This window comes from Enterococcus malodoratus, from assembly GCF_027659535.1.
GTDB classification, from domain to species: domain Bacteria; phylum Bacillota; class Bacilli; order Lactobacillales; family Enterococcaceae; genus Enterococcus_A; species Enterococcus_A malodoratus.
This window is the reverse complement of the sequence record NZ_JAQDPG010000012.1, coordinates 1-115343: the sequence shown is the minus strand read 5'-3', so window position 1 is coordinate 115343 and position 115343 is coordinate 1. Positions and strand designations below refer to the sequence as shown.

Below are 115343 nucleotides of genomic sequence, written 5' to 3'. Positions count from 1 at the left end.
TTGCTAAAGACGCTGTGATTCCTACACAAAAGATCAATGCCAAATTATTTAACATGCTGTCCATCATCGTCTTGATCAATCCGCCAAAGGTCTGTAAAACATTCGGCATGAATTCCAATTGTAAAATAACAGAAATTGCCAGGAATAACCCCATCACCGCCATGAACTTGACTGGAACGATCACCGCTCTGGAAAAGTCCTGCATTGTCTGAGAAAATTTACTTTTCATCTTTTTTCTCCATTCGTTTTATTGAGTATACGTATCTCTTGATCTTAGATTAACAACTTATGAAACCAGTTACAATCCTTCATAGTCTCTTTGGACCCAAGTCCACGGTTAGGAACCAGAAATCGGCGAAATAGTTTTTAATAACAAATATGTCAACTTGATAGAAAACGCCACTTAGTTAAGAGTCATTGCCAATGTTTCCCCAGCCGTCATCTCTTTCAAATTTGATGGAATTTCTAATGAGAGACCCTTCGTTTCCGTTACAATCAGCATGACCGTATTTTTTAGCCCAGCTTTCTTAATCACTTGAGAATCAAACTCTATCAATGAATCCCCCTGCCGAACGTTCTCACCTTCCTTTACCAAAACATTAAATCCTTGATTCTGCAGCGAAACAGTATCGATCCCAACATGAATCAACAATTCACAGCCATTTTTTAACCGCAGACCCAGTGCATGACGCATACGTTCATTTGCACTGACTACCTCGGCATCTGCCGGAGCGACGATCCTGTCCTTAATTGGTTCAATAGCGAAGCCTTGTCCCATCATCCCACTCGAAAAAACTTCGTCCTCGACATCTCCTAACGCAATAAATTCTCCACTGATTGGCGCATAGATTTTTATTCTCTTCTTACAAAACATTTTGTCTCCTCCTTTGCTCCTATAAATGTAAATGGTATCCGAATCGCATTCAATGCTGTTTCGCAGTTATGGACTCAAGTCCAAAAACGGGAACAAAAAACGTGCTCTTCATGATTCCCTGCTTGAACGGACGCACTACAAAAAAAGAAGGAAAGCACATGACCTGCTTTCCTTCTTCCATGATGATTGAGCTTTAATACCCAATTGTTTTTTGTCTTGTCTTTTCTATATAAGATAGAAGTCTTCTTCGGGGGAAACACTCTGTAAATCTAACGCATGCGTTTTGGGTACAAGCTTCACCGTGGAGCTGTATCTTTTCATTTACAGGTTCTCTGCTTCTGTCGATCTCGTATCATTAGAAAGTCAATATATAGTAGAAACTTATTTCGATCTTCCTAAGAAGAATGAAACAATTAAGACTAGAATGATCGCACCAATAATTGACGGTACGATTGCCATACCAGCTAATGAAGGTCCCCAAGAACCTAACAATGCTTGACCTAAAGCTGAACCGACTAAACCAGCTACGATATTTGCGATCCATCCCATACTATTTCCTTTACCAGTGATCGCTCCTGCGATTGCACCGATAACTGCTCCGATAATTAATGACCATAATAAACCCATGATAAATTCCTCCTATTAAATAATTATTTTACTCGTGATTCACGATTTTCTTCGATTTTTTCTTGTGCTTTATCTGTTCCGCGGCTGACAGCGCCTTTAGCTTTGTCTGTTTGTTTTGACGCAAACTCACCAGTTGTTTTCGCAGCGCTGGTTACTTTGTCTTGAACCGTTTCACTGTCTTCTTCGTATTCTGCTTTTGATTTGATGTCTACTACATGAATGTTCACTTCAATAACATCTAAATGCGTCATTTTTGCTACTTCGTCACGAATTACTTCTCTAATGCGATCAGCGATTTTAGGAATATCGCGTCCGTATTCAATGACAACATCCATGTCGACAGCTACTTGTTTTTTTCCGACTTCTGTTTCAATACCGGTAGTAACGTTGTCTGTATTCACTAGTTTTTCTGCAATATTTGAGAAGAAACCGCCGTCCACCGTTAACAATCCATCAATTTGTTCAATAGCCGTACCGACGATTTTTTGAATCACTTTGTCCTCGTAAGTCAAATCGCCTTTCACTTCTGAAGAGCCGTTTGCATTGGTTTGTCCAGATACCGCTGCTTTCTCGTTTACATTTTTGTTTCCATAATTGTTTTCCATTATAAATTCCTCCTGTTTGTATAAAATTAGTTGTTTCACATGCTAGTCCATCAATCTTATTTAGGAGCGGATAACCATTTAGTTATTCCTGCGGCTAAAAAAATCGTCTAGTAAGTTTGTTTGTTCCAGATAATAACCAAGTGCTGTGCCTAAACCCGTTAACAAAACAATCAATAGCGTTTTGAAAAAACCGATAGACACAAGTAATATCGCTAAAATCAAGCCAACGACCCCGAAAATAATCGGGAGTTTGTAGTGTTTAAAGATATCTTTCATATGACTCCCTCCTTATTCAACTCGCGAGCGGTTCGCAGTATACTTGTCTTCCCCATCATCAAAAGACTTATAAGCAACATCCACTTTGATTTTTTCACGACTACCTAAAATTTCCTGCAGTTCACGTTGGATATCTGTCATCAATTCTTCTGTTTTTTCAACATGGGCAGACGTACGATTCAATTGACCTTTTACTTTGACCTTGATCTTATTTTTCGTTGCTCGAACTTTGACATCAGGGGAAGAAACAAAGCCGACCTTCTGTGTTTTCGAACGAACGAATCCTTCGATCGCCTTTTTGTCTAAAGATAAACGACCCTTTCCTTCCTTGAGTACAAATGTTTGTTTCACCTTTGGATAAAAGATTAATACCAAGATGAAAATCAATAAGAGAACTGTAAAAACCAAGGCTATCCAAAATAAGTACTGGCGGAAATAATCATTTGATAGAGAATTTCTCAAAAATTCAGTGCGTCGAATCCCAAACGGCAGATTCAGATAAGGTGAACTAATCGCAATGACCATCAAGAACACCGACATCACTATAATTGAGAGAATAATCCCAATCGCTTTTATTCCACGATTCATGGTGCACCTCCTTTAACAATAGTGATAAAAATGGAACTTCTTTTCGTGTATCTGAGAACCTTTCATTTTTAAGTGCTCACTTACGTATGATCAAATAATAAAGGTCCCAGACTTGGGGCAATCGCAACTCTTGTCTCTACGATTTTGTTTCCAACTCATTCTTTTCTAAAACAGATCTTTGTCTATTTTCCGATAGAAACTCAAAGTTACTTTTGATGCTCTCCCCTCGCTTTATAATATTATGGTAACTTGAATTATTTTATTTTTAAAACATTCTGCTCACAATATCCAAATACGCATTATTTAAGCATTAAATTTGACAATATAACGATAATAAGTTACGTGAAAATAGGTTTACAATATTATAATTGTTTTTTCCAAAAAAAAATAGATTAACTGAATCCCTCATTTTGACTTCATTTCAATTTTCCTACGAGCTACTTCAGTAAACACACTTTTGATTTCCCTGATAAATTCCTTACATTAGGTTGCAAAACTGTTAGCTGAAATTCCAATGGATATACTATATACTCACTAAGTCGAATCTATTAAAACGTTTTAATAAAAAATAAAATTTAAAAGGAGCTTTTTCATGAACAGTCTATTTCACAAACAAATTGATTTAAAAAAAGGATTTTTTGCAACCCTAATTGTCATTCTAGGATACATTGGTCAATTATATGGGTCACTATTCATCAATACGGTTTCCTTATTAGTAACAACATTAATTGGTTTTTCCATTGTCTACACACCAAAAGAATTACTCTTACTTTTTTCTAAACCTCTTCATCCTTTAAAAAATACAATTAAATATTTTTTACTAAGCTGGATAATCAGTATGGCTATTGGCGTAGCTTTAACTGTAATTTTCGGATTGAATCTAAAAGCTAATCCGATTGATACTATCAATGTAAAACCGCTATTACTCCTAGTATTGCCCATTAGTTTGATGGGGGAAGAACTATTCTGCATTTACTTTTTAAGTATTTTTACTAGTAAATTTGGCCTATTCATTTCCAATGTTTTCAGTGCACTCATTTTTGGTTTGGCTCACTACTCAACCTACTATAATGGCAGCGTAGTAATTACACTTATTCATATTATCCTAATTCAAGGCGTTACAAGACTTTTGCTAAGTCAAGCTGCAATCAAAAGCAATTCTATCTGGACCAGCTGGATTATTCATGTACTATTTGATTTTTCTACAATTGCCTTACCGATATTGATAAAACTCCTTTAACCTATTACCGTCAGATATGACGGTTTTTTCATCATAACAAGCATGTCCCTACTGATTTCATTTCTCTGTACTTCACATTCTGCTATTTATTAAGAAAGCATTAATATTGGGATTGTGCACGTCGTCACGCACAACTTGTTTCTACTTAAATAAAGGCCGACTCTTTCCAAAAGCATTGATATGACAACCTTTCAACTGGTTCACAAAACTTTATCTTTGTCAAAGTGCTCAAAATTGAATTTACTCCTGAAAATTGCAGCTATTTCTATCCTCTTTTCTCGGCTGCCCCTATGAAACCAACCTTTCCAATGAACCAATCGTAAAAAAGCTTGCATTTTTGATGCCCAAATGCAATTTTCACGGGTTTGACCTATTTTTATTTTGTGCTTTATTGTTAAGTCACCGGACAAAACAAAAATGCTGAGCATTGAACCACAAAGAAACTAGTAAAGGAAAATCAAGCGAGAAATATTGCATGCACTGCCCTCACTTGACTAAGAAAGAGAGGATAAAATTCCATGAATGAACAAACATTGTCTCATCGACAACTTTTCAATTTGAAATCGAAAACCTTAGAAAAACGAATTACCGACTATTATTACGAAACACAAAATAGCAGTTTAACCATAAAATATATTTTAGCTTTGCGAGTAAGGCACCAACTTGGTGCGGAGGATTTTGCTCATTTTCTGAAAGATCTTGTCCGAAAGATTTTTATGAATACCAAGGCTACTCGTACCATGAAACGTTTCTTTTACTACTTTCAGGATTATTTCATGGCACCTGAATGGCGTGCGTTAAGCTCAAAAGTATTTCCTGTACGAAACTTTGGTCAGAAGGCTATATCACTTTTCCGTTCATTAATCCCCTTTGCCCGTCCAGATGAAACGAATGAGACTTGAGATTAACTAATTACCTTCGCAAAAAAATAAGAGAAAGGACAATCAAAATGATAAATAATCAACATGATTTAGTTGCGACGTTTACAAATGGTCTAGGAAAAGAACACAACTGGACGTACAAAGATGTGAACCCTGATCTGCCAGCACCAGCAATCAAAGATGCTTGCGAATTACTGACGAACTTAGATATTTTTGAACAAAACGGCGTAAAACTATTTGATTCTATTGTTACGGCAAAGATCGTGACGACCAAAGAGACTGAGATTTTCGATGTGAAGAATGATCCAAAAAATGAGGAAAAGCAACCTTTAGAAGAAGTGAAAACAGCGAAGGAAGAAGAATCTGCAGAACCGAAAATTGGAGAACTTGGCACAGTAAAGTGTGAAAATACTTCTGCCAGTTTCCCTGCTGTCTCGCTGCCAGATTCACAGGTTCTTAGAAATCCGAATCGTTTATCACAGAGAAATGGTAACGATTCAAAATCAATGATTAGGGCAAAAAAAATGAACAGACAAACTAATAACAAAATTCCACAGCCGCCGAATCTATCACCAGAAAAGACCATCGATAGTCTTCGGCAAAGATTCACCCAACTCTGGAACAAAAACGGAACAGATAAGGAGGACCCTTCTTGAAGGATATCTGATAAAACTAACGACAACTAAATTCTGCCCTTCTCTAACCAAATACACATAGGTAAACTTGCTCTAACCGTCATCTCTCCACTCCGGAATGGATGTGATGCGAGGTTGGGCACGCTTATTCGATATGCCTAGCGCTGATTGGAGTAGTCTATATCGGCTGTAAGACAAATATCCCTGCGATTAAAAATCGCAGGGGCAGTTTACTTTAACTATAGAATGACTTTTGTCCTCTGTGAACGAAACACAGCCAAATTATTTGGTCCTATAATAAGTCAGAGAATATTTCATCGATCACTTCATTTCATCGCTGGTATGATTTAAACCCAATTAATTAATATAATTCAGCTTTTCAGCCGCTTAAAATCATTGGGTTATTTGAATGTAGCGATCTCCAGGACTATAAGCGTTCAAGTTCAAAAATAAATTACTGTATTCTATGTTTGCCAAGATGTAATTGACGGTAAACGTGGCTGTTTCTCCCGGTAAAATGGGATGAGCATCGACTTCTTCTTCAACTATATGATCAACAACTTTTCCAACTGTTGTTGGTAAAGGATAGGCCGGAGTTTCTAAATAGTAGAAAGTATTAAATGGGTCTGACGGTAGTTTATGAATATAGGTTGTGTCTGTAGGTAAGTCAGTATAAAAATCCCCTTGTTTAGCTAAACGCCTTACCTGTATATAAGGCGAGTAATTGATTGTTTTTTCAGTCAGATTTTTGACCTTTAATTCAATCTCTAGATATTTTGGTCTTACTTCAAATTCTCTGATCTCTTTGTTTACCGTATGTTTTCCATCACCTAGTACGTATTCTGTCGCTATCATAGGTTTAAGCTTCCCTTTTTTATCCCATTCCTCACCGAATGAGTCGTTGCTATCATAGGTTCCGGCTTTTATCTGTTTATTTAAGATGGCCAATTGTTTCGAAGCGATTGTATCACTAAGTGTTGCTTTGACCACAGTGAGTTCCTCCAGAGGGTTACCATTAAGATCAATAGTGTTGATTGCCTCATTAAGTTGGACTACCTCACTTTTGTTATTTATATCTAACATCATCGGTTCAATACCCTCTGAGATTTTTGAAATCTTTTCGCTAAAATCATCCGGGCTCATGTATTCGATTGCACGGGTGGCTTCTTCTTTAGTAGCTACATTAGTAAGATAAAGATTATCAAGGATTTTTTTTATGTCCTTTTCCGAGATATCCCCATAGCATTTCAGTTCAACAAACTTATTTTCTTTTTCAAAGAATTTCCTAGCTATAGTGGCTTCTTTTCCCGCAAAATCATCTAGTTTTTCAACAATATAGGCTGATCCACTTGAAAGCTTGATTTCTTTGTAATCCTTTACGTAGTCATCAATAACCTTATCTTTTTTATTTAGTTCATACAGAGTGATGGTCACTCCTCGAGCGTTGTTCAAAGCCTCGAGGTTTTCTGCGCTATCAGAGGTAAAATCTGGCTCCTCATAAAATGATAATTCTCCTTGATCATCATTTACAATAAAATAGGCTGGGACATAGTCTGCCACTAGACGGTAATTACCCGTATCCGGCTGCTGAGAAGCCGTTTTGTCGATTTTGGTTGTGAGTTGATAATCCTGTTTTTCAACGGTAATCTCCCAAAGTTTCGCTGCAATAAAGGTTCCTACAGGAAAGAAGAATAGTACTATAATTGCTATCATCAATAGCTTGCGCTTAGTAAAAGTCGCAAAAATAATTGGTTCTTTTTTTTTCAGTTGGATCTTATGCTTGATATTCTCTGTATTTTTAGAGGAATAGCTGCTATCGTAATAGTTTAAAAGTTGATCGAGCTCTTCATCAGAAAGCTTACCCATTGGATAATCATCATATCTTTTTGCCATTTCTATCTTCTCCTTTATTTAGTGAAAATAAAAAATCCATATCTTGTTCAGCAAAAGCTTGCTGCAAGATTTTTTTCCCACGATAAAGATAATTATTAACCGTCTTTTGAGGGATTTTTAGATCACTGCTGATCATAGCCGGTGTATTTTCGAAAATATAGCGCTGCAAACAAATTTCACGCATTGGATCATTCAAACTGTTGATCAAATAAAATATTTCATTAATAAACTCGTTTTTTTCTTCCGCTGCTGCTAGATTATCCAGCGTGAAATTATCATTGAGCAGATAATCTTTTGGGTTGCGTTGAAGCTTATTAATGCTGAGACTCCTAGTAATCAATATTAGATAATTCTTGAGCGATCCGCGTTTCGGTTGATACTTTGCCGGGGACCTCCATATCCGTAAAAAGGCCTCACTTACAATTTCTTCAATATCCTGTGGATCATTATTTTTCCCTAGTATTGATAAGGAAACGACCCAAAGCAATTTTGAATACCTGTCAACTAACATTTCGAAGGCTTCTTCGTTATGCTGCTCAATCCTTCGCAACAAGTCTAAGTCTTCCAAAATTATCCCTCCTCTTTTTACTGTTTCAGTCATATATATATACACAGAGAAATCGGAAATATACTAAATTTTTTTCAACTTTTCTATATCCGAAGAATTAGTCGACAAAAATTAATCGTTTACATTAAAGTATACACAATCAAAAAAGCAAAAAAAATCCACTCAACTATTGATGAGTGGATTTTGTCACTGTCTATATGAATTGTATCTTATTAGGGATAAAAAAAGTGCACCATTTAACTGCTTAAATACCCATTATTTCTGGTATTAAATGGATCACAGTTAAATAGTACACTCTTGAGTGAATCCTTTTAAACTTTGCTACAGCAAAACTTTTTTTCATCGTTTTACTATATTAAACGTTTAATCCGCGTTTTCTTTTATTTCTTCTATTACTTGAACTACTTGGGCGAATCTCTTAGGGTCGCTGCCGAAGCGGCCGATTAGAACGCCATCGATGTTTTCATCTTTTACTAGTAGCCGTGTGTTTTCGGGACTGACTGAACCGCCGTAAATAATGCGAACATTTTGTGCTGCTTCGTCAGTGAAAAAGTCAGCGATGATTTTTCGGATCATCTCGCCTACCTTATGCACTTGAGGTGCTGAGGCCGCTAAGGTTTTTCCGACTACCCATTTTGGTGTGTAGGCGATAATTATTTTGTTGATTTCTGAAGCAGCTATATCAAGCGTATCTATATAAAGTTGTCTTCTTAATTGAAGCTCGATTTCATGATAATCATCGGTCTTATCTTTCTCGCCTACACACAGGATAGGAATCAAGCCGTTTTCCAAAGACAAACGAACTTTTTTATTGATGATCTCATCCGTATCGCCGAACAATTCACGCCGTTCCCAATGACCGATTTCGACATATTTCCCGCCAATATCAATCAGCGATTCAATCGAATATTCACCTGTATACTGACCATGTTTATAGGGGGCGATATTTTGAGCTCCCAGAAGTACGGTAGTATCCTTGGTAACCTCTGAAACAAACGGCAAGGTTCCAATTGATGGGAAAATAATTTTTTCTATCTCCGTATCGTTGTTAAGTTCCTTGATTATTTCAGAAGCAAAATTTACTGCATCTATTTTTTTGTTTTGTCTCATTGCCCAACTCATAGCAACAACAGGTTTTCGAATTGACATTTGTATCAGCTCCTTTTTTTAAGTTCCTGATCAAACACATTCATTAACATCCATGAGGAATCGGAACCTGGATCACGATGTCCGATTGCTCGTTCGCCTAACCTCGTAGCTCTTCCTTTTTTAGCAACCAATGGGATCGTCGCATCAGATCCTGCTCTCATTGCACGAACAAATGAGTCGAAAAAGCTTAATGGATCTTCTGATTCTTGATAGTCATTGATTAATTTCAAGCCTGGAAGAAAGGCATCAATCATGGTTTTATCCCCTAACTCAGCTTTGCCGCGGAATTGAACGGCCTCGATCCCTGTCCGGATCATATCCAAAAATTCTGAGAATGTTACCTCTGTGCGATCAGGGTAGTTTCCGCCCATCTTCATGAAGAAGCTTCCATATAAAGGACCAGCCGCACCACCCACTTTAGATAGCAAAATCATCCCAGATTTCTTTAAGAGTGAATTTATATCCGAATTTTCTTCAGCTAATTGGTCGATTTTATCCATGATCCCTCTGAAACCAATACTCAAATTGATCCCATGGTCGCCATCTCCAATATCGGAATCCAACTTCGTCCAATGATCTCTTTGTTCTTCAGAAAGCTTTGCCATTCCCTTTAATGAATCGACAAAAAATTGTTTATCTAGCTTATTTATTGAACTCATGACTCTACCAGCTCCTTAGTTTGAATGAAAGACTATATCTTATAGTAAGGCGTATCGCATGGGGTATCCAGCAATTCCTCGATTTCATTATCCAATTTAAGAAGTGTGACAGACATACCGATCATATCCATTGATGTCGCATAGTTGCCTACTTCAGCCTTATGAATCTCAATGCCTTTTTCGTTCAGAATCTGATTGACTCTGCGGTAGCAAACGTATTGGTCCATTACAGGAAGTCCGCCTAATCCATTGACTAAAACATAGACTTTATCTCCTTTAGCGATTCCAGAATCAGCCAAAATGTGGTCCATAATTTCATCGACAACTTCATCCGCAGGTTTGATTTTCGAGCGTTCGATCCCTGGTTCACCATGAATTCCCATGCCAACTTCCATTTCATCCTCAGCCATTTCAAAAATTGCTTTACCTGTTACTGGCAAGGTTGATGAAGAAAGAGCGACACCCATTGAGTAAGTGTTGTCATTTGCTCGTTCGGTCACGGCCTTGACTGCATCCAAATCATAGCCTTTTGCGGCAGCACTGCCTGCTACCTTGAAAACAGGAACATCACCCGCAACACCGCGGCGATCTTTTTTATTTTTTGAAGAATAGACATCATCCGTTACAACAACTGTTTCGACCCGAATGCCATCTTCGTCTAATGCCATCTCAGCACCCATATCAAAGTTCATTACATCGCCAGCGTAATTTCCATAAAGGAACAAGCTGCCTTTCCCACTGTCAACGGCTTTAACTGATCGATAACAAGCATCAGGGGCAGGAGAAGTATTGATGTTTCCTACAACCGCAGCATCGGCAAAATTCTTGCCAACATACCCTAAAAATAGCGGTTCGTGACCTGCTCCGCCACCAACAATAATCCGCACACGAGGTTCTTCACTCATCACTTTGCTGACAATCACGCGGGGATGTTCTTCATCAATTTTTACATATTTGCCATTTGCGGCAGCGTATCCTTCAAGCATTTCCTCTACTACTTCATATCCATCATTTACTAGTCTTTTCATACTAAATACCTCTTTTCATATAGTTTATAAAAATAGCGATAATAGGAATGCCCCAACGATACCGCCAGAGATTGCCGCAAAGACATTCTTCATTGATTTCTTAACACCAAAGCCTAATCTAGCCGTTGCTACCCAACAACCAATTCCCGCTGCAAGCCCCATGTCGACCCAGGCTTTACCAGATTGAGTGATCATCGGAGTTGGGATTCCATGATTTAGCGTCCAAATCGTTCCTGTGATAAAGGCCGCAGCCATCCAGCCACCAATCGGTCCCCAAGAATCGACCATCTTCCCCCAAGCCATCCGAATAAAGAATGGGAAGAGAAAAGCACCGGAAAAAGTCGCAATAAAAGCTGAAATAGTCATGTTAGGCTCCTCCTTTAGAAATCATATCGTTCTCGTTTTTATCTGCCATTCCATCAACAATACCCGTCGAGATGATCGCATGTTCTTCTTTTGTGGTCATCCCAGGTTCTGGTGCATTTTTGCCTTGAGTTGAATCGTTTGCCTCTAACAAATCTTTGGCAATGTCTTTTTCAAAAGCCGCCGCTACAAATCCGCCGGCTATCGCCCCTAAAATAACGACGCCAATGGTCGGTAATGATCCCTGAAAAGCATGCCCGCCAGTTAGGAACGTATCTCTGAAGATGCCGCAAACTCCGATTGCAAGCCCCATATCGACCCAGGCCGCATCGTCCTTATTGTCCACCAAATTGACATAATGATTCATAAACCATAGTGGTCCGATTAAGATCGTTGAAGCAAGATAGCCGCCAAAAATACCGCCCACCGCTGTTAATTCTTTCCACACCGCCATGACCAATACACCTGCAATCATATAACCGAAAAATGATCTCGCAAATTTCATTTGATTCATCTCCTTAGATTTTTGATAGTTCCAGAAAAATGTTTTCCTTGGAATCGCCGATCGAAGCTTGAATAGCAGCCGCAAAGGCTCCCTCAATTAACGGCGCATTAACCAATGACACTTTTTCCTTTATAGGCTCCTCCAACATTTCGATCGCAACTTCAGCACTCATGATAGCGCTTCCGATATCGCAAAAAATAAAAATGTCCTCACAATCTTTACATGCATAAATGCCATCAAGAATCTTCATCGCACTTGTCCCTAGGCGTTGATCCTCTGTACCGCCCAAAGAAAGAAGTCGGACTGGACTTGATTCTGATACCATCTCTTCAATCATCTCTTTCAGTCCGTCAGTGATTTTCTGACTATGAGACACTAACAATATTCCTTTCATGTCATCCACCCTTTGCTTTATTTTTTAAAACCGCTTTCACAATAGTTTCAAAATTTTCTGGCTTGTGGCCAAACCGGCCAACAAACACTCCATCTACGTGATCCGATTTAGTTATTTCGTAGGCATTTTCTTTTGATACTGAGCCACCATAGATCAATCTGATCGAATTTGCAACTATATCGTCGAAATTGTTTTTGAGAATCGTGTAGATGATCTCATGCGTCTTCCATACATGGCTATTAGGCGCCGCCTGTTCTTTTCCAATTGACCAACCCGGTTCATAGGCAATAATCAGCTTATCCGCATCTTCAACGTTGATATTTTGAAGCGCGCCAACCAGCTGCCCCTCGAGAAACGTATAAAGTTCGCTGTAAGTGAGGTTCTCATCTCTTTCACCAACACATAAGATAGCCGTCATTCCGAAGGATAAGCTTAGTTCAACCTTTTGTTTGATCATGGCGTCGGTCTCGTTAAAATAGTTTCTTCTTTCAAAATGACCGATTTCTACGTACTGTCCGCCAATCGCGTCTAACGTTTCGATTGAATACTCGCCAGTATACGCACCGTTGCTTTTAGGGGAAATATTTTGCGCGCCGAAGCCTAACTTTGTATTAGATAATTGCTCGGCAACACTCTCCAGGGTACCTATACTCGGCAGGATAAATATTTCAGCCTCTTGAGTGTGCTCCTCAGCGACTGACTGAATCGCTGAGGCCAACTTCACACTTTCTTCTGGGAGATTGATATAATTTTTCAAGCTCATGCCAACAATCGCTTTTTTCATAATTTCTCTCCTAAACTTATTTACTCTTGAAATTTTCCCAATCCTTCATAAATTGAGTAATGCCATTCGTTGTCAGTGGATGCGTCCATAGTTTTGAAAACAATGATCCTGGAATCGTCGCAATGTCCGAACCTACAGCAGCTACCGCTTCAACATGACCAATCGTTCGAATACTTGCCGCGATGATCTCTGATTTGTAGCCATATTCGCGGAAGACTTTTTTCAGATCCGCGACTACTTTTACGCCATCTGTTCCAGTATCATCCAAGCGGCCAACAAACGGACTGACAAAAGTCGCTCCAGCTTTTGCGGCCATCAGACCTTGTGCAACTGAGAAGATCAACGTGACATTCGTTTTGATATTTTCTTTTGAAAGGATATGAACCGCTGCTAATCCTGCTTCCGTTAGCGGAATTTTTACAACGATATTATCGGCCCATTTAGAAATCTTCCGCGCCTCATCCACCATTCCTTCAGTATCCAGTGAAACAACTTCCGCACTGACAGGTCCGTCAACAAGCTGAGCGATTTCTTTAATTACCGTCTCAAAATCCTTTCCCTCACGAGAGATAATGGTCGGATTGGTCGTCACGCCATCCACTAATCCTAAGACATTGATTCGTTTAATTTCATCAATATTGGCAGTATCTAGAAAAAATTTCATTTTTCTTCCACTCCTTGTTCTGTTTCAATCGTCGTAATTTCATCGATCTTTCTTGCTGAATTTTTGCCTCGGCCTTCAGTAGTAAAATGCTGATCTAAGTAATTTGAAACGATCACTTTGGCTAACTCGATCCCAACTACTTGAGCCCCGATCGTAATAATTTGGGCATGATTACTTAATTCAGCACGTTGAGCTGAGTAAGCATCATGGGTTTGAGCCGCTCTGATTCCTTTTACTTTGTTGGCCGCAAGAGCCATCCCGATTCCAGTTCCGCAAAACAGAATGCCTCTTTCTGCTTCACCATTCAAAATTCCTTTTGCTGCTTTAAAGGCAACTTTTGGATAATCTGCAGGTGCTTGCTCGTAAATCCCGTAATCTACAACTTCATAGCCTTTTTCATCTAAATAATCTTTTATTGCTTCTTTCAACTGCAGCGCGTTATCATCACAACCAATTGCAACTTTCATCTAGGGTTCCTTCTTTCATTTTCTTTGATTACACGGTTATAATAGCTTTCGAAACATTCATAGTCAACGAAACAAAACATTTCGAAAGTTAAATAATTATTTACGAAAGCAAACGAAAGTTTCGTTATTGATTATTTGAGCAAATCATGTATAATGCAGATAGGAATGGAGAGGATAACATGTTTATTAAACAGCGCCAGCAGATCATCCTAAATATGATTGAAAAAACAGGAAACATTACTGTCGAAGAATTAGTCGCTAAGTTTAACGTCTCTGCACCAACGATTCGAGCGGATTTAAACGCGCTTGCCGAGAATCACTTGTTGATTCGAACACATGGCGGTGCGATCCGAGCAGAACAAGAAACACAGGAATTAAGCATTGAAAAACTTTATGATAATCGCAAAAACAAAAACAATGACGAAAAAAAAATAATCGCTCAAAAAGCGATCAATTTTATAGATGACGGTGATTGTATCGTTCTAGACGCTTCTTCCACCTGCTATGAAGTAGCCAAGCTGCTTCTTTCAGAATCAATGAACCTGACCATTTTGACCCATGGACTTCGAACCGCCAATCTCTTAAAAGAATCTCCTTTTTTTAACGTAATCATTATTGGCGGCGTCGTAAAAAGAGGCTCAAACGCCATCGAAGGAACCTTGGGATTAGATATCGTAAAAAAATTTACGATCGATAAATTCTTTACTTCAAGCTATGCCGTCTCCATCGATGATGGCCTATCCGACTTCAGTATTTATGAATCCGAGCTAAAGACCGAGCTGATCGACTACGCGCGCCAAACCTTCGCTCTTATCGATCACACCAAATTTGAAAAAAATTCAATCGTTAAATTTGGCGAACTCTCGAAGCTTTCAAAAATAATCACCGACAACGACCTGCTCTTTGAATTGAAATCAGAATACGAAAAGATCGTGCCTATCATATAAGGCTTGTTAATGTATATTTTATTAAACAAAAAACTAAGGCATTCCTTTGGATTGAAAGGAATGCCTTAGTTTTTTGGTGGAAATGAATTCTAGATCATTCGGGTAGAATTGGGATCTGTATGAAACAAATTCTACTTTTCATTTACTCAGTCTCTTTTTTAGAGTGACTATCTATATGCAAATTATCCCACGTAAAATCAAAATTGTTATCCTTGAGGGATTTTCCTTCTAATCCACTTTCTAAAGTAACTTTGGTGGGAAGTCCTAATGCATCCTTATCCTCCAATAAATTTAAATGGTATCCAGCAATTGGTATTGCAAGCCTTTGAGCAGTATTGATTATTTTTCTTCTTTTTCTCGTCGACTGAAAAATAGCAAATTGATCCATTACGTATATTGTCAATGTGTTGTCCTTCTCAACTACAATCTTCCGAATAAACTTAAAATCTGAACCCTCATTTTGCTCTTTATTGAACTGCAAAACTCGATCTATTTCTTTGTTTAATCCATCCAAATTAGTCTTATCCGTTGGCGCAGCTCGATTATCTTTAAGGCTAGATTGAGTGCTTTCATTTATTACTTTGGCATTCTGCTGACTGCAACCACCAAGTACAACGCTAACTGCTACAACAATAAAAACTACAAGGCAAAAATTCTTCAATTTACTTACATCTTTCATTGAATGTTACCTCCTATCAACTTATGGGCAATTTACTTAGGAAATATCATTGGTATCAAAATTTAAGATATAAAATTGTGAATATTTGAACAACTATAGTATACAACGATAAATGATGTCAGTAAATCAGGATAATACGACAGAAAAATGATGATATAGCCCGATATATCAGCGTTTTTGAGTCCAGTTTTTAAAAAACTACTAGAAATTAAATATCAGTTTTCTTTACTTTCTGTATAGTTATTGGATGTTGGTTTGATTCAAAAACTTGCCATTTTGACGAACATACTTGATAAGTTGTATCGATACCTTTTCTCCAGAATGAAAAATAGCCAAATCATCAACTAAGGATGATTTGGCTTCATGATGATAATAAATAGTTCAAATTTCCATTTGAGAAAAAATGAAGTCGATCCTAGACTTAATACTTATATTAGTTTCTAAAGTATCGAAATTTTTCTCATTAAGCTTTGACGATTTAGATAATAATATCCCAATATATTTACGATTATCGATTTTAATATCCTAAAGATAACAACAGCTCTAATCCCATTTTCCTGAACTCTTCCCAATCTGGAGCATTTTCTACAGCTTCATCTGTCCATTAATTTTTATCTTCATTCATTATTTATATCGGAAAAGTCAGATGCTAATTCGCCTAGTTCTACAGCGTAGTCAGAAATAATCTTTGGTTCAAAATAGTTTTGAATAACTCCAACATATATGGTCTTCCAGCTATAAGCTATTTTTTCTTTCAAATCTATTAAATCCAATACTTCCACCTCGTGTTTTTGAAGAAGTTTATTGCGTTTTCCAATCAAAACTCTGATGACTAGCTTTGTACTATTTGCTCAATGCTTACTTCTTTTTCATTGGTCAAGTCGTAAAAACCTGTATGGATATTTTTCTCATAAAGCCAACATAAATCCGTACCATATGGGGCAACAAAAATTTCGGCCATTACTGGAGCGATTTTGAACATTGTATTAGCTTCGACAATTTCAAAATTAGTTGAATTATTTACGTACTCTTCATCATCATATGCTGAATAAGCAGTCCAACCATTCAACTGCTTTATTGTTGATTCTTCTCTAAAGGTATAACGAATCGGTTTTCCGTCCAACACGTTCTTTGAAACAACAAAGCCGCCATAATCGGAATTACATATTTGCATTTTCAAACCCCCTTATTTTTTTCAGATCCTTTTTTCCAATAATTTTTCATTTGGATAATCTAAACTTGATTTACCAAATCATAGCTTTATTGGATATCCTCAGTTATTTCTTCTTTTATTTTTGTACAATAAATATCTCTAGCTTTTATTTGCTATTGACACCTTGAGTAGTAAGTTTATTTTTACTACTCAAGATTCTACTACTTAATTAGCAGTCTTATGATGCAGCCCTTTTATGCTTAATTATGGTTTATGCCAATTCTGCTAATGCTTGAGTGACTTTTTCTCTAATTTGTTGTTCACTAAAATAAACATTTGGCAATTTCAAGTCTTCTGTACTATCAGAAAATCTAGCTGCCATATCAGACACATTGCCAAAAATTTCGTATTCTTTTTTTGACAACTCATCATAATCGATTTCTAAATCGAAGATCTTCATAAACTGATTTGTAAAGTTATTAATATCTATTATTCCATCATGGAGCCCATTTAATAAATAATATAGTTGTTCTCTTTTTGTCATAATACTATTCCTCCATCATTATCATTTTGGAACTGCGGGCAATGGACCTAATGACCTTCTCCCATATTTAAAATGATAAATGGTATTTGTTTCTTGATCGTAAAGTACTTCAAAATTATATTTTTTTCCATTAATGTATATTTCGCTATAATACATTGTTGCTCTAGAACCCCTTGGGTCGGGCATCGGGGTTCCACCGTTAATAGCTTCTTTCAGGGTTTGAGCTGGAACTGCTCTATCTGGGTTATTCATGTGTTCATTTACTTTATCTGTATAGTTAAATATATCCTTCCCAGTAGATCTATCCCCACTGGCTTTCTTAACAGGTGCGGAATTATAATCCCCGACTTTTTTCCATGCAACCGCTCCTGCTGCTTGACCCACTGCCCCTTGAATTGGCATTGCCCAACCAGCATAATTGTACCATTTTGCTTCTTCTTTAGTCAGTTTCTTTCCTGTATGAGGGTGAATGCCCAGCTTTGAAAGTTTTCTATATTTGCTAAATTTCTCCAAATCAGAATCTGTCGCTTTGACTAAAACAATTTTTTCTTTCTTTGGCTTCTTTTTCTTGTAATTATTACTGTTGATTTCATTTGCTATTTTGGCATGATATCCTTTATCCAATTGTCCATGGATCGCTAAGATTGCTGGATGTTTCTTTAACATCTCACGTCTCTCTGCTTCCAGCTTCTTCTTTTCAAACTCTTTGACTGATGCATGTTGTTTACTCACTTTTTTCTTAAACGCTTTGTTTTGATAAATCGCTAATGATTTCGGATCAGTGTAGCTTAATCCTGTGACACTTTTAAGACTATTAATCTGTGCTTTTTGCTGAGAAAGAATACTGCTAATCGCTTTACTGGATTTCTTTCCATTGAAGGTTGCCATCCATGTTTTCGTGTTGGTTAAAACCTTTTTTGTTTTCTCCATCTCTTCAGTAAATCCTGAACCTGATACTTCACTGACAGATACAAGATCACTGATCGAGCTATAGACTGTTTTAAACTTGGATTCGATTTCTGTAAATTTGCTTAATTGATCAGAAAATTTACTTTCTGCCGTTGTTAATGCATCTGTATCAATAATAGCAGAACCGCTGCTCTCTTTCACGGTTGACTTGAAGTCGGCAACAGCTTTGGTAAATTCTGCCGATAATTGATGCATCGCATCATAATAATTCGTTAACAACGGCATTTGGTAATTATTGATCTCCGCATCAATCGCTGTTTTGACTGATCCTGATAACCCATCACTGCCTACAACACCTTTCCAAGAATTTTTAGCACTATTGATTTGTCCTTGGAGTTTCGATTTGGAAGATTCAATACTCGTTTTGGCAGCTGTCACTTCAGACATCACTATTTTCAATTTGATCACCTCACTTTATATAGATATGAACGGTTGCCTTCTTCGATCCATTGCTTCCTCAAAACTTCAAAAACAAACTGCTCTTCATACTCATTTGTCATCCCCGATGAAATGACTCGTTTGATCATCAGATTCGTCACATAAATTGGTTCCGTTCCCGGCATCATACCAAAAGGCCAAAGTGATGCGACGTAATCAATGCAAGCCGTCGAATCTTCAAAAGGAAGTCTCCACCCGTGAATCAACACTGAAAGTCCCAACTCACTGTCAGTAAACATCTGCTTCAACTCATCAGAAAGCAGTTCTTCATTCAATTCGATTACCGTGCCTGTAGGGTATATCTCACTAAAAACCGCATCAATCAATCCCATATAAGTTAAGTATTGCTCGAAACTCAAAGAGATTTCTATAGGGGTTCGGGCAATTTTTACCTGCTGATTCTCGTGATCAAAGCTCACTTGAAGTCGGGCACCAATAGTTGGCTTATAGTCATAATCCTTTTTCTCTTGAAAGAAAGCCAAATTAATATTTCGAAACAACACGGGCTGACTGCCTAAAAAAAGCCCCATGTTGTGCAGTTCTTCCAGATTATCCATCTCCAAATTTTCTTCGGTACAAACCTGTTGCCACAATTCTCTTCTCTGATTCATCGCTTATCACTTCCCAACAATTTTCATGCTGGATGCTCCAGCTTTATCATCTCTTGCTTTGTTCTCTCCAGCCTTGATCATTTTGCTCACATCTTGTTCAGCCATTCCCTTATAACTAGCGAGAGAACTGTTGATTTCAGAAATCATCTCGGTAAATTGAGTAAACGGTGATAGGTTTGTTTGACCAAAAGTGACTGATTCCACTTTGCCAATGTTGCCAGCAGAACTCCCAGCTTTGGAAACATCCCCAGACCAACCACCTTTTACACCAACTCCTGCTTTTGCCATGCTCTTCCTCCTATTATTGAGCTCTTAAACTGTGTGCTTGAGCTGTTAAATTCGCAATACTTGAACTCAGAGAGCCGATTGACATACCTAATCGTTGAGAATTCTCTTTTAGTTCGGTCATTTTTTTATCAATGGTCTCTTGGTTCTCTTTGTGCTTATCTGCGAGTTCTGTCAGCTTAGTCGCTACATCTCCGACCTTGGAATCATATTTATCTCGACGAGTCCCTTTGAATGCCCCAGAGTCAATCGATTTCAACTCAGATGTGACACTCGAACTAAAACTAGTCAGTGAAGAAACCGCCGTTGTTAACTCACTTTTCGCCTTTTCTAATCGTTCAATCTTCTCATCTAGAATCTTCTTGTTCGCATTGACTTCATTTAATTTTCGCTGTTGTTGAAGTGCGGCACGTTCCTTTGCTTCTGCTTGTTTGATTCGTGCTTCTTTAGCTGCATCGCTCATGCAAACCTCTCCTTTTTGAAAAAAGCACCAGCACAAGTGTACTGATGCTCTGTTTTTCTATTAGTTTAAGCCGAATGATCCAGCATCTTGGCGGTCGCGTTCTGCTACAGTATCCGCGTATTTGGTTAATTGTCCGAAAATACTTTCTAGTAATTCTTCCATTTGTTTTACGTTACCTTCTAATTGATTGTATTGTTCCAAGTATGCACGGAACGCTTCACCTTGCCATTGTTGGGCGATCGTTTGATTCATTGAGTTGACTTTGCGAATCGCGTCCTCGATTTGTGCTGAGGCTTGTTGATAGACCTTCGCCTCAGATTTCAGCTGTTCGGGTGTGACTGTAATTGCTCCTGCCATTAATAATTCCTCCTAGTATATGTTGTACCTAAAGATAACCTACTTTTGAAGCTACGGATCAAAGTTCATCGGATACGAAAAAAAGTTGCGTATACGACGAATAAGCCAATCATTAGTTACAATGATTGACCTCCAAAATGAGCATCCGTTCCTTATTTTTCCAAAGAAAGATAAGTACATTACTATTCATTTCTCATTTCCAGTTATAGAAATATGCTGATAAATGGACATTTAATTAGTCCCAAGATCTTATTCCACTAGCCCCTTGCATAAGGTACACTTAGATAAAAGGAGGATTTCTTATGAAATGGACGAGCTCTATCAAACCAAATGTATTCTTTTATATCGGAATAATTGTTGGTATTGTTAATGCGGTCTTTCTAGGTTTCAACTTCTTTCTATCCCTATTGAGCATCACTATAATTTTGTTTTCAGATACCCTTACAGAGGCAATTAATCCTTTTTTAAAAGGCAGTCATTAGATGATTGCTTTTTTCTACGAGACATGTGATTGGCTAGTTTTCCGTAGGGTCATTCGCGATACTGTCGGTATTACATTCATCGGTCAAATAGCTGCTAAACGGAAATTTTCATAAATTAGTTTAAATTCTACTGCTTAATTGTGACTTTTTTTATTGTTTGCATACTATTTGATAAGCAAAATTATTATTTAGGTACCGTTCGCGGTTGACACTCTTTTTCAGTTTGTTACTATTATTTGTGAGCTAAGTCTCTTTCTTAAACTAACACTCTATTAAAAACTCCTAGTTCATTTTCATTAACCGCTGCCCCCTAAATGCAGCGGTTTTTGTGTGTTTTATACTATGTATTTTCGCCGGTCACCGAACTACTCATTAGATTGTTGCCAAGTTTAACTCGAGACCAATATAATTAATAGAATAATCAAGTACACAATATGAGTATTAACTCTCATCGAAAATAACTAACTTTTGGGACGACATTTTTCTTTCATAGATCCAGTTAATGTAATCAATTCTCTTTTTTTAACTTGTTCAATTTCAGTTAATGCTGCATACTTAAAAGCGGGGTGATGAATTTGAAAACACGTCAATTAATACCTATCGTGGCTATTTGGTGGATTGCAATAGCCTCATGTGGAATGATCACAGGAATTACTATTTCGAGTAACTTGAAAGACAGAAAAAAAATTTGTAAAGACTCCGAATAGAGAGTCTTTTTTACTTGATAGCTCCAATTAACGTTGCTTATTCTTCCCCATCGCTCTATCTTTACTAAATATTTCTCCCTTTTACTATAATCACTACAAGCAGTCTTTTATATAATCTGTCTCCTCTTCAAAGAACTTATCCATCCATTGAATACAGAATTATCTTAATCATTTTTCCTCCTTGCTACCGTTCGCGGTTGAAAACTATAGTTCTATATTGCTAAAATTTATAAGTCTATCGGAAAATAGACAACCTATGTGTGTGCTAGGTAAACTACTGACAAGTTTCCCTTACCTAGCTTGGACTGCCGCCTCATATTGCGGTGGTCTTTTTCTATATAATTGCTTCGGTTAGTTGACTTTCCGTATTTTTCTCAATCATTTTTGCAATATGTCTAAAATTCATTTCGCAAATATATTATTTAATATTTGATTATTTTATTTTAAATCACATTTTGTATATATTTTATTTTTATTAAATGATAAAATATCTTTAAAAATAAAAGGAGTTTTTTATTATGAAAAAGATTTTTAATTTTTCATTATTAGGTATACTGTTTGTTAATGTAATGTCCCCAATTTCAGTTAGTGCTGCTGAAAGCCAACCAGAACCACAAGTTGCTAAATCAAGTATACAATCTGAAATATCTCCATTAGCGACGCCTTATAAAACCAAAGTGACTCTCGATAACGGTGAATCGTTTAAGATATCTAGAAAGTTTGGATATGTTGTTTATGATGGGCAATCTGCACGAACTTCTTTCAGAGTTATTTCTAATGATTACGAAATGAAGCACATGAAAATTTCTGTGTTAGGTTCTGATGATCCTTGGTATAATCAAGAATCTTTCTCCTATGATTCTGGTTTTCAATTACCTCAAATAACTATGGCACTACCTAGAGAGCTTGGTGTGCCACAACTTCATGATGTTAACTTTGAATTGACAAATTATTCGCCAGGAAAGGTAACATTTGATATTGAAATTGACTTTTTTATTATTAATTTAAGTTAAATTTCACAACACTCTAGAGAGTCTTTTAGGCTCTCTTTATTTTGTCTTTGATAGGCTGAGTTAGTTGATTAAAGATTTGTCTTCCATCTACTTATTGTGAGATTAGTTTTTCTATAGTATTCTTAATTCGAGGTGATTTAAGTGAAAATGGATAAAAGAAAGGCTTTACTTACCGTTTTATCCGGATTTCTTTTTGTCATTGCTAGTAGTTTACTAACATTTTGGATCACGCTTACTGTATTTATAAAATCGGCTGGATCAACCACAATTTTGACAAAAGAAACTTTCTTACTACTTGTTGCATTAATCATAATTTTTGGAACTATATCTAACTTGATAACTCTCATTATTTTTAAAATCGCTTTAAAGAAAAATAGAGTGAAGATGAAGTTTATTATTGAATCTAATAAAGATATTTTGACAATTGTTGCTTTGATTTCCACTTTTATAATTACTTTGTTAAATACCACTTTCAACGGTGAAAATCCCATAGAACACTATTCCTTTACATTAAGTCTGACAGTTTGGTCTTTAACATTTTCCATAACAGCAATTAGTCTCAATTTAATTTATTTTTTTTATTACAGACTCGATACTTATGCTGATTAATTCTTTTCAACAAATATAGAAACTAGTACTCTGCTATTGGCGTGGTTAGCTGATCTTTTACTTTCAAAAGCAAAGTAAATCTTAATCGACATCAATCATAATTCCACATAATTTCCATCAACCTCTTCATCATTTACAGAGGTTACTCCGTAGTTTCCTTCTGACTGTTGCCTCTCCTGTTCTACCAGCTTCTATTTCAATACGCACCTCTTAACTTTTCTCCTAGCAATTATCAAAATATGTCATATAAAATTGTCCCTTCAAGTTTCCTAGAGGTTGATTTATCAGCTCAAAGTTAACCACAAATCCATTGAATACGCTCCTTCAGGTTCAGTATAATTAATTTAAGATAAAAAAGAATAGAGGTGATCACTACGAAAGAGATCCATATAGCTGAAAATATTGCTCGCAAGCGAAAAGAAAAAGGTGTTACGCAGGAAGAATTGGCAAGTTTCATAGGCGTGTCCAAAGCCTCTGTCTCAAAGTGGGAAACGGGAAACAGCTATCCCGATGTCCATTTTCTACCACAGCTTGCCGCCTATTTTAATATCAGTCTGGATGAACTGATGGGCTATGAACCACAATTGACGGATGAAGAAATTCGTGCACTCTATACAAAGTTAATCGATGAATTTGCCGCAAAACCACTGGATGAAGTGTTGGAACGCTGCCGCGTCATTGCCAAGAAATACTATGCTTGCTCTTCACTGCTCTATCAAATCGCAATTCTTTTACTCAACTACGCTCCCGAAGCAGAAAATGAGGCTCAAAAAAACACCATAATTGCTGAAGCAAAAGCGCTATTTGTACGTGTAAAAGAGTTGTCCGAAAACATCGAACTGAGGAGGCTCGCCCTTCAAAGTGAAGCTCTTTGCGAAATGATGTGTGACAATCCGCAAAACATCGTCGCACTATTGGAAAAAGAAAACAGGCATGAGCCGCAACCATCCATCGGGACACTGTTATCCCAGGCACACCAAATGCTTGGCAATCAAATGGAGGCCAAGATCATATCGCAAGGTAGTGTTTTTGATGCTGTGATCACTCTTTTTTATGAGATCACATCGCACCTTTCCATCTGCTCCGATAATGCCGAAGAATTTGAAGCAATTTGTCAACGCACACTAGCTTTAGAGGATATTTTTAAGATACGATCCCTTTTTCCTTTACCGGTTCTATCTTTCTATATGACGGCCGCGCTGGGATACCTGAACCTTAAAGACAATGACAAAGCCCTTACGATGTTGGAAAACTATACCCTGCTTGCTTCGGAGCCTATTTTTCCGCTTGGCATAGAGTCCGACGACTTTTTTCCATTAATCAAAGAAGCCAGAGAAAGGCAGATGTCGGGAGGTTCTATTATCATGCCAGTGCTGCCTCGCGATGAGCGGGCCATGAAGCGTGAAATTGTTAGTGCGGTGCTGGAAAATCCGGTGTTCTCTGTGCTGTCTGACTTGCCGCGTTACGAACGGCTGGTCGACAAATTAAACGTATTGCTGCGAGACTGACGCGACACCAAAAATCAGTCAAATCAAACTTAGGAGGTTCTTATTATGTACTGTGCCAACTGTAAAAAAGAGATGAAGGATTCAACAACAAAAATGGAGGCTCCCGGTAAAGAAAGTACCGTTGAAGTGGTGAATATACCTAGTTCTATTTGCCCAAACTGCGAAGCGCAGGTAGTTGACAGTATCACCGCTGCCCTAGTGTATAAGAGCGCAAAAAAATGCAAAGAGGCCACCCTAGATTTCGACAAACTAAGTGGCATTGGTATTATGGCGGGGAAATTATCGAAGTAATATCGGGATTCGTTTTATACCCATTACTCCTGCTTTATCGGAAAAACTTAACATTAATAATTTAAAATCTATGGCCTCATAATTGGGGCCTTTTTTATGTGTGATAAGCGTGGTTAACATAAATAATTTATCTAATATTCAGCCTCTCTTCATTTGCTATAATAGGATAAAAAGGATGTGAGTCTTTTGATTAAAAATTATGATGCTTTTTTCAAGTTTTCAATTGCTCCTTGTATATTCTTCTTTTTCCTGGCGAGTTTTTGGAATAGTTCGGCGTTGGAATTTGCTAAAGGTTTTTCAACTTCATTATTGTTGGTAAGTATCTTTTTTGAAGTCAAAAATGAGCGTAATACTAAAACGAGCTAGCTGATCTAGTTCGTTTTTTTGTGCTTTCATTCATTTGATTTCTTCAAAACAGTACGCTTATTCTCTACCGTTCTTTTTCAGGACTGCATTTATGGTACTATTTATATAAATGACTATTAGGAGGAAAATTATGATTACGTTGGAACAATTTGACGAAGTTGACATGAGAGTTGGTACGATTACCGCCGTTTCCTTGAATAAAAGAGCCAGAAAACCGGCTTATAAAGTGACGGTTGATTTAGGAGAATTTGGTACTAAAACAAGTTCTGCACAGCTGACTAACTATGAGCCAGAAGAAATTATCGGCAAACAAGTTGTTTGTGTATGCAGCTTTGAACCCATCCGAATTGGCGATGTCAAAAGTGAGATTAGAATACTAGGCAGTGATACTGAAGATGGCTGTATTCTATTAACCTCTTTGGGCAAAGTGAAAGACGGAAGCAAAATATTTTAAAATGAATTTTGATTGGACCACTTGTTTTCGGATAAGTGGTCTTTTTTCGTCGGATTACTGAACTTTTTCAATTTGGATCTACTCCAGTTCGATGGTACACTGATACTCATATTCATTTCATTCTCAATTACATAGTCACTTTTCTTGATATTTTTGAAGAAAACAGTTTTCTAAATATGATAAAATTGAAACGAAAAGGAGTGATCTGATGTTTCATTTAGTACTAATACTATTTCCTTTGATCCTTACTGCTTTGATTATTCCAATCCTTTTATTTGGCTTATCTTCAATTCTTATCAGTATTTTTGGTGGTACTGCCATGGCGATTCTTATTAAGGATAGAACAGTAAAGCTTCTGCTTTTTATCGTTTTTGCTATTTTATCAATGGTAGGAGCAGTTTTCTTATTCCCATTTATCGCTATTTATACCCCTCTGCCGCTTAATTATTACCCGATCGTTTTTAATGGGCTGTTTACTTTTATCGGTATCTTTTCAGTTGTCGGGATTATCCAATCACGTTCCCTTCGAAATAAATACGGTAAAATAATCTTTCTATCCATATTCAGCATAATGATTTTGGCGGTGGGAGTACTTCTATTGTTGCAAATTCTTTAAGCTCGGGCGGTTCTACCTTCCATATTATGTTGGAACCTCACTTTTATTAAATTTTATGGAGGTACTATTTTGAAAATTGGAATTATTTCCGCGATGGAATTGGAAATTCAACCCTTGATAGAACGCTTATCTCCTATAGAAACATTCGAATACCTAGGGAAAAAATTCTCTGTTTCAACTCAAAACGATCATCAATTCATTTTGCTCTGCTCTGGGCAAGGTAAAACGAATAGTTCCATTTACACCCAGGTATTGATTGACAAATTCGCTCCAGAGTTGATTCTAAATATCGGTATTTGTGGCGGTATATCTTCTAACTCTTCTTTATCAGACATTTTTCTTGGGAAGAAATATTGTCATTACGACATTCGTAAAAAGCAATCACAGCTCAAATTCCCTTATCAACTCTTTTTCGAAGCAGATAATCATGTCATTCATTCATTTTCATCCCATGATTCAACATTAAAGATAGGTACTTTTGGTACAGGTGAAGGTTTCGTCACTACTTCTGAACAAAGAAACGCATTAATTAATGACTTTCATATTGACTGCGTTGACATGGAATCAGCCTCGATAGCTCAATGCTGCTTTTTAAATAGGGTTCGCTTTTTATCCATACGTGTTGTTTCTGACAAGGCTGATTCTCAGGCGGTTACTATCGGAGAAATGAGGCAAAAAGAATTGATGACAAAAATTTTTGATATCATATGCTTAATCTATAAAATCGACTAAGCTTTTTTATTTAGGGTTCATTCATGTTTTTCTTTCTGTATGTATTTAGGTCGCTCAAGATGATGTTCAAAAACAGGAAAAAGTTTTTATAAATATTTCTTGGAGGCGACATTCTTTTATTACACGTATAAATTTAGGAATATGTCTAGAGTATTTTGTAACGCATCAAAAGATCACTAATCATTGATGGACTACTCGACTATGAACTTTTAGGTTTGATATCTATTACAGATACCAATATGGATTTTAGAGAGGAATTGACGATTCTGAAACGTGTACAAGGTCTTTTCAAAACCATTTCCCCGAGCTACTCTATTTCCTCCGTTAACAGACTAAAAACTAAATGGTATAATCATTGAAAAAATGGAGGATATCATATGAAATTAAGCAGCTCGTTCGAATCATTTGCAAAAGATGCTCCTGAACATCAACAGGCTTTTGGTCAATTAGTAAAAACTTGGGGTGATTTAAGTGCACTGGAGGATAAAACAAATCATTTATCTTATCTCGCGGTCCTTGCGGCAACAGGAAAAACGAGTGGTATCCCATTCCACGTTATGCTGGCAAAAAAATCTGGTGCGTCTAGAGAAGAAGTGATCAGTGCAATCTTAATCGGCCTTCCTGCCGTTGGAAATGAAGTCATCAACGCCCTGCCGATAGCCGTTGAAGCTTACGACGTAAATGAATCGTTAAACTCCTAACAATAGTTAGGAGTTTTTTTACTTGATACTTCCAATTAGCACTACTTATTTTCCTATTTGTCGAAACGCAAAAAACGAACGTACGTTTGACTAAGATTCAGACTACTGCTATCATGTTAATTAAATTGAATCGGAGGGAGTTTTTTTATGATTAATATGTTCTTATCTTCATCATTTTCAGATGTAGCCGAAAAATTTACGAATTATCTCAAGGATTTCCCTAATGAGAGGCGGGTTACTTTTATCCCCACGGCAAGCTTAGTTGAAGAGGTCGATTTTTTTGTTGATGAGGCTAAACAAGTATTTGAAAATTTGAATTTCAGCGTAGATGTATTGGACATTTCAACTGAAAACAGCTCCACGATCGCCAACACTCTCGAAAAAAATGATTTCATTTATATCTCAGGCGGCAATACCTTTTATTTGTTGGAACAATTGAAAGCATCTGGGGCATTTGAAGTGCTACTTTCTAAAATAAACGCAGGTAAAATTTACATCGGTGAGTCCGCTGGCGCCGTAATCACTTCCGAGAATATCGACTACGCTTCTCAGATGGATGACAAATCTAAAGCTCCTACTCTGAATTCATATACCGGACTAAATTTGATTCCCTATTCCCCGCTTCCACACTATAAAGAAGAGCCATTTTCTCAAATCACTATCGATATCTTCAACAAATACGATAAAATAAATGACATGATCCCACTTACTAACAGTGAGGCGCTTATAGTAAAAGACACCTCTTTGACGGTTATCTAAAATATGGTTTTGATCTCTAGCTGCAGGTTTTCCTGCAGCTTTTTTTTGTTTAAAAATGGAGTTATCCCAGCTCGTACCTTAATTAACTTCCCTACTCTTTCTTATCGAGTAATGAAGTGCTAGAATGAATCCAGATAAAACTATATTGCGAGGTGCCGATAATGATTGAATTGATTTTAGGTCTATTAGTACTGATCTGGCCGTTGGCTAAAGTGCCACAACTATTGAAAAACAAACAATTACAAGGGGTTTATTTTACTTCAGATAAAAGAGTTTTTATCCCTAAATATATGAATTTTGGGAATGGCTTAAACACCAATAATAAAATCGGATTTATCATAAATGTCCTGCTTGGTACGCTTTTGATTGTTGCTGGAATCCTTGATTTGGTTAGCTTGGGGTAATTGATTTCCACAATAAACCTCAAGAGTTGCCCTAGTCTTCCGTTAATGAACGAAGAGTTTTCTTAAAGTTTTAGGGAGAATTCATCATGAAAAAAATATGCTTTGTATTAACTGTCAACTTCGGTTCATTATTCGCTGACACGGAGTTTCTGAAAGAGTATTTTTCTAAGGATTACGACGTTTCCCTTAACTATCTTCGAGATAAAGACTCCGTTGATTATTTGGTAGTTCCTGTGCCATTTACTCCTTTTAAAAATGAGAATGATCTTCCAATAATCGAAGTACCGGCAGTCTTATTTATGGAAAAGGATTTTGAAACAATAAAGGACTATATCGATAATTATTTTGCCAGTACGCAAGCAAGAAGCTAACTTAAGTTCACCCAAAGAAGCAGCCTACATTTTATTGTAGGCTGCTTCTTTTCTTTTCTTGATGCAATAAAATCAGGTTCTGCTCCATCCGTAAAGGTGAGTATTATTCATTTATCCTATTATTTTTCTCTGTAATACGCCGTATCTGGAATACCGCCATTTTCCTTAGTAGCAAACAGCGTTGTTCCGCCGTTGTTTCCCATGATAATTCGATCGTAATTTGAGTCAGTTCCATCTACATCTATCCCCTCAGATGGACTGGTTCCCTTCAAAGCAAGCATTAAGTTCATTCCATTAGGTGCAGGAGCCGGATCAAACGACAGGAAGATTACGTTGCTCTGTTTTTCTGGTTTGCTTAATGAAAATTCTGTTGCCCCACCAACTCCTTCACCAGATAAAGTGACTGAACCATTATTGAATGTTAATTGGTAGCCATTTGAATTTGTCCAAGTTCCATTCAAAGAACTATAATCGTTATTCAATATAGCATCTTCCACCAATCCAGTCGTAACGTTTTGTTTCTCTGAACTATTTGTAGCAGCAGTGTGAGATTCTGCTGACGTTGAACTAGTCGTTTTGCTGCTACTTTCAGTGGATTCCATAGCCGAGCTAGAACTTACTTGACTACTTTTTTCTTTTGAACTGTCTGTAGTTTTTGGAGAATTATTTGTACAGCCTACCAATATTGTTCCCGTAAGTGATGCTAGTAAAAGAAATTTTAAATACTTCATTTCTTCCCCTCCTAATTATTTTTCAGTTCTTCCTTAATCCCTTTTATTGTATCACAACCCTTAATTTCGAAAGATTTCTTCTCATTAGTTGTTGCGCCTTTTTTGTGGATCTAGTCAATCATTAGTCAAATGATTAAGCGACACTAGCCAATGCATTCATCGATTAAAAAGCCCAAAAATCATCTCATGCATCTAATCCCACTTTTCACGAACAGGTTTCAATGATCGAACCACGAACATCTTAACTCACTAGTCTATCGTCCAAACAAAAAACGAGATGCCAAGTTACTCGGTCATCTCGTTTGGACTAAAAATTCTTTTATCAGTTTATTAAGTTTTATCTGACAATAAATCAGAATATCTTGTTGATTGTCTATGCTAAGTAAGCTTTCTAAAATGGCTATAACCTATTTTCCTCTTCTATATGACGACCCTATCAAACCCTCAACTACTCTCTAACAAACGGCATACTCATACAGCGTGGGCCGCCGCGGCCGCGAACGAGCTCGCTTCCTGGGATTGTATTTATTTTGACGCCGGCTTCTTTTAATTTCTTATTCGTGATTGTATTACGGTCATAGACGATCACTTCGCCGGGAGCGATTGCTAAGGTGTTCGCGCCATCGTTCCATTGCTCACGAGCAGCTGCGGTGATATCGTTGCCACCGCAGCGAATTAGTTCGACAGCGGGCAGATCAAGATAGCGGCACAAAATATTTTCTAACGTATCCTTTTCTTCACTGATTGTCACTTTTTGATTGGCTTTGATCAGCGAGTAGACCACTAAGTCCCCTTCGATCTCTGGATGAATCGTAAATTTATCCTGATCCACCATCGTAAAGACGGTGTCTAGGTGCATAAATTTCCGTTCTTCACCAATATTGAAGGCCAGTACCTGTTCAAAGCTTGGCTCTGCTTCAAAAATGCGGGCGGCTAATTTTTTGATGGATTCCATATCCGTTCTTTGAGAGATTCCAACAGCTAACACCTTACTGGAAAGCACTAGCACATCGCCGCCTTCCAGTCTCGTACTGTCTTCACGATCGTACAACAGATTCACAGGATTCTTCACAAACATGGGATGATGGTTGAAGATATACTTTGCATATAAGGTCTCTCTGCGACGGGTTTCGGCATACATTTTGTTCAGTGCGATGCTGCTTCCGATTGTCGAGAAAGGATCACGGGTAAAATACAAGTTCGGCATTGGGTCAATATAAAATGGTGAAGTTTCATCCACTCTGCTAGATAGCTGATTTCGTTTCAACCCTGCCATCGTATGATCAATAAACACGCGATTGTCTTTAATCGCTGAAAAATACCCAGTAATTTCTTTGCGTATATCAGCATCAGTGATGACCGCTTCATCTAAATACTCCTGCAAAAATTCCTGCTTGATGCTGTCACTGGTTAAGGATTCCGCAGCTAAATCTTCTAAGTAAAGAACATCAACACCTTTTGACCGAAGGGTATCCGCAAATAAATCGTGCTCCATTCTCGCTTGATTAAGAAATGGGATGTCGTCAAACAACAGCTGCTCCAAATAATCGGGCATCAAGTTTTCCAGCTCCTGTCCAGGCCGATGCAGAAGCACCTGTTTCAATGGACCGATTTCCGAAAAAACATGGATTGGTTTATTCATAAATTCTTCCCCTTCCTCTCAATGTGTACGCGCTCTCAATTACAGGCATGATATTCGGTACTCAAAAAAGAATGCCTAATAGAAGTATAAATGGGAATTTCTGATATTCCAAGTTCCCTGCTGTGTCAAAAAGAAAAGAGCCTCGAAAGACTCTTTTTTATAAAGTACCCTGTTCATCTGAAAAACTCAGAATCTTTATGATCTTTTAACGCTTTATTCTGGAGTCTTAAGCAAGTCCCACTCATTCATCCCGATCTTCAAACGCCAACAGATAACTATACATCTGACCACCTTCGAAAATCTTCATTTCGATCGTATCCCATTCCTTGTGCTCCAAAAGCTTATGAACCAACTCGCTTTCGATCTCCGTTCTAGTTATCGTCCCCGAATCATAGAACTCCCTATCAGATAGTTCATTCCCTTCTTCTCCTTCATACCTTGAGTAAATATCATAAATGACCACCACATCACCAGTTTCCAATGAATGTTTTTTATTATCATCAAATAGCATGATGTCACAGCCAAAATTCTTTAGATTGTCCTCTTTATCATCGGCGTACCAATCATAATAGGGATCATTTCGCGCAAGAATTTCTTGAATATCATCTATTTGTTCATTGGTAATTGCCTCATAAGTGATTCTATTGTAGATTATCTCGTCTTCATCTTCATCATATTTTAGTTCAAGACGGTATAGAATATTCCCAGCCTGATCCAATAGATTAAACTTTAAGACCTTCAGTCCATTCAACAGAGTGATCCAAATCACGCGACCCGGGCGATAGTCGCCATAAAATAGTTGAGTTTTTTGATATTCCACTCTCACCTTTTCATCCTCCTCGGCAAAACAGTTGTTCTCGCCCTCATTATACAACGAAGAAATCTAGCGCGACTAGTTTATTTCAAGCGATAAGAACCCTATTTTTCGATCGATAAATTAAGAAATTGACTCAGTTTATAGCAATCATTTCACTACTTTTTGCGTAGGTAGTTTTTATATCTTTTGATAGTTGTCTATGTTTCAACGAAAGATGGAAATATTGAAGATAAGAACATCCAAAGAACTTTCGACTAAGAGACTAAGTAGTATGAATGATATAGCCAAACGGTTAAATAAAATTAGTTCCTGATTGCTAATGGCCTATTTTATCAACTTTATAATCTTCCACAATCGATTCGTATTCCCATATTTTTAACTTAATCCATACAAAATCAAAAAACACCCGCCCTCCTCAGATCTCCAAGGACAGCTAGGTGCATTAATTGTGTACTTTCTTAATCATTCCCATACTTCAACTCATCTGCATCTAAATAGACCTGCTCATAAACTGTTTCATCCAGCCGGTATCCTCTTCCCCAACAGGTTTCGATAATCGGGCCTTGAATATGCTGACTCGCTAACTTATCTTTCAAATGTTTTACCATCACCGATAGTTGGGACATGCTGGAGTTACTTTTCTGTCTATTCCACATCCGCAGGCAGATTTCTTCTCGTGAGATAGTTTGCTTTTCTTGCTCGTAAAGAATGCGGAACAATTTTAATTCGCCACCGCTTAATGTTAGAGCGGATAGAGGACGTTTCTCTTCAGATTTTGGTAGGAAGACGATCTTTCCTTCTTTTCTGATGTTGTTACAGCTAAGTTTTTCTCTTAGCGATTCGATTGAAGGACGGCTCTCGATCCATTCGGTTACGCCAAGCTCTTTCCATTCTTCTAACTCTGTCTCAGGCAATCGCTCGTCTGATTTTCGGAAGATTGGGATTGAATATGCACTTAGAGTCCGCACGAGTTCTTTCACTTCCGCATTTGCCAACGTCTCGCTTAGAATGATCTGATGGAACATCTTAATAAATTCGTTGTTGGCATCTTTTACTAGACACAGGTCAATTAACTCTTTCGAGATAAACACTTCATGCCCTAGTTGCCTCAGGCGTTTTTCAAAAGCTGGTTCGTTCATTGGATTATTGGTTAATAGTAGGATCTGACTCATTTGAATTCCTTCTTTCTGATTGGTTCATAGTTTAGATACTGATGCTTTTGGGATAATTTCGAAACTCGCCTTTCATCAAACATTGATAGAAGTAGGCGTTTAATTGATACCCTTCACCCCAAAGCGTCATTACCGCATCTTCAATTCCATAGGCCTCTGCTACTTTCTTTCGAATTTTAGTGACGGAAGAAGACAATTGGCTTAGTTTTGAATTTTGATTCTTCGACCGCCAACCGTGACACAGTTCATCACGAGCTAGTGACAGATTTTCCGCCGCCATTAACCGATTAATAATGCCTTTTTCCAATTTGGTGAAATGAATGTCCGAAAAATAAAGCGGAAAAGCCTTTTTCTTGAAGTCCGATAGCGGTTGGTCGCCATAAAACGGCTGAACTAATTGACCATTGCTGAACTCGATTTGATTTAACAATGTCTTATGAATCAGTTTTTCACGCAGCCTTTCTAAAGAGGTGCTGGCTAAAATCCAGTCAAATATATGCCAGTTGCTCCATTCTGCGGATGCCTCTTCCGTTGGTTCTTCGCCGACGATTCTCAATAGACAATCCGTGCTAAACTGCTCACCAAAGTCTTTCGCTTCAGTATCTGAGATCGTCTCACTCAAAAAGACCCATTGAAACGACTTCATGAAATGATCCACTCTACCAGAGTTCTCCCAATTTTCCCAGATAGAAACCGACACCAACACTTCGTAGTTTAATTTTTGTAATTGTTCCTGCAAATAGCTTTCAACCGAAATATTCTTCGTTAAGATCAAAATTCGATTCATTTTCCACCTCTTTTTTATGGAATCTAAGACAACAACTTGATATGTATAAACCGCCCGATTACTCGAGCGGTCTTGTTTAGTTAGTTAATTGTTGCTGGATCATGACGTAAAGACTAATACTCAACACGACCCACGCAACGGCTAATAAAAACATTCCCCAATTGGCTAATAAATACGTCAATTTCTTTTGTCCTGTCTGCTCACAAAAAGCCAGATCTTTGACTAAGAAAAAGACTGCTAGAAACAACACGATGACGCCCATTCCCGCTGATAACCAGACATAATTGTACATAGTTACTCTCTCACTCCTTGTTCGTAATAAGGAATTGATTTTTTACAAAAATCAGTTTGATTCTCACACCGTATACCATCCAACTAAATCTCATGTAAGTTCATTTAGTACGAAAAAAAGTATTCAACTCAAACTTAAATAAACTGCGAAAAGTTGGACTGGCATTTCTTTATGGCGCAGTGGTTAACGTCCAATCCATTGTTGCGGTATAACTTAAACCAGCAACACCTGAATGAGCTAATAAATCCAGCTCAACATCATTAAACGAATAGTCTAATTGATAGATTCCTTGTGCTCCGCCATTCGTTAATGCCACGGTTGTACTATCAGAAGGAATAGACTTGTTTCCTGCTGAACTGATACTAGATAATGATTCGTTGTGTTTATTGTAATTTTGCACTTCTTTCAAATCACCATTTTTCAATTGAATGGTAGTCGTTGTTGGCAATGTTTTTGAACCACTGGTAAATTGACCTAGTTTAGTCGTTAACGACCAACCACTTAGACTTTCTTGATCCATATAACGGATATATGGATCATAGCCAGCTTGATACGAGCTGCTGTCTAGTCCTTTCGTTTGCGCGTAAGGTTTTACTTCCACATCGCCAAAGCGGAAATCAGGAATGTTGATCAACCCAGCACTACCAGTCGGTTTCAAATTTGGTTCATCTGGATCATCGATTCGGACAAAGTTTTCTGCCGTCATCGGACTTGCCATATTCCCATCAATCTCGATCTCAGCTGGCAATACTTGGTTCACCGCACCTATAGCGGTATCTGTAAAAGTGATATCCGCATAGTTATTCGGTCCACTATTTGGAATACTGACCCCTGCTAAATTGAATCCGCTCGTCCAAGCCCCCGGCGAAACCGTAAAGTTCACAGGCGCACCACTAGCCGGAGTTACAGTTACTTGCGTTGGGTGAGACAAACCAGAAGCCCAGTTGCTTGTGGCTTTTAGTTTCAAATTGTTCAATGCCGATGTTCCTGTATTGGTTAACTTAGAACTCCAAGAAACCGAGCCGCCACTAGCCGTTACTTGCGGTGTTGGGTTCAAATCTAATGTTGCAGTGGTATTTCGGGCTCGATAGTGATAAAGAATTTCTTTATTTCCTTTAATATTGTTAACTGCATAAGAGGCGGACGAGTTTACTATCCCCGCAGCATCTGTCTTGTTTTCCCAACCAACAAAATCCCAAATGCCACCACCTGAATCGGTGATCGTTGTCGTTGCAGAACCTGTGAAATGATCATTGTCATCAATTCCGCTTGATTTAGGATTTCCTGTCATGGGTACAAGGGTTGTACCATCCGCTTGATCGACCCATTTTTCAGTAATTGTATGTTCTGTCTTTTTGTAGATATATTGGATTGTCGTGTTTCCACTAATGACATGAGAGACTGGTGTCGTTTTCATTGCACTCATGGGTTCAGACCCCAATTTCCATCCTTGATATTCCCAATCTGTACCACTAGAATCTGTTTTCGTTGGTGCAGGTGTTTGAGTGAAAGTATCACCATCCGCTTTTGTTTGCCCCATATTATTCCAGGATGGTTCGATTGTTGCAGAGCTTGTATCAATGTACTCTTCATCAAGATTTCTTATAGCTCGTTTATTATAAACAACATGGACCTCATTTTGCGTGTCATTCACCAATGATGCATTAAACCCAATTGATGGCGGATGTGTAGCGTCCATACTTGCCTTATTTCCTTTTCCTTTATACCAACCTTTGTAGGTATAGATAAATCCCGAGTCTGTATAGGTTTTAGGAAGGTTGGAAGCATTTGCCATTTGGTATCCAAATGGCTGATTTGTAATATTTTCATAACGCTCATTGGTATATCCAGAAGGGGCGGGGATCAGGGCACCACTTTCATCTTCAAATACTTCTTTAATTTGATAATACGTTACATAAAATCTAATAGTGTCGCCATCACGCCCATGAAATTGAGCCCCTCCAGAAACAGTAGTCCCGTCTGCATTACCAACCTCCTTGTATCCAAACAGAATATGAGAATACCCTCCGATTACATGTGAAGAACTCCTTGTAAAAGAATAGGTATCATCAGCGTTTTTGCTTGGAGTAAAAGCCATAGTTGCAAGAGTTGTTCTGTTAGGAGGAAAAAGTTCAGAAATAGTAGTCCACTGGTAAGTATCCTTTCTTGGCTCTGTACTTCCTATTGGAGGATAGGCATTGATCTGTCTCACACAAGGCAATGGAGTATTGATTTTTAAGCTTGATACAAACTCTATATAAACATCTCCCATTGATGTAGATGGTTGACTAAATGCTGGAAGATGTAATGCAAAATGATTTTGTCCCGCTGTCTTGGTGATTGATAATGGAACAGCGCTTATGAGCGTATTAATTGTCGACACACCTCCGCTACTAAATCCTCTAGCAGAAACATATCTTGCTTCTAGCCCCATTGAGATAGGTATCTCATTCCCCTGATTATCTACAAACTCTATATATAGGTCCTCAGCAGGTACACCACTTAACCATGCATTACTTTTTTGTGGAAATAACATGATTCCTGCAAAAATGCTCAACATAGTTATCATAGGAATTAGCCACTTCCTTAAATTATTTCTCCTCATACTGTTTTCTCCTCTCCATTTTAAGATAGAAGAAAACTAGCATAAGCAAGAAAACACCCGCAAATGGCAACGCTAAATGAACCAATTCCCCCGTACTCGGCAACAATTTATCATCTGCATAATACCGTGTCGTACCACTTGATCCCCCACCATCATTTCCTAACCATAAAAAGCCATTTTCCTTTTTATTAGTGTCTGGTAGTGAAGATGAACTTTGTGCAATACTACTTGAGCTGGATGAGCCTGAACTAGATGTAGAACTTGAGCTGCTCGTAGATGAAGTAATACTACTGGAACTAGTAGAACCCACAAAACCAACTCCTACATGGTTCTGTGTTGTCTGACTTGCTGCATAGACTGAGGCCCCACTAGTTACCAAACAAAACAATCCAACAAGCACGTATAATCCTTTATTCTTTTTCACGTATCTCCCTCCCTCTTTTGACTAAACGAATAATGAGCCAAGCGGTCACAATAGCGGTCAATGTACCAACAACGTAAAAACTGACCATCCACCAGCTTGGAATGAAGATACGGAAAGCGGTCTGCTTATTCATCTTCTCGGCCATTTCACGAGTAATGGTGAAATCTTCTTTGAAATTCCATGTCTTCGTTTTGCCTTTGATCTTTCCGATGAAGGTATATTCACCTGCCGAAACTTCCTGCATTCCCCAATCAATTTGAAATGGAAAAACGGAATTCGGCGCGATTTTTACATCTTTAAGGTTATTCTTCGCCAGCGTCTTTTCTTGACCTTTAAGAACGATTTTCCCTTCTGCCGCCAGTTTTTCCATTGCTTCTGGATGAGGATTTTGAATACTTGCTTCCAACACTTTACTGCCATAATCGATTTCGGGTTGAAGTTTTGTTAACTTCAAATCAGTTTCTCCATACACAGGCGCAAAATCCTGTTCAGTTAAGACAAGGCCAATCGCATAACCATACGTATTTTTCACTGACATTCCTTTAGAATCTTCTTCCTTTTCTTCGGATTTCAATGAAATTCTTATACCACCAAGAAGAATTCCTTGAAATGATTCTGTGGGTGTCTGAATATCTATCTCTGCTTGGCCTTCTGAGAAAGCATCCACAGTTACTTCCTTATTCTTTGGCTTCGCCACATCTGTGATTGGAAGCTTCATACTTTCATCCGGTTTTTTCTCACGTTCATCATAAGTAATCAAACCATTGCGATTCGTTGCCGCATTGATGACCTCAACAGTGTAGGATTGCTTCTCCGCAGAAGTATTCATGATCTTTACTTGAATCGTTTGGCTTTGTTCTGATTTCATCAATAGATGGTAAAAACTTATCCGATCATTAATCTGGTTCTCAGGTAATACCGCCTGCACCGTGAACCCGGCACGTTTTTCATTTTCTGTAATCCCCTTTGACTCTTTTCCTTCTTCCGCAAAAGTCATACTAGGAAATAGAATCAATACTACTAAGCTTAAAATCGGGAGTAGTCGTTTCATGTTTGGCTCCTTTAGATAAGAACAGGTTGAAGCTGCGATGCAACTTCAGCCTGTCAGTTTTCCTATTTAAATTGAATCAGTCAATGTCCAATCTACAGTACCTTCGTATTGTTCACCTGCTGCAACCGCATTCATTGCTGCTGCTGGAACATTTAGATTGATACTAGTAAATTCTCCTTGCCAGTACCCTTCACCACGACCGTCAGCCGCACTTGCTGCAGTTTCGCCAGAAGCACTCATGATTGTTGAACTAGTCGTACTTAATGTCACTGCTGAAGTTACTGTATCAGGTGTATGAACGGTTGCACTAGCTGTAGTCGGTGTTGCTACCCAACCAGTTGGGTTCATTTCGTTAATATTTTGTGCCATAGTAATTGTTGCTCCTGCTAATGTTTTACTTGATCCACTATCTTGCAAATCAGCTGTTAATTTCGCTTCTAATTTCCAACCAGCAGCACGCGTACCACGCACATCACCGACCAAGAAGTGTTTGGTTGCCGGGTTTGTAGTTCCTGTTCCACCAGTATTTGTTGCTGGACTACCTTCCCAATTTGAGTCGATCGCAATTGTTGTTGGGGTAGTTTGCACAGTTGAAGGTACGGCAGTTTCCGCAAAGTTAAATTCTTTTGGTACATAAATTAAGCCAAAATCAGAAGCTGGCGGTGTTACTGGTGGAACAACGGGTGGTGTGATTGGAGGTGTTACCAATGTCCCTTTCTTAAATGATACTGACCCATTTGACTGACCACCATAAGTCGCCGCATCTGCCGGTAATGCAGTAGTCACTAATACGCCCCCTAAAAACGCCGTGCTTAACAAACCTGTCACTAATTTCTTCTTATTCATCTCTTTCTCTCCTTGTTTTTTATTTTTTGAGCTTTCTATATCAAACGGCATTCTGCCTTCGATATTAAAGAAACTGAAAAATAATCGAAAAGAAATGGTAAACTTATATAGTGCGAATTAGTTTCAGGTTATTAGAATCTTTCTTGTTTTATTTAAAAATAAGAACTACTTTAAAAATCGTTATTCTTAGCTTTCGTTTGTATGTGACGGCTTAATTTGACGGGTTTATGTCGCTATTTTGTACATAATTAAATAACGAAATGTCAAAAAACGCTAAAATATTTCTTAATAAAATCTTTAAAAACAGAGAAATACTTAAATAATATTAACTATCAAAATCTCCCAACTATGTTAGCGCTTACTTAAGATGGGCAAAATTAGTCTATCTCGCAAAAAATGATTAAATTATTTTTAATGTCTGTTCATCTTATATTCTATTATTTTTAATCATCCTGCCAATTCTTCAATGGCATAAACTGCCGTAATACGCTCCTCTAGCATTGAATCTGAGTAAACATCTAACGTCATTTTTGTCGAAGAATGACCTAACAGAGCACTAACTGAAGCAATTCCAACCTTAGCATCTAAACACCGAGTCGCAAAGGTATGGCGAAGTTGGTGGAAATGAATATTCCCTAGTTTTGCCTGCTTGCGTAGTTGATGGAAATGGTATGTTAATACCCGTGGTTCGCACCCTTTACTTCCTATAGAGAATACGTACTCACTTGTATTCTTTTCCTGCAATCCCTTTAATATGTGTTGAACTTTTTGATTCATTGGGATGATTCGCTGTGACGCCGTGCTTTTGACTGAATCGTAGTTCACGATCGTCTTTTTACTTTGACCAATTTGAATTCTATTACACGTTTAATTCACAGATATGATTCCGCTATTGAAATCAACATTCTCCCATCTTAATGCAGCTACTTCCCCGATTCGCATTCCCGTATTCAAAGATAAAGCGACTGCTTGTCCTTTGTCATCACTACTATCATCTACCGCTTCTAACAATGCTCTTTGTTGCTCGATCGTTAATGCATGGACTTTTCGTGTACTTCTTTTTGGAAGTTGGATAGTGTCGCATGGATTCTTATATATGAGAGCTTTCTTCTTAGCATCATTTAAAGTCTTTTTAAGCAGACAAACAACGATATGAATACTGGCAGAGGAGAGATTGTTGAATTGATCCACGACTTCCTGAATTCGTTCAGATGTTACTTGGTACAATGGTAGATTTCCCAAGTTTGGTAGTAAGTAACGGGATAACTTGTAACAATAATCTGAATACGTGGAGGCCTTAATTGTCTTTTGAATATCTTTTTTCCATTGAATGATCCATTCGTCATAAGTCATCAGACTTTTTCCATAAAGCTCAATCATTCTCTCTGATCGTTGTTTTAGAGGAAATAGTTTTTCTCTAACAATTTGATATGTTTTTCCATAGACATAACCATATTTGATTCTGTTATTGTTTTTTCTACCGATTGCATAACGACCTTCCCACCGTCCGTCTTTTCTGTAGTAGATATTGTCTCCTTTACTTGGCTGGCTGTTCATAAAATAACCACTCTTTCTTTCTGTTTTGACGAGCATTCTTGACGGGCATTGCAATTGTTACTTTTCATTAAACTTTCTAGATAGTTTCCACCATTAACTAATCTTAAAAGTTAAAAACGAAGAATAACCTTTAAATTATTATTGCAATTCCTTTTATAATATCCTATAATTTGTAATGTAAAGTTAGTGGCGAACAAATATAAGGTGTTTTTTTCTGGTTATTTGTCAAATTTCTTATTTTTAAATAAAACAAGAAAAAGTAATAACTGATATTTCATACCGATTAATATGTTGTTTTCGCTTTGTCTATATACGAAATAAAATCCAATCGAAACGTCCCAGAAAGCCTGTTATTAGGTTTTTTTCTTTGCCCAGACTCGCTCAATTCTTTCTTTAATGATTCACATTTCACAAATTTTATTCTCCTTCAAAATAAAAGCATAACCACCAAACAATAACAACAACGAATGTAGCTTTTCATGTATTAATCGTCTTTCCAAGCCTAAATAAAACAAAAAAAATCTATTTTTTTCTTTATTGAAACTCGTGTTTTATAGTGTAAAGAACGAGTTTGCGTTATCTTAAATAAAAGATAAAAAGTTTGGGTTTTTATTTTTATGTATACTGAACTCATAAAAGTTTGAGGAGTGATGCACATGGCAATTGAAGCGTTAACAGAAAAAGTTTTTGATGGTAACAAGTTATCTGAGGATTGGTTAGTTTTGTTGGAGGATGCACAAATGTTTAACCGTTATGATCTGGGGAAGATCACCGCGTTGTTAGCTGCTCCATGTGAGTTGGGTACGATCGTGTTACGGGATCAGCAGCATTCTTACTCGGAGGATGGCAGCTTAAAGACATTAGATACATTCTTCCGAACACATCGTTTTCTTGATTATTCATTGACTAAGCGCTGTTTTTCAGCGATTAAAGAGGTTTCTTCTTATAAAGTCCCTTTTGTAAATTGGCACTACACACTATTTCCTTTAGAGAATCCAACGAACTGTCACTGGTTAAATCCGCTAGATATCTATGATTTGAAGACTATTCAGGGGCATTGTTATGCAGAACTGACCAATGGCTTGATCCTTAAGCTGCCCACGCAAATGCGCAGTATCATAGATCAATCAGAAAAGGCGATCTACTCTCTTTGTCTTTTGCGACGTGAGTATTCGATTGCCCTTCAGCACAGTGAAAGACCATTGGAATATCTACAGATGCCGAATACTCCGTTCCTACGATCGTTACAAAACCGTCCCCTGCTCCAGCGCTGGATGACAGACCCGGGAACACTCCAACGGCGCTACTTAACCGAGGCTCTTTTGGATCAAAAAAAGAAATCTTAGTGATGAACAAATTGAAAGACGAACAGAGAACCTTCCTCTGCTCGTCTATTTTTTTGTTCGAGTAAATATTAAGAAATTCTAAAGAGAAATTGAAATTCCAAAATTCCCCATCGTCATTTCCAACGAATTATTCTGTCGATTTCGACCAGAAATATTGTCCTATCAGTAATCCTCTGTAATTCATAGAAACCATTCCGTTGTCAAACCCTCCAATCCTGCATTTCGCAATGAAAAATACAGCCATTTATCCTCTCACTTTTTTATAAACCCGATGAAATCAAGGTTCTTGAAAATATATTGAACAAAAAGGCCGTATTTTTGTTCCCGAAATGCAATTTTCGCGACTTTGACCTAGTTTTGTTTTGTGCTTTATCGTTGAGTCACCGGCCGGAACAAAAATAAAACATGGAGGAATTCAAATGATTCAAAAGTTAGGCACAAAATTACAGGTTCACTTATCTCAACTAGGGGTACAGAAATTAAAAAAAGTCACTTTCCCAAATGTGGTCGATGATCCAGATGAAAATGAAATTATCCAATTGGGAGAAATCATGAAGGACTTAGATAAAGACGGCACATTACTTGATGGTGTGATCGTCACTAGCCAATCGCGAGTAACTAAATAAAAAAGGAGAAAATATATATGAAAAAAATCGTATCAATCTTTAAAACCAGCGCTGGACGCTCACAAACATGGAGCTATGCCGATCCTGGTGAAGGAAAATCCACTGAAGAAATCCGAGGCATTTTAGAACGATTCACCCTGCTGCATCTATTTGAAAAGGACGACGAAAAACTTTTCAACGAAGTTGTTAGTGCGAAATATGTAGAAACCGTAGAAACAATTATTTTCTAGTAGACATTTGAGGAGTGCTTGCACTCCTCTATAAAAGAAGGAGGATAAGAATCCCATGAATGAACAAACGTTGTCTCACCGACAGCTTTTCAATTTGAAATCGAAAACACTTGAGAAACGAATTACTGACTATTATTACGAAACACAAAATAGCAGTTTAACCATTAAATACATCTTAGCTTTGCGAGTAAGACACCAGCTCGGTGCAGAGGAGTTTGCCCATTTCATGAAGGATCTTGTCCGAAAGATTTTCATGAATACCAAGGCTACTCGTACCATGAAACGGTTCTTTCACTACTTTCAGGATTATTTCATGGCACCAGAATGGCGTGCGTTAAGCTCAAAAGTATTTCCTGTACGAAGCTTTGGTCAGAAAGCTGTATCACTTTTTCGTTCCTTAATCCCCTTTGCCCGTCCCGATGAAACGAATGAACCTTGAAATTAGCTAACTAATTACGCATAGAAAAAGACTGAGAGAAAGGAAATAGAAAAAATGATAAATGATAAACATGATTTAGTTGCGACATTTACGAATGGACTTGGCAAAGAGCACAATTGGACGTACAAAGACGTGAACCCTGATCTGCCAGCACCAGCAATCAAAGAAGCTTGCGAATTATTAACAAACTTAGATATTTTTGAACAAAACGGCGTAAAACTATTTGATTCTATTGTTACGGCGAAGATCGTGACGACCAAAGAGACTGAGATTTTTGATGTGAAGAATGATCCGAAAAATGAGGAAAATCAACCTAAGAAGGAACTTCAATCAAAAAATGAAGAGGCAAAAATAGCGAAAGAAGGTTTTCCCGCAGAACCGAAAATTGGCCCCTATTTATTAACAAAAAATGCACCCCAAATCGGAGAATTAAGCACAGAAAAATGTAAAATGAACTCTGCTAGGTTCCCTTCTGTCTCGCTGCCAGCTTCAAAGGTTTCTACTCGTTTGCCACAGACAAGTAGTGGTTATTCGAACTCAGTAAATACTGAAATAGCTAAAAGTCCAACTGCTAATAAGGACACACAGACATCTGTTCAAACGTCAGAGAGGAACAACGTTGGTCTCAAAGAAAGGTTCGCCCGACTCTGGGGCAAGAAAGGAAAGAACAAAGAAGACCCTTCTTGAATGAAATCTAAGAAAACGAAAAACGACTAAATTCTGCCTTTCTCAAACTAACTATGCGTAGGTGATTCTGTTCAGTCGTCATCCTCCCACTCCGGAGAGGAGGTGATGCGAAGTTGAGCGAGCTTATTCGATATGTCCTCGCACCACTCTTTGTGGGATTGATCATCGCCCTCGTCAACCATTGGTTGAGCGGACATGATCCATGACGACTGGAAGATAAATACCCCTGCGATTCTGTTTTGATCGCAGGGGTTGGTTCATTATGTTTATAAATCGGAACATTCACTATCCACTATCGAAGTGAACGCAGCTTTGCCATTAACCTATTGAATTACGATTTATATTTCGCCAAAAATTCTTCTCTATCTGAACTATAGCGATGGTACTTCCCATCTTCATCAATAGAAAGCAAAAGCAGTAACATATCAATAATCGCCATATGCGCCATTCGAGTAGAACTGATCGCCTCAAAATACACTTTTTCACTAGTAAAACTTAATAATACATGTTCCACCAGGTTTACTAGCGGTGATTTATCATAACTTGTAATTGCGATTGATGGCGTGTTTCTTTCTTTCGCAATAGATGCAATATCTACTATCATATTGGTGCTTCCAGAATTGGAGATTAACAAACATGCGTCTTTCTCAGTCATTCGGAAAGCAGCGTTTGTTTGCATTTCTGGTCCAATATCCACATTTGTACGAATCCCATACTGTGTAAATTGATAACCTGCATAAACGGCTAGTGGATTTGTGTTTCCTGCACCGAAAATATAGAGAGTATCACAGTTCTTGATCAATTCTAAGGCTTGTTTAGCTTCATCACGATTGATTAATTCATCGCATTTTTTTAATTCTTCCATTTTGTAGTTGAAAATATTATGAATGGACGTATTGTAATCATTCAGATCAAGTTCAAAATTTGTCTCTTTCTTTTCGTCTTGAATATTTCTGGCCAAAGCAATTTTAAAATGATAAAAACCTTTATATCCAGCCTTTTTTGACAAACGCATGATCGTCGCTTCACTGGCATTAGATTTTTCCGCTAAATCTGTCACACTCATATTCGTTACTTCGCTTGGATGCTCCATGACAAAGTCAGCGACTTTTTTTTCTTGTTCAAACAAATCTTTATAGATATTCTTTAGTGAAATTAAAACATTGGTTTCATCCATGTACAGCCCTCACATCATCTAATTATTCATTAATTATAAACCATCGAAGCTGTACAACCAACCTATTTCAGTTCTACAGTTGCTACAAGATCCCCTTTGGAACCCTTTTGTCCATCACCTGCGATGATTGATTTTACTGCATCCATGTTCGTCACTACGACGATCATCTCATCAGATTTCCCCGCATCATTGATTTTTTTTAAATCAACGTTCGCAATCGCCGTTCTCCCATTGACTTTGTCTCCTACCTTAACAAGAATCTCAAACGGATCACCCTTCAAATCCACGGTATCAAGTCCCATGTGAACCAGTACTTCTAACCCTTCTTCTGTACGAATTCCAACCGCATGATTGGTTTCAAAAATCGTGCTGACTATCCCGTAAACAGGTGCATAAATGGTGGAATCAATAGGCTTAACTGCATAACCGTCACCCATCATTTTTTCTGCAAAAACAGGATCGGATACTTCTTCCATCTTTATTACTTGACCATCACAAACCTGGAACAAATCCACCTCTTTTAAAGTACCAGCAGATAAGTTGTTTCCGTCGACAATAGTTGGCGATGCTACATCAATCACTTCAGCATCTTCAGCTACTTCATCCGGCTCACCATCGTACTGCCGTTTATTCTTCAAACTAAAGACATAGGTCATCCCAAATCCAGCAATGGCAGATAATGCGATCGTGACCAAACAGAAGATAAAGTTCGTCATACTTCCATCCGGTGAAATATAGACTGGTGAAGTCACTAAACCTGGTCCAGCATACACATACTGTTTCAAATTGACTATCCCCGCAAAGATTGAACCAATCGAGGCACCAGTCATTGCGCCTAATAATGGCGTTCTAAAATTTAAACAAATCCCATATAGCGCTGGTTCAGTGATTCCAATGATTGCTGTGATCCCTGAAGAAGCTCCGATTGATTTCGTATCGGTGTTTCTGCTCAAAAACCAAACCGCTAAGGCTGCACCGCCAATAGCCGAGTTTCCTGCTAGGCCGCCAGGCAGGAAGATATTGTCGAATCCAACTGCATTCAAATGCTCCATGTTAATGAAGTAAACGGCCTTGTCCATACCCGTGATGATACTAAGCGGAGTGAAAAAGCCCCAAATCGCTAAAGCACCAAGTTTGAATTGGCCTGCAATCAAATTCAAGAACCACATTAATTTCGTACCTGCAATATAACCGATCGGTCCAAGAAAAACTAATGTGACTGGAATTGAGATCACTAGCGTTACTAATGGTAACAAGAAATATCGTCCAGCTTGCGGAATCTTATCTTTAAAGAAACGGTAAACCAATGCCATAAATGCCGTTCCAAGAAGCATCGGTAAAAAAGAACCGTTATACTGGACCTGGGTCACCGGCAAGCCAAAGACGTCAAGTCCTTTAATGTTATTGATTTCAGGTGCTAACAATGCCATTCCCAGCAAAGCACCCAATGCCGGATCAGCTTTCAATTTTGTAGCAGCAGACCAGCCCAATACGATCGGCATAAAATAAAAGCCTGCGCCAGCCGCACCATTAAGAATAACAACTAAACCACTGTCAGCATCCAACCCCAGAAAGTTCGTACAAACCGTTAAAAATGCTAACAACATTCCACAACCCAAATAGATCGGAATAACCGGAGCAACAGTTCCGCTGATATACTCAACAATTAGTGATCCAAAGCCTTTTAAGGTCATTTTTTTCTTCTCGCCTATAGGTTCACTAGAACCACCCTTTCCTTTAAATCCTGTACTACTCATAAATTCTTCGTAAACTGTGCTTACATCAGTCCCGATGATGATTTGAATCTCATTGCCCTCCATCACCCGAACACCCATCACCGCTTTGACTTTTTTCAAGCCCGCTTCATCCAGTTTCCCCATATCTGTCAGTCTAAAACGAAGTCTTGTCGCACAATGACCTGCGCTGACTAAATTATCTAAACCACCTATATTTTTTACTATCCCATTTATTGTAGATTCATATTTCATTTGGTTATCTCCCTTCCCATTTCAAATTCAGCAAACTGAATTCAACCTTCATTTCTTCAGGACATTTTTTGATCAATAAATACTCAATCCAAACTATTCGGTAACCGTTTACATAATTGCTAATGAATGTATTACTAAAGACCCTTTTCCCGACGTCAAAGAAAAGCATCACTAATTGTTTACTATTTCACTTTCATATAGAAACCTCTCCGAGTACAATAGTGCACCCGGATGTTTCGTTATACTAATCCATTGATCAATTATATCTTCACTTTATCCTGAGTCTGCGATTCTGTCTAAACTATTTTTGCTGAATTTATAAACCTTTTGCGGCAGCAACAATATTTTCAACAGTCAACCCATACAGTTCAAACAACTTGTCTGGATTTCCTGACTTGCCAAATGTATCTTGAATGCCAACCATTTTAACTTTCTTTGGCTCATTTTGCGTTAGTAGTTCACTAACCGCACTACCTAACCCGCCTATAACATTGTGCTCTTCCACAGTAATAAATCCCTTTACCTCTTTAGCCGTCGCTAAGAGCAGTTCTTCATCCAATGGCTTGATCGTAGGCAGGTTAATTACTTTTGCATCAATGCCTTCTTCGACCAGTCGATCCGCGGCTTCTTTGGCTTTGACCACCATCAATCCAGTAGCTACGATCGCGATATCTTTTCCTTCACGGATCACTTCGCCTTTGCCAATCTCAAACTTATAATTATCAGAATGCAGCGTTGGCGTTGGCACTCGACTCATTCGCAGATAAACGGGACCCTTATACTCAGCTGCAGCTAAAACGGCTTGTCTTGCTTCAACATCATCACATGGATGAAGAATTGTCATATTCGGTAAGCTGCGCATAATAGCGATGTCCTCGATAGCTTGATGAGTACCGCCATCCTCTCCGACACTAATCCCAGCATGCGTACCAACAATTTTTACATTAGCATTTGGATAGCAAACTGAATTTCTTATTTGATCAAACGCTCTTCCTGTAGCAAATACTGCAAAAGTACTGGCAAAAGGAATCTTACCGCTCAAAGCCAATCCAGTTGCCGTTCCGATCATGTCTGCTTCAGCAATGCCAACATTGAAAAAACGTTCTGGACATTGGTTGGCAAACATCATCGATTTTGTGGCATGAGCCAAATCTGCATCTAACACAACAACATCTTCATTATCGATTAATTCTACTAGCGTTTTCCCATAAGCTTCTCTCGTCGCTGTATTCATCATTCGTTCCCTCTCAATTCCTTGACTGCTGCATCGCGTTGCTCTGCGTTTGGTGCTACGCCATGCCAGCTGCCATTATTTTCCATAAAGGATACACCTTTGCCTTTGGCCGTTTCAGCAATAATCACGGTTGGCTTACCTTGAACCTTTTTTGCTTCGTCCAAAGCTTGAGAAATTTCATCAAAATCATGACCATTAATTTTAATGACTATCCAATTAAAAGCCTCAAACTTTTTATCAATTGGATTTACTGTCATTACTTCATCGTTAGTACCATCGATTTGCAGTCCGTTGTGGTCCACAATCGCAATGATATTGTCCAATTTGTAATGTGCCGATGTCATGGCTGCTTCCCAAACCTGACCCTCTTGTAACTCGCCATCGCCAAAAATGGTGTAGATTGTATGATTTTGTTGATTCAGTTTTGCTGCCAAGGCCATCCCATTAGCTATACTTAATCCTTGACCTAAAGAACCTGTCGAGGCATCGATCCCAGGAGTCGATTTCATATCTGGATGACCTTGCAGCATTTCGCCTGCCTTTCGTAATTTCATCAGCTCTTCTTTGTCAAAATAGCCTTGATTGGCTAAAGTCGCGTACAATGCGGGAGCCACATGCCCTTTGGATAAAACGAGGCGGTCGCGATTTTCCATCTTCGGATTTTTTGAATCAATATTCATCTTGTCATAGAACAAAACAGTTATGATATCAATGATCGATAATGATCCTCCTGGGTGTCCCGAACCGGCTTCTGCTATCATTTCGATAATGTCGATACGTGCGGAGTTAGCAATTTGCTCTAATTCCTTTGTCCTAATAGTTGTTCCAGTCATTTTTATTCCTCCAGTTTATTCGAGATTTGAATGCTTTTTGAACATTTCTTTATTTTCTTTGTCTGATCGTTCCATCAGCCCTAACACAATTGAATCCCCCAGTAATAAAACTGTTTGCTCATACAAGGAAGCCATTGGCTGAACAGAGGCGAAACTGCTCTCCGCTACATTTTTACTCGGGGCCGGAATGACAACTTTCGCATCTGATAGATTCGCTAAAGTCGAATCTCCATTCCCTGTTAGCGCTAATACCTTTCCACCGAAGTATTGTGCCTTTTCCGCCATTTGCAAAAATTGTTTCGTCTCGCCTGACCCAGAAGCAATCACCAGTAAATCATTTTTTTCAAAATTTGGGGTAATTGTTTCACCAACAACATAAGCATCTTTACCCATGTGCATCAAACGCATCGCGAAAGATTTGATTGCGAATCCCGCTCTTCCTAGCGCCAATACAAATATCTTTGGTGCTTTTTCTACTAACTCTAAGGCAGTATCAAATTCCTCATTAGAAATTCGGTCCAATGATTGTGAATTTTCCCTTAGAACCTGTTCCTCATATTTATTCAACCCCATAAAGAAACCTCCTATACGAAATTTATTTCGTTTACAAAATCAGTATAAGCTGATAAATCCAAATAGTCAACGTTTTTCACGAAATATATTTTGCGAAAAAGAAGTAAACTAGTGATTTCATTGCCATCCAAGAAAATATATTTCGCTCCAAAGAAATTTTTTTCGTTATGTCGGAGTTTTCAACTATCATACGAGCAATATAAAAACCACTCGTTTAAAACGGGTGGTTTGAGCTTCGGTTTGAAACCTCTATTATTGACCGTAGCCTGAAAGAACATCATAAGAATAAATCACTATATATTCTTGAATTTCCAAAGATTCCTTTCCGTTATCAGAAGGTAAAGTAACAACGACACCTTGTAATCTCAATTTTGGGAATAACATAGGAGCACCTCTTTTGTTTTATCGTTCAGTGACACCACGAACATATTGAAGATGCCAGTATCTAAAAACTACCAAAGTGCTAAAGGTGTTTTTGTAATTGGTTTTGGGAAAATATGATCAAGTTGAATTAACTCCTCTTGAGCTAATTCAATTTCTAATGCTTTTATGTTTTCTCTTACGTGTTCGGTATCACTGGATTTTGGTATTGCGATCGTTCTGCCATCGCGAATGCTCCAAGACAGCAAAATTTGATAAACGGATGCTCTATGATTGTTCGCAATTTCTTTCAGCACACTCCTCTCAGAGTTTACGTCTGGGAGACTTCCTTTCAAAATAGGAGAATAGGCAATTAGAGGTATTTCGTTAATTCTCATATATGGTAATACATCAAATTCAATTCCCCGGTCTACGATATTATATTTCAATTGATTCGCAGCGCATTCTTTTCCATAATCTGACTCCACTAGTCGTTGCAGGTCCGAATAATCTATATTGGAAACACCCCAAGACTTTATTTTTCCAAGTTGCTTCATTCGTTGCATTGCTTCAGCCGTTTCTTCTAAAGAGACATCTCCTTGCCAATGAAGGAGATACATATCAAGATAGTCGACATTTAATCGTTTTAAGGATTGATCCAAGCTTTGCGGCAGAAGTTCTTTCGAAGAATTTTCTGGTAAAACTTTTGAAATGAGAAAAATATTCTCTCTTTTGACTGATTGAATTGCTTCGCCAACTAAGATTTCAGACTTCCCTTCGCCATACATTTCAGCAGTATCGATTACTTGAGCCCCCAGCTCAACTCCTATTTTAAGTGCTTGCAACTCGCTTTCTCTCTTCTTTTTATGATCACCAATTTGCCATGTACCGAGTCCTATTGGTGAAACCCTTTGCCCTGCCAATAATACTTTTTCCAAGTCTTCCCCTTCTTTCTGTCATTACATATCAAACACATACCACGCCAATTTTATACAGTAATTGTATTTGCTACATCATGAGCTGTAAAGAAAATATCCTGCTAAAAGGCTTAGGGAACATGGTAAACTAAAATAGTATTCGGGGAGGCGGAAACTTTAATCTGCAGGTTTATTACACTAGGCAGCGAAGTAAGATAACTAGGTACAATTACCTTGCCATTTTCGAGCATGTTTTAAAAATAAAATCTCTGATTGAAATCGTAATTGGATCTTATAAAGTTCGGTAATCTAATCACCTTTTTAATCGGAGCTCTTGCTCTTCTATTCTTAAATGAACAAGAATAGTAAAATTTCTTTGTCCAATTCATTAGGTAGGTATCATCCAATCAGGAATTATATGTTGATTAAAAAACGATACTCTAATTGGGACTATTGTCGAAGATTGAACAGATCAGATGATTATTGTATAATAAATAACAGAATGTTTTTTTAGGAAGGTGCAAATCAATGTCGCTAGATACTCTTATTAATGAACATTACAATCAACTAAATGAAAATGACCTGTCGATTCTTCGATACATTACCAATAATCAAGTGGAAACAAGTAATTTGAATATTACTGAGTTGGCATCAATCGTTAACTATTCAACAGCCTCTATTTTAAGACTCACAAAAAAGCTTGGTTTCAGCGGGTATAGTGAATTCAAATATTTTCTAAAACAGCAGATTGATCTCCAAACGGAAGTAAAAAATAAGGACCGTGTTGACTATAGTACCGATGTTCTCAAATTTGATATTGATCAGACCATTAAGGAATTTCAAAATAATAAAAATTTGAACTCCCTATTTCAGCAGATGGATCAGGTTAATACGATCTATGCGTTTTGTGTCGGCTACGGACAACGGCTGATCTTGAAAGAGTTTGCCCGCTGTATGCTGGAATTCAAAAAAAATGTTGTCATCATCTCCGGCTATAATGAATTTGAAAAACTTTCTAATGATTTCACCGAAGATGATCTCGTATTTATTGTTTCCCAGATTGGGGAAGTCGATGAGCTTAACACGACGCTAAACAATTTGCGTGTTCGTGGTTGTAAGACTGTTTCTGTAACAAATCTTTCAAACAATGATCTGGCTAAACACACGATGTGGAATTTCTATTACGAAAATACCAATATTGACCAAGAAACACAGATGAATCGCTCTTCCTTTTTAACCTTGCATCTATTACTTCATTTACTATTTGATAGTTTTGTTTTATACAAAAAAGAACGTCCATGAGAAACAATCATGGACGTTCTTTCCTTTTAGATCAGTAATTTAATCAGCTAAATATTCGACACTTTTATTTCCATTGTAGATTTCTTTGTCTAGTTCTCCTTCACCATTCGCCACTAACATGCCAACCAAAACGTCTACATCAACGTTTAAGAACGTTCTAAACATGCCGGCAAACCAGTCAACACTAAACATCAACGCTACACCTTCAGCAGGTAATCCTAATGAGGCCGCTAAAAATGTTGCAGATACAGCAAAGCCGCCAGGAACCGTAATTGTTCCCATACATAACATAATAGACAAACCGATTCCTAAAATGATCTTGTCTATCCCTAACTCAATTCCTGCGCTTTGAGCCAAAAACACAATAACCGAAACGTTACTTAGCGCCGCACCGCAGCTGCACATTGACATCCCTAACGGTGCAGTAAAATCCGTGACCTTTTTACTTATCCCAAATTTTTCTACACTATCCTCTAAAACCGTTGGAAATGTAATCGCTGATGACGTAGTTGTTAAGGCAATAATAGACATTTTCAAAAATTTCTGAGGCATCAATAATGGGTTCACTCCGCAGCGGATCGCTGTAAAGATTGAGAAAACCACCATCATTAAGAAAACACCCACCGCAGCTACGCCTAAATATTTTAACATAGGAACAATCACGGATAGTCCGATTGCCCCAGATACATTCGCTAGTAGACAAAAAATACCGATTGGCGCAACTTTCATTACTCCTTGAATAATATTTAGAACAATTGCATTCAACCCATTAATCATTTCAAGAACGACCATATTTCCTGTTTTTTGTACATATTTGTTTAATCCTACTCCAAAGAATAGCGCAAACACGATACAAGGAATCATTTGACCATTTGCCATAGCCTCAATAACATTTGTAGGTACAAATCCTAACAAGGTCTCTTGAATTCCGACTGCCTCTTGTGAACCGACATCGACCTTTCCGTTTAGAGCTTCCATACCTGCCCCTGGTTGAATGATCATGGAAATGACCAATCCTGCTAAAGCAGATAGAACAGTAAAAATCAGTATCCATTTGAATGTGTGGAAGCCCATCCTCCCTGCACTTTTTCCTTTCATGTCTCCCATTGCTCCGATAACTGAAGTCATTACTAAAATAACAACAGACATTTGGATCAATCGAATAAATATGTCTCCGATAAACTTAATATTAGCAGCCCATGGTCCCACAATAGACCCAAAAGCGATTCCTAATACCGTTGCGAGAATAATTTGGTTTGTCGTTGAAGATAATGCCTTTTTCATGGTTATTCTCCTTTCTGCGTTACAGCTAAAATCACCGCTTGATGTGGTTTCAATTTCAGCTCTTGGTTGGTAATATCCAGTTTTTCGTCTGCTGTATACTGGTAATTGTCTAATAAAACCTTTTCAATTGTAACATCTAGATCGAGAATTGCTTCTTTATCTTGGAAATTTGCGATCAGCAAAATATCTGATTCAGCCCCATGGCGATAGAAGGCGATTATATTGTCCTTTTCCTCAAAAACAGGTTCAAACGATCCGTAGACGAATGCATCTCCATATGTTTCATCTTTTCTCAATGAAATCAGTTTCTGATAGAACTTCCAAACGGAATTTTCATCCTTCAATTGCGACTCAACATTGATATCAACGTAATTGGGATTTACTTTCAGCCATGGTTTTCCTGTAGTAAACCCTGCATTTGCGTCAGTACTCCACAGCATTGGTGTGCGACCGTTGTCTCTGCTGTATTTGTTCACAAGTTTAAGAGCTCTGCTTGGTTCGATTCCTGCATCTAGAGCCACTTGGTATTCATTGTGAGTAAATAAATCATCAAATTCATCAATTGAATCGAATGGTGTATTTTCCATCCCGATTTCTTGTCCTTGATATAAAAATGGAAGCCCTGGGCGCATGAATAGGATGGCTGCCAGCATTTTTTTACTATAATCATTGCATTCTTCTTCAGGAATGTAGTGACTCACTCCGCGGGGCTCATCATGGTTCTCAATGATATTCGCCTTCATACCGATTCCTTCGATTTCTCGAATACTATCATAGATTACTTGTCTGTAGTTGTTGGCAGTAATTGGATTTCGATCATACCAGCCGTTTCCGCTAACTTCCATAGAATCTGTACTTAGATCGAATATTGTAGAAAAATACCCATTATCTCCTACATATTCCTCTAGCTTAGCCCGGTCAAAACTGGATAGCTCTGCCACGGTCAGCGCATCGATTTTGTTAAACGTTTGTTCACTAAGCTCTTTAAGAAAGACCTCGATTCCCTTGACGCTTTCAACCATTCTGAATTTACTTACTAGCCCATCTTCTCTATCCGGCGGAAAACTTTTATACTCCATATCCTTCTTAATATTGGCGATAGCATCCAATCTGAATCCAGCGATTCCTTTATCTTGCCACCAATTGATCATGTCATACATTTCTTGACGCAATTCTGGGTTTTCCCAATTTAAGTCTGGCTGTTCTTTGGCGAAGATATGCAGATAGAATTTATTAGTACCAGGAATCTTCGTCCACGTGGGTCCGCCAAATGTAGAGCGCCAATTGCTAGGCAACTCGCCGGATTCTTTTTCATCTACAATGTGGAAATAATCAGCATATTTTCCTTCTAAATCAGCCAATGCTTTCTGGAACCACTCATGCTGATCTGAACAGTGATTCAATACCAAATCCAACAGGATGTACATCTCTCTTTTTTTCGCTTCCGCAATCAGTTCATCCATGTCCTCCATTGTTCCGAAGATCGGTGCAACTCCTTGATAATCAGAAATATCATATCCTTGATCGACAAATGGAGACGTGAACATTGGAGACACCCAAATAATATCTATTCCCAGATTTTTCAAATAATCTAATTTATCAATAATACCTCTTAAATCTCCAACTCCATCGCCATTCGTATCGTTAAAGCTCTTTGGATAAATTTGGTAAGCTACCTTACCGTGCCACCATTGTTTTTTCATGCTAACAGCTCCTCTATAATTATTTTGAATTCGCTTTCTAACAACAATATATCCGCAATGGTTAGAAGAACCAATACAGTAGAGGGATTCTGGCATTTATTCGCAAAGTAGTTTTTTTTAACAAAAGATGAAAAATTTTACAGGCACGCTTCAGGCCTATTCTAGTTGGAGTTTCAGCAACAAAAGTGTGGCAAAAAAAAAGAAAATCGATTTTTAATGAGCGGGTGTGATCAATAAAAATACCCCTGCGATCAAAAACAGATCGCAGGGGTTGATTATGATTCGTGTTAATCGAACTTATTGAGAAATAGATACGAACCACTTTTATCCGAAAACCTACTTAAAAGCGGCTTATCAGATAGCATTGTAATAGTCTAAAACCAAGTTAAACATAGCTGAGCCCTTTTGGAGTCCAGTAATTCTTTCGATAGTGTTCTCAATCCCATCTTTTTGAATGTACTCTTGCAGTTTCACAGCTTCTTCATCCTCTGGATTATCGTATTTAAAGGCATACGCAGCACCGTACAACAGATGTTCCGTCGATAAGCCATACTCAGAAGCGATATATACTGGTCCCATTATTCGATCGTCTGGAGACAATTTTCGAATCGGCTGACGGGCAACTCTAGCGATAGGATCATTGATTCCTTCTTGATTGTAATCATCGTAGCGTTTGATAATCATTTCGTTGATATAGTGCGTCATTTCATCCTTAGAAAAACCGAATTTCTTTTCCAGTCCTGCCGCTGATTCAAGAACTGCCTTTTTCACTTTTTCTTGAATAGCTGCATCACGAAGCGCTTCATCAACCATAGTATATCCATGTATATGCCCAATATAACTAGTTATCGCAAGCCAGCAATTCACCAAATAAATCTTTCTTTTGAGGACTGCTTCTAAATTATCTACGTACTCAGCACCCGCAATCGGTTTACTGTCTGGGTCATCTAGTTTTTGACGCTCGATCGCAAGTTCATGGGAGTCGCTGATCGCGGTCCCCTCTTTCCCATTGTAAACTCCCCCAAACACAAACCTGTCAACACCAGTGTTCGGATAGGCTCCAATCTCTTTTAACTGATCCATGGTAACAATTCCTGTATCAACCATAAGGCTTACCAATGTATCTGTACCCATAATAGCGTTCTCGCATGCCATAACCAGCACTCTGCTTAGTCCCTCATTTAATCGTTTCTTTAACCCTTCAGCTAAAATGGGGGCCACACTCACTAAATTGGTTTTCATAACAGAGGTCGCGATGATATTAACCTGTGTAATAGCCTCAATTATTTCTTCTTGATTTTTTAAAAGCGACAGTGCAGAAACATTATTAATAACCTTTTCCTCATAATTATGGTTGGTTAGAAACAGGCTGTAACAGTTGTTTTTATTTATTTCCTCGATCACTTCATCGGAGACATCCGCAAAAATAATTTCATACCCATCATCATGAAGCAGTTCTCCAATGAACCCTTGACCAATTTTTCCTGCACCAAAGACCAATGCTTTTTTCATACTTTAAACAAACCACCTTCGCTTTAAAATTAGTAATGCATTCGTTAACCTAGTACTTCCATGAATTCATCGTGATACTTTCCAAAAGTACTTGGACTTTTCAGAATTTTTGAAGCGCTGCCTACTACAAAGCCATTTGCTCCACTTTCAGACATTTTTTTGCTATTCTCTGGTGTTGTATTTCCATCCACTAATAGATCAATTTCAGGATTATAGGAATCTAGTAATTGCCTGATTCTTTTTAATTTATCGAAGGAATTAGGTACGAGTGTTTGACCGGCGAATCCGGGATTTACTGTCATCAAGGTCACATAATCCAACTGATCAACACATTCCTCTAAATAAGAAATTGGCGTTCCAGGACTAATGACTAGTCCGGCTCTACATCCCATATCCTTTATCGTTTGAAGCAATCGATACGGTTGCTGCGTCGTTTCTGGATGAAAACTAATCCAATCATCTTTTTTTATATTAAACATAGAAATGTAATTCTCAGGTTCATTAACCATCAAGTGGATATCTATAGGGATCTGAGTCATTTGTTTTAAATCGTTAAAAACCGATGTCCCTAACATAATGTTTGGCACAAAATGACCATCCATTACATCGAAATGAATGACAGAAAGATTGTACTGATCAAATTGTTTCATGTACTCTTCGTATTCATAAATTTTTGGAACCATTATTGATGGGGATACGAATTTACTTAATCCCATAAACTGTTCACGTCCTTTTTTATTTATCGTAGTAATTTAAAAGATCCCAATAATCGCTCCGACAGCTGAGATCAACACTAAGATCAATAGCACCGTCGTAGACTTCATTTTTTTGTTCAGACATAGTAAAGCAATCATCGTTACTGCCAGCGGCAATACACCTTGCAAAAGTTTATCTAAAATATCAGTTTGAACATTTAGCTTTAATCCGCCAAACTTGAACACTAAGCTCGTACTAAGACTTACATAATTCGCAGTCAATGCACCAATCACGACACCACCCATGACTTTGGCTCCCAGCATTACCTTTTTCAGCAGATCGCCATTCATTAATTTTTGGATACCCTCTTTACCATAGTTGTAGCCCTGCATCCAAAGGTAATAGGCGATTCCCAACATGATGGCAAACATAGAGACAACGTAGAAAATCGGGCCAAAAATGTTCCCCTCAGAGCCGATACTTATGGCAATGGATAATAAAATTGGGACCAGTGTTCCCTGCCACAAAGTATCACCAATACCTGCCAAAGGACCCATTAAACCAGTCTTAATTGAATTGATAGCATCACCGGTAATGGGTGCGCCGCTCGCCTTTTCTTCTTCTAAAGCGATCGTCAGTCCACCAATGATCCCGCCAAAATGCGGCTCTGTATTGAAAAATTCCAAATGTCGATTGTAGCTGTCACGAAGCGCATTTTCATCTCCTTCATACAAGCGATTCAGTACCGGCAGCATCGCATGCAGGAAGCCAGAAGATTGCATCCGTTCATAGTTGTAATTTGAATGAGAAAAACAAGTCCAGCGCCAAAAGCTTTTCTTGATTATTTTTTTAGTTAACTTCGTTTCTTCCACTTTTTCCATAATTAGTCCACGCTCCTATGCTTGATTTGTTTTGAAAAACAATTGGGTATAAACGAAAGCGACAATAAATGCCAAGATCGAAACGGCAATAATTGGAAGTTCTAAATACACGGCTAAAACAAATCCGAGGAAATAGAAAACCGCTGTATCCTTCGTCATAATTGATTTCAAAATCATCGCGACCCCTAATGCAGGCAGTACTCCGCCAATAACTTCTAACACATGCAGCGGTTTTCCTTGCAACGCATCCAGAATACTTTTTACTGCGCCTGAGCCGAAATAAGCGACAATAAACACTGGGACTACTGAGATTAGCATTAAGAAAATTTGCGGAACAAACATTTGAATTCGATCAATTTTCTTTGAATCCAATTCATCTGCCGCTTTATCAATCATATGGAGAAATGAAATATCAACAGTCATATGGGCGATCCAGATAACCGTACCCAACAACCCGATTGGAACTGCCATTGAAACGGCAACCTCTGGTGAAGTACCAGCCGCCATCGCCAGTGCAGTACCCAATGTTCCAGCCAAACCGGGGTCCATCGGAACTGTTCCCCCAGCAGAAATGTAAGCTAGATAAGGCAAGCTGATTGCCGCACCGATCACACAGCCTTGAACAACATCACCCAGAACCAGTCCAACCAATGTTCCGCAAATCAATGGACGGGCTAGTACGGTACTTCCTAATAATGTCAGCCACGGTGTTCCATTCACACTTAAATAATAAATTAGACCAATTAACAACGCTTGAAAGATATTGATTTCCATTCTTTTCACTCCTTTTTATAGATATTGTTCGATATTGACACTCTTTTCTTCAGGGATTACTTGAACATAGACATTGACGCCTTTTTCTTTGATCGTTCTAAAGCATTGTCGTTCGGCATCGCTCACGGAAATATTACGATATAGTTGAGAACGATCTTTGCGAGCACCCATGCCGCCAACATTTAGAGCATTGATCTCTACTCCGCCATCAATGATGTGTTGAATAACTGTTGGATTTTTCGCTAATACAATAATCTTGTTTCCGTCAGCCTCCTGTTGTAAATAGTCAATGGCTGCTGCTTCTGAAAAGATCAGTACCTTGATCCCGGTTGGAGCTGATGAAGACATGATCATCTTTAGAAAATCATCCTGTGCTACCTCATCATCGATAATCACTATTTCATTTGCTTTTGTTTCGTGAACCCAGGCAGTCATTACTTGACCGTGGATTAGCCGATCATCAATTCGTGTAAATACAATATTTCTCATTATTCTTCCTCCTTAGAAAGTGTTTTCGCCTCTTTAAATAGTTCCTTGATACCGGTTTTTCCAGTGTCCATAATCTGATCGACCAATTCATCTAAATTCATGGAGTCTCTCACTAAGACACTCTCAATAAACATTGAAAAATTCACACCGGAAATGGAACGGTACTTTACTTCTGGCAGCTTCTTCACGCAATAAGCCGTTGCTTTAAAAGGACTGGCTCCGTAAAGATCTGAAAAGACCACTACACCATCTCCATCATCTAATTCTTGAATCTTTTCGGCCGTTCGATCGTAAAACTCATCGATGTTATCGCCTTCATAGAGTCCAAGATAATCAACCTTTTCATTCGTACCGACAATCATTTTTCCACTTTCAACGATGCCCTTCGAAAGATTGCCGTGACTTAATACTAAAATTCCAATCATACACTCACCCTTTCCTTTCGACTTAATATAAAGCAAGTAGTGTGCCAGTTTTTTCGCACACATGAAAACTGCTCAACCGCAAGCGTTTACATAGAAAAATATTTATGTGTAACATGTTTTTGTCACACATTCCCTTTTCTCTGATGTGTGCAATAAAAAAAGACCATCTGTCACACTTGTCATGTAACAGATGATCTTTTATAAAAATCCCTTGATGATCTTTGTCATGTATAACGTTTCGCTATCGGAAATTGTCGTTCCGTATATTCGTTCTAAAACGCTGACTTCTTCCTTTACTTCTCTAAAAACAGCATCTTTATCTAAGTCATCTACGTCAAATTGAAGACTCTCCTTGCGTAACGCACGTTCTAGCATTCCAAGACAATGAAAATAGAACTTGATGACAAGCGTATCGATAATTTCAAAATTCATTCGTTTAGCCAACGAAATCAGTATCTCATCCAATGCCTCAGTCGCCTTGTAGACGTTCAGAAAAATCACGCTTTTCTCCAATGAATGATAGAATAGATGGTCTTTATTTTTAATTAGTCGACGACTCGAATAATCAAAAATGTTCGTTTCACGCTTATTTCCCATTAAATAGGTGCTTTCTTCCAGCAATTCACTAACCAGCTGTTTCATTTCCATATTAGCAAACAGAGCTTTTCTGGTCGCTTCGATAATGACGGGCGACGTAACATTATCGATCACCATCGTCTCTATCCCTGTATCTTTGACAATCTTGTTTGGAAATGATGAAAATGAGCCCATATCAGCCAGCAGCAATACCCCTGATCCGCGATCAATCCGCTTTACCGTTTGCAAGGCCCTATAGTAAACATTCTCAACACTCTCATCAAGCGGCATATCAACTCCGACCGCATGACTTACGCCTAACAGGTCATTGACCATTTTCGCTAAGTTAGTCGCTACCCCTATCCCATGCATGAGTATCAAAATACCAATCGGGTTCTGTCTCACATTTTGATAAATAGTATCCAGAAAAAGCTCAATGATCTCCTGTTCTTCAAGGGGAATCTGCACCCCTATTTTTCGATTGATCTCAGCGATCAGCTTATCCGCATAAATTCTGAAGGGTGTTTCCGAACTAGGTTCATCAATTTTCTTTGGTCGGTAAGGACTATTGCTCGTTTGCAGCTTTAGAACCAATGCCTCAATGTGCAAGGCTAAATTATAGGTGACATGAGGATCGCTCTTGACCTCTAAATCCAATGATATTTCTGTAATGATTTCCTCAACAATATCCAAGATCTCTTTTGAGACTAATTTTTCTATTCCTTTATTGGCCGGCAACTCAATTTGTTCAGGTTTTAATTCAACTTTGAAATAGTCATCAATAAATGACGTAATTTTTTGTTGAATTTCTTTGATTGATCGGCCTTCTTTTAACAGCGTCGAGTATCTTTCCAGCACTGATTGATAAAATGACGTCTCATTACCGATAACTTCAGATGCAATTATCGGCAAGGATTGATTGGAACGCATCTTTTCACCTTGAAAATAGACCGCCTCTTGGACATGCGGATTGCCCTTAAGTTCAATTGTTTCATGTATCTCCATATGGTCTATCGCTATGCGGATGTCCTCTTTGCCTTGTATCATCGCTTGAGCAAATTCTTTCGCGCAAAAAATTTGAATATCATTTTTTAATTGACCAATATTACCTGGGCAGGTGTAATTTGCTAAGTATTCGATCACGGTTTTCTCCACTTTGATTTCGTGGTCAATCTTTTTTGATTCTATACAGAAAAAATAATCAATTAATTGTAAGCGCTCCTTGAAGGTTCGATCTTTAAGATCCGGCAAGGTTAATACCATCGGAAAACGTCGATTAAAGGTTTGAAGGAGCGTACTGTCAATATTTTCTGTAGTAGCACATAAAATTAGAACATTGACCGACCTCGCCGCGGTATCGGTCTCACCTAATCTGCGAAACTTTTGAGTATCGATAATCGTGAACAGCATTTCTTGTCCTTCGGGCGGAAGTCGATGAATTTCATCTAAAAATAGTACGCCATGATCTGATTTTTCTATGATCCCCGCTTTATCTGTATCTGCTCCTGTAAATGCCCCTTTAACATATCCAAAAAGAATGGATAAAAGCAGCTGCGGATTATTCGAATAATCGGCACAATTAAAATGAATGAAGGGACTCTTGTCTGTAAACCGTCCGATTTCTTGACCATACTGAAACATTATTTGTGCAAAGGTACTTTTTCCGACACCCGTTGATCCTAAAATGATTGTATGCAACCCATTAGGCGGATACATGATGGCCGCTTTCGCGGAATTTATATTCCTCCCTAAACTCCCCTCCGAACCAATAAAGCCAGAAAACGCATTCAATTTTTCAGATGTTTTTATCAATGAGTTTCCCGTATTCTTTGCTTGTGGTACAGGCGTTTTTTGTAGGTTCTCTATCGAGTAATCCTCGTTAATATAGTATTGTACCGGTTTTCCCTTTTTCTTCTTTAAACAGCCCACTCTAACTAATGCATTTAATTCTCGACTGGCTGCTGTTCGACTGATCATCAAGTGTTCAGACACATCTGCTGTTGTAACTTCAGAAACATGACATTCAGAAATAAAGGATAATACCTCTTCGCGCCTTCCCATTAAAACACCCCTCTCAAAACTTACATTCATGACTCGTCTATTGATTATAATTTAATGAGAAAAAGAGTCAAGCTTACTCCTGATAAAAAACTCGACCCTTCCCCACCAGATTATTTGCATTCAATCAATTACTACCATCCTTTATTGTTACAACTGAACAAAAACTTGATTCTATTTATTAAGAAAATAAGTATCACAAAACGAAGATAATTCTGCTGATTTCTCTTCTGTATCATGGTCATTCTCGAATAAAAACTTGTCCCATTCTTTGTGCTTCCCTCGCCAACCATTGGTTGAACAGGTGTGATCCATGACGGCCGGAAGACAAATACCCCTGCGATTTTTAATCGCAAGGGTATTTGAATAGTCATATTAGCATTCACTGCTCACTATCGAAATGAATGTAGCTTCGTCCTCAAATACTGATAATCATTTATAACCTCTTCTGGCAGATCGATATGAGGAAGAAATCCTGCTCCTTGTGGTCCGTAGCCTTCCTCGGTATCGTATAGGCGTTTGATTTCACCTATTACCAATGAAATGAAGTACTCCTCTTCCCATAATCCGTCTAGTTGATCATCTTTAAACTTATTTTGTTTTTCTAGATATGGAATGAACGGTGTGAAACGAAAGAATTCATACTCGTCAGCTGGAAAAGCTTGCTGAAAGGTCAGCTTGGTTCTTCTCAACAAAATAGGGTCTTGCAGCAGCAATATTTTCTGCGCCTTATGCTTCATAGTCTCTACTATTTCGAATGAAAATCGTGCGTTTTCACCGGTATTTCGTGATTCTTCTTCGAGGAAGATTTCTCCAAATGATGTGCGGTGGTGTTTTTCGACTATTTTTCCTAACAGCTTTGCTTCGCTGTCGCTTTTTGTGTATTCTTCTTCTTTCAGAACAGAAAATCGTTGGATATTTTCTAATAGCTTGACCGTTCCATGACCATTCCCACCGGAAATTAATAGCCTAGGTGCGACCTTTTTATCAAGCAGTTCCCTACAATATTTGGCTAAAGGCGGCAGGCTGTTTCCAGCAAGAATGATCAAGTCAAATTTGTTTCCAATAAGCTCTTGCGGAGTAATATCTGATTCTGCCAAATAGCGGATTAATCGATTCATCTGTTCGATCATGTTTACTTCTTCCTCCTACCAAAAAAGGAACGATCACAAAGCTGCTTTGCATCGTCCCTTAGATTCTTTTTTTGATTAATAGAATTCTTTTGAATTTTTGTCTGCAGCGTTAAGGCCTAAAACAACGGGTGTTGATTTATAGCCGACACCCATCCGATCGATCCCCATGTCGATTAATTGGAAGAAGTGTTCTTGGGTACGGATCGCTCCGCTGCCTTTCACTTTTGCTCTGCCTTGGGCAACATCCATCATCACTTGGATGATTTCTGGAGTAGCGCCATTGCCTTCGAATCCAGTTAAGAATCCTGTACTTGTTTTCAAGAAATCAGCTCCTGCTTGAATCGCGCATTCGCAGGCCTTCTTCACTTCATCCACGCTCAATGCATCTGTTTCAAAAATAACTTTTACAAGGACATCATATTTATGACAAACATCTACGACTGCTTTGATATCCGCTGTCACATCATCCCATTTGCCACTGCGAATCCAGCCATAGTTCGCTACGATATCTAATTCAGCTACATCGCCGCGTTTACAGTATAATTCGGCTTGAGCAACTTTAGATTCAGTTGTGCTGGTACCGAAGGGGAAATCACAAACAACACAGATCTCGGTTTTAGTTCCTTTGACTAATTCAGCTGCAATATCTAATGACGACGGGTTGATACAAACGGTTTTACAATGATAGTCAATCCCTTCTTGAATGTACTGGCGGATTTCTGCTTCCGTAAATTCTGGTTTCAGTACGGATTGATCAATATAGCTTCCTAATTCTTCTACAGTCATTTCACTCGCTTTTTTTGTTGGTTTCATTTAAAACGCTCCTTCTATAATTGATTAAATTGTTTTACAACATTCTCGACAGTATAGCCGAATTCTTTCATCAAAAGATCGCCAGGTGCAGATGCGCCGAAGGAATCGATGGTCAGCGCCACACCATTCTCGCCAATATATTTAGCCCAGCCAAATGACGAGGCCGCTTCAATCGCTACTCGTTTCTTGATGTTTTTTGGCAGTACGGATTCTTGATACGCAGCTGTTTGTGCTTCAAATCGATCAAAGCTTGGCAACGACACCACCGCAACATCTTTATTTTGTTCTTTTAGTACCTTTTGTGCTTCAATCGCTAGATTTACTTCAGATCCAGTTGCTATCAGTAAGCCCTCTGGATGATCGGTAGCCGCTTTAGAAATGACGTATCCGCCGCGAGCGACACCTTCTTCAGCAAGCTCTTTACTGCTTGACAATACTGGTAAATTTTGACGGCTCAGCACTAATAGTGTTGGTTTGTTCGTTGTTTCTAACGCGACTTTCCATGCTGCTGAGGTTTCGTTTCCATCTGCTGGACGGATCACTTGAACGTTTGGCATGCAGCGAACGCTGGCTAACTGCTCGATTGGTTCATGGGTCGGTCCGTCTTCGCCGACCGCGATCGAATCGTGTGTCAGTACATAGATAACTGGTAAATTCTGCAATGCGGACATCCGAATCGCTGGTCGCAGGTAATCAGTGAATACGAAGAAAGTTCCCCCATATACACGTGTTCCACCATGCAAATGGATACCGTTCATTGCTGCGGCCATCGCAAATTCCCGCACGCCGAACCAGATATTTCGTCCTTGATAGGAGCCGGGTTGAAACTCGGCTTCTTCAGCGATCGTCGTATTATTGGAACCGGACAAGTCCGCAGATCCGCCCCAGACTGTCGGAACAGCTTTGGCGATTGCTTGAATGGCCTCTTTGCTAGATACACGGCTCGCTTGGCTTGATCCTTCCTCATAGACAGGCAATACTTCAGACCAGTTTTCTGGTAATTTTCCAGCAAAGGCTTCTTTAAACTGGGCTGCTAATTCTGGATAGTCTTTTTGATAGCTCGCAAACAATTCATTCCATTCGGCTTCTTGTTTCGCGCCTTTGTCTTGAATCGCTTCTTTGAAACGCTGAGAGACTTCTTTTGGTACGGTAAATTCTGGATAGTCCCAACCATAGGCCTCTTTGGCTGTAGCAATTCCATCTGCGCCGATTGGTGCGCCGTGAACTGCGGATGTTCCTTCTCTTGGTGCACCGTAGCCGATGATCGTCTTGACTTCGATCAATGTCGGTTTTTCGGTTTCTGATTTTGCTTCATCGATTGCTTTACTGATAGCCGCAAGATCGTTGCCGTCTTCTACTAAAAGATGCTGCCAGCCGTATGCTTCATAACGTGCACCGACATTTTCGGTAAAGGCTTTGGACGTCGGCCCATCTAATGAAATGTCATTGGAATCATATAAAACAATCAGCTTTCCAAGCTTCAAATGCCCCGCCATCGAACTCGCTTCCTGTGAGACACCTTCCATGAAATCACCATCGCCGCAAAGCGCATAGGTGTAATGATCCATGATTTTGAAGCCTTCACGGTTATAGGTTGCGGCCAAATGTGCCTCAGCCATCGCCATGCCAACCGCCATCGAGATTCCTTGACCGAGTGGTCCTGATGTTGCTTCCACGCCATCGGTATCGTTGACTTCTGGATGCCCCGGCGTCTTGCTTTGCCATTGACGGAAATTTTTCAAGTCATCCAATGAAACCTGATAGCCGGATAAATGCAGCAGGCTGTACAACATCGATGAACCATGTCCAGCAGATAGGATAAAACGATCTCTATCCGCCCAATTCTTCGCTGTTTTGGGATTGATTTTTAAGTGCTTCGTCCAAAGGGCATAAGCCATCGGTGCTGCACCCATCGGTAATCCCGGATGCCCTGAATTGGCTTTTTGGATGGCATCAATACTCAACGTACGGATCGTATTTACCCCTAGTTGATCTGTGTTATCAAACATGTTTTTTCTCCTTACCAGTCAAAAGCTGCTTTCTTTATCAATATTATTTTGTACTTCTGTCACTACTTCGGCGTACCTCACTGGATTGCTGCCAAAGCGTCCGACAAAAACACCGTCGACTTCTTTGTTCCGAACAATCAGTGTGGCATTTTCTGGACTAACGGCTCCGCCATAGATGATTCTGACTTTCTCTGCGGATGCTAGATCAAACATTTTTGCCAGAACCTTTCGAATGATTCCGCAGACGTGATGAATGTGCGGCGCGCTGGCCGCCTTACTTTTATTCACTGCCCAGATATGCGTATAAGCAATCACTAGAGTCTCTATATCTTCCTTCTTCACACCATAAAGATCATTGAATAATTGTAAATAAAGGAAGGATTCAATCTCTTCTAGATCGTCTGTCTGCTCAACTTCGCCTACACATAAGATCGGCTTCAAGCCTTTTTCAAGAGTCAAACGCAGTTTTTTATTAATTGTCGCATCTGTTTCATGAAAGTATTGTCTTCTTTCCCAATGTCCTAGCTCCACGTAATCCCCCTGAATATCCAACAAGGATTCAATCGAATACTCCCCGGTATGCGCGCCGGATGCGTAGGCACTGATATTTTGTGCGCCTAATTGGATGTTGGTATTGCGTAAAACTTTTGAAACAGGATAGAGCATACCCATCGACGGCAGCAAAATCTTCTCAATACTGTGATCATTTCCTAAAAGCTCTACTAATTGTTCGGCAAAGGATACCGCTTCGACTTCGCGATTTTGTCTCATTGCCCAACTCATTACGACTACTGGTTTACGTTTACTCATTTTTCGCACCTCCAGTTAATGATGTTGCTTCTTATTCTTTCTTGAATGCTTCCCAATCCTTCATAAAAGCTGCGATCCCTGCATCCGTCAATGGATGACTCCATAATTTAGGGAACAGTGATCCCGGAATCGTCGCGATATCCGAACCTGCGACCGCCACTTTTTCCACGTGTTCTAAGCCGCGGACACTGGCTGAAATAATCTCAGCCTTCAACCCATAAGTATCTAAAATTGTTCTCAATTTCTTGATCAACGTTAAGCTGTCTGTCCCAATATCATCTAGTCTGCCTAGGAATGGACTGATATAGGTTGCACCAGCTTTGGCAGCCATCAATCCTTGTGCCGCCGTAAAAATCAAAGTGACGTTGGTTTTGATCCCTAATTTTGTCAACTCGTTGACTGCTTCCAAGCCCGCTTCGGTCATTGGAATCTTCACTACAATGTTCTCTGCCCATTGCGCAATATTTTTCGCTTCTTTAATCATGCCTTCTGCATCTAAACTAATTACCTCTGCACTCACAGGACCATCTACAGTTGCACAGATCTCTTTGATCACTTCCTCAAAATCTCGCCCTTCTCTAGCAATAATCGTCGGGTTGGTCGTTACACCATCCACTAAACCTAATTTGTTGATTCGTTTGATTTCATCTACATTTGCTGTATCCAAGAAAAATTTCACTTGTTTTTCCTCCTCTTTCCTTTGCTCCATTTAATTTTGGATCTGTCAGCGCTCTCTATTCGTGTGCTGAACAATAGCACTGAAACCCTTCTGTATACATATCCAGAAGGTAATTGTTTATTTCTTTTGCGCTTATTTCACATCCCTTTTTCATTTTATAAATTCATTATAAAGTAGTTAGACTACTTAATCAATAAGTAATTGTATATATACTACAAAAAGAGAAAACACAAAGATTTTATCCTGTCTAAGAATCACGAATGAGCTAATGAAATCCATTAATTGCTTTACTACCGCTTTCAGGATATCAAAGAATACGCTAAATGAAATTGACCGGGTACATGCATATTCCCCAATATTTTTGCTATTTCCATTGGCAATGTAGTAATAAAAATGCTATTGTAGTGTTACTACACAACCTTAAAGGAGCGATGTCAATGAATGAGGACATTTCATGTATAGAATTGATTAAACGGCAATATTCAAAATTAAGTAAATCAGAAAAACTAGTAGCCGATTATGTCTTGCGAATGGGTCACGATATTACCCGCCTCTCATTAGCAGAGACAGCAAAAAATGCACAGGTCAGTGATCCTACAGTTGTTCGTTTTACAAAGGCGATTGGTTTGTCTGGGTACAGCGAATTAAAACTATTGATCATGAAGGATTGGGGAAAGGAAACTGTTGTCGAGCCAGACAGTTCCGTTTTACTCGATTTGCACATCTCACCAGAAGATACGATTGAAGATTTACCAGAGAAAATTACCAACATTACGATTAAAGGACTGCAGGATAGTCTAAAGATTTTTGATGGCGAAGCATTTAAAAAATCGATTGATCTATTGCTCAATGCCAACCGAATCGATGTTTTTGGCGTTGGTACCTCCAGCAGTATTGCTTTAGATTTCGTCAGTAAATTGATTCGGATTGGGTTGAACGCCCGATATTTTGCAGATAACCATTTAGAACAATTAAGCTGCGTTTCTTTAGGTGAGAAAGATGTTGCTGTCGCAATCTCCCATTCAGGCAGCACGATTGATGCGGTTGACACCCTGAAACTAGCAAAACAAAGCGGTGCTTCAACGATAGCTTTAACAAATTACAAAGCCTCGGCAATCTCAGAGTTCGCAGATGTGGAATTATTGACCGGTGATTTCGAAACAACCTTCTATTCTGAAACAATGGTCTCCAGAACCAGCTTATTGGCTTTCGTCGATATGCTGTACATGGGATTATTATTGAGTAATTACGAAGAATTCACTTCTCGTTTAGAAAAGGTGAATGAACTCGTGAAGGGGAAAAATTATTAAATCTATAAAATGCCAGAGAACCGCAAAAGGTTCCTCTGGTATTTTAGTTTCTTATGAACAAAATTTTTGATTTTTATTGCTGCTTACCTTACCCCACAGGAAAAACTACGGATTTTCCCTATAAAAAAGCGAACAGCCCTACTACAGCTGTCCGCTCTGATACTTTGAATGATTATTTAAGCTTTTTCAGGATCAAGCACTAACTCTTCCTCTCTATCCGCGTCTTCATCCTTCAATGCGAATAAATAAGTCAACGTAAAGGCGATACCCATACTGATCACACAGCCGATCAAAACATTCACGAGATTCATCGAATTTGCTGGATCAATAAATAATGGTAGTGCAGCAATTCCTGGGGTAGCAAAGGCAAAGCCTACCGTCCCTGTCCCGATCACATATGCCCCGCCGCAACCAGCGCCGATCAATGAGAAGTAAAAGGCCTTTTTATTTTTCAAGGTCACTCCATACATCGCTGGTTCAGTAACACCAAACAAGGCCGTAATACCTGTCGAAGCTGCTAAAACCTTCAAATCTTTGTTCTTCGTTTTTAACATCACCGCTAAAGTCGCTGCTCCCTGAGCCAAATTTGAAACTACTCCTACTGGCATAAAGAAGTAGTCGAAACCTGAAGACGCAATACTTTGCAGAACACTTGGATAAAACGCATAATGCATCCCCGTGATGACAATCGGCGCCAATGCAAAACCAAACACACCGCCAGCGATCATTCCATTCGTGCCAAACAGCCAAGCGATCCCAGCTTCTAAATAAACACTCGCATAAGAAGCTAGTGGCCCTAGAACAATCAATTGTAGAGGTGCCACAATCAATAGCGTCACCATTGGAACAACAATCATCGTCAGCATACCCGGAATTCGTTTATCAAAGAATTTATAAATATGACTAAGGACATACGTTCCTAGAATAATCGGAATCACTGAAGAGGTATAATTTACAATCAATACCGGCAGACCAAAGAAAGAAATGGAATTCATCGCGCCAGCCTCAAAGGAATTAACAATCGTTGGATACAGCATGCAGCCAGACAACCATAGAGCTAAAAAGGTGTTGACTTTGAATTTGTTAGCTGAAGAAACAGCAACTAAAAATGGCAAGAAGTAAAAGGGTGCATCAGCAATTAAATTCAGGACTTCTAACGTCTCTGAACCTTGAGAAACTAAATTTAATAATAGTAATATGGCAATAATTCCCTTTAGCATCCCAGCTCCGATGATTGCCGGAAGAATCGGAGTAAAACATCCTGAAATAGTATCAATCATCAAATTAAAGATATATTTCACGCTAAGCTTTTGTTTTGTCTTCGGCTTTTCGACAGCTTCACTGTTTGCTTTGTCCCCGTTTCCTAACAACTTTTCGACTTCGGTATAGTAGTTATCGACATCCCCGCCAATAATTACTTGGGTTTGATCACCTTGGATATTGATTCCGACAATGCCGTCAATCGCTTTTATTTTGTCTAATTGGGCAAGATCATCCTCATTCAAATTAAATCTAAGTCTTGTCACACACCGCCAAAAGCGTGCTATATTCTCCTCGCCACCCAAATACTCAATAATCAATGCTGCTTTTTCTGCATGATTCATTTTTCTCATCTCCTTTTTTGTTAAGTGCAGTTATTCTCACGTTCAAAGGAACTCGTTTACACGTCAAAATTTTCCATTTTTATTCTTCATTACTTGCTTGTATGATTCGATTGATATGAATCATTAAGTACAATTTTTCGTCTTCGTTTAAGATCCAATCACGTTCGTTTTGCAGTAAGATCTCAATCTTTCTTACTGTTCGGACGACATCTGGAAATTCTTGTTTAAATACTTTTGATAAACTTTTATTGTTCTCTGACACTGCTTGATGTCTTTGATCCTCTGGGGATGATTTTAACAGCAGCAGCAGATGCGTTTTTAATCGAAGAAAAGCACGTTCATTCTTGGAAAAATCTATCCTATAGTCGTTTTCGATGATTTTTATTGCAGTCGCTAATATTTTCGTATCTTTGACAGTATTTTGCATATCAAACGCCGTTGCCTCAGCATTAACTATATGAAGGGCAATACTAATCGCCTCACTGTAGGGCAGGTCGATTCTCAGCCCTTCTTTGACCAGTTCTAAACCGATCTCTCCAATTTTGACTTCTTGGTTGAGCGGGCATGATCCATGACGACTGGAAGATAAATACCCCTGCGATTTGCGGTCGCAGGGGCTGGTTTGATGGGTTGGTTTGATGGGTTCTCAGATATATAGTTGTGACCAACTTCTATTTTTCCTTACTTCAAGTAGAAAATAGGAGGTTTTCAAACATATATTAAAAGACTTAATCGCCGTTTTAAATCCCCTCTTCAATCAATGACAGGAAGCTTTTCATCTCAGGGGAGAGCCATTTATTTTTGTGATGGATGTGTACCGCTGTCAGACTCGCATCAGCCAAATCTAGTGGAATTTCCTTCAAACTGCCCTTGGCTAACTCTTCTTCTACCGTAAAACGCGGCAAAAATGCCACACCTAAATTACTCAACACACTGCGCTTTGTGGCTTCGATGCTGCCTAATACCATCAAACCATTCAAGGTGATGTCCATGTGACTCAAGTAGCTGTCCAGCTTTTTTTGGTAAACACTTTGTTTGTCGTCTGTCAGTAAACACAAATCAACCTTTTGATACGGCTGATTAAAATCGTATCGGCTTAACTCAATTTCGCGGTTCCCGATCAGAACTAGCGGAAATTCGCCTAATGGCTCAGACACGATACTTTTACCATAGCCTCCGACGTTGTAATGAATGCCCAGTTCAACATCGCCATTTTCCACTTTGTTTCGTATCTCGTAGCAATTCAAAGATTGCAGCGAAAGGGTAACCTCCGGAGCGATGCGGCGAAATTTTTCTAAAAATGGTTGGATACGGTAAGTCAGTATTGTTTCTGGTACGGCGATTTGCAGATTTCCGTTCAAACTACTCTTCTTTTTTTGGTAATTTTTCATGACCTCTTCTGAGTGAAGAATCGCTTCGATCGAAGGAAGCAAGTCTTTGCCTGCCTGCGACAATCCCATTCTTCGCCCGACCTTTTCGAACAATTGAACAGAAAGCTCCTCTTCTAGCTGATGGATTTGCGAGGTGACCGTTGACTGCGCAAAATTCAACCTCTCTGCAGCCTTTTTGAAATTTCCCTGCTCCAGAATTGTCTTGAAGGTAATCAAATATTTCGTATCCATTGAGTGCTCCTTCTAGCGATTCGATATTTCCGAATTTCTGATTCAAATGTTTCGTCTTTTTTGAATCGTTAACTTGCGTTAGTATAAATGACACAGAAATAGCTGTCAATATACTGGAGGAGACAAAATGAAAATCATCCCATATAAAAATAAATATAAGAATCAAGTAATCGCACTAATTCTCTATCTGCAAAATTTCGATAATAAAGTCGATTTATCTCTTGAAGAACAGCCGGATATGAATGACATAGAGAATTATTACTTGAAAAAAGGCGGCGGCTTTTGGTTAGCTGTGAATGACTCCGATGATGTCGTGGGAACCTTAGGACTAATGAAAAAAGAAAAACACTTTGGCGTTTTAAAGAAATTTTTTGTCAATCCAGCCTATCGCGGAAAAGACATCGGTCTATCCGCCAATCTTTACAGCCATTTAATCCGACATGCGGAGCAGAATAATATCGACTGCATCGTATTAGACACGCCGGCCAATTGCGTCCGAGCACATCATTTTTATCTAAAAAAGGGCTTCCAACAGATTGAACACGATCAATTGCCAATCGACTATGATTTTCCCGATAGAGATTCCTACTTTTTTATGAACTCGAATGTTATAAAACAATAGTGCCCTGATTGGATGACAAATACTCCTGCGGTCAAAAATAGACCGCAAGGGTCACTACATATTCTTGATTTTCCGAGGGCTTCTCTTCATTGTCAGAAGGTAAAGGAACCACGACCAAATTACCTTGTACGTTCGATTTTATAGTTAGCATAGAAACACCTCTTCTCTCCCCTGAAATGTTTTTCTTTTAATCACGAGTTCGCTAGATAATAAATTCATCTTCTGCCGCCTCTATAAAATGAGAAAACTTTTATATTCCAGACTGTTTAAGCTGATCCTGTATGTCGTTCCAAAAACATGTATGCACGTAAAAGTTGAAATATACTTAAAAATTGAGGGTTCGCAGCTGTTTAATGATAACGCCCTAATTTTTTGCGGCGAATTAAAAGAAGCTCGCGTTGTTCTGTTCAAACGAATTCGCTACACTTACTATTATTCAACGGAAGGGAGAAAAAAGATGAACCTAAACCCGAATGATATTAGATTGGTTGCCGTAGATATGGATGGAACTTTTATGCAGACGAATTATACGTATGATAGTCCAAGATTTGAAGCGGCTTTGTCACGAATGAAAAAAGCGGACTGCGAATTCGTTGTTGCTAGTGGGAATCAGTATTACCAATTGCGATCGCATTTCCCTGGTTATGACAATGAGCTAAGCTTTATCGCAGAAAATGGTGCCCTAGTGAAGGCAAAAGATCGTGTGATTTTTTCGGCAGATATCTCAAGAGAAGCCATTTTAGAGGTTCTTAGACTATGTAAAAAGTATCCTGAAATTAAAAATGTGATGTGCGGCTTAAAAAGCGCGTACTGCGAACGAGGAACGGTTAGCGCGGACTTTTTCGAACTGACCAATAAGTATTATCATAAGCTGCAATGGGTCGATGATTTTGCTCAAGTTGATGATACAATTTTAAAATTTGCTCCAACGGTTCCAGTGGAAAAAACCGACGACTATACGGAACTATTTAAAGAGCGGCTAAAGGGTTTGCTCGTTCCAACGGGAAGCGGGCATGGTTCTATTGATTTAATTGTTCCAAATTGTCATAAAGCATCCGGATTAGAAAGACTCGTTCAGCTTTGGGGAATCACACCAGAACAATGCGTCGCTTTTGGCGATGGCGGCAATGATCTTGAAATGTTGACTTATTGTGGAATAGGCTACGCTATGAGCAACGCACCTCAAAACGTGAAGGATGCGGCAGACGCTATTTGCCCTTCCAATGACGAAGATGGTGTGTTGGTGATGTTGGACCAATTATTTCCAATAGCCTAGAAGTTAAGGATTGCTAATGAATTCGTTTTATTTGCGGAAAAGGCCGATCGTTTATGGGAGAATTACTTACATATGGTTGGCAATTTATGACCATTAATCGTATGAAGAAGGTGGAGCAGGATGAACGATGTAAAAATTATTTTCTTTGATGTTGACGGTACCTTGATTGATATGACTAAAAAACAAATTTCAGAGAAGATGCTGGCAACTCTGAAAGCGTTAAAAGAACAGAACATTATTCTTTGCATTGCAACTGGGAGAAGTCCGATCGCTTTGCCCCAGTTTGATGACATCGCATTTGATGCTTTCTTGACCTTTAACGGGTCCTATTGTTTTAACCACACCGAGAGTATCCATAAAAATCCAATTCGTCAAAAAGATGTCGATCAAATTGTCGCAAATTCAACGTCATTGAATCGCCCGGTAGCCATCGCTACGAGTAATAAAACGATCACGAACGGAAAAGATGAGGATTTAGTTGAATACTTTTCTTTTGCCCATCAAGAGGTGATCGTATCTGAAGACTTTGATGCGACAATAATGAACGAAGATATCTTCCAAATAATGCTAGGTTCTCGCAAAGAGGAATATGCGAAAGTAATGCAGGACACCACGTCTTCCAAGATTACTGCTTGGTGGGATCGCGCGGTCGATATTATTCCCACAAGCAGCGGCAAAGGTACGGGAATCAAAAAAATGCTGGACTATTATGGGTTTGATAAGTCCCAAGCCCTTGCATTTGGAGATGGAAATAATGATATCGAAATGCTAGAAGCTGTTGGTTGGGGACTAGCTATGGCCAACGCATCTGATGAGTTAAAAGAAACAGCGGATGAAATTATCGGTCATGTGGCTGATGATGGTATCTATCATTATTGTATAGAAAAAGGCTTGATTGGTGCTATTTAGCAAATAGCTCGTACTAACAAAATGACTAAAAATCTATTTGGCAATACCAACTAACTGAATAGCAAATCCCCCTGCGTTCTATTTTCGAGCGCAGGGGGATTTTTGCTTGATATACTTTTAGAAAACTTAGAAGAACATTCCAAAATGATTGCTCTTCCCTATCTCAAGAGAAGGAAATTCGTTCCAAATAAATTTTTCGTTCTTCCTATGAAATTTCATTCACAGCGGCTTCTTCTTGTTCTAATTCACTCGCAACAACTTCTTCCTGAACCGCTTGATTGTCTAGGGCTTTGAAAAATGGAAAGTAAATTCCCATAGAAAGCAATGTAGCAGCAATCTCATAAATTCCAAATGACAGACTGCCTTGAACAATTCCGTGAACAAGCGGCGGCAATGAGCCAGCGCCTAAAATTCCCATGGGTGCAGTAATAATTTCGAACGATATCAATAGATAGCCTAGCGAAACAATTACTAATGGCGTTAACAAAAATGGAATTAGAAGCATTACATTCAGCATTAATGGCATCCCGAAAATTACTGGTTCATTCACCCCGAATAGTCCGCTCGGAAACACGATTTTTGAAAATGCGCGGTAGCGTTTACTCTTTGAAAAGAAAAACATATTTGCAACCAAACCAATCGTTGCTCCACTTCCACCTAAACAGGCCAAATCATAAAGACCAAAATTGATCGCATGTGGAATCATCTCACCAGCGGAAACGGCCTCGGTGTTTACTGCAAGATAGCCTAAGAAAATCGGCATCAAAATCGGCAGTACGGTCATTGAGCCATGAATACCAAAGAACCATAATAAATTGGAGATCAAAATCAATACTAAAAATGCTGGTAATGTTGCTGTCAAAGATTGCAAAGGCTGTTGAAGCAAAGTATAGATGAAATCAGTCGCCGTTTTAAAACTGGTCAAGCTGAACAAAAGCTTGATCACCCCAAATAGTAAGACGATCGCAATCGCTGGAACGAGAGAAGTAAACGACTTCGTGACCATTTCTGGAACTCCTTGCGGCATGCGGATCGTAAAATTCTTCTTAACAAAAAACCGCATGACCTGAATAGTCAATAATGAGACGAAAATCGCAACAAAGACTCCTTTTGCACCTAAGTAGCTCGTGTTCAGATACGCCAACCGCTCTTCTGGGACATCCGTAAGCGGACTAAGCATCAAAAAGCTGACAAGAGAAATCAATCCAGTTCCTAAAGCGTGCTCCTTTATCTTGAAAATATCCGAACCGCAATAAGCGATACTAAAAGCCATATACATTCCTAATAAATCAATCGTAAAATCAGGCACATAATTCAGCAGTGTCCCTAGCTGCGTACTAGTCAAAAAGTTCTGATACGGCTCCCAGCTAAAGCTGGCGATAACCGTGAAGATTGAGCCCACCATAATGACACCGAGCAGTGCCATAGACCCTGTACTAACACTCTTTAAGTAACGATTTTCTGAGATTTTGTTTGCTACAGGGATAAATCGTTTTTCCATGAAATCGATAAAAGTATTCATCATTCTCGCTCCTTATTTATTCGACTGAATTCTGTCTTTATACCAGAAATAGCTTTCCTTAGGGATTCGACGGCATTCTTTTACATCGTCATCGGTTCGATCAACATAAATCAATCCGTACCGCTTTTTAAACCCTTGATGCGAACTAACCAAGTCAAGCAGCGACCATGGGCAATACCCCATGACAGGATACCCTTCCTCCACTAGGCGCTCACATTGATTGATGTGCTGCTCTAAATACTCAATTCGATAATGATCTGAGACCTTCTCTCCTTCCAGTATATCCGAAAAGGCCAATCCATTTTCAGTCACGATCATCGGCAGCTGGTACCGTTCATAGATATCACGCATTCCAATGTATAAACCTTCTGGATCAATCCCAAACTCCATCCACTCTGTCTTCTTCAAATAGGGATTATTCCCGAGTGTAAATAATTCATTTCGGTAAAATGGCGGCAGCTGACTATTGTCTTCACCTTCAGCCAATGTTCGGACACAGGTGCTGCAATAGTAATTAATCCCAATGAAATCGGGGCGATTATTCGTCAATACTTCAGCGTCCTCTGCCTTCGTTTCAGGATACCATCCTTTGGTCTTTAAATAATTGCTGTAGCCGATTGGGTAGCGTCCAAAGACGGACATATCCAAGAAGCAATTCTGTAAAAAGTCTTGAGCATTTCTCGCCGCTAAAATATCGTTTGGCGAGGGTGTTTCTGGATAGATTACTTGCATGGAACAAATTGGACCAATCTTTCCATCCTTAACGATTTCGCGAAAAATCGCGAAGGTCTTTTTCTCAGCAAGTGACATGTGATAGCTCATTTGATACATGTTCTTCATTTTTTCGTCCTGATTCGCTTCATGATTTCCATTTAAATCCGTTGCCGCACTGGCAATCAGCTGCTCATTAATGGTGCCCCACGCTTTCACCCGATCACCGAAATAACGAAAACAGATCTCCGCATACTTCACGAATAACTCGACACATTTTCTTGATTGCCATCCGCCAAAGTTCTCGACATATTTCTGAGGCATTTCAAAATGATAAAGCGTCGGGAATGGGGTGATCCCATTCTCTAAACAAAGATCAATCAACCGATTATAAAAATCGATTCCTGCTGGATTTTCTTCATATCCCTCTCCCATGATACGCGTCCAATTAAACGAGAAGCGATAAAGGCTGATTCCTAACTCCTTCATCAAGAGAATATCCTCATCTAAATGATGATACTGATCCGAGGCCACCTTTGAATCTGCCACGCCTGCCGGTACCTTCCGTACATCTGTCGTAGCCAAGCCTTTGCCTCCTTCACCGTACCCTCCTTCCACTTGAAATGCCGAGGTCGAGGCTCCCCAGTAAAATGTTTTTTTCTCCATACGTGCATCGCTCCTTCTTATACTCAAACAATAGCACGTAAGCGATTCCATTCGCGACGACAAAACAAAGCCGCCAGTTTCAAAACTAGCGGCTTTGTTTCAAAATATGAAACTCACGGTAAATAAATCGTTCGCATGTAGTAAAAAATCAACAGCTCCATCACATAAAGAACAGATAAGCGTCCTTCAGTGTTTTCATTCCGCTCTCCGCAAATGATCACCTCATCAGCACTTCTTTCAATCATCGGAGAATTTTTAAAGGTGAAAACAATGATACGCGCGTTTTTCTTTTTCAATGCGGCGACAACCTTTTCATTAAAATAGAAAAAGCCGCCTTCCATCGAAAAGATCAACGCCAAACTGTTTGGTTGGATTTTCTCGATCGTTTCTAGCTGATCAGCCACAGTAAACCCTGTATGAATCCGTTTATCCATCATCGCCAATCGACTCTGAAAATGCTGACTCATAAAAGCCGCAAATTCTAAGCCGAAAACAACGACATCAGGGGTTTCCGCTATCATTTGAACAACTTCCTGCAGCTTACTTTCGGAAAGATGCTGCTGACAATACGCCAAATTACTATAAAGATTCTCGGTGAACTCCTCCATAAAGTCACTCGATGGCTCGTTCGCTTTCATTGTATATTTCTTGTCGTAATCATGAACGATTCCAATCTCAGCTTCGCATGCTGCTTTAAATTCTGTATACGTCGCAAACCCCAGTAAACGTATAAAACGTGAAATTGCTGCAGTGGAGACAAAACATTTTTCACTAAGCTCGTAAATGGTCAGTTGAGGAATCGTATTAAACGAATCTAAAATAATCTGCGCGATAAAGTAATTGTTATCCTGCTTTTTCTGATTATTGATATATCGAAGTAAGATACTTCTCACAGAATTACCCAGCTCCATCTTCCTCACTCCATTCCTATTTTTCTTTAAAGTATATAATGAAACAGAAATCCGTTCAATGTTAGGAAGATGATCACTTGGTGGATGACGGACGGAAACAAAGAGACCTGCACCCATTTTACAGCTGCAGGTTTTGAGCTAGAAATCAGAGGATCTTCCATGCTTTTTTCTGTTATTTCTTTGTAAGCTCAATTTATGAAAAGCTACGTTCTACTAAAATAATCGAATGATTCGTTTTCTTTTATTTAATAGAGTAAAATTTAATGTATCAATAAAAATGGAGGGATATCAATGCGGGAAATTGAAAAACTTGAAGCTGGTCTGGAGTATTATTTTTTAGATGAGGAAGTCGCATCTAGAAAAGCGAACGCCGCCCTATTATGCCAAGAGTTCAACGCTATTTCAGCTACAGAACCAGAAAAACAGGAACAAAAAATACGAGAGATTATTGGCTCTGCTGGTAAAAACATTTCCGTTCAGCAGGGGTTCAATTGCGACAACGGAAAAAATATTCATGTCGGAAATGACTTTCTATCAAACTACAATTTGACCATCTTAGATATCGCACCTGTGACTTTTGGTGATAATGTCATGATCGGTCCTAATGTTGATATTTACACGGTCAACCATCCCCTGACGAAAGAAGGCCGTAGAGAATATTTAGCACAAGCATCTCCTGTTAGCATCGGGAATGATGTCTGGATTGGAGGAAAAGTCACGGTCATGCCTGGAGTAACCATTGGAAACAACGTAGTGATCGCTTCCGGTGCAGTCGTAACAAAAGATATCCCTGACAACACCTTGGTTGGCGGTGTGCCAGCCAAGAAAATTAAGGATCTCGTTGATTAATCATAAAAGACTAAAACTTCATTCACTTAACTAGAAGAAGACTTATGCCGAAAAAACAGAAGCTTTACGGCATAAGTCTTTTTTTACTTTTGAGACATTACTAACATATTGCACATAAGCCGTATCTGTATATCGCTGGCGTCGTATGCTTTTATCAAGCGTTTCAAAACTACAGCAACAAATCCAACCAATGATTTTACCGTCACCTTCCAATTTTCGAAGAATCGTGTTGGAGGATAAGATGACTTCTGGGATCACTGCCACTGTATTCTCACTTTCCAACATATCCATTAAAACATCCAAAGTATCCACTTTGATAAGCGTTGCATCCGTGAACCTTACCTGCTCCAGATAGTGAAGTGTTGCTTGTCTGTGGGGGCATTCTGAATCTCGATTGATCAGTATTTCATTCTTTTCAAATGGGCTTATATTGTTTTTAGTTTTCAGCCAAAAGATGTGCTCTTCTTTCACCTTTTTAACTCGAATTGAAGGATCACTGTAAAAAAATACGAATCCCTGAGATTTTTTTCGCAGGGGTTCGTATTCTTTTAAACTTATATAATTCTCATCAAAACATCCAGTCTAGGAGCAGAATATTCCGCTATTTCTCTTGATAAACAACATACCTTGAATCATCCCCGAACATGCTCTCATCCCTTGTGAAATCGACGGGATAGGGATAGTTTTCGGCTCGAGAGATTTGCTCTACTTCTCTCCCAATCATTGGAATGATATCTTCTTGTTCAGTGTGCTGGACATTCACTAAGTAGCTGAATTCTTCCCCATTCTGCATCAAAGCCAAGGAGATTTTTTTGATCGTTGGGTGATCCTGACCGTACTGAACGAGAAAATCAATTAGTTTTTCCGGCCTGGTTGCTGGCAGGCCTATCTTTACCGTTGTTTCTTTCGGGATTACGTATTGTTTGGTAAAGAAGCTGCGCTCAAATTGAACACTGTCCGACTGAAGATTTAACCAGACGAGAGAGATTTCTGGATTGGCTTCGATGATCTTCTTCAAGTCTTCGAAACTCATGACGGCGAAATGATCGCCTTTTTTAAATGCCGGTCTGCGAGCTTGTACATCCGTATAGATTGGCAGGACCAGCTCTCCTTCAGGTGATCTCAATACTTGCAGATTGCCATCGCTTTCCAATTCTGCGATCAATTCATCTGCTGATCTTAACCAGCGAGAGACTTTCTTGAAGCCTTGTTCATCTCTTGGAAAATTGAAAAAGTTCGGAATTTTTTCGTTCTCTTTTTTCTCTTTGGGATTGCGCCGAAATAAACTCATCTCACTTACCTCCTAAAAATTCTTAGCCTACACTTCATAGGAACCATAAACTAGGATTAATATGCCTGTATGTTCTGGATAATGCTCATTGAAAAATGGCACTAGGACTTGCTCCACGGTCCGCTGCTCTGCCTGTCGGTAGGCTCCCTCTTGTTCAAGTAACCCTTGAAGCGACAGAGTAAACGCGCCTTCGATCATTTGACCATGCATCTCTAAAATGTAGCTGGCCCAAGCCGACCCTTCATGCCAAGAGACCCAGTAATAATCATTTTGATGAAAATCGGATAGATTCAACCGGTACCTGCCCCAACCAAATCCCCATAATTTTTTTGACTCCTCAACGATCTTTTTCAGTTCTGCTGCAGAATCAATTTGCTTCACTGTTTTTTCTATCTTCATCAAGATACTCCTGCTTTATGTCTGTTTTTCCAATTTAAAATGCTTGGCTAAAAAATTAAAATCCTTCGAATATTTGTCTTTGATATCTTTCAAGCTTGTCTGGTCGCTGATTTCTTTTTCATCATTCGAATCAATAATAATCGTGATTCCAGTGCCGTCAGAGAAAATATAATACTGCTTGATCGTAGTAAAAATACTGCCCTTATCATCACTATAATTAATTATATACCCTTGTTTGATTCCATCAATGTCTTTTTGCGGATAGGCTTTGCTAAAATCTGTCTTACTGTTGTCGACATAGTCTGATTCACTTTTTATCAGGTTTCCTGAGATAGAAAGCTCCCCATCCACTTCACCTACCTCATTCTTATTAAAGGTAATGCTTGCCACATTCTTATCATACACGAACTCATCTTTCGTCGGCAGAACAGAGAGTTCCTTAGAATTGAGTTGAATCTCAGAATCACCTAAAATCGCCAGCTGATACCCACGATTAAACTTAAACACATGATTGTCCAAAGTCGCGACCAACGGTTTGCTTAGATTGATCGCCCCATTTTGCCGCACATCCGCTACTTTTAGCGGGAGGACATCCTGACTTTTATCGTTACTGCCCTGCATCCAGCCATAAAAATAGAAACGTCCAAAATAAAGAATGATCGCGAATAGAAATACAATAATCACCCAACTGGTCTTGATTCTTCGATCGCCCGGCTGACGATTGATGATTCTGCCTAAAAATGTGTTTCCATTAAATAGTTTTCGTCTAGCTGGTTTGCTAAACAACTGATTGTATTCATCATCAAAGTTTTTCTTTTTAGCCACGGTTTTTCTCCAATATCTTTTTGGTTAATTCGATTTCTTCAGAATCTTCGCGAATGATCGCTTCATAATCGCTTGTTATGCTTGAAGAGATTACTGTCATGGTCGTTAGGATATTTTCTAACGATTTTTCGATTTCAGGCGTTGGCAGATCCACTTCGGTAATCGCATCGACTTTTTCTGAGGCATCCGCAGCACTCGGGATCGCATGATACAAAAAATCACTGAATTTCGTTAATTCATCTGGATGAGCCATCAGCTCTTGGAAAATTTCTTTAGAAGACTTCAATCCGCCATGTTCTTTTTCAATCGCCCGTAAGCGTTTATTCTTCTTCGTTGCTGCTTCATAACGAAGAATTTGCTGCCTAAGCTCCTCCATCGCTTCATGAAAAATCTCCAGATCCGCATTCGACAATTGTTTTTCTTCCTGATAATTTTTGATCCGCTGTCTATACAACGTATTCTGTCTTAGATTAAACAGAACCATTTGAATAAGGCGAATCAGAAACAAGACGAAAAAAACAATGAGGACAATCGGTCCTAATAGGATGATGATGGTTATTGCATTCATTGTGTATTCCCACTTCCAACATTATTTGGCCAATCTTAGTTGCTCGGACCAGGTTCTTTCTAGTACTTCCGACACTTGATAGGAACGATATTCTGGCATAATGCCGCTTAAAATCATCGCTTTCTTGCTGCCCTTATGTTCTTTAAATAAACTCAAGGCCCTTTTGGTCACCGAAGAATAATACATAAAAAAGATCCGTTTATTCTCCTCTTCACTGGTTAAATCCACTGTTAATTTTGCGGAATCTAAAAAGTGGGTATAGAAAACATTCTCCTTTGTTTTCCAGACAAGCCACTCTTTTCCGCTATATCTTAAAACCCAAACCACATTGTTGCCTGTGGTTTTCGGAAAATAATTTGACGCTATCAAGTCATCAAAAAGCTGTTCCAAATTAATTTTAGCTGGTGTATCGATGGTTATTTCATGACTAAAAACATCCTGACTCATGACCACACTTTCCCGATTAATCGTCACCCGCAAAATAACTCCCCCAAAGCTCGCTCTTCCATACCTTTTACTGAGCCTCCAGATTGTAGAGGTTCTAAAAAAGGATGAAGTTGTCATAATAATACTTGTTCTCGTGAGAATACTAAAGTCCACTATTCTGCATATATTTACTGCTTTCAGGAATTTATTTTGTTAGCGGAAAATTTTGCTTTACACTGTTCTTTTTGCCAGCAAATTTGACTCTTCTAAAGAAAAAGCACCTGCCATTTTTATTCGCAGATGCCCTTGTTTCTTCTATTTTAGTACAACGTTCAAAATGTCCTTCATCATTCTCCATGTAATCTTGTATGATCACACCAAATGGCACAGTTAGTTTAGGAATGAATTCTGACCGTTTAGGATATTTTTTCATCCAAAAGAAATTTCTGTGATACGTTCTAGTTAGTCTATTCCTTGGATCACTTTTATTGGAGGAAATTATGAATAACGATAGGAATAATAGTCCTTACTGGAAACATCCTGCTTATAGGTTCTTCACATTTTTGACATTGTCGCTTTGGAGGTATATTCTTTTAATCACTCTTGTCCTATTACCGCCCAATACCGGAATCGGTCACATTCTTCTCAAAATTATGACCGTAAGTGTGTTATGGATCGCGGAGGCTTCTTGGAAAACCTATAAAAATAAAAAAGTGTCAGCCTAATGACAGTGGCTATCCTATGTAAAAGGAGCGACTTTTACAACTATGCGAAACAACACCAAAATAAATTCCCTAAATATTCTATTCTGCCTTGTTCTTATCCTAATTATTCATGTTCCTCATAAAGTCTATTTGATGGCTTCGATCCTGATATTCGTTACAGCATTCTTCCAGTTAAAAAAATAAATCAATCACTAAACGGCCAGCCACTAACGAAGACGATAGTAGCTGGCCGTTTTCTATTTTATCTTGCTGCTTAAATGTTCTCCATTGGTACTTTTTCCTTAGTTTCAATCGTTTCAGAACTTTCCGTTTTCGCTACAATGATTTTCGTTACTACAAACGAAACGGTTACCGCCACAAGAACCACTATAGCGGCCAAGATCATATTCCCCATCTTACCATCAGGTTCAACAAAGAATAATGCGGTTAATAATCCTGGACAAAAGCCCATTACATAACTCTTAAGACCAAATAACCCTGCTACTAATCCTGCTGACACGGCGCCTGCAGCTGTACCAATCAAAACTTTTGGTCTAGAAATTAAGGCGCCATAGAATGCTGGTTCAGTAACTCCACAAAGAGCCGTAAAAGCGAAAGAGTACGTCATACCCTTCTTGCCTTTGTCTTTCATGCTGGTTGCTACAGCAAGTGCAGTTCCGCCAATGCACAAATTAGAAATAAAGCCCATCACGACATATACCGGATCATATCCTAATGATTCTACAGCCGCGAATCCAATAGGAGATAAAGCTTTATCAAAACCAAGCATAACCATATAAGGATAAAGTGCTGAAAGAAATGGCAAAGCAATTCCACCAACAGTATCCATTAGAAACATCACTGCATTTCCCGCATAAACACTTAAATTTGTTCCTAGTGGTCCAAGAATAATCAATACGATAGGAACGACCAAAACCATAGTCAACAGCGGTTTTAAAAAGTACTTGATCGCTTCAGGAATAACTTTTTCAAGTAATCTATCTATATAATACATTACAAAAACGCCCATAATGACTGGCAGGATGCTTCCGTTATAATCAATGTTGGGAATAGATATTCCAATGAAATCTAGTTTTGTTGCTCCACTAATATTTTGACTGACTAATAAACACCCCAAAAATGCACCCATCACTGGTTCGATTTTCAATCGTTTGGCGGTCGTATAACCTAAATAAACGGGTAAGAAAGAAAAACCGGCACTAAAAATGGCAGTCATTAACAGGGCAGTTCCGCTCTCCATAGGTACATTAAAATAATTCACTAACAAATTTTTAATGGCTAAAATTAATCCGCCAACAATCAAGGCTGGAACAACCGGCATAAAAATTGCTGCACTAAAATTACCAAATTTATTTACATAGTATAAAAAGTTCTTCTTTTCGTCCGTTTCCTCAATGGGCTTTTCTTCGGAATGTTTATCGCTGTCCTTAGCATCAAATTGCGAAACTTCCATAAAATCCTTGTAGGCCTCATGTACACTTGGGCCAATAATTACTTGTAATTGGCCGGTTTTACTCACAATTCCTACAACATTTTCAATCTTTTTGATTTCTTCTTCGTGGACTTCCTGCTTGCTTTTGTAGTGAATTCTTAATCTCGTAGCACAATGTTCCACGTGAGTGATATTACTCACCCCACCCATGTTATTTAGAATTTGTTCTGACATTTTTTTAAATTTCATGTCAATACCCTCCTTTAAATGATTATCATATTAAGAGGTTTGGCCAGCAGTCTCTGTCACCATCCAATATAGAGGTACTATTAATACATACCAGCATTTTTCAGCACTCAACTCCTTTCATTTATTGGAATGATCGAATGTATACGCATACATTTATTAGGTTGATAGTCGTATAATATGGATCAATAGATAGAATTCTTCCTCATGATTAGCTAAATATCCATATTTTTGTTTTAGCAATAAGCTGATCTCTTTAACACATTGATATTGTTCACTGTAGGCTTCTTTCATAGTATTCAACATATCCCGATTGGAATGAGCCTCACTTCTAACATAATTGCTATTTACGATTTGTTGTACAAAGAAGCGGCAATGAGTAAGAAAGCGATCATAAGCTCGATTATCTTCTTGCTCTATTGAAAAATGCCGATCCACGATTTCCTGGATCAATGTAATTATCTCGATAATCGTATAATTTTGCATCATATTAAAGTCTGATTCAGCATTAACAATATGCAACGTAATGAAATTCGCTTCCTCCCGACTGATCGTCATATTTAGATAATGATTAATCAATTCAATAGCTGTTAGAGCAATATTGTATTCTTCTTTATAAAGCGACTTAACATTTAACAGCAAAAGCGAATCAAAATCGACACCCTTTTTTATCCGTTCAATCATCATCACTATATGGTCTGTCAAGGTTACATAAATGGAATCGCTAATCTTCTTCGTACTTTTTTCTTTGATATGAGCAATGACTCTCTCACTTAATAAAATGTAATCCAAAGGAATCGAGGTGACGAGTTCTTCAAAACGATGATTGATTTCTTTGGTTAGTTCAAATTTCTTTTCTGCCAGCTTTGGATTGATCTGATCCTCCTTTTGCATGTTGAATGCTAACCCCTTGCCGACTAAAATTACTTCATTATTGTTCTGATCTTCTACCATTATCGCATTATTATTATAGATTTTTTTTATTATCATAAGCTTCTCCATTATGGATGTACTTCAGCGACAACTGATCCTCGAACAACCATACCTCTTCTTAAGAGATGATGCATTTGTTTATTCAGGCTAATTACAAGTACAGTCTCATCGAACCCTCGATCATGAACTACTTCCCAATCGACTTTGGAAATTACGGTTTGGCGATCTACCCTATCCCCTGGCCGAACCTGTGAATCAAACGCTTCTCCGGCCAACTCAACCGTATCAATACCAATATGTATTAAAATTTCTGAGCCATCTTCCGCCTGAATACCAATTGCATGCCCAGTATCATAAACCATACTAACGGTACCAGAAACTGGACTGTACAGAGAAGTCTCTTTTGTGATAATACCGAATCCATCTCCTAACATTTTCTCAGAAAAGACCTCATCTTGAACGTCCCTTAATTCAATTAACTCCCCTGTCGCAATGCTAACTAATTCCGTCATTTGTTTTTCTCCTTTGACTGTTGGTCCGCTGAAAATTAGCGCGGACCAACAGCCTATCCATCTATTTTGTTTCAGTTAGAACAGCTTCATTTGCTTCCGCGAAATAATTGATAATATAATCACGGTACCAGAAATAACTCTTTTTAGGAGTACGAGTAAAATCATTTTCAAAATCAACGCGAACAAGACCATACCGTTTTCTATATCCATTAATCCAACTGTAAATATCCATGGTAGACCAATGATAATACCCCTTAACATTGACCCCTTCGTCCATGGCCTTTCGCATATAGAATAAGAATTGTTCAAAAATTTCAATTCGTTCATCATCCACAACATAACCCGTTTCGTCTGGTTCTTCATAGCATCCATGACCATTTTCAGTAATCATGATCATTGGGTTTTCATATCTATTTTTAATTTCTTTCAAGGCAGTATACATAACACGTGGATTTACTTCACGTCCCCATTTATTTCGGCGAACAGTCTCATCAAATGAAGACTCAAAAATGTTCTCCACTCGAATTCCTTCTTTATTATTGCTGCCAGAACCCTTATTATTATGAAACACTTCCGTTTTTCCTTCTTGCCAATCGGTTACATATTGACGGTTATAAAGATTTAATCCTAAATAATCTCCCTTACCTAAACGAAAAAGCTCTGTTTCATTTTCAGCACGCAATAGCGTAAATCCAAAAATTCCGATCATTTTTTCCAACTCAGGTGGAAGTTCACCTAAAAGTGCTGGACATAGAATTAAACGATTATAAAAGAAATCTGCAATTTCAAAAATATTTTCTGATTCTTTTGTCGCCGGATCTATTTCGACGCTGCCATTATCATGGACAATTCCGATAACTCCGTCAATCTTCATCTCTTTGAATGTGTGGATAGCTTTTGCACTTGCCAGCATTAAGTTATATTGCGATTGAAAATATGATTGGAAATCTAACTTGCGATTCGGCGGATAGTTTCCCACTATGTTTGTGCAGTAAGCGTAATAGCGTGGCTCATTGATTGTTGCCCATAATTTCACGCGATCACCAAAGTTTTCAAAGCAAATCTTGGCATATTCATTGAAATAATCCGTGATCTTACTATTCAACCAGCCGCCTTCTTTAGCTAGTTCTAAAGGTAAATCATAGTGGAACAGCGTAACATTGGGTTCAATATCCTTTTCTAAGCAGTAATCAATCACTCTATTATAAAAATCGATTCCAGCTTGTGATATTTCTCCATAACCCTTAGGCAAAATTCGACTCCAAGCGATAGAAAATCGATACGTATTTTGCTTTCCCTCTGCCATCATATCTATGTCTTTCTTGTAATGATGATAAAAATCACTTGCGCTATCCCCATCTTCTTGATTGATATTCAGAGGGCTATGATGATTGAAGTAATCCCATTCGCTGATCCCTTTATCCTCCTCATCCCAAGCACCTTCACATTGATATGCCGCAGTTGCTGAACCCCAAAGAAATTGTTTTTTACTAAAAATATCCTCATATTTTCTCATATTAATCGTCTCCTCCCAATTAATCGTGCTTTCATCTCTAACTATCTTTATTATATAAGCAAACAAAAAATGGCGTGGTTCACATTTTGAACCACTCCATCTTACGTTTATCTTCTCTTATATTTTGAAATATAGCTTGAGGAAATCAAATCAAATATGTATGCTATTCCGTATTTTCCATAAATTCCTAAATAGTCATTCGAAAAACTATGTTTGCTGATATAAAATATTTTGTTATAAATTGTTTGAAACTCTTCGCTTCTAGAGGCCGTAATCAGTATCTTTCTTCCCTTTATTTCAGACACCCATTCATTAGCGATTTCTGCGAACTTACCTGATGCAGATACTGTGATGATTAGGGATTCCGCTGTAAGTGACTTTATATTTTCATTATTGGTATAGGCATTCGAAACAATTTTAATTTCTTTATTTCCATAAATCAATTCTTGTTGAAAGCGGATAAGATCACCGCTAGTATTATTCGCACATAGCAGTACAACGTCTTTGTGTTCATGTATAAGATCACTAAGTTCATCCACTATTGCGATAGTAAAAACACGATCAATATCTTGGATCATAGTAAAGATAAGCTTGTTCAATTGCGTTCGATGATTCAATAAATCATCCTGTGAACGATATTGTAGATTGCTGGGAAAGATCAGTTTGGTAACAGAATCCTTCAGATCACTAAAATTACTGTATCCTAAACGATTGCAAAATCTTCTAATCGCAGACCTGCTGGTGAATGTTTCATCGATGATTTCATTCACAGACATTTCGGAAATTCGATCCAAATTCTCCACCAAATAGACAGTGATCGCATAGTCGCTATCCATAATCCCTTCATTTAGAATAGAACTTAATGAATTCAATAGTCCTAAATTATTTATATTCATCTCAACACCCCTTCCACTACAATTATATCAATAGAAAAATTTTAGGAATAGTCCGAAAAATATTCATCTCTAAATTATTAAATTGAATAGCCTCGATACTATAAAATTTACGTTATCACAAGTGAATAACCAGCTAAACGATTCGTTGTTTAGCTGGTTATCTGTTGAAAGCTCACATTATAATTTTTTTGAATTTTTCTTTTATATATCATCTATGGGAAACATAGGACGCATGATCAACTTAAAGGGCAACGAGGCCGTATCTTGCAAAGTCGCTCCTTTGGTTAAAGACATCACACACAATTTTCCATGTTCTTTTAGCTCTGGGAAGGCATAGCCAATCTTGACCACTACAATATCGTAGCTATTCCAATCAACACTTGCTGCTTGGAATTGAGGGTGCTCTACAAATGGATGGTTCGTATCTGTGATCAGAATATCAATGGCTCGATCGACTACAGAAACTGTTATTACGCCACCAAAGTCACCATCTTCACCGAAAATTTTGGTTTCTCTTTGTCTTCCTTTTGCTTTGACCTTCACTCTTAATTCTACCTCAGAAGACAGTTCATCCAGTTTCATGCCAAGCAAAATATCTGTTTCGTCATCTACTTTTAACTTATCAAGTTTGCTATAGGTTTTCTTATCGTGAATAGCAGCAAAAAGAAATTTCTTTCCTTTCGCCTCCGATAATTCCAAAATCTGATTTAATAGAAACGTATTTGCTCCCATCGCTCCTGACGTGACATTATCACCCGAATCCGTAATGAACACTGGTTTATCGTTGTACTCAATTGCCATTTTCAACGCTTCTTCTGGAGATTTGGTCAGCCCCGTATAATGGAACGTATGGCGTCTTTCCCAAATATAATTTTCTAGATTATCCGCCACTGTTTCTGCATAATCATAATGTTCATTGTCGTTTGGTATGACAACAATTCCGCATCCAGCATCTGGAGTATCATGTCTAATATATCCAACATGCCAAGACGCGCTCATAATCCTGGAATCCATTTCAATTTCAGCTAAATACTTATTGATGCTAACAACCGGTTCATCGCTTGAAACACTCTGTTCACCGCCTAATATTAGCGGTAATTTTCGATAAATAGGCGTCACCGTTTTTCGACATTTCAAAATAGAAATGAGATTTTGAAAAACAAATTCTATCGTTTGATTGATATCAGTATGCGGTGATTCTCGATAACTGCGAATAATTGTCGCGTTCTCAACGTAATCCTTGTTCAAGTTCCCGTGAGGATCACAAGTAATTGCGATGGGTAAATAAGGTCCGACTATCTTCCGTATTTCTCTCAGAATATGGTGATCACCAGAGCCTATTTCTTCTACTTTACTCGCGCCATGCAAATGTAGATAAATACCATCAATTTCCTTAAGGTTTTCTTTCATAGTAGAAAGTAATTTCTCTTCAATATATTCAAATGCTGTTCTCTTCATAACTCCATTAGAAGCCCCGTCAGCGTAGATTCCCGGAATTAGTTCTATCTTCTCCGCTAATCCATCATTCTTAATCTGCATCCTTTCAATACAATCATCTCCATAACAGATATCCATATTTTCTAAGTCCGTCTTCATCGGAATGTTTTCGTTTGCTTCTAACACAAACTTTGATACGAATATTTTCAAAGTAATCTTCCCCTTACTCTTTTTGATAGCGTTAACTATCCTAACTATACAATGTCTGTAAAAAGTAAATGATCCATTATTTGAACCATTGATAACCTTAAAGAACAAAGTCATTTTGTGTTATTTCTAGTAATAGGAAATATCAGGTTATAGATAATGATTAGAACCTTCTCCAATAAAAAAATAAACATTAAGTTCGAAAGTACTCATTTGCCTTCCCATATGTAAAAGTATTATCAATTAGTGGTTTTACTTCGTTATTCGCTAAATCACTCGCCATTTTTATTGCTTCATTATAAATATATCTCACGGGTGTTGAGCCTACACTCAGTCGGCATACACCTATTTCTTCTAATTTATCGAAATCATTACATTCACCATTCAGAATAATATTGATCGGTGCTGGGATATTTGCTTTAAGTTTAGCGATTACTTGCTCATCCATCGCTCCCGGGATAAAGATACAATCCGCTCCTGCTTTCGCGTAAGCATTCCCACGAGCACTTGCAACAGTCATCTTTTCATCATCATCTCCCACATTCAACCAGTAAGCACATGTGCGGGCGTTGATAACAAAATCGATCCCTAATTCCTGTTTCAATTCTACAAGAGCCTGAATTTTTTCAACCTGTAAATCAACAGGAAGTAAATCGCCATTCGGCAAGCCATCTTCTATATTGCATCCAATCGCTCCCGCCAGAATCAGTCTTTTGGCATTCTCTTTGACCTCTTGAACAGATTCTCCATAGCCTCGTTCAAAATCAACAGAGAGCGGAATCGAGATCCGCGCAGTAATTCGCTTTACAACCTCCAGTAAATCTTCAAAGGAAATATCTTCGCCATCTGGATAGCCCAAGTCATAGGCAATCCCTGCGCTGGAGGTTGCAACTGCTTTAAATCCTTGTTTTTCAAAAACATAAGCACTGCCAACATTCCAAACATTTGGTAAGACAAACATTTTTTCTGATTGATGCATCGCAGAAAACCTTTTGGCTCTTTCCTTTTGTTCATTCGAAATCATTACTTCGCCTTCTTTCAATTGGTTAGAGTGCCGTTCCTTTGATTGGAACTTTAAACTGCGCGGTGTCTACTCCTTCTAGTTCCAATAGTTTTATTTTCTTATTTATCCCGCCGGAAAAACCTGTCAGGCTGCCATTGGTCCCGACGACTCGATGGCAAGGAATAATAACAGAAATCGGATTGTGCCCGACAGCGCCGCCAACCGCTTGGCAAGACATCGAGTCTTTTTCTAAAATTTCCGCTGTTTTTTGAGCAATTTGTTTATAGGTTATCGTCTCACCATAGGGGATTTGTCTTAAAACGGACCAAACGGTTTGACGAAATTCATTGCCAATTGGATGTAGCGGCAGTTCCGAAATCTCAGGATTATTTCCTGAAAAGTATTCATCCAGCCATTTTTTGGTTTTATCAAACAAGACTAAGTGATTATTTTCAATGCTGTTCTCTGGCAACGTATCTCCGAAATATTTTTGATCCTTCATCCATAAGCCGATCAGTTTGTCATCAGTACCTGCCAACGTGATCTGACCAATTGGTGAAGAATAATTACTGTGATAGTACATTTTAATCCTCCTTTTTCTTTAAAGAATTCCATAAAGCAACGATGGCGTAGCTGCGCCAAGGCCGCCATTGATTCGCCCAATCAAGCATTTCTTTCTGATTCATCAGAGTGAGCGCTTTTTTTATACCGACATCAGTTTCAAGAAAGGCGTCAGTCCAATTGAGTGCCCGCATCGCTATATACTGCGCCGTCCATTTGCCGATTCCAGAAATTTTCACCAGCTGCTTCATTTCTTCCTCTGGATCAGCCGGAAACTCAAGCGTGAGTTCATTGTTTTCAAGCGCCTCGGCCAACGCCAAAATCGTTTTCGTTCTTGTTCTAATGACACCTAATTTGCCAAACTGTTCTTCAAGCGTATCCGCTAAATCTATAATATCCGCCGGTGCGGGGAAGACATGCGTCAACCCATCTATCGGTGTTTCGATTGGTTTCCCATATTTTTCTACCACTCGTGCAGCTAAGGTACTAGCTCCTTTAACCGTAATTTGTTGGCCAAGAATGGCTCTGACAGACATTTCAAACGGGTCAAAACAACCGGGAATTCTAGATCCGATTAAAAAATTGTCCATATTCTTCATTGTTTCATACACAATCTCGGGATCGCAATACAAGTCAAACAGCTGCCGTACTTTCTTCAATACTTGGGATAAAACGGGCAGAAGGGACTCACTGACCGTCACCTTCAGCACACTTTTTTCTTCATCCGACCGTACCTTTATCCAACCGTAATAGTCGGCTCCTTGAATACTTTTTACATGAACCGTTCTCAGATAATGTCCCTCTTGAATAACCTCAATCCCTTTGATCGCACGCATTTCAAAAAAATCAAGTATCTCCTGCCAGCGATAAGGAGGACGATACCCCAGCCCAAGCGTAATCTGGCCCTCTTCCTTGTTCCCAGTGCCATTTCTTTTTCTTAGATCTGTCGGCGTCAGATTGTATTGTTTTTTGAATAAGGAATTAAAGCGCCGCAAGCTGCCAAATCCAGCGGTCATGGCTACGTCTAATACAGGCAGATTGGTATCCGTCAGTAAATTTTTGGCAAGCAGCAAGCGGCAGGTCTGCAAATATTGGATCGGAGAAACATGGTATTCTTCATTAAATACTCGTCGCAGATGCCGATCGCTATACCCAAGCTTTTCAGCAATTTCTTTCAAACTGCTGATATTCCCGCAATGCTCTTCTATCATATTTACTGCTTTAGCAAGCAAGTGGTCATTCGGATTCATCAACGCCGCTTCGGGTGCTAGTTCAGGACGGCAAAGCAGGCACGGCCGAAATCCAGCAGCTTCTGCCTCCGCCGCAGTTGTAAAAAAGCGGCAATTCTTTTGTTTTGCTCTTTTTGCTTTGCATACAGGCCGACAATAAATGTGCGTCGAGGTTATTCCAACAAAGAACCGACCGTCAAAACGACTATCTTTTGCCATAAATGCACGATAAAGGTAGTCTTCTGAAATTTGTTCCATCACTTACACCTCCAGTCTTATTGTACCAATAACATTCAGTCATTTCTGGTCATTTTCGGACATAGCTTTTTAATCGATAATACCGATTCATTGTATATAGCAAAAAAACGCACGGCAAGCAGATTTGCTTAAGCCATACGTTTCTACATTTTTATATTCTAGCTGCGTTTAGTCTTTTCGAAAAATCTGCTGCATTCCAAGACACACGATAAGTACACCGCAGCCGATTACCATCCACTGGATTTTAATCGTATCCGCCAGTGGTCCAAAAATCGCGGTACCGAGCGGCATAAATCCGCTGTACATCGCACCTAAAAGACCGAAGATACGCCCTTGTTTCTCTTCAGGAACATACTCTTGCAGCATCGTGGTAGTTGAAGATTGAACGACTGGGATAAAAAAGCTCATCAAAAACATGAGAACCGCAAATAACCAGAACCTGTAGGTAAAACCAAGTGCCAACGAGATCGCGCCAAAACCCAGCAACCCGAATGCGAGTGTCCTCATTCTGTTCTTAAATCCACCCCAAATACCAAGCAGGATACCACTCAAGACCATTCCGGCAAAACCAGCCATCTCATTTACTGTAAGAAACGTATAGCTGTCGCCAAAGGTTCTTTCGATCATCAGAACCGTTAGAAAACTAGACGGAACACTCAAAAAGATGAACGCGCCATAATTGAACAGCAGTTTTTTTACCTTTTTTTCACTTGCGGCATAGGAAATGCCGGCCTTCATGTCATTAAAAAATGACTTGGAGGATTCCTGTTCTGAGGTTCGCTGCTGCGTGATAGACACTAAACATAAGATCGAGATACCGACTATTGCAGTGGCAACATCCAGCAGCAACGTCCAATGAAATGAACCTATGGATAAAATCGCCCCTGCGACGGCTGGCGAAGCAAATTGCACGATGGCCATCATACTGCCGTTGATCCCGTTGTATCGAATCAGGTGTTCTTCCGGGACGATTTGCGGAATCACGGCGCTCACTGCGGGTGTTTGAATCCCCGTTCCAATCGAGCGCAGAGCCGAAACTAAAATCAACCATGGGAGGAGGATTTCCGTTTTCCCAAACAGAAATACCAACGCTAGAAAAAGAGTCACTACTGCGATTCCCATATCAGCAAATATAATAAGTCGTTTTCTTGGATAGCGATCCGCCCACACTCCGCCAAAAAAGGAGATAATCGTTTGCGGAACCGTGGCACTTAACGTAAGGATGGTCATCCATAATCCGGACGATGTCTCCAGCGCTACCTGCCAGATGATCGCCATCTGAACAATCGATGAACCGAAAAGCGTGATCGCTTGGCTAATGATAAACAGCACCGTATTTCGCCGCCACATTTGCGGCTGCTCGTGTATTTCTTTTGTCAACATAAGATCCCCCGCTTTCTTGTCACCAGAAAAGTCTACTGGAAAAAAGCAGAGTGGTGTCTTAATGGAGGGTTATTTACTTACTTCCTCTTTTTTTCAAATTCTAGTTAGCCAGTCGAACGTTATTGTTGGCCATTCCTACAACCATTTTATGCATGAGAAAAAAGCAGTTATCCTTTGAATAGATAACTGCTTTTGTTTTGTGCATGCTTTACTCTTCTATTTGATACAATGCCGTAGAGAGATACCGTTCTCCATTATCTGGGACGATCGCCAGCACCTTTTTATCCGGCCCTAATTCACCAGCCACTTGAATAGCTGAATGTATTGCCGCACCTGCCGAGATTCCTACTAAAATTCCTTCCTTTGCGGCAACTTCTCTGGCTGTTTGCAAAGCCGTTTCACTGGAAACTGAAAGTACGTGATCATAAATCGTCGTATCTAATATTTCAGGCACAAATCCTGCACCAATGCCTTGAATTTTGTGTGGTGAATGCTTTCCACCTTTTAAAACTGGAGACTCTTCAGGCTCTACCGCATAAATTTTTATTCTTGGGCTGGTTCGTCTCAGCTCTTGTCCAACACCTGTGATCGTTCCGCCTGTACCGATTCCCGCAACGAATGCGTCAAGTCCCGTTGGACCAAACGCTTCTTGAATTTCCTTTGCCGTAGTTTCTCGATGAGCTGCTGTATTGGCGGGATTGTCAAACTGCAGCGGCATAAAGAAGTGTTCTTGACTCGCTAACTCGCTCGCTTTCGCAATCGCCCCCTTCATCCCTTCCGATCCTGGGGTTAATATCAACGTTGCACCATAGGCCTGAATCAATTTTCGCCGCTCGACACTCATCGTATCCGGCATCACAATGATCACTGGATACCCTTTAGCCGCACCTACCATAGCTAGACCAACACCTGTGTTGCCGCTCGTCGGTTCTACAATCGTGTCTCCTGCTTTCAATAGCCCCTCTTTTTCTGCCGCTTCGATCATACTGCGTGCGATTCGATCCTTCACACTGCCGCCTGGATTAAAAAATTCCAATTTCACATAAACCTCTGCGCTCGTTTCCGGTACTACTGAGTTCAATTTCACAATCGGTGTCTCACCTATTAATGATAAAATGGATGGATAAATTTTTCCCATTCTAATTCCTCCAGTCAATTTCTTCTGATTCGATTACCTAAACTATACCTGCTATTAGGCTGCTTTAGCTAATTGTGCTTTTTTATGACTGTCCATTGATTTTAGTTATGGGGGAATTTCAAATAGTACGTCATCAGCCTGAAACTCATACTTTGCAGTTTTTTCAAAAAAAACTCAACCATCTGGGAAGATGATTGAGCGATTGTTTTAATTTAGGCCTCCTGAGCGCCTTCATTACGACTGATCGTTGCTTGTTCCGACTTTTTTTCAATACGAGTGCCCAAACGTGTAACTAATAATATAAGAGCCATCAAACCGCTGATCGCGATACCTGCAAGATACGAATTCGCACCGGCTGAGATTTTGGTTGCCGCAAGTATGATTGGGGCCGCGAATCCTGCGATGGATGAAATCAGTGTATTCATGGCGATCGCCACGGGGAATTGCTGGTGATTCGCTAAAATAGATAATTCGAATGGAATCGTTGCATTTACCATAACGATGCCCATACCGGAAAACATGTTTCCAGCGATATGCAGGACTGGATTATTGAAAAAGACAATGCAGACATAAGACAATGCGAATGCGACAAATCCCCAAGCCATCGTGTCAGTCTTAGTAAGTTTACGGATATACTTCAATCCAAATGCGGTACAAATCCCGCCAACGTTTCCTAGCGCTGTGACCATTGCGGTATAGCCTGTCCCGTTGGCTTTTGAAGCTAACAAAATCGATTGATTCGCCATAAAAATCATTAAACAAAGAGAGGTAACAAAGGTTACAATCAACATCACATAAACGTACCCATTTAAACTTTTTAACGTCTTTCCAAAACTAATCGAACGTTGGTTAGAGACCTCTTCTTCTGATAATTTTCGATCCTTCGGTACCAACACCAAAACAACTAAAAGAATAATGATCGCTGCCCCATAGACCCAGAATAAATTTTGCCAGTTGCTACTTCCCAGCATTCCGCCGATAGCAGTGAAGCCCATCATACCTAAATTGTTAAATCCTACAGCCCATCCCATAACGGATGCGCGTTCCTCGCCATCAAAATGTTCCTGCAAAAGAACGGGACCCACATTACTGATTAGGCCAAGTCCAAATCCTAAAGCGATCATACACGCTAAAATGATGTTCAAGCTGCTATTGTAGAAGACCGGCAACAGACCGCTGATCGCCACGATTGCTACAGAGATCACACCAATGTTCTTTCGTGTCATCTTGTAGGTTAGCCATGTAAAAAGTAAAGTCGCGGCTAATTGTCCCAGCTGCGGGATCGAGCTGAGCATTTGCACCTTTGAGATCGGCTCCTGCGGGAAGGATTTGGAGATCGCTGCGATCGCCGCACCAACAACCGATCCAGACATCAACAAGAGATTCATACTTAAAATACCTAAAGCTAGAGATAATTTTTTCTTATTCATAATAATTGCGCTCCTTCATAGTTTTGTTTCCGCTTTCAATCGATAAATAAAGTATAGGCTAGAAAAAACATCCTCACCATATGCAAAATTCATGCGCTTTGTGGTCTTTTCATAGATTGTCCTTCCAGCCCTATCCTTTTACTCTTGAATATCTGCTTCCAATTGAACTTCCTTGTCTGTTCGAACGATTACCAGTGCCTTTCCTTGGAATAGTCGGACGCACTCCAAGCTGTAAGAATCATGATTGATTGGGTCGCCATTCGCCACACCGATGATCTCTCCGTTTTGAACACAAAGAGATAGTTTATTGTCTGCGGTCGGAACCGGTCGCTGCTGGTCATCCACCCCTTCTAATTTATATAGACAATATTCTTTTCCTTCGTAAATTTTTTCGCTTTTAACTGAATGAATCGTCGAACTCGTTTCAACACCCGCTTCAGCGATTGGCCGATTCTTTTCATAGACCACTGCCGAAATTTTTCCCGCTTCATAAGGAACTTTCCAATTAGCGATACAACCAGCGATGCCTTTTTTACCGCAGCTTTTTCCATTGACGAACAGTTCAACGTCACTTGCGTTGCTGAATACACGTACCGTGACCATTCCTTGATCATCGATCTCCAGCCCCTCTTCATTCCAATGAGGCATAATGTGAATAACCGGCTCTTTGCTCCAAAACGCTTGATAATAGTAGTAATAATCTTTAGAAAATCCGCACAAATCAGCGATCCCAAATTGAGAAGAAATAGCAGGCCAGCCAAATGGGGAAGGTTCGCCGTAATAATCAAAGGCCGTCCATAAAAAGACCCCACCCATATACGAATGTTCCGCTAAATAAGTCATCACTTTTTCTGGTCTGGCGGTTCCTCCTGCACCTGGATCATCTGATTGCCGTTTTCCTGGCAGAATCATCGAAAACAGTGAACCAAAATTTGAACACTGGCATCGTTCTTCATCGTCCCGATAGATTCCCCGCGTAGAAAAGTAAGAGGCGCTTTCCGTACTCATGATCGGCAGTTTCGGGTACTGTTCCTTGATCTTGATGGCACCCGGTCCCATCGCGTCTGCCTCTGGATAATTCACTCCCAAAACATCATAATTTGCCAGATAATTTTCATTCACCACACCTGCCGGATTCAACAGCTCCGCCGAAACAACCAAACTCTCGTAATTATTTTGCTTGATGCAGGTGACCAGTCTTGACGCGATCCGGCTACCCAGATCGGTATTTCCAATAACCTCCTCATTAGCTGCTGACCAAAAGGCCATTGACGCATGCATTCGGCTCCTTCTGACCATTTTTTCTAAATCCGCCACACGCCACGGCGTACTTTCCAGTAAACGATTTTCATTCATTAAAAGAATTCCGAAACGGTCACAGGCATCTAGAAGCGCTTCAGATGCAAAATGATGCGCGCTGCGCCATGCATTGACGCCCATTTCCTTCATTGTTTTTACTTTATAATCGACTAGATCCTGATTCAACGCTACGCCCACACCAGCAAAATCCTGATGCTCACAAACGCCCCGCAATTCATAGGATTCACCATTCAAATAAAAACCCTGCGTATCATAAGAAAATGTACGAACACCAAAATTTTTCCGGCATTCATCGGTCTCCAGTTGAAAAATCGCTTCATACAATACTGGTTCTTCTGGTGACCAAAGTTTTGGCTCAGGTAAAACGAAGGTTTTCTTTAGCGTTCTTTTTTCAAACGGTTCGAATGTCTGTACGCCAAACTGAATCAGCTGTTCGCCGATCTTAATTACAGGCGCCGCCTCTACCGTCTCCATTGAGAAATTCTCAATACAAATCTCCGCACCCATCACCACCTGGTCGTCTTGGATTTCTTTGGTATAAATGTAAGCTTCGTTCTTATCAAGTGATACTAAGGGTAAAAATTCCAACCATACCTCTCGATAAATCCCAGCCCCTTCGTACCACCAGCCTTCTGCGCCAGTCGTCGTATCCGCGCGGACGAGTAAAACATTGTCCCCCTCATCTTCGTATCTGGACATTTCAGTGATATCAAAAGAAAAGCTGGTGTATCCGCTGTCATTATGACCTAAATAAGCCCCATTCAACCAGACATCGGCCGCGCGCATGACACCTTCAAAGTGCAAAACAACTCGAAAGTTATTCAGAAGACGGTCGTCTAGCGTAAATGTCCTGCGATAATACCCGATCCCTTCTTCCTTGGAACCAGACATTAGTAATTCGGGCGCCCGCTTATGGGGGTGGCTGATTTTCCAGTCATGTGGAATCGTTACTGGCTGCCATTGACTATCGAGCTTTGATTCAAAATCCGTTCCCGCTAAATTTTTCAATCCCTGAACAGCATCCCCCTGAGCAATCAGTTTTAAAAAGTGTTCCCCACCTGCTCCATATTCGACCGGCGCACCGGTTTCCTCCGCTAAGGGAGCCGTAAAACCACCCAAAGCATGGGCTTTTTTGGCTGTTTTTTTCGGCAGGCCGATTTCGCCATAATGAAATAGCCACTGCTGATTTAGTTTTTTCTTTTCTCGCATCTGTGTTCCTCCTCTGATATCCTTCATTCTAGTCGGTCCCGCTCTGTGATATAATGAAAAATACCGACTTCAAGAAAACGTTTACTGTATTTTTCCGACCTTTTGGAGGTGTATGATGACCAACGATCCCTTTTCTGAGCTTCATTCTGCGAATACCGAGATTCCTCAAATTCGTACCCATTCACCGATCGCCATTTTTTATAAACAAAAAATCGGTGAGAAAATCCTCTATACTAAAGTCCAGGACGGCGAGATTTCGGCCTTTGAGGATGACGAATATCACGCATTGCACAAAAATCAAAATTTCGAATTGATGTATGTTTTGCATGGGGAATTAACGAATTTTATTGAGGATAAGGAGTATCTTTTTCATGCAGGCGAAGGCTGTCTGCTGAATACACAGATTTTGCACCGAGAGATCCTTTCAGATGGCTGCAACGTTGTGTTTCTAAATTTATCTCCGGCCCTGCTGCGGGATTTGTTCGCCAATGATTCAGGCGACGGACCGATTTTTCAATTTCTGCAGCAAAATCTGCAATCAGACGCGCAGTGGAAACGCAGCTACATCGAATTTTCTCCGTGTCTGCCCTATCAAAGCGAAGGCTTTCATGTCATCATCGATTCGCTGCAGCTGGAGGTAGCTACGTCTAAAATCGGCCGCTCCTACTTCCAACGAGGCCTGATTTTACGCTTATTGGATGCTTTAGAAAATGCCAATCAGTTCACGCTGCAGCAAATTGATCTAGATCTGTCCAAAGAGGATTATCTGGTCAATCGGGTGATCCACCTGATCGAAAGTCGTTTCGGCAACATTTCGCGAAAAGAAATCGAAGCCGCGCTGCACTATAATCCTGAATACCTGAACCGCCTGCTGAAGCGTCAAACAAAAATGACCATCGCCACCTATGCCCAGATGATACGAACCCAGAAGGCACAGCAGTTATTAAATACAACCGATCTGACTATCCAGCTGATCGCTGAACGATTAGGTTTTTCTAGTGAAGCTTACTTTTACCATTACTTCAAAAAACAGACAGGCTTCTCCCCTAATCAGTACCGCCAAAAATTTAGACTCTAAAAGAAAACGATTGAAGTTTTCACTTCAATCGTTTTTCTTCGCTTTAAAAGAGTATTTATCGCGATATTCTGTTGGTAAGATTTTTAGATTTTTACGGAACATTTTATAAAAGTAAGAAGGATTTTCGTATCCTACTTTTATTGCAATCTGCTCAATCGGTGCATTCGTATAGGTTAGATATTCCGCCGCTACATTTACCCGCTGAAGATGTACCAGCTTGATAAATGAAAGACCGGTGTGTTTTTTTAAATAGGAAGATAAGTAATTTGGATTGAACCCAAAATGCTGCGCCATTTCTTCCAAAGTAATTTGCGCATAATTTTTTTCGATATACAGCAGCAGCGACAATAAATTGACGGAGGCGTCATCTTCTCCTGCAACCACCGCTTGTTCATTCGCCGCTGAACGTATCAGCCGCCCAAACAACGTCAGCAGCTCCAAACGGATAATCTGATTCGACTGAGTATCTGGATAATAGTACTCCTGAATAATGTCCTCCACTAACAGATGAATCTTTGTGTCCTGATTGGTTCGAAACAACCGATAAATATTTTCTCCCTGCGTCTCGTTGGAGAGAAGTGAAAAAAGCAGCGAAGAGACCTTTTTCGTCACGCGATCCTCGTACATAAAATGATAGTCGTTCAAATTAAACGCAGTATCCTTTAAGGTCAGATTGATTACGATGCTCTCCTCCTCGATCGGCTCCACACGATGAATCGTATGATTTCCAATAATAATCAAATCATTTTGCTTCAATCTCAACTCATCATTTTTAGTGATGACGGTACATTCGCCAGCGATCGGAACGATTATTTCGACATAGTCATGTACATGGAACGGAATAAAAGATTGCACTGGCTGGACAGAGATAGCAATCGATTGTGGATTGACTTCTAATGAATCATCCAAGGTATGAAAAAATTCAAACACGGGTTCATTTTTCATTATTCCAGCACGTTTAGGCTTCATTTCCGGTCCCAACTTATCCCAGTTACGCGGCTGGTTTTTTTCTTGTAAAATTGCCAGAATTTTCTCCTCCATGGAACTCTCCCCTTTCAGTGTTTCGTACGTTATGCCTAAACTTGCTTATTGTGTGTGTCATCAAAATATTTGCGACAAAGAAAATCAATAAAAAATTTCATCGAAAAGCTGCCGACTTTATGGAAGCTTTCTGAGTTTATGTTAAATACATGATCGATTGACGAGCTGAAAAAATTGTTCTGCTGCTGCGTCAGTAAAGCGGTAGAACAATTGGAACGAAGTATCTGATCAAATACCTTTGAATTATTCGAAAAGAAATTGCCGTAGGAGGAAATAATGATAGCCAAAGAATCCTTCGTTAATGTTCGCGCCAGCTCTTTTTGCCCTTGATAACTGCTGCCTACATAAGCCAGTTTATTCGATAGAAGCAACCCCTCTTGTAATGAACGTGCCGTTTGAATGGATGTGCTATAGCCAAAAATCACGATCGTCTCGTGCTTCTTGATCAGCTGAATCAATTCCTCCAACATAGCGATATCCACCGTGTTTATTGTATCTTGAATTGACTGAATAATCGATTGCCCGTATGCTTCAAAAGAAAGAAAAGGTTCTGCTGAGATTGTTTGAAACTCTTCTCTGCTCAGACGGAACAACCGAGTAGGATCTGTCCGATTTTCTGTTTCGATTAGATCCTTCAGCTCCGAAAAAGAACGAAACCCAAAATGCTTGCAAAATCGGGTGATCGTAGAGGGAGTGACAAAAATAGCCTCCGCCATTTCTGTAATGGTCATCTCGGGAATGCGCGTTTTAAACTTAAAAATGTAAATGATGATTCTCGAAAATGTATCCGATAGCGCATGCTCATTCAAATAATCTAAAAGTACAAGTGTTTGCTTCATCAATTTCTCCTTTATAAATTGTAGATAATTTCAACACAATTGGAAATTTTGATCCTATAAGAAAATACACCTATGGATCAAAAAACAAAGCTGCTTCTGGGGTTGATAAAATAAACCCATAAAAAGAAAGGATGTTGAAAAATGAAATTTATGGATCGCTTTCAACAACTGTTAGAAAAAACACTCGTCCCTTTTTCTAACAAGTTAGGCCAAAACAAAGTAATGCAAAGTATCTCAGAGGGAATGATTATGACGCTGCCCGTTACGATTGGCGCATCGGTATTCTCCATTTTAGCGAATTTTCCAATAAAATTCGTCAACGAATGGTTTCAGAGTACAGGCATCGCCGCCTCTATGAACGCCATCGTCAATGGCTCAACTAACATTCTAGCGGTTTTTATTGTTTTTGCAATCGCTTATTCCTATGGGAAAAGATCGCAGGCGAATGGAATCGTTGCTGGTTTGCTAAGTTTGTCTGGCTTTTTTATGCTGGCTCCGCAGTCGATTGGTGAAGGGGAAAAAGCGGTTGCTGCCTTTTCTATGAACTATCTTGGCAGTGAAGGAATTATTGTCGCTATTTTAGTTGCTGTACTTGTCGCTGCTTCTTATGTGAAGCTCAGTCGTGTTAAGAAATTGGTCATCCGCATGCCGGACTCCGTCCCTTCAATGGTCAGCCAATCCTTGGAGCCGCTGGTCATCGGAATCATCATATTTCTATTCGTCTTCCTGTTTAGGTTGGCCTTTGATTTCACCAGTTATGGGACGTTTTTTGAATTTATCAATCAACTAATTGCTAAGCCGTTGATGAATATTGGCGGTTCTGTTCCGGCGATTTTATTGATTTTTGTTTTATCAAATATTTTGTTTTTGTTCGGGATTCATCCAGCAGCGGTGCAGGCGGCGATTATGCCGATCATTATTTCAATGATGGTAGGCAGTTCAGCGGCCTTCCAAGCAGGCGAACAAATTCCACATTTAGAAAACCTGGCTGTCTTTGCTTTTGTAAACAATGATTCTGCAGGCGGAACATTGAGTTTATTGATTATGGGATTATTTATCGGTAAATCTAAACGGTACAAAGAATTTTTCAAAATTTCGTTGGTCCCTAATTTGTTTAATATCAACGAACCCGTCATTTTTGGAATGCCGATCGTTTTTAATCCGATCCTATTCATTCCCTTCACCCTTTCTAGTTTAGTAAGCGGCGGTGTTGCCCTATTCGCAGTCAAAATCGGGTTTATCACAAATTATAACCCTATGATCGGGTTGGGAATGCCTTGGACTCTTCCAAAAGTCATCGCCAGCGTATTTACTGTTGGCTGGCAAGGACCGATTATTTGGATCATAAACTTCATTTTACTGGCGCTTTTGTATTATCCATTTTTCAAAGTTCTAGACAATCAAGCGTTAAAAGAAGAGGAGCAATAAAGTATGAGTGTGTTAAACCGTTTGAACAAAGATTTTCCGGATAATTTTTTGTGGGGGGCAAGTACCTCAGCCTTCCAAGTCGAAGGCGCTTCTGCTGAGGATGGAAAAGGACTTTCTGTCGCGGATATCCGCTCAATGGACAGCGACTTTCTTGACACTTCTGTCAGTGTTGATCACTACCATCATGTCGAAGAAGATGTGGCGTTGATGAAGGAACTGGGATTAAAATCCTATCGCTTTTCCATTAGCTGGACAAGGATTTTTCCCAACGGCAACGATCAACAGCCTAATGCGGAAGGTTTAGCTTTTTATCATCGCCTGATCACTCTTTTGAAAAAGAGCGGGATCGAACCAATTGTCACGATTTTTCATTTTGATCTGCCGCAGGCTTTAGTGGAGCAATACAATGGCTGGGCTGATCGGCGCTGTGTTGACGATTATGTTCGCTACGCCAAGTTCCTTTTTGACGAATTTGGCGATGTGGTCAATTATTGGCTGACGATCAACGAACATTCGCTGCTTGTCAATGTGCCGAGTATGATCGGTTTAAAGGATAATGATCCAAAAAAATTACGAGAAATGGCGGAGCATGCAAATTACCATATGTTTCTAGCACAGGCAAGAGTTTTTAATCTTTGCCATGAGCTGCTGCCGGCTGCCATGATCGGCCCTGCTGTCTCGTACATGACGAACTTATCCTATGATCATAAATCCTCAGATGCCTTATTAGGCAAATCGTTAGAAGATATGGTCAGCTTTATTACAATGGATGTTGCTGTTAGAGGAGAATTTCCTACCTACTACACGAGAAAACTAGTCGAAGACGGAATCTCTTTGCCAATTCAACCAGAAGATGAAAAAGATTTTGAAACTGGTCGTGCAGATTTTCTAGGTCTTAACTGGTACTGCACGAGTATTTTTCGACACAATAAGCAAGCGTCCTCTAAAATGCTCGCAGGTGTCGTCGATCAAATTGAACGCTATGAAGATCCAGCATTACAGCATACGGAATGGGGATTTTCATTTGATCCACTTGGCATGCGGTATGCGCTGCAACGTGTCCATGACCGCTTTCCGCACCTGCCCTTAATGATCACAGAATGCGGCTGGTCGGAAAAAGAACAATTAGAAGACGGAAGAATTCATGATTCTACGCGCGTACGTTTTCTAAATGACCATATTTACCAAATCAGAGAAGCGATTCGGGATGGTGTAAATGTCATTTCCTTTAATCCGTGGTCTTTTATCGACCTGTTAAGTGTGAATGATGGCATCGATAAACGATATGGTCTGGTCTACGTTGACCGAGATAATTTCTCAGAAAAAGAATTGAAACGATATAAAAAAGACAGTTTCTATTTTTATCAATCGGTCATCCAGCACAATGGCCGCAACATTGAAAAAGAACGAACCGGCAACTGATTTTCATAGTATTCAAGCAGCTCCTCGTATTAATCCTAGATATGTCGTCTAAGTTTAATAGGAAGAGCTGTTTTAATTGAGGTATTTTTCGTAAAAAGTTGAAATTTCATAGGTTCTCTTCTCTTAAAGTCGCTTTTTTTTATTATGTAAAGGAAATCCCTCACGTAAACTATTCTTAGCAACGAAGGAGGCACACTTGAAGCCGTGAAATGAACACACTGCAGATGTTTTTTCGCAATGGTTCTCATCAAATTTCCAAGCTAAAATGAAAACGTGAACAAGTATATTTAAATCATTGGAGGTTCATCATTCATGTTAGATCTAACGAAAAAGCCGTATAACTTAACCAAAGAACAAATTCAACAACTGCACGAGCAAGTCCAAAGCATGTCTTTAGATGACAAAATCGGCCAGCTTTTCTTTGTCATTGGACAGGACGAGGAGCAAGTAGATATCAAGGAATTTATCCAAACCTATCGTCCCGGCGGTATGATGTATCGCCCTGCCCCAGCAGAAAAAATCAAACGTCAATTAACTGCTGCGCAAGATGCCAGCGATGTGCCCTTATTCTTTTCGGCAAACTTGGAATCCGGCGGCAACGGAATTATCACTGAAGGAACTTGGTTTGGGATGCCGCTGCAAATCGCAGCCACAGATGATCCGAAACAGGCCTATGAACTAGGAAATGTCGCGGGCTATGAGGCCGCTCAGGTAGGCTGCAATATGTCGTTTTCACCGATAGTCGATATCGACAAAAATTTCCGTAATCCGATCACGAATACGCGAACGTTTGGCAGTGACCAAGAGCGTGTGATCCAAATGGCGGCTGCTCAAATCAACGGTCTGCAAGAAAACGGGATTCTTCCTGTCATCAAGCATTTCCCCGGCGACGGCGTAGATGAACGAGATCAGCACTTACTAAGCACCGTCAACTCTTTACCAGCGGATGAATGGATGGCTTCTTATGGGAAAATTTATCAGACATTTATCGAGCAAGAAGTATCAAGCATCATGATCGGTCATATTATGCTGCCGGCTTGGGAAAGAAAAATTTCCCCTGAAATAACTGACGCAGACCTAAGACCCGCCTCGGCTTCGAAACACTTGATCGATGGTCTTTTGCGTGACAAGCTAGGTTTTAATGGACTTGCAATCACCGATGCTACACCAATGATCGGCTACAATGCTATTCTCCCTCGAGAAGAGCTGCTGCCGGCGACGATTAATGCCGGAATCGACATGATTTTATTCAATAAGAACATTAATGAGGACTACGCCTTTATTAAAAAAGCGATCGAAAATGGCACATTGTCAATCGAACGTGTTGAAGAAGCGGTTCTACGAATACTTGCGACGAAACTTACCCATGGTCTATTTGAGGCGATTACCCCTGAAACCTTGGAGCTGAAGCAAGCAGCCCATGCAGAAAAAGCCGAAGCGGCTGCTAAAAAGTCAGTCACCTTAGTCAAGGATCGTGACCAGCTTTTGCCGTTAACAGTAGAACGGTATCCGAGAATTCGAATGGTGGTTTTAGGTGATTCCGATGACGGCGGCTTCAAGGAAGGCGGAAAAGTTTCTGACCTTTTCCAGAAACAATTAGAGGCTCTTGGCTTTGACGTGTCTTTGTATGATCGTCAGCGCCTAGACTTCCATGAGATTTTTGAAGAAGGCGTTGCTGAAATGAATGAAAAATTCGACTTAGCTCTCTATATCGCGAATATCGAGACGGCCAGCAACCAAACCACGACTCGTCTAGATTGGATTCACTTGATGGCTGCCGATGCCCCTTGGTTTATGAAATCAATTCCGACAGTTTTTGTCTCCACCGCGAACCCTTATCACCTATTCGATATTCCGACTGTCTCCACGTATATCAATACGTACACTGGCAATAAAGAAAGTATCGAGGCCGTAATCAGAAAAATGACGGGCACTGAAGTCTTTGAAGGAATCAATCCTGTAGACCCATTTTGCGGAGATTTTACCGCTAAATTATAACGAATTAGGAGTGTGAAAAATGAATATCTCAACTATTTTAATCAATCATATGACCGAACCTGTCGGCTTTCAGCTTGATGATTTGCGCATTGAGTTTATTGTAGAAGCTGAACATTACACTGAATTGACCAAACAAGTAACCATTTGGACGAGTGAGCCAGCTTCTCCCGTTTATCAAAGTGAGAAACTGCCCTTTGACAACAATTATTTTGATATTCCCTTAGCTTTAGAGCCGCGCACTCGTTATCATGTAGCGATTTCCCTTTTCGATTCTGAAAATAATCGGCTAACGAAAGAAAGTTTTTTTGAAACTGGAAAAATGAACGAGCCTTTTCAAGCGAATTGGATCGCCCATTCAGATAAAATGCTCCAAAACACCCTCTTCAAAAAAGACATTCATCTTAAATCTAATGTAGCCTCCGCCCGCTTATACGCCACTGGCTTAGGAATTTATGAAGCGTATATTGACGGGGAAAAAGTTGGCGACGAATACCTCACTCCTGGTGTGACAGCCTATGACCAATGGGTGCAGGTTCAAACCTATGACATAACTGAGGCTTTCCAAAACGCTGATCAGCCTGAGCTGCTTTTTACTACTGGAGACGGCTGGTACAAAGGAACCTTAGGATTCGATGGCGGAAAAAATCAGATTTACGGAGATCAACATTGTGTTATCGCGGAATTCCATGTGGTCTATGAAGACGGAAGTAGCGAAATTATTCCGACAGACGCCTCATGGCTGACCACTAGCGGAAGAGTGACAAAATCTGAAATTTACTATGGTGAAGATCTGGATGATACGATAACTCCTAGCGGTTGGCAATCGGTTTCTGTCCTCGATCAAGAAAAGGCACTACTTCAAGACCGATTGAGCTTACCGATAAAAATAATGGAACGCCTACCCGTTCTAGAACTTCTCGAAACGCCTGCGGGTGAACAGGTACTCGATTTTGGTCAGAATCATACAGGTTGGATGGAATTTTACAACCGCGAACCTAAAGGAACCAAGCTGGTCTTTCAAATGGGCGAAATTTTACAGGAGAACAATTTTTATCGCGAAAACTTACGTGAAGCGCGCGCGGCCTTCGTCTATATCTCTGATGGGGAAGAAAAATGGGTCCGTCCTCATTTCACCTTTTACGGCTATCGCTATGTAAAAGTCGAAGGAAATACTCGACCTTTGAAGACTGAAGATTATCAGGCTGCAGTATTATATTCCGAAATGTCTACGACTGGTAGCATCAAAACCATCCATCCGAAGGTCAATCGACTTTTCAAAAATATTTTGTGGGGGCAAAAGAGCAACTTCTTAGATATCCCGACCGATTGTCCGCAGCGGGATGAACGCTTGGGCTGGACCGGCGACGCGGCCGTGTTCTCTAAAACCGCCGCATTAAATATGAACGTCTTCCCCTTCTTCAAAAAGTATGCAAAAGATGTTGCGGTTGAACAAAAAATGCACGATGGAATGGTTCCTATGTACGCTCCGGCCATGGGCAACTTTGACGGTGGAGCTGCGGTTTGGGGCGATGCAGCTACAATCATTCCTTGGAATATGTATCAATGCTACGGCGACCCGGCGATTTTGCGGCAAAACTATCCAGCCATGAAGGACTGGGTAGAATGGATTCGTAAAAACAGCAAAAGCGAAGATTTATGGACCGGTACCTTCCAATTTGGAGATTGGCTTGCTTTGGATGGAGAAAATCCGGCCTTGCCTACTGGGAAAACCGAAGAGGACTTTATTGCGTCCGTCTATTATTACTATTCAAGCAGCATTATAGCCAAAACCGCGGAGATTTTGGCGCAGCCTGCCGATGCCGCCTATTATCAGGAGCACGCGCAGAAAATCAAAGCGGCAATCGTCAAGGAATACATCACCGCAAACGGACGTTTAGCGATAGATACTCAAACCGCTTATGCTATTGCCCTTTATTTCGAATTGGTTCCTGAATCACAGCGACTGCGTGTCGTTAATGATTTAGTAACACGATTGAAAAAAGACAACGATCATCTTAAAACAGGGTTTGTTGGTACACCTTTTATCTGCCAGGTCTTGTCTCGCTATGGTTATCACAAATTAGCAGCAAAGATTTTTCTTTTAGAGGATTTTCCGAGCTGGCTTTATGCCGTGAATCTGGGCGCGACTACTGTCTGGGAACGCTGGAATTCTGTACAGCCTGATGGTTCAATGAACCCTGAAGGCATGAACTCCTTAAACCATTACAGCTTTGGAGCCATTATGGAATGGGCTTATACCTACCTGCTGGGTATCCAACAAACGAAGCCAGGCTATCAAGAAGTTCGCTTCGCGCCGCTTTTTGATTACCGTCTAAAACGCGTCAACGGACATTTCGATACACCTTATGGAAAACTCGCTGTAGACTATCAAATCGAAGCTGACGAAGAACACACGATCAAGCTCAACTTGACTATTCCATTTGGGACTACCGTCAATGTGAAACTTCCGCAAGCCGAAAATGTGACTGTTGCGGTAAACAACGAGCTGAAATCAGACGGTTGCTTCACGCTTACCTGCGGAACCTATGCAATCAGCTACGTTCCGACTGAAAACTATGTAGAGCACTATTCGAGTGAAACACCCGCGGCCGAAATCATGGCTGACGACCTCTTGGTCCAAAAAATCGACGCCATTGATCCGGTACTGAACTTCTTTAAAGCAGATCCGGGAGCGATCCAAGGCGGCTTAGGTTCTATGTCATTGACGAAGCTGAACACATTATTACCGTTTATCCAGATTTCTTCTGAGAACCTAGAGCAAATCAATGACCTGCTAGCCGCAACACCGATTTTAAGTGAACGGGAGGAAGTCTCTCTTGTTTAAGGGTGTATTGTTTGATTTAGATGGGGTTATCGCCGACACCTCTACTCTGCATTTCGATGCTTGGAAAAAACTAGTAAACAACTATTTTTCCGCTAAACTGCCTGATTCCTTGGAGGAAAAAACCAAAGGAGTCAGCCGCGGCGATTCGCTGAAGGTTATCTTAAATTATCTTGATGTTTCAGTTTCGGATACAATGTTTCAACGACTGCTAGTGGAAAAGAACCAAACCTATCTAGCCTCGCTGGAAAATTTATCCATTAAAGATCGATTGCCCGGTATCACAGAGTTCATTACCGAATTAAAACAGCACGAAATAAAGCTTGCTCTGGCCTCCGCTAGTTTAAACGGCCCCGCCATTTTGGATAAACTAGAATTGCGGGACGCCTTTGAGGCTATTGCAGATCCAAGCAAAGTGCCTTACGGAAAACCTGCACCTGATATTTTTATCGCCGCGGCAAAAGCACTCGAACTCAATCCAAGAGATTGTGTCGGGATTGAAGATTCCAGCGCCGGAATCACCGCGATTAACCACAGCGGCGCCTATTCAGTCGCAGTCGGGACACATCCAGAGTTAAAGGCGGCAAATATGCTCCTTGCTTCAACCGCTGAACTGAATTTAGACACGATTCGTCAAGCCTATCCACACAACTAAAAGGAGTGTTTTATATGGTCGAAAGCTATCAAAACCCGATTTTACGCGGGATGTATCCTGATCCAAGTATCGTTTTAGTGGAAGACACTTATTACATGGTAAACAGCACCTTTGAGTACTATCCAGGAATCGCCTTAAGTAAAAGTACGGATCTCTTAAACTGGACAAAGGTTGCTGGAATAATCGACGCAAAAGAACAAGCCGATCTATCAGAGGCTAAATCCAATGAAGGCATCTTCGCTGTTTGTATTCGTTATATCAATGACCACTTTTACGTAATCACAACGAACTTTGCTGAATTCAAGAACTTTATTATTAAAGGAAAGCTAAATGCTGAGGGCGAAATCATTTGGGACAAACAGCGGATCGAAATCGATATTATGGGGATCGATCCTGATTTGTACCATGAAAATGGGCATACTTATATTCCCTTCACTGGGTACATTGACGACAAAGGAACAAAAGCCATTCAACAGGTTGAAATTGATCTTTCCAGCGGGAAAATAATCCGTGGACCAGAAGTAATCAGTCTGGGCACCGGCGGCAGAGATGTCGAAGGCCCCCACATCATCAAAAGAAATGATGCCTATTACCTGCTGGCCGCTGAAGGCGGAACGGGTGTTGGGCACATGATCACGATGTTCAAGTCAGACAATCTTTGGGGACCCTTTGAAGACAATGTTTCTATTAATCCGATTTTCACCAATCGCGATCGCGCAAATGAGACCTTGCAAAATATTGGGCACGCCGACCTCTTTCAGGATGTTCAAGGAAATTGGTGGCTCACGTGTTTAGGTACTCGCCCGTCCACAATCGGTTTTAAGCAAATTACAAATATGGGACGTGAAACTCTGCTCTATCCCGTTGACTGGACACACGAATGGCCGGAAATCAATCATGGGATTCCAAGCGAAATCGTCGATATGACCGCTTTTCCAACGCATCAAAAGACCTTAACAAAGCCGCAAAAGCTCTCCGTTTTTTATGATTCATTCGATGGACCCGTTTTAAACCCTGAATGGATCAGTTTACGCGACTCACTTGGCAAAGACGCCTTTTTACAAGACGCTACATTAACATTAAAAGGCCGCCACACAACGATCGAACAAGAAGGCACTCCCGCCTTTCTTGGGATTCGACAAACAGAAAAAGCTGAATCCTTCACCGTCACTGTTGCGGATACCACTGCGGTCAACACTGGGAAAATTGGGATACTCAGTATGATCAACGACAACCATTTTGCGGCGATTTTAGTAACGAAGCAGGACGAACAATTTGTTGTCCACCGTTATCAAAAAGTTGAAGATCTAGTCATAGAAGAGCCCTTGGGCACACTTGACTCACTTCCTGTCCAATTTGAATTAATCAATCAGCCAGCAACAAAGACCTTCACTGTCACCGATGGCAAAAAAAGCTTGTACTTTGAAACAAGTGCCCTGCATTTTTCTAACGAGGCCATCGCCGCCTTGAATACAGGCGATATTCAAGGAATTTATGCATTGGACGACGCTGAGTTCGTTATTAATAAAGTACAAAGAAAGTGCTTATGAAAGAGTTCAACTAATGGATAACAGTTAGCCTGCTTCGTAGAATGAACTCTTCTATGGAGCAGGCTAGTTACTTTACCTCATTTCCCCAAAAAATCCTGTTGAAATTAAAAAAAAGTTAGTTGAGTACAGCAGACTGTCCTCAACTAACTTTCTTTTTTTGTACTTCACAACTACTCGATAAAAGCTTGATTCATAGGCATAATCGAATGCTGTTTTTACATCTTTGAAATTGTAAATGGAAGCACCAAATATTTGTCCTCTTCTTTTTAAAATTTAGATTTATTTATCTTTTTTATTCTCCTTCGTAATATATATAAATTTGCCAATTTGTATCTTACATCAATTTCTTTGAGAGTGTAAAATATTTTGTGTAAATGAGAAAGTCCATTCTATTATTTAAGTTAAAA

118 protein-coding genes and 3 pseudogenes (1 of these 121 running past the window's edge) are annotated in these 115343 nt (G+C 39.4%); 34 read left to right on the top strand and 87 right to left on the bottom strand.

Annotated features, from left to right (window positions below; translation table 11 throughout):
* From PGP85_RS17810 to amaP, 6 genes are all read right to left on the bottom strand, one after another.
* Positions 1-229: the 5' end (the start) of a PTS transporter subunit EIIC gene (locus PGP85_RS17810; protein WP_270328705.1), read on the bottom strand. The gene continues 1325 nt to the left of window position 1, outside the view; the window shows 229 of its 1554 coding nt (coding positions 1-229); the start codon lies at positions 227-229; the stop codon falls past the left edge of the window.
* Between the two features lie 174 nt (positions 230-403).
* Positions 404-874 (bottom strand): PTS sugar transporter subunit IIA, encoded by a 471-nt coding sequence (locus tag PGP85_RS17805; protein WP_270328704.1) that lies wholly within the window; start codon positions 872-874, stop codon positions 404-406.
* A gap of 381 nt (positions 875-1255) precedes the next feature.
* Complete coding sequence (locus PGP85_RS17800; protein WP_010742346.1) at positions 1256-1501, bottom strand: GlsB/YeaQ/YmgE family stress response membrane protein; 246 nt, start codon at positions 1499-1501, stop codon at positions 1256-1258.
* Positions 1502-1524: 23 nt separating this feature from the next.
* A complete protein-coding gene (locus PGP85_RS17795) occupies positions 1525-2106 on the bottom strand; it encodes an Asp23/Gls24 family envelope stress response protein (RefSeq protein WP_090405847.1) in 582 nt (193 codons plus the stop codon).
* A 78-nt stretch (positions 2107-2184) separates the two neighbouring features.
* Positions 2185-2382, bottom strand: a complete 198-nt coding sequence (locus PGP85_RS17790; RefSeq protein WP_010742348.1) for a DUF2273 domain-containing protein — start codon at positions 2380-2382, stop codon at positions 2185-2187.
* Between the two features lie 12 nt (positions 2383-2394).
* Complete coding sequence (gene amaP / locus PGP85_RS17785; RefSeq protein WP_010742349.1) at positions 2395-2970, bottom strand: alkaline shock response membrane anchor protein AmaP; 576 nt, start codon at positions 2968-2970, stop codon at positions 2395-2397.
* 592 nt (positions 2971-3562) lie between these two features.
* On the opposite strand from amaP, the gene PGP85_RS17780 reads away from it, so the two are divergent.
* The 3 genes from PGP85_RS17780 (at position 3563) to PGP85_RS17770 (ending at position 5747) form a co-directional block, all read left to right on the top strand.
* Positions 3563-4210 (top strand): CPBP family intramembrane glutamic endopeptidase, encoded by a 648-nt coding sequence (locus PGP85_RS17780; RefSeq protein WP_270328703.1) that lies wholly within the window; start codon positions 3563-3565, stop codon positions 4208-4210.
* Between the two features lie 518 nt (positions 4211-4728).
* Entirely contained in the window at positions 4729-5112 is a 384-nt protein-coding gene (locus tag PGP85_RS17775) for a hypothetical protein (RefSeq protein WP_270328702.1), read from the top strand.
* Positions 5113-5159: 47 nt separating this feature from the next.
* On the top strand, positions 5160-5747 hold the full coding sequence (locus PGP85_RS17770; RefSeq protein ID WP_010742352.1) for a DUF2922 domain-containing protein: 588 nt from the start codon (positions 5160-5162) through the stop codon (positions 5745-5747).
* Between the two features lie 372 nt (positions 5748-6119).
* Here PGP85_RS17770 and PGP85_RS17765 read toward each other — a convergent pair whose 3' ends face one another.
* The 11 genes from PGP85_RS17765 to rpiB all read right to left on the bottom strand — a co-directional run bounded on the left by PGP85_RS17765 (position 6120) and on the right by rpiB (position 14200).
* Positions 6120-7619: a hypothetical protein gene (locus PGP85_RS17765; RefSeq protein WP_270328701.1), complete on the bottom strand. Its 1500-nt coding sequence runs from the start codon at positions 7617-7619 to the stop codon at positions 6120-6122.
* Positions 7603-8187 (bottom strand): RNA polymerase sigma factor, encoded by a 585-nt coding sequence (locus PGP85_RS17760; protein WP_270328700.1) that lies wholly within the window; start codon positions 8185-8187, stop codon positions 7603-7605. Before PGP85_RS17760 ends, PGP85_RS17765 begins: the two co-directional genes overlap by 17 nt.
* Positions 8188-8550: 363 nt before the next feature.
* Positions 8551-9336, bottom strand: coding sequence for a triose-phosphate isomerase family protein (locus tag PGP85_RS17755; protein WP_010742358.1), 786 nt, complete (start codon positions 9334-9336; stop codon positions 8551-8553).
* Between the two features lie 5 nt (positions 9337-9341).
* Positions 9342-9995 carry a dihydroxyacetone kinase subunit DhaL gene (gene dhaL, locus PGP85_RS17750; protein WP_270328699.1) on the bottom strand — a complete coding sequence of 218 codons (654 nt, stop codon included), beginning with the start codon at positions 9993-9995 and terminating at the stop codon, positions 9342-9344.
* Between the two features lie 32 nt (positions 9996-10027).
* Positions 10028-11023: a dihydroxyacetone kinase subunit DhaK gene (locus PGP85_RS17745; protein WP_270328698.1), complete on the bottom strand. Its 996-nt coding sequence runs from the start codon at positions 11021-11023 to the stop codon at positions 10028-10030.
* 24 nt (positions 11024-11047) lie between these two features.
* A complete protein-coding gene (locus PGP85_RS17740; RefSeq protein WP_010742365.1) occupies positions 11048-11389 on the bottom strand; it encodes a Lin0368 family putative glycerol transporter subunit in 342 nt (113 codons plus the stop codon).
* Position 11390: 1 nt separating this feature from the next.
* Positions 11391-11891 carry a Lin0368 family putative glycerol transporter subunit gene (locus PGP85_RS17735; protein ID WP_010742366.1) on the bottom strand — a complete coding sequence of 167 codons (501 nt, stop codon included), beginning with the start codon at positions 11889-11891 and terminating at the stop codon, positions 11391-11393.
* Between the two features lie 13 nt (positions 11892-11904).
* Positions 11905-12285 (bottom strand): dihydroxyacetone kinase phosphoryl donor subunit DhaM, encoded by a 381-nt coding sequence (gene dhaM / locus PGP85_RS17730; protein WP_270328697.1) that lies wholly within the window; start codon positions 12283-12285, stop codon positions 11905-11907.
* A gap of 1 nt (position 12286) precedes the next feature.
* Entirely contained in the window at positions 12287-13069 is a 783-nt protein-coding gene (locus tag PGP85_RS17725; protein ID WP_270328696.1) for a triose-phosphate isomerase family protein, read from the bottom strand.
* Positions 13070-13085: 16 nt separating this feature from the next.
* The gene (gene fsa / locus PGP85_RS17720) at positions 13086-13733 is read right to left on the bottom strand and encodes a fructose-6-phosphate aldolase (protein ID WP_090405868.1); all 648 of its coding nucleotides are present in this window, start codon (positions 13731-13733) and stop codon (positions 13086-13088) included.
* A complete protein-coding gene (gene rpiB, locus PGP85_RS17715) occupies positions 13730-14200 on the bottom strand; it encodes a ribose 5-phosphate isomerase B (RefSeq protein WP_010742370.1) in 471 nt (156 codons plus the stop codon). The genes fsa (PGP85_RS17720) and rpiB overlap by 4 nt, the downstream gene beginning before the upstream one ends.
* Before the next feature lie 179 nt (positions 14201-14379).
* On the opposite strand from rpiB, the gene PGP85_RS17710 reads away from it, so the two are divergent.
* On the top strand, positions 14380-15147 hold the full coding sequence (locus tag PGP85_RS17710) for a DeoR/GlpR family DNA-binding transcription regulator (protein ID WP_010742371.1): 768 nt from the start codon (positions 14380-14382) through the stop codon (positions 15145-15147).
* A gap of 142 nt (positions 15148-15289) precedes the next feature.
* On the opposite strand, the gene PGP85_RS17705 is transcribed toward PGP85_RS17710, so the two are convergent.
* The 9 genes from PGP85_RS17705 to PGP85_RS17665 all read right to left on the bottom strand — a co-directional run bounded on the left by PGP85_RS17705 (position 15290) and on the right by PGP85_RS17665 (position 20646).
* A complete protein-coding gene (locus PGP85_RS17705) occupies positions 15290-15826 on the bottom strand; it encodes a hypothetical protein (RefSeq protein WP_270328695.1) in 537 nt (178 codons plus the stop codon).
* 617 nt (positions 15827-16443) lie between these two features.
* Positions 16444-16599 carry a DUF2247 family protein gene (locus PGP85_RS17700; RefSeq protein ID WP_270328694.1) on the bottom strand — a complete coding sequence of 52 codons (156 nt, stop codon included), beginning with the start codon at positions 16597-16599 and terminating at the stop codon, positions 16444-16446.
* 59 nt (positions 16600-16658) lie between these two features.
* Complete coding sequence (locus tag PGP85_RS17695; RefSeq protein WP_270328693.1) at positions 16659-17000, bottom strand: DUF2185 domain-containing protein; 342 nt, start codon at positions 16998-17000, stop codon at positions 16659-16661.
* Positions 17001-17250: 250 nt separating this feature from the next.
* Positions 17251-17523 carry a colicin immunity domain-containing protein gene (locus PGP85_RS17690; protein ID WP_270328692.1) on the bottom strand — a complete coding sequence of 91 codons (273 nt, stop codon included), beginning with the start codon at positions 17521-17523 and terminating at the stop codon, positions 17251-17253.
* Between the two features lie 21 nt (positions 17524-17544).
* Complete coding sequence (locus PGP85_RS17685; protein ID WP_270328725.1) at positions 17545-18882, bottom strand: T7SS effector LXG polymorphic toxin; 1338 nt, start codon at positions 18880-18882, stop codon at positions 17545-17547.
* Positions 18883-18896: 14 nt separating this feature from the next.
* Positions 18897-19541, bottom strand: coding sequence for a DUF4176 domain-containing protein (locus PGP85_RS17680; protein ID WP_270328691.1), 645 nt, complete (start codon positions 19539-19541; stop codon positions 18897-18899).
* A gap of 6 nt (positions 19542-19547) precedes the next feature.
* Positions 19548-19829 carry a hypothetical protein gene (locus tag PGP85_RS17675; RefSeq protein WP_270328690.1) on the bottom strand — a complete coding sequence of 94 codons (282 nt, stop codon included), beginning with the start codon at positions 19827-19829 and terminating at the stop codon, positions 19548-19550.
* Between the two features lie 13 nt (positions 19830-19842).
* Positions 19843-20289 (bottom strand): YwqH-like family protein, encoded by a 447-nt coding sequence (locus PGP85_RS17670; RefSeq protein ID WP_270328689.1) that lies wholly within the window; start codon positions 20287-20289, stop codon positions 19843-19845.
* Positions 20290-20349: 60 nt separating this feature from the next.
* Positions 20350-20646: a WXG100 family type VII secretion target gene (locus PGP85_RS17665; RefSeq protein WP_270328688.1), complete on the bottom strand. Its 297-nt coding sequence runs from the start codon at positions 20644-20646 to the stop codon at positions 20350-20352.
* Between the two features lie 302 nt (positions 20647-20948).
* Here PGP85_RS17665 and PGP85_RS17660 point away from each other — a divergent pair, with 302 nt between their 5' ends.
* Together PGP85_RS17660 and PGP85_RS17655 are read left to right on the top strand one after the other, a co-directional pair.
* Entirely contained in the window at positions 20949-21128 is a 180-nt protein-coding gene (locus PGP85_RS17660) for a hypothetical protein (protein ID WP_270328687.1), read from the top strand.
* Between the two features lie 1225 nt (positions 21129-22353).
* Complete coding sequence (locus tag PGP85_RS17655; RefSeq protein ID WP_010742381.1) at positions 22354-22848, top strand: hypothetical protein; 495 nt, start codon at positions 22354-22356, stop codon at positions 22846-22848.
* A gap of 137 nt (positions 22849-22985) precedes the next feature.
* Here PGP85_RS17655 and PGP85_RS17650 read toward each other — a convergent pair whose 3' ends face one another.
* Positions 22986-23339, bottom strand: a complete 354-nt coding sequence (locus tag PGP85_RS17650; protein WP_270328686.1) for a hypothetical protein — start codon at positions 23337-23339, stop codon at positions 22986-22988.
* 483 nt (positions 23340-23822) lie between these two features.
* On the opposite strand from PGP85_RS17650, the gene PGP85_RS17645 reads away from it, so the two are divergent.
* The 9 genes from PGP85_RS17645 to PGP85_RS17605 all read left to right on the top strand — a co-directional run bounded on the left by PGP85_RS17645 (position 23823) and on the right by PGP85_RS17605 (position 29659).
* Complete coding sequence (locus PGP85_RS17645; RefSeq protein ID WP_270328685.1) at positions 23823-24965, top strand: helix-turn-helix domain-containing protein; 1143 nt, start codon at positions 23823-23825, stop codon at positions 24963-24965.
* Between the two features lie 45 nt (positions 24966-25010).
* Positions 25011-25256: a YgiT-type zinc finger protein gene (locus PGP85_RS17640; protein ID WP_270328684.1), complete on the top strand. Its 246-nt coding sequence runs from the start codon at positions 25011-25013 to the stop codon at positions 25254-25256.
* A 496-nt stretch (positions 25257-25752) separates the two neighbouring features.
* Positions 25753-26076: a tRNA-binding protein gene (locus PGP85_RS17635; RefSeq protein WP_270328683.1), complete on the top strand. Its 324-nt coding sequence runs from the start codon at positions 25753-25755 to the stop codon at positions 26074-26076.
* Positions 26077-26284: 208 nt separating this feature from the next.
* A complete protein-coding gene (locus PGP85_RS17630) occupies positions 26285-26692 on the top strand; it encodes a hypothetical protein (RefSeq protein ID WP_270328682.1) in 408 nt (135 codons plus the stop codon).
* A 69-nt stretch (positions 26693-26761) separates the two neighbouring features.
* Positions 26762-27424, top strand: a complete 663-nt coding sequence (locus PGP85_RS17625; protein ID WP_270328681.1) for a 5'-methylthioadenosine/S-adenosylhomocysteine nucleosidase — start codon at positions 26762-26764, stop codon at positions 27422-27424.
* A 377-nt stretch (positions 27425-27801) separates the two neighbouring features.
* Positions 27802-28125 (top strand): carboxymuconolactone decarboxylase family protein, encoded by a 324-nt coding sequence (locus PGP85_RS17620; protein ID WP_270328680.1) that lies wholly within the window; start codon positions 27802-27804, stop codon positions 28123-28125.
* 147 nt (positions 28126-28272) lie between these two features.
* Positions 28273-28884, top strand: a complete 612-nt coding sequence (locus PGP85_RS17615) for a Type 1 glutamine amidotransferase-like domain-containing protein (protein ID WP_270328679.1) — start codon at positions 28273-28275, stop codon at positions 28882-28884.
* Between the two features lie 161 nt (positions 28885-29045).
* Positions 29046-29288 (top strand): hypothetical protein, encoded by a 243-nt coding sequence (locus PGP85_RS17610; protein ID WP_270328678.1) that lies wholly within the window; start codon positions 29046-29048, stop codon positions 29286-29288.
* 86 nt (positions 29289-29374) lie between these two features.
* Positions 29375-29659: a hypothetical protein gene (locus PGP85_RS17605; RefSeq protein ID WP_270328677.1), complete on the top strand. Its 285-nt coding sequence runs from the start codon at positions 29375-29377 to the stop codon at positions 29657-29659.
* 119 nt (positions 29660-29778) lie between these two features.
* Here PGP85_RS17605 and PGP85_RS17600 read toward each other — a convergent pair whose 3' ends face one another.
* The 11 genes and pseudogenes from PGP85_RS17600 to PGP85_RS17550 all read right to left on the bottom strand — a co-directional run bounded on the left by PGP85_RS17600 (position 29779) and on the right by PGP85_RS17550 (position 41379).
* A complete protein-coding gene (locus PGP85_RS17600) occupies positions 29779-30390 on the bottom strand; it encodes a DUF6287 domain-containing protein (RefSeq protein ID WP_270328676.1) in 612 nt (203 codons plus the stop codon).
* 448 nt (positions 30391-30838) lie between these two features.
* Entirely contained in the window at positions 30839-32032 is a 1194-nt protein-coding gene (gene arcA, locus PGP85_RS17595; protein ID WP_270328673.1) for an arginine deiminase, read from the bottom strand.
* A 241-nt stretch (positions 32033-32273) separates the two neighbouring features.
* Positions 32274-32858, bottom strand: a complete 585-nt coding sequence (locus PGP85_RS17590; RefSeq protein WP_270328672.1) for a hypothetical protein — start codon at positions 32856-32858, stop codon at positions 32274-32276.
* A gap of 449 nt (positions 32859-33307) precedes the next feature.
* Positions 33308-34021 carry a helix-turn-helix domain-containing protein gene (locus PGP85_RS17585; RefSeq protein ID WP_270328671.1) on the bottom strand — a complete coding sequence of 238 codons (714 nt, stop codon included), beginning with the start codon at positions 34019-34021 and terminating at the stop codon, positions 33308-33310.
* A gap of 31 nt (positions 34022-34052) precedes the next feature.
* Positions 34053-34808 carry a hypothetical protein gene (locus tag PGP85_RS17580; RefSeq protein WP_270328670.1) on the bottom strand — a complete coding sequence of 252 codons (756 nt, stop codon included), beginning with the start codon at positions 34806-34808 and terminating at the stop codon, positions 34053-34055.
* Between the two features lie 76 nt (positions 34809-34884).
* Entirely contained in the window at positions 34885-35100 is a 216-nt protein-coding gene (locus PGP85_RS17575; RefSeq protein ID WP_178981164.1) for a hypothetical protein, read from the bottom strand.
* Positions 35101-35269: 169 nt separating this feature from the next.
* Positions 35270-37705, bottom strand: a complete 2436-nt coding sequence (locus PGP85_RS17570) for a WxL domain-containing protein (RefSeq protein WP_270328669.1) — start codon at positions 37703-37705, stop codon at positions 35270-35272.
* On the bottom strand, positions 37692-38084 hold the full coding sequence (locus PGP85_RS17565) for an LPXTG cell wall anchor domain-containing protein (protein WP_270328668.1): 393 nt from the start codon (positions 38082-38084) through the stop codon (positions 37692-37694). The genes PGP85_RS17570 and PGP85_RS17565 overlap by 14 nt, the downstream gene beginning before the upstream one ends.
* A gap of 31 nt (positions 38085-38115) precedes the next feature.
* The gene (locus tag PGP85_RS17560; protein ID WP_270328667.1) at positions 38116-39180 is read right to left on the bottom strand and encodes a DUF916 and DUF3324 domain-containing protein; all 1065 of its coding nucleotides are present in this window, start codon (positions 39178-39180) and stop codon (positions 38116-38118) included.
* Positions 39181-39246: 66 nt separating this feature from the next.
* The gene (locus tag PGP85_RS17555) at positions 39247-40026 is read right to left on the bottom strand and encodes a WxL domain-containing protein (protein ID WP_270328666.1); all 780 of its coding nucleotides are present in this window, start codon (positions 40024-40026) and stop codon (positions 39247-39249) included.
* A 447-nt stretch (positions 40027-40473) separates the two neighbouring features.
* Positions 40474-41379 (bottom strand): annotated as a pseudogene (locus PGP85_RS17550) (tyrosine-type recombinase/integrase).
* A gap of 860 nt (positions 41380-42239) precedes the next feature.
* Here PGP85_RS17550 and PGP85_RS17545 point away from each other — a divergent pair.
* The 6 genes from PGP85_RS17545 to PGP85_RS17520 all read left to right on the top strand — a co-directional run bounded on the left by PGP85_RS17545 (position 42240) and on the right by PGP85_RS17520 (position 45117).
* A complete protein-coding gene (locus PGP85_RS17545; RefSeq protein ID WP_270328665.1) occupies positions 42240-42929 on the top strand; it encodes a hypothetical protein in 690 nt (229 codons plus the stop codon).
* Positions 42930-43348: 419 nt separating this feature from the next.
* The gene (locus tag PGP85_RS17540; RefSeq protein ID WP_270328664.1) at positions 43349-43555 is read left to right on the top strand and encodes a P-loop NTPase family protein; all 207 of its coding nucleotides are present in this window, start codon (positions 43349-43351) and stop codon (positions 43553-43555) included.
* 17 nt (positions 43556-43572) lie between these two features.
* Positions 43573-43785: a DUF2922 family protein gene (locus PGP85_RS17535; protein ID WP_010741886.1), complete on the top strand. Its 213-nt coding sequence runs from the start codon at positions 43573-43575 to the stop codon at positions 43783-43785.
* Positions 43786-43840: 55 nt separating this feature from the next.
* Positions 43841-44224: a hypothetical protein gene (locus PGP85_RS17530; RefSeq protein WP_270328663.1), complete on the top strand. Its 384-nt coding sequence runs from the start codon at positions 43841-43843 to the stop codon at positions 44222-44224.
* A gap of 54 nt (positions 44225-44278) precedes the next feature.
* Entirely contained in the window at positions 44279-44911 is a 633-nt protein-coding gene (locus PGP85_RS17525) for a DUF2922 domain-containing protein (protein WP_270328662.1), read from the top strand.
* A 113-nt stretch (positions 44912-45024) separates the two neighbouring features.
* The gene (locus PGP85_RS17520) at positions 45025-45117 is read left to right on the top strand and encodes a type I toxin-antitoxin system Fst family toxin (protein WP_178981148.1); all 93 of its coding nucleotides are present in this window, start codon (positions 45025-45027) and stop codon (positions 45115-45117) included.
* Positions 45118-45242: 125 nt separating this feature from the next.
* On the opposite strand, the gene PGP85_RS17515 is transcribed toward PGP85_RS17520, so the two are convergent.
* The 7 genes and pseudogenes from PGP85_RS17515 to PGP85_RS17485 form a co-directional block, all read right to left on the bottom strand.
* Positions 45243-46088: a MurR/RpiR family transcriptional regulator gene (locus PGP85_RS17515; protein WP_270328661.1), complete on the bottom strand. Its 846-nt coding sequence runs from the start codon at positions 46086-46088 to the stop codon at positions 45243-45245.
* A gap of 62 nt (positions 46089-46150) precedes the next feature.
* Positions 46151-48076, bottom strand: a complete 1926-nt coding sequence (locus PGP85_RS17510; RefSeq protein WP_270328660.1) for a glucose PTS transporter subunit IIA — start codon at positions 48074-48076, stop codon at positions 46151-46153.
* A gap of 316 nt (positions 48077-48392) precedes the next feature.
* Positions 48393-49313, bottom strand: coding sequence for a transketolase family protein (locus PGP85_RS17505; protein WP_270328658.1), 921 nt, complete (start codon positions 49311-49313; stop codon positions 48393-48395).
* Positions 49310-50143, bottom strand: a complete 834-nt coding sequence (locus PGP85_RS17500; RefSeq protein ID WP_270328657.1) for a transketolase — start codon at positions 50141-50143, stop codon at positions 49310-49312. The genes PGP85_RS17505 and PGP85_RS17500 overlap by 4 nt, the downstream gene beginning before the upstream one ends.
* A gap of 15 nt (positions 50144-50158) precedes the next feature.
* Entirely contained in the window at positions 50159-50716 is a 558-nt protein-coding gene (hxlB, locus tag PGP85_RS17495; protein WP_270328656.1) for a 6-phospho-3-hexuloisomerase, read from the bottom strand.
* A gap of 276 nt (positions 50717-50992) precedes the next feature.
* Positions 50993-51100: pseudogene (locus PGP85_RS17490) on the bottom strand (type II toxin-antitoxin system PemI/MazE family antitoxin); the annotation flags it as partial.
* 68 nt (positions 51101-51168) lie between these two features.
* A complete protein-coding gene (locus PGP85_RS17485; protein ID WP_270328655.1) occupies positions 51169-52014 on the bottom strand; it encodes an aldo/keto reductase in 846 nt (281 codons plus the stop codon).
* A 507-nt stretch (positions 52015-52521) separates the two neighbouring features.
* Here PGP85_RS17485 and PGP85_RS17480 point away from each other — a divergent pair.
* Positions 52522-53295 carry a MurR/RpiR family transcriptional regulator gene (locus PGP85_RS17480; RefSeq protein ID WP_270328653.1) on the top strand — a complete coding sequence of 258 codons (774 nt, stop codon included), beginning with the start codon at positions 52522-52524 and terminating at the stop codon, positions 53293-53295.
* A gap of 39 nt (positions 53296-53334) precedes the next feature.
* On the opposite strand, the gene PGP85_RS17475 is transcribed toward PGP85_RS17480, so the two are convergent.
* The 14 genes from PGP85_RS17475 to fsa (PGP85_RS17410) form a co-directional block, all read right to left on the bottom strand.
* Entirely contained in the window at positions 53335-54579 is a 1245-nt protein-coding gene (locus PGP85_RS17475; protein ID WP_270328652.1) for a dicarboxylate/amino acid:cation symporter, read from the bottom strand.
* Positions 54580-54581: 2 nt separating this feature from the next.
* Positions 54582-56282 carry a glycoside hydrolase family 13 protein gene (locus PGP85_RS17470; RefSeq protein WP_270328651.1) on the bottom strand — a complete coding sequence of 567 codons (1701 nt, stop codon included), beginning with the start codon at positions 56280-56282 and terminating at the stop codon, positions 54582-54584.
* Positions 56283-56636: 354 nt separating this feature from the next.
* On the bottom strand, positions 56637-57794 hold the full coding sequence (locus PGP85_RS17465) for a mannitol dehydrogenase family protein (protein ID WP_270328650.1): 1158 nt from the start codon (positions 57792-57794) through the stop codon (positions 56637-56639).
* Positions 57795-57838: 44 nt separating this feature from the next.
* Positions 57839-58510 (bottom strand): ribulose-phosphate 3-epimerase, encoded by a 672-nt coding sequence (locus PGP85_RS17460; protein ID WP_270328649.1) that lies wholly within the window; start codon positions 58508-58510, stop codon positions 57839-57841.
* Positions 58511-58546: 36 nt separating this feature from the next.
* The gene (locus PGP85_RS17455; RefSeq protein WP_270328648.1) at positions 58547-59371 is read right to left on the bottom strand and encodes a PTS system mannose/fructose/sorbose family transporter subunit IID; all 825 of its coding nucleotides are present in this window, start codon (positions 59369-59371) and stop codon (positions 58547-58549) included.
* A gap of 15 nt (positions 59372-59386) precedes the next feature.
* Entirely contained in the window at positions 59387-60145 is a 759-nt protein-coding gene (locus tag PGP85_RS17450) for a PTS mannose/fructose/sorbose/N-acetylgalactosamine transporter subunit IIC (protein ID WP_270328647.1), read from the bottom strand.
* A gap of 15 nt (positions 60146-60160) precedes the next feature.
* Positions 60161-60634, bottom strand: a complete 474-nt coding sequence (locus tag PGP85_RS17445) for a PTS system mannose/fructose/N-acetylgalactosamine-transporter subunit IIB (protein ID WP_270328646.1) — start codon at positions 60632-60634, stop codon at positions 60161-60163.
* A complete protein-coding gene (locus tag PGP85_RS17440) occupies positions 60634-61059 on the bottom strand; it encodes a PTS sugar transporter subunit IIA (protein ID WP_270328645.1) in 426 nt (141 codons plus the stop codon). Before PGP85_RS17440 ends, PGP85_RS17445 begins: the two co-directional genes overlap by 1 nt.
* 198 nt (positions 61060-61257) lie before the next feature.
* The gene (locus PGP85_RS17435) at positions 61258-63696 is read right to left on the bottom strand and encodes a sigma-54-dependent transcriptional regulator (protein ID WP_270328644.1); all 2439 of its coding nucleotides are present in this window, start codon (positions 63694-63696) and stop codon (positions 61258-61260) included.
* 389 nt (positions 63697-64085) lie between these two features.
* Complete coding sequence (locus tag PGP85_RS17430; RefSeq protein WP_270328643.1) at positions 64086-64826, bottom strand: YdcF family protein; 741 nt, start codon at positions 64824-64826, stop codon at positions 64086-64088.
* A gap of 75 nt (positions 64827-64901) precedes the next feature.
* On the bottom strand, positions 64902-65639 hold the full coding sequence (gene deoC / locus PGP85_RS17425) for a deoxyribose-phosphate aldolase (RefSeq protein ID WP_270328642.1): 738 nt from the start codon (positions 65637-65639) through the stop codon (positions 64902-64904).
* A gap of 14 nt (positions 65640-65653) precedes the next feature.
* On the bottom strand, positions 65654-67648 hold the full coding sequence (tkt, locus tag PGP85_RS17420; protein ID WP_270328640.1) for a transketolase: 1995 nt from the start codon (positions 67646-67648) through the stop codon (positions 65654-65656).
* A gap of 18 nt (positions 67649-67666) precedes the next feature.
* Positions 67667-68458 carry a triose-phosphate isomerase family protein gene (locus tag PGP85_RS17415; RefSeq protein WP_270328639.1) on the bottom strand — a complete coding sequence of 264 codons (792 nt, stop codon included), beginning with the start codon at positions 68456-68458 and terminating at the stop codon, positions 67667-67669.
* A gap of 31 nt (positions 68459-68489) precedes the next feature.
* Positions 68490-69137, bottom strand: coding sequence for a fructose-6-phosphate aldolase (fsa, locus tag PGP85_RS17410; RefSeq protein WP_270328638.1), 648 nt, complete (start codon positions 69135-69137; stop codon positions 68490-68492).
* Positions 69138-69574: 437 nt separating this feature from the next.
* Here fsa (PGP85_RS17410) and PGP85_RS17405 point away from each other — a divergent pair, with 437 nt between their 5' ends.
* Entirely contained in the window at positions 69575-70447 is an 873-nt protein-coding gene (locus tag PGP85_RS17405; protein WP_270328637.1) for a MurR/RpiR family transcriptional regulator, read from the top strand.
* 176 nt (positions 70448-70623) lie between these two features.
* On the opposite strand, the gene PGP85_RS17400 is transcribed toward PGP85_RS17405, so the two are convergent.
* The 3 genes from PGP85_RS17400 to PGP85_RS17390 all read right to left on the bottom strand — a co-directional run bounded on the left by PGP85_RS17400 (position 70624) and on the right by PGP85_RS17390 (position 73673).
* Positions 70624-72051, bottom strand: a complete 1428-nt coding sequence (locus PGP85_RS17400; protein ID WP_270328636.1) for a PTS transporter subunit EIIC — start codon at positions 72049-72051, stop codon at positions 70624-70626.
* A gap of 79 nt (positions 72052-72130) precedes the next feature.
* On the bottom strand, positions 72131-72478 hold the full coding sequence (locus PGP85_RS17395; RefSeq protein ID WP_270328635.1) for a PRD domain-containing protein: 348 nt from the start codon (positions 72476-72478) through the stop codon (positions 72131-72133).
* 313 nt (positions 72479-72791) lie between these two features.
* A complete protein-coding gene (locus PGP85_RS17390) occupies positions 72792-73673 on the bottom strand; it encodes a LysR family transcriptional regulator (protein WP_270328634.1) in 882 nt (293 codons plus the stop codon).
* A 127-nt stretch (positions 73674-73800) separates the two neighbouring features.
* Here PGP85_RS17390 and PGP85_RS17385 point away from each other — a divergent pair, with 127 nt between their 5' ends.
* The gene (locus PGP85_RS17385) at positions 73801-74295 is read left to right on the top strand and encodes a GNAT family N-acetyltransferase (RefSeq protein WP_270328633.1); all 495 of its coding nucleotides are present in this window, start codon (positions 73801-73803) and stop codon (positions 74293-74295) included.
* Positions 74296-74347: 52 nt separating this feature from the next.
* Here the strand turns inward: PGP85_RS17385 and PGP85_RS17380 are convergent.
* A pseudogene (locus PGP85_RS17380) lies at positions 74348-74446 on the bottom strand (type II toxin-antitoxin system PemI/MazE family antitoxin); the annotation flags it as partial.
* A gap of 306 nt (positions 74447-74752) precedes the next feature.
* On the opposite strand from PGP85_RS17380, the gene PGP85_RS17375 reads away from it, so the two are divergent.
* Positions 74753-75571, top strand: coding sequence for a Cof-type HAD-IIB family hydrolase (locus tag PGP85_RS17375; RefSeq protein WP_270328632.1), 819 nt, complete (start codon positions 74753-74755; stop codon positions 75569-75571).
* A gap of 120 nt (positions 75572-75691) precedes the next feature.
* Positions 75692-76480, top strand: a complete 789-nt coding sequence (locus tag PGP85_RS17370) for an HAD family hydrolase (RefSeq protein WP_270328631.1) — start codon at positions 75692-75694, stop codon at positions 76478-76480.
* A gap of 205 nt (positions 76481-76685) precedes the next feature.
* Here the strand turns inward: PGP85_RS17370 and PGP85_RS17365 are convergent, their stop codons facing one another.
* From PGP85_RS17365 to PGP85_RS17355, 3 genes are all read right to left on the bottom strand, one after another.
* Entirely contained in the window at positions 76686-78002 is a 1317-nt protein-coding gene (locus tag PGP85_RS17365) for a PTS sugar transporter subunit IIC (protein ID WP_270328630.1), read from the bottom strand.
* A 12-nt stretch (positions 78003-78014) separates the two neighbouring features.
* Positions 78015-79379 carry a glycoside hydrolase family 1 protein gene (locus PGP85_RS17360; RefSeq protein WP_270328629.1) on the bottom strand — a complete coding sequence of 455 codons (1365 nt, stop codon included), beginning with the start codon at positions 79377-79379 and terminating at the stop codon, positions 78015-78017.
* A 113-nt stretch (positions 79380-79492) separates the two neighbouring features.
* Positions 79493-80290, bottom strand: a complete 798-nt coding sequence (locus PGP85_RS17355; RefSeq protein ID WP_270328628.1) for a MurR/RpiR family transcriptional regulator — start codon at positions 80288-80290, stop codon at positions 79493-79495.
* A gap of 291 nt (positions 80291-80581) precedes the next feature.
* Between PGP85_RS17355 and PGP85_RS17350 the strand changes: the two genes are divergently transcribed.
* Entirely contained in the window at positions 80582-81139 is a 558-nt protein-coding gene (locus tag PGP85_RS17350) for a sugar O-acetyltransferase (protein WP_270328627.1), read from the top strand.
* Positions 81140-81181: 42 nt separating this feature from the next.
* Here the strand turns inward: PGP85_RS17350 and PGP85_RS17345 are convergent, their stop codons facing one another.
* The 19 genes from PGP85_RS17345 to PGP85_RS17255 all read right to left on the bottom strand — a co-directional run bounded on the left by PGP85_RS17345 (position 81182) and on the right by PGP85_RS17255 (position 102083).
* The gene (locus tag PGP85_RS17345; protein WP_270328626.1) at positions 81182-81610 is read right to left on the bottom strand and encodes a type 2 periplasmic-binding domain-containing protein; all 429 of its coding nucleotides are present in this window, start codon (positions 81608-81610) and stop codon (positions 81182-81184) included.
* Between the two features lie 130 nt (positions 81611-81740).
* Entirely contained in the window at positions 81741-82430 is a 690-nt protein-coding gene (locus PGP85_RS17340) for an enhanced serine sensitivity protein SseB C-terminal domain-containing protein (protein ID WP_270328624.1), read from the bottom strand.
* A gap of 27 nt (positions 82431-82457) precedes the next feature.
* Entirely contained in the window at positions 82458-82829 is a 372-nt protein-coding gene (locus tag PGP85_RS17335; protein ID WP_270328623.1) for a hypothetical protein, read from the bottom strand.
* Between the two features lie 15 nt (positions 82830-82844).
* Complete coding sequence (locus PGP85_RS17330) at positions 82845-83654, bottom strand: hypothetical protein (protein ID WP_270328622.1); 810 nt, start codon at positions 83652-83654, stop codon at positions 82845-82847.
* Positions 83647-84222, bottom strand: a complete 576-nt coding sequence (locus tag PGP85_RS17325; protein WP_270328621.1) for a 5-bromo-4-chloroindolyl phosphate hydrolysis family protein — start codon at positions 84220-84222, stop codon at positions 83647-83649. The genes PGP85_RS17330 and PGP85_RS17325 overlap by 8 nt, the downstream gene beginning before the upstream one ends.
* A gap of 21 nt (positions 84223-84243) precedes the next feature.
* On the bottom strand, positions 84244-84702 hold the full coding sequence (locus tag PGP85_RS17320; protein WP_270328620.1) for a hypothetical protein: 459 nt from the start codon (positions 84700-84702) through the stop codon (positions 84244-84246).
* Positions 84703-85626: 924 nt separating this feature from the next.
* Positions 85627-87054, bottom strand: coding sequence for a PTS transporter subunit EIIC (locus PGP85_RS17315; protein WP_270328619.1), 1428 nt, complete (start codon positions 87052-87054; stop codon positions 85627-85629).
* A 156-nt stretch (positions 87055-87210) separates the two neighbouring features.
* Positions 87211-88041 (bottom strand): PRD domain-containing protein, encoded by an 831-nt coding sequence (locus tag PGP85_RS17310; RefSeq protein ID WP_270328617.1) that lies wholly within the window; start codon positions 88039-88041, stop codon positions 87211-87213.
* 11 nt (positions 88042-88052) lie between these two features.
* The gene (locus tag PGP85_RS17305) at positions 88053-88496 is read right to left on the bottom strand and encodes a PTS sugar transporter subunit IIA (RefSeq protein WP_270328616.1); all 444 of its coding nucleotides are present in this window, start codon (positions 88494-88496) and stop codon (positions 88053-88055) included.
* Between the two features lie 61 nt (positions 88497-88557).
* Positions 88558-90012, bottom strand: a complete 1455-nt coding sequence (locus PGP85_RS17300; RefSeq protein ID WP_010742477.1) for a glycoside hydrolase family 1 protein — start codon at positions 90010-90012, stop codon at positions 88558-88560.
* Between the two features lie 107 nt (positions 90013-90119).
* Positions 90120-90908, bottom strand: coding sequence for a MurR/RpiR family transcriptional regulator (locus tag PGP85_RS17295; protein WP_010742478.1), 789 nt, complete (start codon positions 90906-90908; stop codon positions 90120-90122).
* A gap of 201 nt (positions 90909-91109) precedes the next feature.
* Positions 91110-92555, bottom strand: coding sequence for a M81 family metallopeptidase (locus PGP85_RS17290; RefSeq protein WP_010742479.1), 1446 nt, complete (start codon positions 92553-92555; stop codon positions 91110-91112).
* 190 nt (positions 92556-92745) lie between these two features.
* Positions 92746-93576: an isocitrate lyase/PEP mutase family protein gene (locus tag PGP85_RS17285; RefSeq protein ID WP_270328615.1), complete on the bottom strand. Its 831-nt coding sequence runs from the start codon at positions 93574-93576 to the stop codon at positions 92746-92748.
* A 22-nt stretch (positions 93577-93598) separates the two neighbouring features.
* Positions 93599-94138, bottom strand: a complete 540-nt coding sequence (locus PGP85_RS17280; RefSeq protein ID WP_270328614.1) for a methylated-DNA--[protein]-cysteine S-methyltransferase — start codon at positions 94136-94138, stop codon at positions 93599-93601.
* Between the two features lies 1 nt (position 94139).
* Positions 94140-95603 carry a DNA-3-methyladenine glycosylase 2 family protein gene (locus PGP85_RS17275; protein WP_270328613.1) on the bottom strand — a complete coding sequence of 488 codons (1464 nt, stop codon included), beginning with the start codon at positions 95601-95603 and terminating at the stop codon, positions 94140-94142.
* 168 nt (positions 95604-95771) lie between these two features.
* Positions 95772-96986, bottom strand: a complete 1215-nt coding sequence (locus PGP85_RS17270; RefSeq protein ID WP_270328612.1) for an MFS transporter — start codon at positions 96984-96986, stop codon at positions 95772-95774.
* A gap of 208 nt (positions 96987-97194) precedes the next feature.
* Positions 97195-98124 (bottom strand): cysteine synthase A, encoded by a 930-nt coding sequence (gene cysK / locus PGP85_RS17265; RefSeq protein ID WP_270328611.1) that lies wholly within the window; start codon positions 98122-98124, stop codon positions 97195-97197.
* A gap of 212 nt (positions 98125-98336) precedes the next feature.
* Positions 98337-99554: an MFS transporter gene (locus PGP85_RS17260; protein ID WP_270328610.1), complete on the bottom strand. Its 1218-nt coding sequence runs from the start codon at positions 99552-99554 to the stop codon at positions 98337-98339.
* A gap of 138 nt (positions 99555-99692) precedes the next feature.
* Positions 99693-102083, bottom strand: coding sequence for a sugar-binding domain-containing protein (locus PGP85_RS17255; RefSeq protein ID WP_270328609.1), 2391 nt, complete (start codon positions 102081-102083; stop codon positions 99693-99695).
* Positions 102084-102198: 115 nt separating this feature from the next.
* On the opposite strand from PGP85_RS17255, the gene PGP85_RS17250 reads away from it, so the two are divergent.
* Positions 102199-103161: an AraC family transcriptional regulator gene (locus PGP85_RS17250; RefSeq protein WP_270328608.1), complete on the top strand. Its 963-nt coding sequence runs from the start codon at positions 102199-102201 to the stop codon at positions 103159-103161.
* A 24-nt stretch (positions 103162-103185) separates the two neighbouring features.
* On the opposite strand, the gene PGP85_RS17245 is transcribed toward PGP85_RS17250, so the two are convergent.
* Together PGP85_RS17245 and PGP85_RS17240 are read right to left on the bottom strand one after the other, a co-directional pair.
* Positions 103186-104202: an AraC family transcriptional regulator gene (locus PGP85_RS17245; protein WP_270328607.1), complete on the bottom strand. Its 1017-nt coding sequence runs from the start codon at positions 104200-104202 to the stop codon at positions 103186-103188.
* Positions 104203-104237: 35 nt separating this feature from the next.
* Positions 104238-105041 (bottom strand): MurR/RpiR family transcriptional regulator, encoded by an 804-nt coding sequence (locus PGP85_RS17240; RefSeq protein WP_010742489.1) that lies wholly within the window; start codon positions 105039-105041, stop codon positions 104238-104240.
* A 141-nt stretch (positions 105042-105182) separates the two neighbouring features.
* Between PGP85_RS17240 and PGP85_RS17235 the strand changes: the two genes are divergently transcribed.
* The 6 genes from PGP85_RS17235 (at position 105183) to PGP85_RS17210 (ending at position 114936) form a co-directional block, all read left to right on the top strand.
* Positions 105183-106469, top strand: coding sequence for a PTS sugar transporter subunit IIC (locus PGP85_RS17235; protein ID WP_270328606.1), 1287 nt, complete (start codon positions 105183-105185; stop codon positions 106467-106469).
* A 3-nt stretch (positions 106470-106472) separates the two neighbouring features.
* The gene (locus PGP85_RS17230) at positions 106473-107891 is read left to right on the top strand and encodes a glycoside hydrolase family 1 protein (protein WP_270328605.1); all 1419 of its coding nucleotides are present in this window, start codon (positions 106473-106475) and stop codon (positions 107889-107891) included.
* Between the two features lie 312 nt (positions 107892-108203).
* Complete coding sequence (locus PGP85_RS17225) at positions 108204-109889, top strand: glycoside hydrolase family 3 protein (protein ID WP_010742492.1); 1686 nt, start codon at positions 108204-108206, stop codon at positions 109887-109889.
* Between the two features lie 19 nt (positions 109890-109908).
* Positions 109909-112734 carry an alpha-L-rhamnosidase gene (locus PGP85_RS17220; protein WP_270328604.1) on the top strand — a complete coding sequence of 942 codons (2826 nt, stop codon included), beginning with the start codon at positions 109909-109911 and terminating at the stop codon, positions 112732-112734.
* Positions 112727-113386 (top strand): beta-phosphoglucomutase, encoded by a 660-nt coding sequence (pgmB, locus tag PGP85_RS17215; RefSeq protein WP_010742494.1) that lies wholly within the window; start codon positions 112727-112729, stop codon positions 113384-113386. The genes PGP85_RS17220 and pgmB overlap by 8 nt, the downstream gene beginning before the upstream one ends.
* Before the next feature lie 14 nt (positions 113387-113400).
* Positions 113401-114936 (top strand): glycoside hydrolase family 43 protein, encoded by a 1536-nt coding sequence (locus tag PGP85_RS17210; RefSeq protein WP_010742495.1) that lies wholly within the window; start codon positions 113401-113403, stop codon positions 114934-114936.
* Positions 114937-115343: the final 407 nt, after the last annotated feature.

Coding starts and splice junctions, on each gene's coding strand:
- rpiB (WP_010742370.1), bottom strand. CDS start 14,200: ATGAAAGTTGCAATTGGTTGTGATGATAACGCGCTGCAGTTGAAAGAA.
- amaP (WP_010742349.1), bottom strand. CDS start 2,970: ATGAATCGTGGAATAAAAGCGATTGGGATTATTCTCTCAATTATAGTG.
- PGP85_RS17240 (WP_010742489.1), bottom strand. CDS start 105,041: ATGAAGCAAACACTTGTACTTTTAGATTATTTGAATGAGCATGCGCTA.
- PGP85_RS17540 (WP_270328664.1), top strand. CDS start 43,349: ATGATTCAAAAGTTAGGCACAAAATTACAGGTTCACTTATCTCAACTA.
- PGP85_RS17660 (WP_270328687.1), top strand. CDS start 20,949: ATGAAATGGACGAGCTCTATCAAACCAAATGTATTCTTTTATATCGGA.
- PGP85_RS17400 (WP_270328636.1), bottom strand. CDS start 72,051: ATGAATCATGCAGAAAAAGCAGCATTGATTATTGAGTATTTGGGTGGC.
- PGP85_RS17340 (WP_270328624.1), bottom strand. CDS start 82,430: ATGAGTTTATTTCGGCGCAATCCCAAAGAGAAAAAAGAGAACGAAAAA.
- PGP85_RS17585 (WP_270328671.1), bottom strand. CDS start 34,021: ATGAGTCAGATCCTACTATTAACCAATAATCCAATGAACGAACCAGCT.
- PGP85_RS17620 (WP_270328680.1), top strand. CDS start 27,802: ATGAAATTAAGCAGCTCGTTCGAATCATTTGCAAAAGATGCTCCTGAA.
- PGP85_RS17260 (WP_270328610.1), bottom strand. CDS start 99,554: ATGAATAAGAAAAAATTATCTCTAGCTTTAGGTATTTTAAGTATGAAT.
- PGP85_RS17355 (WP_270328628.1), bottom strand. CDS start 80,290: ATGGAGCTGGGTAATTCTGTGAGAAGTATCTTACTTCGATATATCAAT.
- PGP85_RS17430 (WP_270328643.1), bottom strand. CDS start 64,826: ATGATCGAACAGATGAATCGATTAATCCGCTATTTGGCAGAATCAGAT.
- PGP85_RS17555 (WP_270328666.1), bottom strand. CDS start 40,026: ATGAATAAGAAGAAATTAGTGACAGGTTTGTTAAGCACGGCGTTTTTA.
- PGP85_RS17315 (WP_270328619.1), bottom strand. CDS start 87,054: ATGAAATTTAAAAAAATGTCAGAACAAATTCTAAATAACATGGGTGGG.
- PGP85_RS17710 (WP_010742371.1), top strand. CDS start 14,380: ATGTTTATTAAACAGCGCCAGCAGATCATCCTAAATATGATTGAAAAA.
- PGP85_RS17255 (WP_270328609.1), bottom strand. CDS start 102,083: ATGCGAGAAAAGAAAAAACTAAATCAGCAGTGGCTATTTCATTATGGC.
- PGP85_RS17300 (WP_010742477.1), bottom strand. CDS start 90,012: ATGAGAAAATATGAGGATATTTTTAGTAAAAAACAATTTCTTTGGGGT.
- PGP85_RS17570 (WP_270328669.1), bottom strand. CDS start 37,705: ATGAGGAGAAATAATTTAAGGAAGTGGCTAATTCCTATGATAACTATG.
- PGP85_RS17280 (WP_270328614.1), bottom strand. CDS start 94,138: ATGTACTATCACAGTAATTATTCTTCACCAATTGGTCAGATCACGTTG.
- PGP85_RS17235 (WP_270328606.1), top strand. CDS start 105,183: ATGAAATTTATGGATCGCTTTCAACAACTGTTAGAAAAAACACTCGTC.
- PGP85_RS17285 (WP_270328615.1), bottom strand. CDS start 93,576: ATGATTTCGAATGAACAAAAGGAAAGAGCCAAAAGGTTTTCTGCGATG.
- PGP85_RS17605 (WP_270328677.1), top strand. CDS start 29,375: ATGAAAAAAATATGCTTTGTATTAACTGTCAACTTCGGTTCATTATTC.
- PGP85_RS17360 (WP_270328629.1), bottom strand. CDS start 79,379: ATGGAGAAAAAAACATTTTACTGGGGAGCCTCGACCTCGGCATTTCAA.
- PGP85_RS17305 (WP_270328616.1), bottom strand. CDS start 88,496: ATGACGGAATTAGTTAGCATTGCGACAGGGGAGTTAATTGAATTAAGG.
- PGP85_RS17545 (WP_270328665.1), top strand. CDS start 42,240: ATGGCAATTGAAGCGTTAACAGAAAAAGTTTTTGATGGTAACAAGTTA.
- PGP85_RS17575 (WP_178981164.1), bottom strand. CDS start 35,100: ATGTACAATTATGTCTGGTTATCAGCGGGAATGGGCGTCATCGTGTTG.
- PGP85_RS17245 (WP_270328607.1), bottom strand. CDS start 104,202: ATGGAGGAGAAAATTCTGGCAATTTTACAAGAAAAAAACCAGCCGCGT.
- deoC (WP_270328642.1), bottom strand. CDS start 65,639: ATGAAACCAACAAAAAAAGCGAGTGAAATGACTGTAGAAGAATTAGGA.
- PGP85_RS17745 (WP_270328698.1), bottom strand. CDS start 11,023: ATGAAAAGACTAGTAAATGATGGATATGAAGTAGTAGAGGAAATGCTT.
- PGP85_RS17220 (WP_270328604.1), top strand. CDS start 109,909: ATGAATATCTCAACTATTTTAATCAATCATATGACCGAACCTGTCGGC.
- PGP85_RS17755 (WP_010742358.1), bottom strand. CDS start 9,336: ATGTCAATTCGAAAACCTGTTGTTGCTATGAGTTGGGCAATGAGACAA.
- PGP85_RS17435 (WP_270328644.1), bottom strand. CDS start 63,696: ATGGGAAGGCGCGAAGAGGTATTATCCTTTATTTCTGAATGTCATGTT.
- PGP85_RS17395 (WP_270328635.1), bottom strand. CDS start 72,478: ATGCAAAATACTGTCAAAGATACGAAAATATTAGCGACTGCAATAAAA.
- hxlB (WP_270328656.1), bottom strand. CDS start 50,716: ATGGGGTTGAATAAATATGAGGAACAGGTTCTAAGGGAAAATTCACAA.
- PGP85_RS17725 (WP_270328696.1), bottom strand. CDS start 13,069: ATGAAAAAAGCGATTGTTGGCATGAGCTTGAAAAATTATATCAATCTC.
- PGP85_RS17225 (WP_010742492.1), top strand. CDS start 108,204: ATGTTAGATCTAACGAAAAAGCCGTATAACTTAACCAAAGAACAAATT.
- PGP85_RS17650 (WP_270328686.1), bottom strand. CDS start 23,339: ATGGGATTTTCACCGTTGAAAGTGGTATTTAACAAAGTAATTATAAAA.
- PGP85_RS17470 (WP_270328651.1), bottom strand. CDS start 56,282: ATGAAAAAACAATGGTGGCACGGTAAGGTAGCTTACCAAATTTATCCA.
- PGP85_RS17770 (WP_010742352.1), top strand. CDS start 5,160: ATGATAAATAATCAACATGATTTAGTTGCGACGTTTACAAATGGTCTA.
- PGP85_RS17385 (WP_270328633.1), top strand. CDS start 73,801: ATGAAAATCATCCCATATAAAAATAAATATAAGAATCAAGTAATCGCA.
- PGP85_RS17615 (WP_270328679.1), top strand. CDS start 28,273: ATGATTAATATGTTCTTATCTTCATCATTTTCAGATGTAGCCGAAAAA.
- PGP85_RS17680 (WP_270328691.1), bottom strand. CDS start 19,541: ATGAATCAGAGAAGAGAATTGTGGCAACAGGTTTGTACCGAAGAAAAT.
- PGP85_RS17295 (WP_010742478.1), bottom strand. CDS start 90,908: ATGAATATAAATAATTTAGGACTATTGAATTCATTAAGTTCTATTCTA.
- PGP85_RS17415 (WP_270328639.1), bottom strand. CDS start 68,458: ATGAGTAAACGTAAACCAGTAGTCGTAATGAGTTGGGCAATGAGACAA.
- PGP85_RS17780 (WP_270328703.1), top strand. CDS start 3,563: ATGAACAGTCTATTTCACAAACAAATTGATTTAAAAAAAGGATTTTTT.
- PGP85_RS17805 (WP_270328704.1), bottom strand. CDS start 874: ATGTTTTGTAAGAAGAGAATAAAAATCTATGCGCCAATCAGTGGAGAA.
- PGP85_RS17325 (WP_270328621.1), bottom strand. CDS start 84,222: ATGAATGCAATAACCATCATCATCCTATTAGGACCGATTGTCCTCATT.
- tkt (WP_270328640.1), bottom strand. CDS start 67,648: ATGTTTGATAACACAGATCAACTAGGGGTAAATACGATCCGTACGTTG.
- PGP85_RS17630 (WP_270328682.1), top strand. CDS start 26,285: ATGTTTCATTTAGTACTAATACTATTTCCTTTGATCCTTACTGCTTTG.
- PGP85_RS17350 (WP_270328627.1), top strand. CDS start 80,582: ATGCGGGAAATTGAAAAACTTGAAGCTGGTCTGGAGTATTATTTTTTA.
- PGP85_RS17580 (WP_270328670.1), bottom strand. CDS start 34,808: ATGAATCGAATTTTGATCTTAACGAAGAATATTTCGGTTGAAAGCTAT.
- PGP85_RS17560 (WP_270328667.1), bottom strand. CDS start 39,180: ATGAAACGACTACTCCCGATTTTAAGCTTAGTAGTATTGATTCTATTT.
- PGP85_RS17370 (WP_270328631.1), top strand. CDS start 75,692: ATGAACGATGTAAAAATTATTTTCTTTGATGTTGACGGTACCTTGATT.
- PGP85_RS17515 (WP_270328661.1), bottom strand. CDS start 46,088: ATGGATGAAACCAATGTTTTAATTTCACTAAAGAATATCTATAAAGAT.
- PGP85_RS17800 (WP_010742346.1), bottom strand. CDS start 1,501: ATGGGTTTATTATGGTCATTAATTATCGGAGCAGTTATCGGTGCAATC.
- PGP85_RS17665 (WP_270328688.1), bottom strand. CDS start 20,646: ATGGCAGGAGCAATTACAGTCACACCCGAACAGCTGAAATCTGAGGCG.
- PGP85_RS17775 (WP_270328702.1), top strand. CDS start 4,729: ATGAATGAACAAACATTGTCTCATCGACAACTTTTCAATTTGAAATCG.
- PGP85_RS17270 (WP_270328612.1), bottom strand. CDS start 96,986: ATGTTGACAAAAGAAATACACGAGCAGCCGCAAATGTGGCGGCGAAAT.
- PGP85_RS17675 (WP_270328690.1), bottom strand. CDS start 19,829: ATGGCAAAAGCAGGAGTTGGTGTAAAAGGTGGTTGGTCTGGGGATGTT.
- PGP85_RS17335 (WP_270328623.1), bottom strand. CDS start 82,829: ATGAAGATAGAAAAAACAGTGAAGCAAATTGATTCTGCAGCAGAACTG.
- dhaL (WP_270328699.1), bottom strand. CDS start 9,995: ATGAGTTCAATAAATAAGCTAGATAAACAATTTTTTGTCGATTCATTA.
- PGP85_RS17695 (WP_270328693.1), bottom strand. CDS start 17,000: ATGCAAATATGTAATTCCGATTATGGCGGCTTTGTTGTTTCAAAGAAC.
- PGP85_RS17610 (WP_270328678.1), top strand. CDS start 29,046: ATGATTGAATTGATTTTAGGTCTATTAGTACTGATCTGGCCGTTGGCT.
- PGP85_RS17275 (WP_270328613.1), bottom strand. CDS start 95,603: ATGGAACAAATTTCAGAAGACTACCTTTATCGTGCATTTATGGCAAAA.
- PGP85_RS17525 (WP_270328662.1), top strand. CDS start 44,279: ATGATAAATGATAAACATGATTTAGTTGCGACATTTACGAATGGACTT.
- PGP85_RS17765 (WP_270328701.1), bottom strand. CDS start 7,619: ATGGCAAAAAGATATGATGATTATCCAATGGGTAAGCTTTCTGATGAA.
- PGP85_RS17310 (WP_270328617.1), bottom strand. CDS start 88,041: ATGATAATAAAAAAAATCTATAATAATAATGCGATAATGGTAGAAGAT.
- PGP85_RS17230 (WP_270328605.1), top strand. CDS start 106,473: ATGAGTGTGTTAAACCGTTTGAACAAAGATTTTCCGGATAATTTTTTG.
- PGP85_RS17455 (WP_270328648.1), bottom strand. CDS start 59,371: ATGGAAAAAGTGGAAGAAACGAAGTTAACTAAAAAAATAATCAAGAAA.
- PGP85_RS17510 (WP_270328660.1), bottom strand. CDS start 48,076: ATGAAATATGAATCTACAATAAATGGGATAGTAAAAAATATAGGTGGT.
- PGP85_RS17250 (WP_270328608.1), top strand. CDS start 102,199: ATGACCAACGATCCCTTTTCTGAGCTTCATTCTGCGAATACCGAGATT.
- PGP85_RS17690 (WP_270328692.1), bottom strand. CDS start 17,523: ATGACAAAAAGAGAACAACTATATTATTTATTAAATGGGCTCCATGAT.
- PGP85_RS17390 (WP_270328634.1), bottom strand. CDS start 73,673: ATGGATACGAAATATTTGATTACCTTCAAGACAATTCTGGAGCAGGGA.
- PGP85_RS17600 (WP_270328676.1), bottom strand. CDS start 30,390: ATGAAGTATTTAAAATTTCTTTTACTAGCATCACTTACGGGAACAATA.
- PGP85_RS17740 (WP_010742365.1), bottom strand. CDS start 11,389: ATGACTATTTCAGCTTTTATTGCGACTTTTTCCGGTGCTTTTCTCTTC.
- PGP85_RS17480 (WP_270328653.1), top strand. CDS start 52,522: ATGTCGCTAGATACTCTTATTAATGAACATTACAATCAACTAAATGAA.
- PGP85_RS17505 (WP_270328658.1), bottom strand. CDS start 49,313: ATGATGAATACAGCGACGAGAGAAGCTTATGGGAAAACGCTAGTAGAA.
- PGP85_RS17440 (WP_270328645.1), bottom strand. CDS start 61,059: ATGATTGGAATTTTAGTATTAAGTCACGGCAATCTTTCGAAGGGCATC.
- PGP85_RS17655 (WP_010742381.1), top strand. CDS start 22,354: ATGAAAAAGATTTTTAATTTTTCATTATTAGGTATACTGTTTGTTAAT.
- PGP85_RS17465 (WP_270328650.1), bottom strand. CDS start 57,794: ATGAAAAAAGCATTGGTCTTTGGTGCAGGAAAAATTGGTCAAGGGTTC.
- PGP85_RS17705 (WP_270328695.1), bottom strand. CDS start 15,826: ATGAAAGATGTAAGTAAATTGAAGAATTTTTGCCTTGTAGTTTTTATT.
- PGP85_RS17365 (WP_270328630.1), bottom strand. CDS start 78,002: ATGAATACTTTTATCGATTTCATGGAAAAACGATTTATCCCTGTAGCA.
- PGP85_RS17790 (WP_010742348.1), bottom strand. CDS start 2,382: ATGAAAGATATCTTTAAACACTACAAACTCCCGATTATTTTCGGGGTC.
- PGP85_RS17475 (WP_270328652.1), bottom strand. CDS start 54,579: ATGAAAAAGGCATTATCTTCAACGACAAACCAAATTATTCTCGCAACG.
- PGP85_RS17450 (WP_270328647.1), bottom strand. CDS start 60,145: ATGGAAATCAATATCTTTCAAGCGTTGTTAATTGGTCTAATTTATTAT.
- fsa (WP_090405868.1), bottom strand. CDS start 13,733: ATGAAATTTTTTCTAGATACTGCCAATATTGATGAAATTAAACGAATC.
- PGP85_RS17210 (WP_010742495.1), top strand. CDS start 113,401: ATGGTCGAAAGCTATCAAAACCCGATTTTACGCGGGATGTATCCTGAT.
- PGP85_RS17735 (WP_010742366.1), bottom strand. CDS start 11,891: ATGAAATTTGCGAGATCATTTTTCGGTTATATGATTGCAGGTGTATTG.
- PGP85_RS17405 (WP_270328637.1), top strand. CDS start 69,575: ATGAATGAGGACATTTCATGTATAGAATTGATTAAACGGCAATATTCA.
- arcA (WP_270328673.1), bottom strand. CDS start 32,032: ATGAATAAACCAATCCATGTTTTTTCGGAAATCGGTCCATTGAAACAG.
- PGP85_RS17445 (WP_270328646.1), bottom strand. CDS start 60,634: ATGAGAAATATTGTATTTACACGAATTGATGATCGGCTAATCCACGGT.
- cysK (WP_270328611.1), bottom strand. CDS start 98,124: ATGGGAAAAATTTATCCATCCATTTTATCATTAATAGGTGAGACACCG.
- PGP85_RS17500 (WP_270328657.1), bottom strand. CDS start 50,143: ATGACTGGAACAACTATTAGGACAAAGGAATTAGAGCAAATTGCTAAC.
- PGP85_RS17375 (WP_270328632.1), top strand. CDS start 74,753: ATGAACCTAAACCCGAATGATATTAGATTGGTTGCCGTAGATATGGAT.
- PGP85_RS17530 (WP_270328663.1), top strand. CDS start 43,841: ATGAATGAACAAACGTTGTCTCACCGACAGCTTTTCAATTTGAAATCG.
- dhaM (WP_270328697.1), bottom strand. CDS start 12,285: ATGAAAGGAATATTGTTAGTGTCTCATAGTCAGAAAATCACTGACGGA.
- PGP85_RS17460 (WP_270328649.1), bottom strand. CDS start 58,510: ATGGGATTAAGTAAATTCGTATCCCCATCAATAATGGTTCCAAAAATT.
- PGP85_RS17635 (WP_270328683.1), top strand. CDS start 25,753: ATGATTACGTTGGAACAATTTGACGAAGTTGACATGAGAGTTGGTACG.
- PGP85_RS17640 (WP_270328684.1), top strand. CDS start 25,011: ATGTACTGTGCCAACTGTAAAAAAGAGATGAAGGATTCAACAACAAAA.
- PGP85_RS17795 (WP_090405847.1), bottom strand. CDS start 2,106: ATGGAAAACAATTATGGAAACAAAAATGTAAACGAGAAAGCAGCGGTA.
- PGP85_RS17535 (WP_010741886.1), top strand. CDS start 43,573: ATGAAAAAAATCGTATCAATCTTTAAAACCAGCGCTGGACGCTCACAA.
- PGP85_RS17670 (WP_270328689.1), bottom strand. CDS start 20,289: ATGAGCGATGCAGCTAAAGAAGCACGAATCAAACAAGCAGAAGCAAAG.